This window comes from Brevundimonas sp. M1A4_2e (assembly GCF_053345555.1).
The window spans coordinates 329,740-435,342 of record NZ_JBKFAI010000004.1 but is presented as its reverse complement, the minus strand read 5'-3'; the positions used below and the strand labels follow the sequence as shown (position 1 = coordinate 435,342).

General features: G+C 67.6%; 94 protein-coding genes, 1 tRNA gene and 1 other RNA gene (1 of these 96 only partly in view). 32 read left to right on the top strand and 64 right to left on the bottom strand.

The window, feature by feature from the left end:
* Positions 1-198 precede the first annotated feature (198 nt).
* Both ACLBV5_RS11500 and ACLBV5_RS11495 read right to left on the bottom strand, forming a co-directional pair.
* Positions 199-627: a CBS domain-containing protein gene (locus tag ACLBV5_RS11500; RefSeq protein WP_025976576.1), complete on the bottom strand. Its 429-nt coding sequence runs from the start codon at positions 625-627 to the stop codon at positions 199-201.
* Positions 628-701: 74 nt separating this feature from the next.
* A complete protein-coding gene (locus ACLBV5_RS11495; protein ID WP_447605760.1) occupies positions 702-1,370 on the bottom strand; it encodes a rhomboid family intramembrane serine protease in 669 nt (222 codons plus the stop codon).
* 143 nt (positions 1,371-1,513) lie between these two features.
* Here ACLBV5_RS11495 and hfaA point away from each other — a divergent pair, with 143 nt between their 5' ends.
* From hfaA to ACLBV5_RS11475, 4 genes are all read left to right on the top strand, one after another.
* Entirely contained in the window at positions 1,514-1,933 is a 420-nt protein-coding gene (gene hfaA, locus ACLBV5_RS11490; protein WP_303705753.1) for a holdfast anchoring protein HfaA, read from the top strand.
* Positions 1,930-2,952: a holdfast anchoring protein HfaB gene (hfaB, locus tag ACLBV5_RS11485; RefSeq protein WP_253118917.1), complete on the top strand. Its 1,023-nt coding sequence runs from the start codon at positions 1,930-1,932 to the stop codon at positions 2,950-2,952. The genes hfaA and hfaB overlap by 4 nt, the downstream gene beginning before the upstream one ends.
* Complete coding sequence (hfaD, locus tag ACLBV5_RS11480; RefSeq protein ID WP_447605759.1) at positions 2,879-4,132, top strand: holdfast anchor protein HfaD; 1,254 nt, start codon at positions 2,879-2,881, stop codon at positions 4,130-4,132. Before hfaB ends, hfaD begins: the two co-directional genes overlap by 74 nt.
* Positions 4,133-4,270: 138 nt before the next feature.
* Positions 4,271-7,147, top strand: a complete 2,877-nt coding sequence (locus ACLBV5_RS11475) for a M16 family metallopeptidase (RefSeq protein ID WP_447605758.1) — start codon at positions 4,271-4,273, stop codon at positions 7,145-7,147.
* A gap of 112 nt (positions 7,148-7,259) precedes the next feature.
* Here ACLBV5_RS11475 and ACLBV5_RS11470 read toward each other — a convergent pair whose 3' ends face one another.
* Positions 7,260-8,165 (bottom strand): hypothetical protein, encoded by a 906-nt coding sequence (locus ACLBV5_RS11470; RefSeq protein WP_244093404.1) that lies wholly within the window; start codon positions 8,163-8,165, stop codon positions 7,260-7,262.
* 189 nt (positions 8,166-8,354) lie between these two features.
* Positions 8,355-8,885: a gamma carbonic anhydrase family protein gene (locus ACLBV5_RS11465; RefSeq protein WP_313633505.1), complete on the bottom strand. Its 531-nt coding sequence runs from the start codon at positions 8,883-8,885 to the stop codon at positions 8,355-8,357.
* Positions 8,886-9,184: 299 nt separating this feature from the next.
* On the opposite strand from ACLBV5_RS11465, the gene ACLBV5_RS11460 reads away from it, so the two are divergent.
* Positions 9,185-9,964, top strand: coding sequence for a PhoH family protein (locus ACLBV5_RS11460; RefSeq protein ID WP_145915939.1), 780 nt, complete (start codon positions 9,185-9,187; stop codon positions 9,962-9,964).
* Positions 9,965-10,324: 360 nt separating this feature from the next.
* Here the strand turns inward: ACLBV5_RS11460 and dxs are convergent, their stop codons facing one another.
* The 5 genes from dxs to ACLBV5_RS11435 all read right to left on the bottom strand — a co-directional run bounded on the left by dxs (position 10,325) and on the right by ACLBV5_RS11435 (position 14,523).
* Positions 10,325-12,235, bottom strand: a complete 1,911-nt coding sequence (dxs, locus tag ACLBV5_RS11455) for a 1-deoxy-D-xylulose-5-phosphate synthase (RefSeq protein ID WP_447605757.1) — start codon at positions 12,233-12,235, stop codon at positions 10,325-10,327.
* Between the two features lie 67 nt (positions 12,236-12,302).
* Positions 12,303-13,175, bottom strand: a complete 873-nt coding sequence (locus tag ACLBV5_RS11450) for a polyprenyl synthetase family protein (protein ID WP_134582501.1) — start codon at positions 13,173-13,175, stop codon at positions 12,303-12,305.
* Positions 13,176-13,210: 35 nt separating this feature from the next.
* A complete protein-coding gene (locus ACLBV5_RS11445) occupies positions 13,211-13,567 on the bottom strand; it encodes a tRNA-binding protein (protein WP_278069554.1) in 357 nt (118 codons plus the stop codon).
* On the bottom strand, positions 13,567-13,824 hold the full coding sequence (locus ACLBV5_RS11440) for an exodeoxyribonuclease VII small subunit (protein ID WP_004370819.1): 258 nt from the start codon (positions 13,822-13,824) through the stop codon (positions 13,567-13,569). Before ACLBV5_RS11440 ends, ACLBV5_RS11445 begins: the two co-directional genes overlap by 1 nt.
* A 60-nt stretch (positions 13,825-13,884) precedes the next feature.
* Entirely contained in the window at positions 13,885-14,523 is a 639-nt protein-coding gene (locus ACLBV5_RS11435) for a histidine phosphatase family protein (RefSeq protein WP_303684466.1), read from the bottom strand.
* Positions 14,524-14,756: 233 nt separating this feature from the next.
* Here ACLBV5_RS11435 and ACLBV5_RS11430 point away from each other — a divergent pair, with 233 nt between their 5' ends.
* The gene (locus tag ACLBV5_RS11430; protein ID WP_447605756.1) at positions 14,757-15,284 is read left to right on the top strand and encodes an N-acetyltransferase family protein; all 528 of its coding nucleotides are present in this window, start codon (positions 14,757-14,759) and stop codon (positions 15,282-15,284) included.
* 21 nt (positions 15,285-15,305) lie between these two features.
* Positions 15,306-16,484, top strand: a complete 1,179-nt coding sequence (locus ACLBV5_RS11425) for a vWA domain-containing protein (protein WP_447605755.1) — start codon at positions 15,306-15,308, stop codon at positions 16,482-16,484.
* On the opposite strand, the gene ACLBV5_RS11420 is transcribed toward ACLBV5_RS11425, so the two are convergent.
* From ACLBV5_RS11420 to ACLBV5_RS11340, 17 genes are all read right to left on the bottom strand, one after another.
* Positions 16,481-17,746, bottom strand: a complete 1,266-nt coding sequence (locus ACLBV5_RS11420; RefSeq protein WP_447605754.1) for a hypothetical protein — start codon at positions 17,744-17,746, stop codon at positions 16,481-16,483. The two genes, ACLBV5_RS11425 and ACLBV5_RS11420, sit on opposite strands and share 4 nt — an antisense overlap.
* A 123-nt stretch (positions 17,747-17,869) precedes the next feature.
* On the bottom strand, positions 17,870-18,046 hold the full coding sequence (locus tag ACLBV5_RS11415) for a CsbD family protein (protein WP_134581420.1): 177 nt from the start codon (positions 18,044-18,046) through the stop codon (positions 17,870-17,872).
* A 58-nt stretch (positions 18,047-18,104) separates the two neighbouring features.
* A complete protein-coding gene (locus ACLBV5_RS11410; protein WP_025976590.1) occupies positions 18,105-18,581 on the bottom strand; it encodes an NUDIX domain-containing protein in 477 nt (158 codons plus the stop codon).
* Between the two features lie 48 nt (positions 18,582-18,629).
* Positions 18,630-19,643: a sensor histidine kinase gene (locus ACLBV5_RS11405; RefSeq protein WP_235599189.1), complete on the bottom strand. Its 1,014-nt coding sequence runs from the start codon at positions 19,641-19,643 to the stop codon at positions 18,630-18,632.
* Positions 19,644-19,676: 33 nt separating this feature from the next.
* Positions 19,677-20,099: a response regulator gene (locus ACLBV5_RS11400; protein WP_004370806.1), complete on the bottom strand. Its 423-nt coding sequence runs from the start codon at positions 20,097-20,099 to the stop codon at positions 19,677-19,679.
* The gene (locus tag ACLBV5_RS11395) at positions 20,096-21,631 is read right to left on the bottom strand and encodes a sensor histidine kinase (RefSeq protein ID WP_447605753.1); all 1,536 of its coding nucleotides are present in this window, start codon (positions 21,629-21,631) and stop codon (positions 20,096-20,098) included. The genes ACLBV5_RS11400 and ACLBV5_RS11395 overlap by 4 nt, the downstream gene beginning before the upstream one ends.
* 55 nt (positions 21,632-21,686) lie before the next feature.
* Positions 21,687-23,786, bottom strand: a complete 2,100-nt coding sequence (flhA, locus tag ACLBV5_RS11390) for a flagellar biosynthesis protein FlhA (protein WP_447605752.1) — start codon at positions 23,784-23,786, stop codon at positions 21,687-21,689.
* Between the two features lie 56 nt (positions 23,787-23,842).
* Complete coding sequence (bla, locus tag ACLBV5_RS11385; protein WP_447605751.1) at positions 23,843-24,742, bottom strand: class A beta-lactamase; 900 nt, start codon at positions 24,740-24,742, stop codon at positions 23,843-23,845.
* Between the two features lie 4 nt (positions 24,743-24,746).
* Positions 24,747-26,156: a sigma-54-dependent transcriptional regulator FlbD gene (flbD, locus tag ACLBV5_RS11380; protein WP_227157597.1), complete on the bottom strand. Its 1,410-nt coding sequence runs from the start codon at positions 26,154-26,156 to the stop codon at positions 24,747-24,749.
* Positions 26,157-26,197: 41 nt separating this feature from the next.
* Positions 26,198-26,530, bottom strand: a complete 333-nt coding sequence (gene fliN / locus ACLBV5_RS11375) for a flagellar motor switch protein FliN (protein WP_004370801.1) — start codon at positions 26,528-26,530, stop codon at positions 26,198-26,200.
* Positions 26,530-27,204 carry a flagellar assembly protein FlbE gene (locus tag ACLBV5_RS11370; protein WP_025976596.1) on the bottom strand — a complete coding sequence of 225 codons (675 nt, stop codon included), beginning with the start codon at positions 27,202-27,204 and terminating at the stop codon, positions 26,530-26,532. The genes fliN and ACLBV5_RS11370 overlap by 1 nt, the downstream gene beginning before the upstream one ends.
* A 1-nt stretch (position 27,205) precedes the next feature.
* Positions 27,206-28,243 carry a flagellar motor switch protein FliG gene (gene fliG / locus ACLBV5_RS11365; RefSeq protein WP_025976597.1) on the bottom strand — a complete coding sequence of 346 codons (1,038 nt, stop codon included), beginning with the start codon at positions 28,241-28,243 and terminating at the stop codon, positions 27,206-27,208.
* Positions 28,243-29,883: a flagellar basal-body MS-ring/collar protein FliF gene (gene fliF, locus ACLBV5_RS11360; RefSeq protein WP_447605750.1), complete on the bottom strand. Its 1,641-nt coding sequence runs from the start codon at positions 29,881-29,883 to the stop codon at positions 28,243-28,245. The genes fliG and fliF overlap by 1 nt, the downstream gene beginning before the upstream one ends.
* Positions 29,884-30,121: 238 nt before the next feature.
* Positions 30,122-31,210: a Glu/Leu/Phe/Val family dehydrogenase gene (locus ACLBV5_RS11355; protein ID WP_128719670.1), complete on the bottom strand. Its 1,089-nt coding sequence runs from the start codon at positions 31,208-31,210 to the stop codon at positions 30,122-30,124.
* Positions 31,211-31,353: 143 nt separating this feature from the next.
* Positions 31,354-32,361, bottom strand: a complete 1,008-nt coding sequence (locus ACLBV5_RS11350; RefSeq protein WP_447605749.1) for an alpha/beta fold hydrolase — start codon at positions 32,359-32,361, stop codon at positions 31,354-31,356.
* Between the two features lie 32 nt (positions 32,362-32,393).
* A complete protein-coding gene (locus ACLBV5_RS11345; protein WP_447605748.1) occupies positions 32,394-32,999 on the bottom strand; it encodes a uracil-DNA glycosylase family protein in 606 nt (201 codons plus the stop codon).
* Positions 32,983-33,303 (bottom strand): DUF3253 domain-containing protein, encoded by a 321-nt coding sequence (locus ACLBV5_RS11340; RefSeq protein WP_046651625.1) that lies wholly within the window; start codon positions 33,301-33,303, stop codon positions 32,983-32,985. The genes ACLBV5_RS11345 and ACLBV5_RS11340 overlap by 17 nt, the downstream gene beginning before the upstream one ends.
* Positions 33,304-33,350: 47 nt before the next feature.
* Here ACLBV5_RS11340 and ACLBV5_RS11335 point away from each other — a divergent pair, with 47 nt between their 5' ends.
* On the top strand, positions 33,351-33,785 hold the full coding sequence (locus tag ACLBV5_RS11335) for a PaaI family thioesterase (protein WP_003163540.1): 435 nt from the start codon (positions 33,351-33,353) through the stop codon (positions 33,783-33,785).
* Here ACLBV5_RS11335 and ACLBV5_RS11330 read toward each other — a convergent pair.
* The 4 genes from ACLBV5_RS11330 to ACLBV5_RS11315 all read right to left on the bottom strand — a co-directional run bounded on the left by ACLBV5_RS11330 (position 33,769) and on the right by ACLBV5_RS11315 (position 37,559).
* Complete coding sequence (locus tag ACLBV5_RS11330; protein WP_198935266.1) at positions 33,769-34,407, bottom strand: YoaK family protein; 639 nt, start codon at positions 34,405-34,407, stop codon at positions 33,769-33,771. The two genes, ACLBV5_RS11335 and ACLBV5_RS11330, sit on opposite strands and share 17 nt — an antisense overlap.
* Before the next feature lie 7 nt (positions 34,408-34,414).
* On the bottom strand, positions 34,415-35,032 hold the full coding sequence (locus ACLBV5_RS11325; protein ID WP_447605747.1) for a glutathione S-transferase family protein: 618 nt from the start codon (positions 35,030-35,032) through the stop codon (positions 34,415-34,417).
* Positions 35,033-35,067: 35 nt separating this feature from the next.
* Positions 35,068-36,339 carry a NupC/NupG family nucleoside CNT transporter gene (locus tag ACLBV5_RS11320; RefSeq protein ID WP_447605746.1) on the bottom strand — a complete coding sequence of 424 codons (1,272 nt, stop codon included), beginning with the start codon at positions 36,337-36,339 and terminating at the stop codon, positions 35,068-35,070.
* A gap of 341 nt (positions 36,340-36,680) precedes the next feature.
* Complete coding sequence (locus ACLBV5_RS11315; RefSeq protein ID WP_447605745.1) at positions 36,681-37,559, bottom strand: branched-chain amino acid aminotransferase; 879 nt, start codon at positions 37,557-37,559, stop codon at positions 36,681-36,683.
* Between the two features lie 88 nt (positions 37,560-37,647).
* On the opposite strand from ACLBV5_RS11315, the gene ACLBV5_RS11310 reads away from it, so the two are divergent.
* From ACLBV5_RS11310 to ACLBV5_RS11300, 3 genes are all read left to right on the top strand, one after another.
* Positions 37,648-38,379 (top strand): response regulator, encoded by a 732-nt coding sequence (locus ACLBV5_RS11310; RefSeq protein WP_201105654.1) that lies wholly within the window; start codon positions 37,648-37,650, stop codon positions 38,377-38,379.
* A 10-nt stretch (positions 38,380-38,389) separates the two neighbouring features.
* Entirely contained in the window at positions 38,390-39,748 is a 1,359-nt protein-coding gene (locus ACLBV5_RS11305; RefSeq protein WP_447605744.1) for an ATP-binding protein, read from the top strand.
* Positions 39,749-39,836: 88 nt separating this feature from the next.
* On the top strand, positions 39,837-40,328 hold the full coding sequence (locus ACLBV5_RS11300; RefSeq protein ID WP_447605743.1) for a hypothetical protein: 492 nt from the start codon (positions 39,837-39,839) through the stop codon (positions 40,326-40,328).
* 142 nt (positions 40,329-40,470) lie between these two features.
* On the opposite strand, the gene ACLBV5_RS11295 is transcribed toward ACLBV5_RS11300, so the two are convergent.
* The 3 genes from ACLBV5_RS11295 to ACLBV5_RS11285 form a co-directional block, all read right to left on the bottom strand.
* Entirely contained in the window at positions 40,471-41,274 is an 804-nt protein-coding gene (locus ACLBV5_RS11295; RefSeq protein ID WP_447605742.1) for a pyrroline-5-carboxylate reductase family protein, read from the bottom strand.
* The gene (locus ACLBV5_RS11290; RefSeq protein WP_025976247.1) at positions 41,274-41,777 is read right to left on the bottom strand and encodes a type III secretion system chaperone family protein; all 504 of its coding nucleotides are present in this window, start codon (positions 41,775-41,777) and stop codon (positions 41,274-41,276) included. The genes ACLBV5_RS11295 and ACLBV5_RS11290 overlap by 1 nt, the downstream gene beginning before the upstream one ends.
* Before the next feature lie 79 nt (positions 41,778-41,856).
* On the bottom strand, positions 41,857-42,144 hold the full coding sequence (locus ACLBV5_RS11285; RefSeq protein ID WP_313633490.1) for an accessory factor UbiK family protein: 288 nt from the start codon (positions 42,142-42,144) through the stop codon (positions 41,857-41,859).
* A 180-nt stretch (positions 42,145-42,324) separates the two neighbouring features.
* Between ACLBV5_RS11285 and lgt the strand changes: the two genes are divergently transcribed.
* The 4 genes from lgt to pgeF are packed head-to-tail and all read left to right on the top strand — an operon-like array spanning position 42,325 to position 45,328.
* Complete coding sequence (gene lgt, locus ACLBV5_RS11280) at positions 42,325-43,197, top strand: prolipoprotein diacylglyceryl transferase (RefSeq protein WP_447605741.1); 873 nt, start codon at positions 42,325-42,327, stop codon at positions 43,195-43,197.
* A gap of 7 nt (positions 43,198-43,204) precedes the next feature.
* Entirely contained in the window at positions 43,205-44,278 is a 1,074-nt protein-coding gene (locus tag ACLBV5_RS11275; protein ID WP_447605740.1) for a class I SAM-dependent methyltransferase, read from the top strand.
* A gap of 34 nt (positions 44,279-44,312) precedes the next feature.
* Positions 44,313-44,561: a helix-hairpin-helix domain-containing protein gene (locus tag ACLBV5_RS11270; RefSeq protein WP_253118980.1), complete on the top strand. Its 249-nt coding sequence runs from the start codon at positions 44,313-44,315 to the stop codon at positions 44,559-44,561.
* A complete protein-coding gene (gene pgeF, locus ACLBV5_RS11265; protein ID WP_447605739.1) occupies positions 44,558-45,328 on the top strand; it encodes a peptidoglycan editing factor PgeF in 771 nt (256 codons plus the stop codon). Before ACLBV5_RS11270 ends, pgeF begins: the two co-directional genes overlap by 4 nt.
* A gap of 177 nt (positions 45,329-45,505) precedes the next feature.
* On the opposite strand, the gene lpxC is transcribed toward pgeF, so the two are convergent.
* The 8 genes from lpxC to murC all read right to left on the bottom strand — a co-directional run bounded on the left by lpxC (position 45,506) and on the right by murC (position 57,899).
* Complete coding sequence (gene lpxC, locus ACLBV5_RS11260; protein ID WP_025976241.1) at positions 45,506-46,405, bottom strand: UDP-3-O-acyl-N-acetylglucosamine deacetylase; 900 nt, start codon at positions 46,403-46,405, stop codon at positions 45,506-45,508.
* Between the two features lie 228 nt (positions 46,406-46,633).
* The gene (ftsZ, locus tag ACLBV5_RS11255; protein WP_447605738.1) at positions 46,634-48,238 is read right to left on the bottom strand and encodes a cell division protein FtsZ; all 1,605 of its coding nucleotides are present in this window, start codon (positions 48,236-48,238) and stop codon (positions 46,634-46,636) included.
* 243 nt (positions 48,239-48,481) lie between these two features.
* A complete protein-coding gene (locus ACLBV5_RS11250; protein ID WP_134581452.1) occupies positions 48,482-51,802 on the bottom strand; it encodes a TonB-dependent receptor domain-containing protein in 3,321 nt (1,106 codons plus the stop codon).
* Between the two features lie 355 nt (positions 51,803-52,157).
* A complete protein-coding gene (gene ftsA, locus ACLBV5_RS11245) occupies positions 52,158-53,483 on the bottom strand; it encodes a cell division protein FtsA (protein ID WP_025976238.1) in 1,326 nt (441 codons plus the stop codon).
* 26 nt (positions 53,484-53,509) lie between these two features.
* Positions 53,510-54,349 carry a cell division protein FtsQ/DivIB gene (locus tag ACLBV5_RS11240; RefSeq protein WP_447605737.1) on the bottom strand — a complete coding sequence of 280 codons (840 nt, stop codon included), beginning with the start codon at positions 54,347-54,349 and terminating at the stop codon, positions 53,510-53,512.
* A complete protein-coding gene (locus ACLBV5_RS11235) occupies positions 54,337-55,275 on the bottom strand; it encodes a D-alanine--D-alanine ligase (protein ID WP_253111338.1) in 939 nt (312 codons plus the stop codon). The genes ACLBV5_RS11240 and ACLBV5_RS11235 overlap by 13 nt, the downstream gene beginning before the upstream one ends.
* A gap of 117 nt (positions 55,276-55,392) precedes the next feature.
* Positions 55,393-56,301 (bottom strand): UDP-N-acetylmuramate dehydrogenase, encoded by a 909-nt coding sequence (gene murB, locus ACLBV5_RS11230; RefSeq protein ID WP_447605736.1) that lies wholly within the window; start codon positions 56,299-56,301, stop codon positions 55,393-55,395.
* Between the two features lie 152 nt (positions 56,302-56,453).
* Positions 56,454-57,899 (bottom strand): UDP-N-acetylmuramate--L-alanine ligase, encoded by a 1,446-nt coding sequence (gene murC, locus ACLBV5_RS11225; protein WP_447605735.1) that lies wholly within the window; start codon positions 57,897-57,899, stop codon positions 56,454-56,456.
* Between the two features lie 146 nt (positions 57,900-58,045).
* On the opposite strand from murC, the gene ACLBV5_RS11220 reads away from it, so the two are divergent.
* From ACLBV5_RS11220 to ACLBV5_RS11205, 4 genes are all read left to right on the top strand, one after another.
* Positions 58,046-60,127 carry a catalase gene (locus ACLBV5_RS11220; RefSeq protein WP_447605734.1) on the top strand — a complete coding sequence of 694 codons (2,082 nt, stop codon included), beginning with the start codon at positions 58,046-58,048 and terminating at the stop codon, positions 60,125-60,127.
* A gap of 124 nt (positions 60,128-60,251) precedes the next feature.
* Positions 60,252-61,331, top strand: coding sequence for a site-specific DNA-methyltransferase (locus ACLBV5_RS11215; protein WP_025976232.1), 1,080 nt, complete (start codon positions 60,252-60,254; stop codon positions 61,329-61,331).
* Between the two features lie 131 nt (positions 61,332-61,462).
* Positions 61,463-62,554 (top strand): glycosyltransferase family 4 protein, encoded by a 1,092-nt coding sequence (locus ACLBV5_RS11210; RefSeq protein ID WP_227157936.1) that lies wholly within the window; start codon positions 61,463-61,465, stop codon positions 62,552-62,554.
* Positions 62,555-62,658: 104 nt separating this feature from the next.
* Positions 62,659-64,806, top strand: a complete 2,148-nt coding sequence (locus ACLBV5_RS11205; RefSeq protein WP_447605733.1) for an amylo-alpha-1,6-glucosidase — start codon at positions 62,659-62,661, stop codon at positions 64,804-64,806.
* A 219-nt stretch (positions 64,807-65,025) separates the two neighbouring features.
* Here the strand turns inward: ACLBV5_RS11205 and mutY are convergent, their stop codons facing one another.
* Entirely contained in the window at positions 65,026-66,048 is a 1,023-nt protein-coding gene (gene mutY / locus ACLBV5_RS11200) for an A/G-specific adenine glycosylase (RefSeq protein WP_447605732.1), read from the bottom strand.
* Between the two features lie 21 nt (positions 66,049-66,069).
* On the opposite strand from mutY, the gene ACLBV5_RS11195 reads away from it, so the two are divergent.
* From ACLBV5_RS11195 to smc, 5 genes are all read left to right on the top strand, one after another.
* On the top strand, positions 66,070-66,627 hold the full coding sequence (locus tag ACLBV5_RS11195; RefSeq protein ID WP_303705728.1) for a DUF721 domain-containing protein: 558 nt from the start codon (positions 66,070-66,072) through the stop codon (positions 66,625-66,627).
* Positions 66,628-66,731: 104 nt separating this feature from the next.
* A complete protein-coding gene (locus ACLBV5_RS11190) occupies positions 66,732-67,367 on the top strand; it encodes a thioredoxin domain-containing protein (RefSeq protein WP_447605731.1) in 636 nt (211 codons plus the stop codon).
* A gap of 25 nt (positions 67,368-67,392) precedes the next feature.
* A complete protein-coding gene (locus ACLBV5_RS11185; RefSeq protein ID WP_447605730.1) occupies positions 67,393-67,995 on the top strand; it encodes a DsbA family protein in 603 nt (200 codons plus the stop codon).
* An 8-nt stretch (positions 67,996-68,003) separates the two neighbouring features.
* On the top strand, positions 68,004-68,660 hold the full coding sequence (locus tag ACLBV5_RS11180; RefSeq protein WP_134581460.1) for a DsbA family protein: 657 nt from the start codon (positions 68,004-68,006) through the stop codon (positions 68,658-68,660).
* A 10-nt stretch (positions 68,661-68,670) separates the two neighbouring features.
* A complete protein-coding gene (gene smc, locus ACLBV5_RS11175) occupies positions 68,671-72,111 on the top strand; it encodes a chromosome segregation protein SMC (protein ID WP_447605729.1) in 3,441 nt (1,146 codons plus the stop codon).
* 139 nt (positions 72,112-72,250) lie between these two features.
* Here smc and ACLBV5_RS11170 read toward each other — a convergent pair whose 3' ends face one another.
* Positions 72,251-73,111 (bottom strand): WecB/TagA/CpsF family glycosyltransferase, encoded by an 861-nt coding sequence (locus ACLBV5_RS11170; protein ID WP_447605728.1) that lies wholly within the window; start codon positions 73,109-73,111, stop codon positions 72,251-72,253.
* Between the two features lie 85 nt (positions 73,112-73,196).
* On the opposite strand from ACLBV5_RS11170, the gene ACLBV5_RS11165 reads away from it, so the two are divergent.
* Positions 73,197-73,643 carry a hypothetical protein gene (locus ACLBV5_RS11165; protein ID WP_447605727.1) on the top strand — a complete coding sequence of 149 codons (447 nt, stop codon included), beginning with the start codon at positions 73,197-73,199 and terminating at the stop codon, positions 73,641-73,643.
* A gap of 16 nt (positions 73,644-73,659) precedes the next feature.
* On the opposite strand, the gene ACLBV5_RS11160 is transcribed toward ACLBV5_RS11165, so the two are convergent.
* The 16 genes from ACLBV5_RS11160 to ACLBV5_RS11085 all read right to left on the bottom strand — a co-directional run bounded on the left by ACLBV5_RS11160 (position 73,660) and on the right by ACLBV5_RS11085 (position 91,138).
* A complete protein-coding gene (locus ACLBV5_RS11160) occupies positions 73,660-74,787 on the bottom strand; it encodes a mechanosensitive ion channel family protein (RefSeq protein ID WP_134581464.1) in 1,128 nt (375 codons plus the stop codon).
* A 171-nt stretch (positions 74,788-74,958) separates the two neighbouring features.
* Complete coding sequence (gene murG / locus ACLBV5_RS11155; protein ID WP_447605726.1) at positions 74,959-76,044, bottom strand: undecaprenyldiphospho-muramoylpentapeptide beta-N-acetylglucosaminyltransferase; 1,086 nt, start codon at positions 76,042-76,044, stop codon at positions 74,959-74,961.
* A 13-nt stretch (positions 76,045-76,057) separates the two neighbouring features.
* Entirely contained in the window at positions 76,058-77,239 is a 1,182-nt protein-coding gene (gene ftsW, locus ACLBV5_RS11150; RefSeq protein ID WP_447605725.1) for a putative lipid II flippase FtsW, read from the bottom strand.
* Positions 77,236-78,633, bottom strand: a complete 1,398-nt coding sequence (gene murD / locus ACLBV5_RS11145; RefSeq protein ID WP_447605724.1) for a UDP-N-acetylmuramoyl-L-alanine--D-glutamate ligase — start codon at positions 78,631-78,633, stop codon at positions 77,236-77,238. Before murD ends, ftsW begins: the two co-directional genes overlap by 4 nt.
* 4 nt (positions 78,634-78,637) lie before the next feature.
* Positions 78,638-79,747 carry a phospho-N-acetylmuramoyl-pentapeptide-transferase gene (gene mraY / locus ACLBV5_RS11140; protein ID WP_447605723.1) on the bottom strand — a complete coding sequence of 370 codons (1,110 nt, stop codon included), beginning with the start codon at positions 79,745-79,747 and terminating at the stop codon, positions 78,638-78,640.
* 12 nt (positions 79,748-79,759) lie between these two features.
* On the bottom strand, positions 79,760-81,202 hold the full coding sequence (locus tag ACLBV5_RS11135; RefSeq protein ID WP_447605722.1) for a UDP-N-acetylmuramoyl-tripeptide--D-alanyl-D-alanine ligase: 1,443 nt from the start codon (positions 81,200-81,202) through the stop codon (positions 79,760-79,762).
* Entirely contained in the window at positions 81,195-82,664 is a 1,470-nt protein-coding gene (locus tag ACLBV5_RS11130; RefSeq protein WP_025977771.1) for a UDP-N-acetylmuramoyl-L-alanyl-D-glutamate--2,6-diaminopimelate ligase, read from the bottom strand. The genes ACLBV5_RS11135 and ACLBV5_RS11130 overlap by 8 nt, the downstream gene beginning before the upstream one ends.
* The gene (locus ACLBV5_RS11125; RefSeq protein WP_025977772.1) at positions 82,661-84,439 is read right to left on the bottom strand and encodes a peptidoglycan D,D-transpeptidase FtsI family protein; all 1,779 of its coding nucleotides are present in this window, start codon (positions 84,437-84,439) and stop codon (positions 82,661-82,663) included. The genes ACLBV5_RS11130 and ACLBV5_RS11125 overlap by 4 nt, the downstream gene beginning before the upstream one ends.
* Positions 84,436-84,831: a cell division protein FtsL gene (gene ftsL / locus ACLBV5_RS11120; protein ID WP_025977773.1), complete on the bottom strand. Its 396-nt coding sequence runs from the start codon at positions 84,829-84,831 to the stop codon at positions 84,436-84,438. The genes ACLBV5_RS11125 and ftsL overlap by 4 nt, the downstream gene beginning before the upstream one ends.
* Positions 84,828-85,802 (bottom strand): 16S rRNA (cytosine(1402)-N(4))-methyltransferase RsmH, encoded by a 975-nt coding sequence (gene rsmH / locus ACLBV5_RS11115; protein WP_447605721.1) that lies wholly within the window; start codon positions 85,800-85,802, stop codon positions 84,828-84,830. The genes ftsL and rsmH overlap by 4 nt, the downstream gene beginning before the upstream one ends.
* Positions 85,799-86,287, bottom strand: a complete 489-nt coding sequence (locus ACLBV5_RS11110) for a division/cell wall cluster transcriptional repressor MraZ (protein ID WP_025977775.1) — start codon at positions 86,285-86,287, stop codon at positions 85,799-85,801. The genes rsmH and ACLBV5_RS11110 overlap by 4 nt, the downstream gene beginning before the upstream one ends.
* Positions 86,288-86,791: 504 nt before the next feature.
* Positions 86,792-87,170: RNase P RNA component class A (gene rnpB, locus ACLBV5_RS11105), an RNA gene on the bottom strand.
* A gap of 32 nt (positions 87,171-87,202) precedes the next feature.
* A complete protein-coding gene (locus ACLBV5_RS11100) occupies positions 87,203-87,964 on the bottom strand; it encodes an N-acetylmuramoyl-L-alanine amidase (protein WP_447605720.1) in 762 nt (253 codons plus the stop codon).
* A gap of 23 nt (positions 87,965-87,987) precedes the next feature.
* The gene (locus ACLBV5_RS11095) at positions 87,988-88,311 is read right to left on the bottom strand and encodes a hypothetical protein (RefSeq protein WP_025977777.1); all 324 of its coding nucleotides are present in this window, start codon (positions 88,309-88,311) and stop codon (positions 87,988-87,990) included.
* Between the two features lie 120 nt (positions 88,312-88,431).
* Entirely contained in the window at positions 88,432-90,231 is a 1,800-nt protein-coding gene (gene sppA / locus ACLBV5_RS11090; protein ID WP_447605719.1) for a signal peptide peptidase SppA, read from the bottom strand.
* A 148-nt stretch (positions 90,232-90,379) separates the two neighbouring features.
* The gene (locus ACLBV5_RS11085) at positions 90,380-91,138 is read right to left on the bottom strand and encodes an SIMPL domain-containing protein (RefSeq protein WP_447605718.1); all 759 of its coding nucleotides are present in this window, start codon (positions 91,136-91,138) and stop codon (positions 90,380-90,382) included.
* Positions 91,139-91,328: 190 nt separating this feature from the next.
* Between ACLBV5_RS11085 and ACLBV5_RS11080 the strand changes: the two genes are divergently transcribed.
* The 5 genes from ACLBV5_RS11080 (at position 91,329) to ACLBV5_RS11060 (ending at position 97,292) form a co-directional block, all read left to right on the top strand.
* A tRNA-Ile gene (locus ACLBV5_RS11080) sits at positions 91,329-91,404 on the top strand.
* Between the two features lie 95 nt (positions 91,405-91,499).
* Entirely contained in the window at positions 91,500-93,140 is a 1,641-nt protein-coding gene (locus ACLBV5_RS11075; RefSeq protein WP_447605717.1) for a DUF6538 domain-containing protein, read from the top strand.
* Positions 93,141-94,959: 1,819 nt separating this feature from the next.
* Positions 94,960-95,520: a recombinase family protein gene (locus ACLBV5_RS11070; RefSeq protein WP_447605716.1), complete on the top strand. Its 561-nt coding sequence runs from the start codon at positions 94,960-94,962 to the stop codon at positions 95,518-95,520.
* A gap of 77 nt (positions 95,521-95,597) precedes the next feature.
* Entirely contained in the window at positions 95,598-96,392 is a 795-nt protein-coding gene (locus tag ACLBV5_RS11065; RefSeq protein ID WP_447605715.1) for a trypsin-like peptidase domain-containing protein, read from the top strand.
* Between the two features lie 51 nt (positions 96,393-96,443).
* Complete coding sequence (locus ACLBV5_RS11060) at positions 96,444-97,292, top strand: abortive infection family protein (protein WP_447605714.1); 849 nt, start codon at positions 96,444-96,446, stop codon at positions 97,290-97,292.
* A gap of 293 nt (positions 97,293-97,585) precedes the next feature.
* On the opposite strand, the gene ACLBV5_RS11055 is transcribed toward ACLBV5_RS11060, so the two are convergent.
* Positions 97,586-99,118, bottom strand: coding sequence for a hypothetical protein (locus tag ACLBV5_RS11055; protein WP_447605713.1), 1,533 nt, complete (start codon positions 99,116-99,118; stop codon positions 97,586-97,588).
* Between the two features lie 278 nt (positions 99,119-99,396).
* Here ACLBV5_RS11055 and ACLBV5_RS11050 point away from each other — a divergent pair, with 278 nt between their 5' ends.
* A complete protein-coding gene (locus ACLBV5_RS11050; protein WP_447605712.1) occupies positions 99,397-100,062 on the top strand; it encodes a ribonuclease HII in 666 nt (221 codons plus the stop codon).
* A gap of 4 nt (positions 100,063-100,066) precedes the next feature.
* Here ACLBV5_RS11050 and ACLBV5_RS11045 read toward each other — a convergent pair whose 3' ends face one another.
* The 3 genes from ACLBV5_RS11045 to pyk all read right to left on the bottom strand — a co-directional run bounded on the left by ACLBV5_RS11045 (position 100,067) and on the right by pyk (position 102,892).
* Positions 100,067-100,312, bottom strand: a complete 246-nt coding sequence (locus ACLBV5_RS11045) for a hypothetical protein (protein WP_134581474.1) — start codon at positions 100,310-100,312, stop codon at positions 100,067-100,069.
* 63 nt (positions 100,313-100,375) lie between these two features.
* Positions 100,376-101,416: a DNA adenine methylase gene (locus tag ACLBV5_RS11040; protein ID WP_134581475.1), complete on the bottom strand. Its 1,041-nt coding sequence runs from the start codon at positions 101,414-101,416 to the stop codon at positions 100,376-100,378.
* A 9-nt stretch (positions 101,417-101,425) separates the two neighbouring features.
* Positions 101,426-102,892 (bottom strand): pyruvate kinase, encoded by a 1,467-nt coding sequence (pyk, locus tag ACLBV5_RS11035; RefSeq protein WP_447605711.1) that lies wholly within the window; start codon positions 102,890-102,892, stop codon positions 101,426-101,428.
* 230 nt (positions 102,893-103,122) lie between these two features.
* Between pyk and ACLBV5_RS11030 the strand changes: the two genes are divergently transcribed.
* Positions 103,123-103,959, top strand: a complete 837-nt coding sequence (locus tag ACLBV5_RS11030; protein ID WP_313633459.1) for a CatB-related O-acetyltransferase — start codon at positions 103,123-103,125, stop codon at positions 103,957-103,959.
* On the opposite strand, the gene ACLBV5_RS11025 is transcribed toward ACLBV5_RS11030, so the two are convergent.
* Positions 103,926-105,603 carry the 3' portion of an alkaline phosphatase family protein gene (locus ACLBV5_RS11025; RefSeq protein WP_447605710.1) on the bottom strand. The gene runs 23 nt beyond the window's last position, so 1,678 of the gene's 1,701 nt are visible here — the last part of the coding sequence; its start codon lies off the right edge, out of view; its stop codon occupies positions 103,926-103,928. The two genes, ACLBV5_RS11030 and ACLBV5_RS11025, sit on opposite strands and share 34 nt — an antisense overlap.

The following is a 105,603-nucleotide window of genomic DNA, read 5'->3' as shown; positions in this document are numbered from 1 at the left end:
AGAAGCTTTTTCAAACTCCCGCCCCGACCAAAACCCCGAAAACCCAGTCTCCGAAGCCCCGTTGGGCCAGCCCGTCTCCGAGCGAGGCGGCGATATACGAGGCGCTTTTCACGAGGGCAATAGGCAAAACCGGCTTTTGCGATCTATCCACAGATCGAGCCGTTATACACAGCGCGCGACCCGGCCCGATCCGCCGGCCTACCCCGCCGCTATATAGGTGCGCAGGCTTTCGGCTTCCTGCGTGGCCTGGGCGATCTGGCATTTGACCACGTCGCCGATCGAGACGACGCCGGCGAGCCGCTTGTCCAGCAGGACAGGCAGGTGCCGGATGCGACGGTCCGTCATCCGCGCCATCAGCGCCTCGACGGTTTCTGCCGGATCGGCGAAGACAACCTCGCTCGTCATATAATGGGAGACCGGCCGTTCCAGGGCCTGCGTACCGTGGCGCGAAATGGCCCGCACGATATCGCGCTCGGACAAGACGCCAACCACGCGATCGCCTTCACAAACGATCAAGGCCCCGACCTGGCGGCGCTCCAGCTCGGCGCAGGCTTCATTCAACGTGGCGTCCGGCGCCAGCGTGAAAACAGCGCTCCCCTTGCCCTTGAGAATCTCGGCGACCAGCATGGCGACTTACCTCCTTATGGGCAGGCCGTCGTCCGCGGGTCGCGGACCGGCCGCTTGAAGGAAGACAGGTTCGCTCAGACGCCGCCGATAGGCAAATCACGGCGCGCGGCGAACCAGCCCCCGATCGGCCCGATGGCGAGAATACCGAACACGAAGCCGACGGCGTGCGCCTCCCAGGCGATGCGGGCGCCCTCCGCTCCCGGCGCCAGACCGATCAGACCCACAATGAGATTCACCGCCATCCAGGCAGCCGAGGCGCGCAACACCATCGGATGAAACAGCGGAAGGACGCGCCCATGCCCGCCCATCAACCGGGTGGCGGCTCCGATCAGGCCGAAGACCGCGCCTGAGGCGCCGACCAGCGGCCCCATGCTGTACGGATGCACCAGGCCATAGCCCAGGGCCGCCACGACGCCGGCGGCTATATAGAAGAGGACGAAGACCAGCGGTCCCGGCCCGCGCTCCATCAAACGCGCGACGGGCGCGCCGAAGGCCAGGGCGCCCACCGCATTCATCGTCACATGAGCCCAGCCGCCGTGCAGCAGCATGGAGGTGAACAGGCCCTGCCAGTCGCCCGCCCACAGCCTTGCCGGAACGAAGGCCATCGACACTCCCAGATCGGGAAGCCGCTCCTGCAGATAATAGAGCACCGGCATGGATGCTGCGATCAGCAGAGGCAGGAAGGGCGCGTTGAACATCTTTTCGCGCGGCGGTCGCGGCGAACGGGCGTCAGATTGGGACATTCGCCCTTGATGGGGCCAGTCGCATTCCAGCTCAAGCCGTCGTTTTGCGCCATTCCGAGACTGATATGGGCTGGCATGGTCATTGCGAGGGGCCTTCCAGAAGTTCTCGGGAGCGCCTGATGCCGTCTCATAGACTGACACTCATGACCGTTGCGGCCGCCGCCGTCGTGCTGGCGGGCCTGCCTGCCGGTTCGGCCGTCGCGCAGTCGACCGGCTCGGCCGGCGCGGGCCAGTTCCAGGCCGGCTACGGCGCCTCGCGCTACACCACCGCCCAGGCCAGCCGCGGCACGACCCGCGACGCCAACGGCAACCGCCTGGTCGTCGACGGCATCATCCAGCAGAACGGCAGCGCCTATTCGCGAAGCGACAGCAATGCGTCGTCCAGCATCTTCAACGGCGGCGTCGGCTCGAGCGGCGTGACCAACATCGGCGGCTCGACCGCCATCGGCAACAACCTGAATGTGGTGGTCCAGGGCAACCGCAACACGGTCGTCGTCAACTCCAACCAGACCAACACCGGCGACATCAACGCCGGCACCACCCTGAACGGGCCGCGTCCATGAAAATCTCAGCCATCCGCCGCTCGCCTGTGCGCGCCCTCGGCTGCGTAGCCGCCGCCGCCGCCCTGCTGGGCGGTTGCGTCAGCACCTCCGCCGGGCCGTCGGGCCAGTACGCCAAGCCGATCGGCAACGCCCCGGTGACGTCGAACCCGACGCCCTATTCGACCGCGCTCTACTGCTTGGCCGACTATGCGCGCCGCTACAACCTGCCCTCGCCGCGCATGGCCGTGGGTCGGATCAGCGACTACACCGGCTCCATCTCTTCGGACGGCGGCCGCCAAATCACCCAGGGCGCGTCCCTGATGGCCAACACCGCCCTGGCCAAGGCCGGCGCCCGCATCGTCGAGCGCTACGACACCTCGGTGTCGGAGCTTGAGCTGCGCTACGCCAACAACAAGCTGATCGGCGACGACGTGCCGAACGGCGCGCCCCAGGACGCCGCCTTCCGCCGCATCCTGGCCGGTCAGGTGCCGGGCTCGGACTTCTACGTCGTCGGCGGCATCACCGAGGTGAACTACAACATCCGCTCGGGCGGCTTCGACGTCGCCGGCGGCGAAGTGAAACAGAACGGCGGCTCGGGCCTGATCACCGGCAAGGTGTTCGTGATGAACGTCGCGATCGACCTTCGTCTGGTGCAGACCACCACCCTCGAAGTCGTGGATGTCGTCTCCTATCAGAAGCAAATCGTCGGCCGCGAAGTGTCGGCCGGCGTGTTCGACTTCCTGAACGGCAACGTCTTCGACATTTCCGCCGGGTCCAGCGGCCTGGAGCCGGTTCAACTGGCCGTCCGCGCCCTGGTCGAACGCGCCACGGTCGAGTTCATGGCCAATCTGTACGGCGCCCCCGGCCCGGAAATCTGCCTCAACCCCGCCAACGACCCGCTGGCCGACAGCCCTGTCGGCCCGACGGGCGGCTATTATCCCGCTTACGCAAACACGGACACGAACAATGGCCAGACTCGCGCCGACCCGTCTCGCTGGCACGATCGCCGCGACAGCGCTGTGCGTAGCGGCGGCCGCTGAGGCTTCCGCTCAAGATCGCGGGCTGGTCCTGAATGAGCAGCTCAACCTTGGCGACGTCATCAGCGGTCAGCGCCTGAACGTCGTCAACGTCAGCGACAACGTCGCCGTGTCGAACGCCGCCATGGGCAACGCCCTGTCCGGCGGCGCCGAAGGCCGCGCCGCCGACATCCGCTCGACCCAGGACATGCAAGGCGCCGCGGTCGCGGACACCTCCCTGACCCTGCGCGGCGACACCGGCTACGTGAACAGCGTCACCCAGGCGCGCGGGAACTATCTGGCCGCCACCGCCGTCAACACCGGCATCGACGTCGAGGCTGGCCAGAACCTGAACGGCGACGTCACGGCGCGCACACGCATCGAAGAAACCGGCGCCCGCCTGAACTACGGCGGCCACGTCTCAGCTGACGCCATCGGCAACACCGTCGCCCTGGGCGCCAGCGGCACGGGCGACCAGCGCGGCGCCATCACCGGCCGCGCTGATCAGAACTCAACCGGCCAGATCTACGCCGAGAACGAGGCCCGCTTCACCTACGCCCCGGCCCCGGCCGTCTTCTCCAGCCAGGCTTCGGCCAACGCCGTGCAGGCGACTTCGACCCCGAACTCGCACCAGGACCTGTCAGTCGCCCAGAACGCCTCGGGCGCCGGCGTCACCGCCTGGACCGGCGTGTGGGCGGGCAACGCCTGGGACATCGCCGGACGCAGCCGCGCCGCCTCCAACCAGGCCGCCTTCTATAATCAGGGCGGGTCGCTGGTCGTGGACGTGGACCAGCAGAACTCGGCCGAGGTGCTGTCGCGCACCGAAGTCAGCTCCTACGACTTCGGCGCCGCCTATTCGACCGCCGAGGCTGTCGGCAACGAGGTTCATGCGGGCAACAACGACATCTATGTCAGCATCGACAACACCCAGATGAACACCGGCGGCGTCACCGCCAGCGCCGGGTTCACCGGCCAGAACGGCTACGACGCCTATGTCGGGGCCAATGCGGCGGGCAACGCCGTCACCGGCTTCGCCTGCTCGACCTGCGGCGGCGACCTGAACGTGCGCAACAGCCAGACCAACGCCGGCGACGTGCGCGCCACGGCGACCGCCACCGTCAACGGTTGGGGCCGCAATGTCGTCGCCGGCGCGAACGCCGTCGGCAACACGGCGACCTTCTATGTCGCCCGACCGGGAAATTAACTTTCGGTAACTTGAGCTAGTCAAGCTCGTTTGTCACCGTGAACAGGCGCGGGGCTGAAGACGCTTCGCGCCTGTCTTACGTGCAGGGCCGCAATCAGTCCCGGGGGCCGCCCGCTCGCACGTCGCGGAGACCACCGAATGCGATCCCCTCGCCGCCTGCTTCTGCTCGCCGCGTCCAGCCTCGCCCTGATGGGCGGCGCGGCCCTCCCTGCCGTCGCTTTGACGCCGCCTTCGGCCGTCGCGACGCAGAACGCTCAACCCTCCAAGCCCTGGGCTCAGGCGGCCAGCGACATCCCGGCTGACTCGGCCGTACGCTTCGGCGTCCTGCCCAACGGGATGCGCTACGCCATCATGAAGAACGCCACCCCGCCGGGTCAGGCCTCGCTGCGCCTGCGGATCGCGGCCGGTTCGCTGATGGAGAACGACGACCAGCTGGGTCTGGCCCACTTCATGGAGCATATGGCCTTCAACGGCACGACGAACGTGCCAGAGAACGAGCTGCTGCGGATTCTGGAGCGTCTCGGCCTGGCCTTCGGCGCCGACACCAACGCCTTCACCAGCTTTGACCAGACCGCCTATACGCTGGAGCTGCCGCGCACCAACGACGAGACGGTGGACACCTCGCTGCGGATCATGCGCGAACAGGTCTCAGAAGCCCTAATGAAGGCCGAGGACATCGATTCCGAACGCGGCGTGATCGAGGGTGAAGAGCGCCTGCGCAACACCCCCGCCCTGCGCTCGCTGAAGGCCCAGATCGCCTTGCTGGCGCCGGGCCAGCGCCTGTCGAATCGCCTGCCGATCGGCGACCTCAGCATCATCCGCAGCGCCCCTCGCGAACGCTTCGTCGAGTTCTACGAGGCCTATTACCGCCCCGAGCGCGCCACCATGATCGCCGTCGGCGACTTCGATGTCGATCAGATGGAAGCCAAGATCAAGGCGACCTTCGGCGACTGGACGCCCAAGGCCGCCGACGGCCCCGAGCCCGATCTGGGACAGGTCGCCCCGCGCCAGCCCGAGACCCGCATCCTGGTTGAGCCGGGCGTGCAGTCGTCGGTTCAGCTGAACTGGATCCGCAACCCCGACCTCGATCCCGATACAGCGTCTGAACGCCGCGACGCCATGCTGCAAGGCCTGGGCATGGCCGTGCTGAACCGCCGTCTGGGCGAACTGGCCCGCGCGGACAACCCGCCCTTCATCGGCGGCGGCGGCGGACAGGGAACCCTGTTCAAGACCCTAGACCTCGCCAGCGTCTCAGCCGCCTTCAATCCCGGCGGCATCCAGCGCGCGCTGGAAACCATCGAGCAGGAACAGCGCCGCCTGGTTCAGTTCGGCGTGTCCCAGATCGAACTGGATCGCGAGATCGCCAACAGCCGCGCCGCGCTGGAAACGGCGGTCCAGGCCGCCGCCACGCGCAGCACCCCGGCCCTGGCAAACGCCCTTCTGGGCGCCGCCAACGACGACAAGGTCTTCTCCTCCCCCGCCACCAACCTGGCGCTCTTTGAAGCTACGGTGAAAGACCTTCAAGCGGCTCAGGTCAGCGAAGCCGTCAAGCGCGCCTTCGAAGGCCAGGGTCCGTTGGCTCTGGTCGTCACGCCCGAGCCGATCGAAGGCGGCGAGGCCGGCGTCACCGCCCTGCTGGAAGCCAGCCGCGCCACGCCGGTCGCCGCCCCGGCGGAACAGGCCGCTCTGGACTGGCCCTACGCCGACTTCGGCGCCGCCGCCACGCCCGCCTCGACCACCGAAGTCGCCGCCGTCGGCGCCACCATCGTCACCTTCCCCAACGGCGTGCGCCTGACCGTCAAGCCGACGACCTTCAAGGACCAGCAGATCCTGATCTCGGTCCGCACCGGCATCGGCGAGATGGGCCTGCCGGCCGATCGTTTCACCGCTCAGTCCCTGGCCCCGATGGTCTTCACGGCCGGCGGTCTCGGCAAGCTGACGGCCGACGAGTTGAACCGCGTCCTGACCGGAAAAATCTACGGCGCCGGTTTCAGCATCGACAGCGACGCCTATCAGTTGTCAGGCGCCACCCGGCCGGCCGATCTGCAACTGCAGATGCAGGTGCTGGCCGCATATCTGACCGATCCGGGCCTGCGCCCTGCGCCGTTCGAGCAGATCAAGGCCGTGCTGCCGCAGGTGATCATGCAGCAGATGGCGACCCCCGGCGGCGCCTTCGGCCTTCAGGCCTCGGGTCTGCTGGCCAGCGGCGACAAGCGCGAATCCATGCCTTCGCCCGCGGAAATCGCCGCCTTCACCCTGGATGAACTGAAGCAGGGCGTGGTTCAGGGTCTGGCGACGGGCCCGATCGACATCGTCATGGTCGGCGACGTCAAGATCGAGGACGCGGTGGCTTCGGTCGCCTCGACCTTCGCCGCCCTGCCCGCCCGCGCCCCGGCCGCCCAGCCTCTTTCCGGGTCGGACCAGCGCCGCTTCCCGGCGCCGACGGCCCAGCCGATCCGCCTGACCCACGCCGGTCCGGCCGAGCAGGGCCTGGCCTACATCGCCTGGCCGACCACAGACGCCGTCAACGACCGCACCGAAGCGCGCAAGGCCTCAATCCTGGCCGAGGTGCTGAAGCTGCGTGTTCTGGACGAGATCCGCGAAAAGCAGGCCTTGGCCTACTCGCCGGGCGTGCGCGCCTCGTCGTCCGACGTGTTCGCGGGCTACGGCTCCATCTCGATCACCGCCGACACGGCTCCGGAAAAGTTCGACGCCTTCTTCGCCGCCGTGGACGCCATCATCGCCGACCTGCGCGACAAGCCGGTCAGCGAGGACGAACTGAACCGCGCGCGCCTGCCGGTGATCGAAAGCCTGCGCCGCAGCCAGGCGGGCAATGAATACTGGCTGGGTCAACTGGAGGATCTGGCCGCCAAGCCCGCCTCTCTGGAACAGATCCAGACGCATATCAGCGATCTGGAATCCTTCACCGCCGCCGACCTTCAGGCGGCCGCGCGCCAGTATCTGAAACCGGATGCGGCGTGGAAGGCCGAAGTCGTCTCGGTCAACGCCCAGTAACAAAGAAGGGGCCCCGTTCCGAAAGGAACGGGGCCCAGTCGTTTGGCCTATCGACGGAGAGTCGATGCCTGACCCTAGACGATCGCGTCTGTCGCCAGGCTGAACAGCGGGTTCAGAAAACCCGGCCGCCGACCCCGCCGTCCATCATGATCATGCCGGTGGAGGCGGCGCCCTCGACCATCTCCTCGCGATACTCGGTGTAGGTCTCTTCGCGGATCATGGTCAGAACCTTCACGCCCGCGCCGTAGCGGCGCAGCAGCGAACGCTCATTACACTGACGCGCCTGTTTTTCAGGACGGCATTCCAGACGGCCGCCGGCGCCGTGCCACAGGGCGTCGCCCTTGTTGCAGGCCGTGGTTTCGCCGGCCGCGCCTTCCGCTTCGCTGACGGTCCACTGCAGCTTGGTGCCCGCCAGGCAGCGATACAGTTCGCCGTCGTAGCTGTCCGCGACGTCCCGGCCCGGAACGACCTGGGACGCCGGGTGCGGGACATTGCGGTCATCGATGCAGACGGCCTGAAGCACGACCTGCTTCTCGATGCGGCGCGAGGCGGTGAAGGGCACCCGCACCATCTGCATCCCGCCCTGGACGTTCAGGCCCTGAATGGTGGTCGGATAGGGCTGGTCGACGTTGAAATAGGCTCCGCCGCCGCCCGCCACGATCACTGTCGACGCCGCGCGCGATCCGGCCCAGGCGCGCGCCGAGGCGTTGGCGCTGGCGTTCGCATTGACATTGACGTTGACGTTCACATTGCCCCCGCCCGAGCCGCAGCACGGAGGGGGCGGAGGCGGCAGGCATCCGCCGCCGCCGCAAGGCGGGGTCACCGGCGGGCGCGGCGGCAGACAGCCGCTAGGGCCGCAACCGCCGCCCGGCGGCGTCACCGGCGGGGTGATCGGCGTCGGCGGAGGCAAGATCGGCGTGGGCGGCGGCGGCGGCAGGCAACTGGACGGCCCGCACTGCGCCGCAGCCGCATCAGCAACCGCCATCAGCCCCACAAAGGCCACAGCGCCGGCCAGCATTTTCGTAATCCCTATCCGCATGGGATCGGACTCCTGCATTGATCGTCGGCAGGACCAATGCAAGCGCTGGGCCGTTTCGACTGTCCGCCAATGGGCTGTTTCATCCCCTCATGCGCGAGTTTGCGCCGTTCCGGCCCGCCTGTCTCAGCCCCTGTCCCATTGTGACCCGTGCCATTGTGGGGCGACGGATCAGTCGATCCGCTTCAGCTGCGCCACATAGCGCCGCCAGTTCTGGACATAGTGCTGCGCCGACATGCGCAGGCCTTCGATCTGACCCTCTTCCAACTCCCGCACCACCTTGCCCGGCTGGCCCATGACCAGACTGTTGTCGGGAATGACCTTGCCCTCGGTGATCAGGGCGTTGGCGCCGATCAGGCAGTTCTTCCCGATGCGCGCGCCGTTCAGGACGACCGCGCCGATGCCGATCAGGCTGTTGTCGCCGATCTCGCAGCCGTGCAGCATCACCTTGTGCCCCACCGTGACGCCCGCGCCGATCGTCAGGGGCGCGCCCACGTCGGTGTGCAGGATGCTGCCGTCCTGAATATTGCTGTCGGCCCCGATGACGATGGGGTCGTTGTCGCCGCGCACCACGGCGTTGAACCAGACGCTGGCGCCCGGATGCAGAATCACATTTCCTAGGACCGTCGCACTGGGCGCAATCCAGTATTCGCCTTCCGGGGGAAGCTGAGGCTTGCTGTCGCCCAGACTGTAAACACTCATCCGCACACCGCCTATTCTTATCAAAATGAAGGCTTTAACCCTTCAGAAACCACGTTAGCATCAATCTGTTGATGCGATTCGGTCGGCCCCATTCGCCCCCGGATCCGAAGCCGGATCAAGCCCGGTCCGGTCAGACGCTGGAGAATGCGCTTGGCGTGTTCGCGACCAGTTCGGGGACGGCGACGCACCTGCTGCGGCGAAGACCCTGCGACCGTTCGGGACGGCTGCGCGACTTCGGCCCCTACCTCCCCCACCGACGACCAAGGCGAGACCCAGCCGGGCTCGCCTTTTTTCATGCCCTGGAGGCGTCCATGAGCAAACGATCGGCCATCAAGCGTCAGCTGCGCGAAGGCGTGCTGGATTCGCCCGAATTCCTTCAGGATGCCAAAGTCCGGCGATTGCCCGCCCGCGTCGGCGGCTGGTCGCCCCTGCCCTCGAACGACGAGCGCGATCAGGGCTACCTCAAGACGCTCAAGCCCAAGTCGGACGGCCAGGCCGCACTGATGGAGGCCGTCGATCACGCCAACCTGGTGCTGGCGCTCGGCCCGGCAGGCACGGGCAAGACCTATCTGGCCGTCGCCAAGGCGGTCGAGGCGCTGGAGGCGGGCAAGGTCGGCCGCATCGTCCTGAGCCGTCCCGCCGTCGAGGCCGGGGAATCGATCGGCTTCCTGCCCGGCGACATGGAGGACAAGCTGGCCCCCTATCTGCGGCCGCTCTACGACGCCCTGTCGGACCGGCTCAGCATGAAGCGGGTCAAGGCGCTGATGGCCGAAGGTCTGATCGAGATCGCCCCCATCGGCTATATGCGCGGCCGCACGCTGAACAACGCCTTCATCGTCGTGGATGAGGCGCAGAACTGCACCTACGTCCAGTTGAAGATGCTGCTGACCCGGCTGGGCTGGCACTCGACCATGGTGGTGACGGGCGACCCGCATCAGTCGGACCTGCTGCCGGGGGTCTCCGGCCTGTCGGACATCGCCGAGCGGCTGGAGGCCGTGCCCGAGATCGCCGTGGTGCGCCTGGCCGAACGCGACATCGTGCGCCACCCGCTGGTCGCCAGCATGATCGGGGTGCTGTGACCCCTTTCCGCCTCTGGTGAGAGAAGGAAAAAAGAGAGTCCAATTCGTCTGATTCGTCTGAAATCTCCCCTCGGCCCGCGCGTAGTCTAGCACAGGGGCCAAGGGGGGATGGTCGATTGCGTTGCGATCCCTGCCCTTCTCCCCTTGTGGGAGAAGGTGGTCCGTGAGGACCGGATGAGGGGTGTCTGCGAGACGACCGGCCATTTTCGCTGAGAGCCTGAACGGTTGACGAGGTGTAAGCACCCCTCATCCGAGCGCCTCCGGCGCCCACCTTCTCCCACAAGGGGAGAAGGATTTTAGCGTGCTACCGCCTACGGCTACTTGAGCAATTTCTCCCACAAGGGGAGAAGGAAAATCGGTTTACGCCCGCACGGCCCGGCTGGCGTCGACGCCCAACGCCGTAGAGGCCGCGGCGGCGATGTGCTCGGCGTTCAGGCCGGCCTGGGCGTACATGATCTCGGGCTTGTCCTGATCCTGGAAGATGTCCGGCAGGTGCAAGGTGCGGACCTTGAGCCCGGCGTCCAGCGCGCCCTTCTCGGCCAGGAGCTGGAGCACAAAGGCGCCGAAGCCGCCCATGGCGCCCTCTTCGACCGTGATCAGGGCCTCGTGCTCGCGCGCCAGACGCAGGATCAGATCGGCGTCAAGCGGCTTGGCGAACCGGGCGTCGGCGACGGTGGCCGAGACGCCCTTGGCCGCCAGCAGATCGGCCGCCTTCAGCGATTCCTGGAGGCGGGTGCCCAGCGACAGGATGGCAACCGACGTGCCTTCGCGCACGATGCGGCCCTTGCCGATCTCCAGCGGGGCGGCCAGTTCGGGGATGTCGACGCCCACGCCCTCGCCCCGCGGATAGCGGAAGGCGCTGGGGCGATCGTCGATGGCCAGGGAGGTCGAGATCATGGCCGCCAGTTCGGCCTCGTCCGCCGCCGCCATCAGCACCATGCCCGGCAGGGCGCCCATATAGCCGATGTCGAACGACCCGGCGTGGGTCGCGCCGTCCGCGCCCACCAGACCGGCGCGGTCCATGGCGAAGCGCACCGGCAGGGACTGGATCGCCACATCGTGGACGACCTGATCATAGCCGCGCTGCAGGAAGGTCGAGTAGATGGCGCAGACCGGCTTCATGCCGTCGGCGGCCAGGCCGGCGGCGAAGGTTACAGCATGCTGTTCGGCGATGCCGACGTCGAAGGTGCGATTCGGGAAGGCCTGGCCGAACAGGTCCAGCCCCGTGCCCGACGGCATGGCGGCGGTGACGGCCATGATGGTCGGATCGGCTTGCGCGTGCTTGATCAGCTCGGTGCCGAACACCTTGGTGTAGCTGGGGGCGTTGGAGACGGCCTTGGCCTGCTTGCCCGACACCACGTCGAACTTGACCACGGCGTGCAGCTTGTCGGCGCTGCTCTCGGCCGGGGCGTAGCCCTTGCCCTTCTGGGTGACGACGTGGACCAGCACCGGGCGGTCAGTGATGGCGGCCGCGTTCTTCAGGATGGGGACCAGGTTCTCCATGTCGTGGCCGTCGATCGGCCCGATGTAGTAGAAGCCCAGCTCCTCGAAGAAGGTGCCGCCCACGATCATGCCGCGAGCGTATTCCTCGGCCTTGCGCGCGGCGTCGCGGAAGGGGCGCGGCATATGGTCGACGAACTTCTTCCCGACCTTGCGGATGTTCTGATAGGTCCCGCCCGAGACCTGCTTGGCCAGATAGGCGCTCATGCCGCCGACGGGCGGGGCGATCGACATGTCGTTGTCGTTCAGGATGACCATCAGCTGGCCGTTGGTGGCCTCGGCGGCGTTGTTCATCGCCTCATAGGCCATGCCCGCCGACATGGAGCCGTCGCCGATGACGGCCACGACGCGGTTGTTCCCGCCCTTGGCGTCGCGCGCGGCGGCGAAGCCCAGCGCCGCCGAGATGGAGGTCGAGGCGTGGGCCGCGCCGAAGGGGTCGTATTCGCTCTCCGACCGCTTGGTGAAGCCCGAGAGACCGCCGCCCTGACGCAGGGTGCGGATCCGGTCGCGCCGCCCGGTCAGGATCTTGTGCGGATAGCACTGGTGGCCGACGTCCCAGATCAGAATGTCCTGCGGCGTCTCGAAAACGTGGTGCAGGGCGACCGTCAGCTCGACCACGCCCAGACCGGCGCCCAGGTGCCCGCCGGTCACGGACACGGCGTCGATGGTTTCCGCGCGCACCTCGTCCGCCAGCTGTTTCAGCTGGGGAATGTCGAAGCCCCGCGTGTCGGCGGGAAACTTGACGGAGTCGAGAAGCGGGGTGTTGGACATGGGAATCGGGGGCCTTCAGACGACGAGGCGTCAAACAGTAACCCGCTGAGGGCGGGCGCGTTTCCTATCAGGACCGGCGCTTGAGCACAAAGTCCACGCTGGCCTTGAGGATTTCGGCGTCATGGCCGAACACGTCAAGGTGCGAGCGGGCCTGATCGGCCAGGTGCGCGACCCTCTGTCGCGCCGCCTCGACCCCCAGCAGGGTGACGAAGTTGGTCTTGCCCAGGGCCGCGTCCTTGCCGCCCGCGGCCTTGCCCATCTCTTCGGCCGAGCCTTCCGCATCCAGAACATCGTCGACGATCTGATAGGCCAGGCCGATGTCGTGGGCGAAGCTGGTCAGGGCGTGCCAGGCGGCTTCGTTGGCGTCGGCGACGATCAGCGGGATTTCGAAGGCATAGGCGAACAAGGCGCCGGTCTTCAGCCGCTGCATCCGGGCGACGCCGCCCAGATCGTCGCGGACGCCCATCAGGTCGATCATCTGCCCGCCCGCCATGCCGCGCGCGCCAGACGCAAAAGACAGACGACGCGCCAGCTCGCAGCGCACGGCCGCCTCGTCGTGGGTGTCCTCATCCAGAATGATGTCGAAGGCCGCCGTCTGAAGCGCGTCGCCCGCCAGGATGGCGGTCGCCTCGTCATAGGCGATGTGCAGGGTCGGGCGCCCGCGCCGCACGTCGTCGTCGTCCATCGCCGGCAGATCGTCATGCACCAGCGAATAGGCGTGGACGCACTCCAGCGCGCAGGCGGCGCGCAGCACGGCGCGGTCGTCCGCCTCCAGCATCCGGCCCGCCTCGATGGCGAAGAAGGGACGCAGCCGCTTGCCCGGCCCCAGGGCGGCGTAGCGCATGGCCTCGGTCAGGCGCACTTCCGGTCCATCGGCGCGCGGCAACAGTTCATCCAGCGCCACGGTGACGACGTCAGCGACCTCGGCGACGCGGTCGATGACGGCCTGCTCGGGCGAGTTGGCGGCCAGCACCTTCAAAACAGCCTCCCGCCCAGCGGCAGGTCGCGATCGACGCCGACCAGGACGACGTTCCCCTCAGCGTCCGGGAAACCGAGCGTCAGCACTTCGGACATCACCGGGCCGATCTGGCGCGGCGGAAAGTTGACGACGGCGGCGACCTTGCGGCCGTCCAACTGATCCAGGGTGTAGTGATGTGTGATCTGGGCCGAGGACTTCTTGACGCCGATGGCGTCGCCGAAGTCGATGGTCAGCTTATAGGCGGGCTTGCGGGCCTCGGGAAACGGCTCGGCCTTGATGATCCGGCCGATGCGCACATCGACCTTCATGAAGTCGTCGAAGCCGATCTGCGGCGCCAGGTCGGACGCGGACATCAGCCGAACTCGGCCGGTTCGACGCCCTTGGCCTGGCCGTCGGCGCCGACGACGATCTTCTCGACCCGCAGCTGGGCGGCCTTCAGCCGCGCCTCGCAGTGGGCCTTCAGCCGCGCGCCCTCTTCGTACAGGGCGATGGACTCTTCGAGCGGCGCCTGACCCGATTCCAGGCGCGAAACGATGCCCTCCAGACGCGACAGGGCGTCCTCGAAGCTGAGATCGGCGGGCACGGCGGGGGAAACGGATGCGTCGGTCATGATGGGCGCAACCTAGAGAGGCGCGCGCGCCGCTTCAACGGCCTTCCTCAGACCGCGACCTCAGCGCCTCTCGAAACGGCGCTGGGACCAGTATTTGAAGCCCTGATTATGCACCAGGCGCCAGCCGTGCGCCTTCAGCCGCCGGCCGACCATGTGGTTAAAATAGCCGTGCGCCAGAACCAGCACGTCGTGGCCCTCCGACGCGCGGGCGATCAGCACGCGCGCGGCCTGATCGGCGCGGACCTCGGCCTCGGCGCGGGTTTCCTGGCCTTCGTGGTGATTGAAGGCGTGCCACCAGATGCGCGAGATCACGCCCCAATAGCGCGGCGACAGCTTGATCCAGCTTGGGAAGCGCGGCGGCGGCAGCGGTGCCTCGATGAACAGGGCGTCGACCAGCACGTCGCGATCCGGCGCCACCGCGCGCGCGGTCTCCTGTGCGCGGGGTCGAGTCGAGGCGTAGATGGCCCCGGCGCCCTCGGCGGCCGTCAGCAGAGCCTGAGGCGGCGTCTGGCCCGCGCGCAGGCCGCCGATCTCATAGCGGCCCCACCAGTCGCGATACTGGTCCGAGGTGATCATGCATTTGCGCGACAGGGCCGGCTCGCCGTGGCGCGCCAGCGTAATGGCCCCATAGGCGGCTTCAGCCCCCGCGGAGCGGGCGGCCGCGACCGGCGTCTGAGTTGCAGATTCGGAATGAGTCATGAGTGCAGGAGAAGTCATAGCACGGGGATCGGCCTGTGAAACCAAGGCCTTGGCGTCCCTTAACCTCCCCATCCGAGCATTGACGGGCGCCGCGGACGGCGCACCTTGGACAAAGGTGGTAGCCCCCGTCGCGCGCCCCTGCAACCACACAAAGATGACGACGCTGCGATGATGTCGCCAAGCCGGTCTCGACACGCCTTCACCCGACGCCCGCCCGGCGCTATGCGTCGGCCATGAGCGCCCCCGTGATCCGCCCCGCCCGTCCTGACGACGCCGCCGCCCTGGCCGTCCTGGGGCGCCAGACCTTTATCGACACCTTCGTCACCGGCTTCGGCATTCCTTACCCGGTCGCCGATCTGACGGCCTTCCTGGACGCCAGCTTCAACGCCGAGGCCATCACCACCAAACTGGCCGAGCCGGGCGCCGCCTGGTGGGTGGCCGAGCGCGACGGCGAACTGCTGGCCTTCGCCAACGCCGGGCCGAACACCCTGCCCCACCCCGACGGCCGCGCCAGCCACGCCGAGCTGCGCCGCCTCTACGTCGGCAAGCCGGCGCAGGGCCTCGGTCTGGGCACGCAGCTGCTGAAGGTCGCGCTGGAGTGGATGGAGGCTCACACCGACGGCCCCTTGTGGATCGGCGTCTGGAGCGGCAACGAAAAGGCCCAGAAGCTATACGCGGCCTACGGCTTCGAGAAGGCTGGCGAGTATCAGTACCCGGTCGGCGCCTGGATGGACGACGAGTTCATCTTGCGGCGCGGCTAGGCTAGGGCCAGTCTTAAGCCCATGCTGCTGCCCTTCTTTACCGCCCTGCGCGAGGCCAAGGTGCCTGTGTCGCTCAAGGAATGGCTCCATCTGATGGAGGCCATGGACAAGGGCGTGGCAGGGCGCGACGTCGAGGCCTTCTACCACCTGTCGCGCGCCGTCCTGGTCAAGGACGAGAAGCATTACGACCGCTTCGATCAGGTCTTCGGCAAGGTGTTCAAAGGGCTGGAGGGCGTCGGCCCCGGCGATGAGATCACCGCCGACATCCCCGAAGACTGGCTGCGGCTGCTGACCGAAAAATACCTGACCGACGAGGAGAAGGCGCAGGTTGAGGCGCTCGGCGGTTTCGACACGCTGATGGAGACGCTGAAGCAGCGGCTGGAGGAGCAGAAGGAGCGCCACCAGGGTGGCAACAAGTGGATCGGCACGGGCGGAACCAGTCCCTTCGGCCACGGCGGCTACAACCCTGAGGGCGTGCGCATCGGCGGGCCGGGGCGGCACGGCCGCGCGGTCAAGGTCTGGGAAAAGCGCGAATACAGGAACCTGGACGACACGGTCGAACTGGGCACGCGCAACATCAAGGTGGCCTTACGCCGCCTGCGCCGCTTCGCCCGCGAAGGCGCGGCCGAGGAGTTGGACATCGACGGCACCATCGACGGCACGGCGCGCCAAGGCTGGCTGGACATCCACATGCGGCCCGAGCGGCGCAATACGATCAAGGTGCTCCTGTTCCTCGACGTCGGCGGCTCGATGGACGGCCATATCCAGCTGTGTGAAGAACTGTTCTCCGCCGCGCGGACCGAGTTCAAGAACCTGGAGTTCTTCTACTTCCACAACTGCCTCTACGAAGGGGTGTGGAAGGACAACCGGCGCCGCCGCAGCGAACGCATCCCGACCTGGGACCTGATCCACAAATACCCCGGCGACTGGCGCGCCATCTTCGTCGGCGACGCGACCATGTCGCCCTATGAAGTGACCATGCCCGGCGGCTCGGTGGAGCACTGGAACGAGGAGGCGGGCGCCGTCTGGCTAAAACGCGCCTGCGAACAGTGGGACAAGTCGGTCTGGCTAAACCCCGTGCCCGAACGCCACTGGTCCTACACCCCCTCGGTCAGCCTGATCAGCGAGATGATGGAGCACCGCATGTTCCCCCTGACGCTGGAGGGACTTGAACGGGCGATGCGGACCCTGGCGCGCTAATCTACCCTGAGCGCGCCGAAGGCGGGCTGGATGCCCGCCACCGTCTCTTGGCGGAAGAAGTAACGGCCGGGGTGGAGGAAGAAGGTCGCCTCCGACGCGCCGGGCGGCAGCAGATAATGATCCGAGGGCGGCCCGGCCGTGGTTTCAGCCATCGACAGGGCCTGGATCAGCACCTGCTCGTCCAGCGGCGGAACCTTAATCGTCACGCGCCGCCGCTCGGGATCCGCCGCCAGCCACCCGGGGCGGCCCGCCACGGGCGTCATGCGCGGATGGAAGACCGACAGATCCATCTTTCCGGCATAGTTGGGCGTGGCGATGCTCTCGCCATCCTTTGACACCACGATCGGGGCCTCGGGCGCAAAACGGGCCAGGACGGCCGCCACGTGCGGGGCATCGTTCTCAGGCGCGAGCGCTGGCCAGTTCCTCGACTGCTCAATGGTCAAGGGGTCGATGCCCGCCTTAGCCTTGAGACGCGCGGCAAACCATAGCCCGCCCCGTCCCTCAACCTCCATCGCGTGACTGTAGCCGACGTAGATGAAGACGCGCGCCTCGGGGTGGGTCGACAGGATGTTGGCGATCAGGTTGTCGGCCTGCGCCTCTTCACGCGCGGCGATCTGCGCGGCGCTGTCCGCGCCCTCGGGCGTCCTCTGGTCGAAACGCTGCTCATAGTCCGAGAAGCGGTAATCCAGCCGGGCCGCCTCGCGCACCATTTCGGCGAAGACCGGATCGTGGGTGTAGTAGCCGTAGCTGGCTAGGAAGGGCGCGCCCTTCGTATAGGCGCCGATCCGGACAAGCGGCACAGGCTGGGGCTGGGTGAAGGTCTCGGCGGCGAACCAATCGTAGCCCAGTGGGCGCAGCGCCCGCATGACCCGCGCGGCGAACGCCCTGTGCGCGGAAACATTGTGCGCTTCGTTCAGGATTACGATGCGGGTGTCGCGGGCGGCCTCGGTGATGGCCTCGATCGCATCACGGGCCACGGCGCCTTCAAGGTCCGGCGGAACGACGGATGGCCGAGGCGGTCGTTCGTCCAGACCGACAGCGGTCTCCTCATCGCCCAGAAAGGACGCGAATTGGCTCAGCATCTGGCGCGCGGCCTCGTCGCCCGCTTCGGACTTGGCTTTCAGGTCCAGATAGGTCGGCAGATAGCGGCCTTCGCTAAAGAGAAGTTCGTCATTCGACAGCGCCTCCTGCGGCCAAACAGGAGTCGCACGCGCCACGCCCGCCCCGGCGGCCCCTAACAAGATCGAACGACGCGACCACATCCGCTTGCTCCCCCAGCAGCGATTGACATGACGACGATACTTAAAACAGATTTCGGCAGGACTGTGGCCGCGACCGCCGCCTGGGAAGGGCGGCGGTCGTTTGGATGAGGGTAGCCTCCGTCCTTACTTGCCCTTTAGGGCGTCCTTGACGCCGCCGACGGCGTTCTGGACCTTGCCTTCGACCTGATCGGCGCGGCCTTCGGCTTTCAGTTTTTCGTCGCCGGTGACCTTGCCGGCGGCTTCCTTGATCTTGCCGCCCATGTTCTTAGCGGCGCCTTCAATGCGGTCGTGATCGGCCATGTTGGACTCCCTGTACAGCAACCGCCGGAAATGGCGGTCTCTCAGGGAAAACAACCCGCTATCGTCGCTGCGGTTCCGAAGCCGCAGCATGACGGTCCCGCAGCCAGCGGGCGACGGCCCAGCTGTGGGCCTCGTGGCGAAGGCTGAACAAGGCGCGCAGCGGCTCCATCCAGACCAACTCGTGGTCGGCTTCCTGCTTGGTCGAAGGGTCGGCGCCGGTCACGCTGACCACCCAGACGCCGCCGACGTTGTTCACCGCGGCGCCGTCCGATTTGAGGAAATATTGTCCGGCCTCGGTCAGGCGGTCTACCGGCTGGATGATCAGGCCGGTTTCCTCGGCGAACTCGCGGACCAGAGCCTGCTGTTCGGTCTCGTCGCCGTCCAGTGCGCCGCCGGGCAGGTCGTAATAGACGCCGCCTTCGCCGCGATCCACGCGGACGCAGGCCAGACGGCCGTCGCGCTCAGCGATGCCGAAAACAGCAGGGCGGTGGATATAGTCGAGGCCGGGGCGCGCCGTGCCGAACTGAAGCTTCATTTCACCGAGCTTAAACCCGCCGGGACGCCCGACGGAAGCCCAAAACGGTCAGAGATCAAAGGCGAGACGGGCGCGCACGCCGTGGTGGGCGGAATCCAGCTCGATCGCCGAGCGCAGGCCGCTGGCCATGGCCGAGATGATCTTGGAGCCCAGGCCGGTGCCTTTGGGCGCGCCGTCGCCCAGACCAGGCCCGTCATCCTCGACCGTCAAGAGGGCCCGACTGCCGTCTTCGGCCTTCTGCAGAAGGATGCGGATTTCGCCGGCGGCGCCGGGTTCATAGGCGTATTTCACGGCGTTGGTGACCAGTTCGGTCACGATCACCCCCAGGGACACGGCCTGATCAGTGGTCACCTGAAGAGGTTCAGCGCACAGGGTCAGGCGCGAGCCGTCGCCATTGGGACCGATCGACTTGCTCAGCTCCTCGACCAAGCCGGCCAGATATTCGTCCATCTGAACCCGTTCGACGTTCGCCGAGGTGTAGAGGCGGCGATGGACATGGGCGACGGCTTCGATGCGGACCTGGGCCTCGCGCAGGGCGGCGCGCGCGCCTTCGTCGGCGAGCTGGCGCAGCTGCAGGGAGATGAAGCTGGAGACCAGTTGCAGCGAGTTTCCGACGCGATGGTTCACCTCGCGCAGCAGGGCCTCGGCGCGGTCGCGCTCTTGACGGACTTCGTCATGCGCGCGCTCGTTTTCGCGCTCCAGCCGGCGACGCAGCAGGGCGTCCTCAATGGCCGAGCGCAACAAGGCGGTGAAGTCCTCGGACACGTCCTTGATGACATAGTCGGCCGCGCCGGCCCTCAAGGCGGCCACGGCGATGCGCCCGTCCTGCGCGCCCGTCACATAGACCACCGGCGGCGGTTCCGGCAGCGCCAGAATGTCGGGCAGAACGTCCAGGCCCTCGCGACCCGGCATATAGTGATCCAGGGCGCAGACATCGAAGGTTTCGGCCTTCAGCGCCTCATAGCCCGCATCGGCGTCGGGCGCGCAGACCACCTGATAGCCGTGGCGCTCCAGCTCCTTCTGAACCAGGCGCGACAGGCCGCGATCATCGTCGATGTACAAAAGCCGTATGGGGGGCCGAGCCTGATCCACGCGTCAGATCTCGGGGGCTTGCATGACGGAGAGGAAAAGGCCCAGCTGCCGGATCGCGCCTGCGAAGGCTTCATAGTCGACCGGCTTGGTGATGTAGACGTTGCAGCCCAGGTCGTAGCAGCGCTGGATCTCGCCCTTGTCGTCCGTCGTGGTCAGCACCACCACCGGGGCGCGGCGCAGACGCTCGTCCGCCTTGACCCGTTCCAGGATGTCCGTGCCCGACATGTCCGGCAGATTGAGGTCCAGCAGGATCAGCAGCGGCCCGCTGCGGCGAACCTCTTCCTGAAAGAGATAATCCAGCGCCGCATCCCCATGGTCGAAATGGACGATGTCATTGGCGATGTTCGCCCGCCGGATGTTCTTCTCAATGAGCTTGGCGTGGCCGTGGTCGTCCTCGACCATGACGATCTTCACCGAGTGGCTCACAGGCGGTCTCCTTGATGGTCACCCAGCATAACGAGACGCTTCGGAAATTTTAGGTAAAAAGTCGAGCCTTCTCCCAATTCGGACTCAACCTCGATCGTGCCGCCCATGCGGCGAACGATGTTGCGCACGAACGCAAGGCCCAGCCCCTCGCCGGGCGTGTCCTGTTTGCCAGAGCGCCGGAACAGTTCGAAAATACGCTCGTGATCGCGAGGCGAGACGCCCCGGCCGTTGTCTCGCACCGCATAGGAGACCCAGCCGTCCGGCTCCTGCCGGCCGCTGACCTCAATATGGATCGATCGGCCCGGCTGCTGATACTTGACGGCGTTGTCGATCAGATTGCTGAAGACCTGCTCGATCGACAGACGGTCGTTCTCCATCGCAGGCAGGTCGCTGATCGTGATCTCGCCGCCCGTTTCGGCGACCTGGTGACTGACGGTGTCGGCGATGGCGCGGACCATGGCCGTCATCTCGAGCGTCTCGGGCTGCAGGGCGCGGCGCCCCTCGCGCGACAGGCGCAGGATGGCGTTGATCAGCCGGTCCATCTTGGCCGTCGAGGTCCGGATAAAGCCCACCGCTTCGGGCGCATCCTCGCGCACCGAACGCAGCGCCTCGGCGTCCACAAGCTCCGGGTGGGTCGCCTCCAGCGCGGTCAGCTGCTGCTCCAGGGCCTTGCTGACCTGCTCAAGCTCGGACGTGTAGCCCATGACATTGACAAGGGGCGCGCGCAGATCGTGGCTGACGATATAGGCGAACCGCTGGATTTCCTCATTGGCGCGGGTCAGTTCGGCGGTGCGGTCGCGCACCTCGTTTTCCAGCCCGGCGTTGACGCGGTCGAGCTCGAAATGCGCCTCCTCGATCTCGGCCACATAGCGCCGAACCATCCAGACGCTGATGCCGGCGAGGATCAGCACCAGGATCGCCGCAAGGGCGTTGACCGCGACCGTGACCGTCTGGGCCCGCTCGGACTGACGCGTCCTTTCCGTCAGACGCTGCGCCTCGACCACATCCACTGCAGACAGCTCGACGCGGATCTGGTCCATCAGAGACTTGCCGCGACCGTTGCGGATCAAGGACACCGCTTCGCCAATGCGCCCCGTTCGCGTCAGCTCGATCGTGTCCGCCATCAGTTTCAGGCGCTCGCGATAGAGCCCCTTCACCTTGGCCACCCGGCGGGCCTGATCCTCATCGCCGACGGCCAGTTGCTCCATCCGCTCGACCACGCCCGGCAGCTTGGCCACGGCGTTCTCGTGCAACCCCAGATATTCGGTCCTGGCCGTCAGCATGAAGCCCCTCTGACCCGTCTCGGCCTCGGTCAGCAGCATCAGCATGTCCTTGGCCGCCAGACGGACCTGCTGGCTGTGATCGACGGTGTCGTTATAGGCCGCCGTCCGCTGGATCATGACGAAGGTCGCGGCGTTGACCGCCATCAGCAGCAGGATGGCCAGGGCCAGAAGCGCGATGATAGAGCGACTGAGGGTCGGGGTGCGCAGGAAGGTTCCGAAGGTGCGCAGGGCCGGCCGAATGCGTTTCATGGCCGGAACCATATTCGCCGCCTGCGCGGTGTCCAGCGATTAACCGTGAAGTCGTCTAAACCGAGCCGACGGTGCGCAGGCGGGCCTTGGGGTGAATCTCATTCTGGCTCATCACCACCGTCTGTCCGCGGAAGCGTTCGATGATGGAGCGCACATAGGGACGCACCTGCGGCCCGGTCAGCAGGACCGGGTTCTCGCCCGTCATGGCGGCGCGCTCGAACACGTCGCGCACGGCGCGGATGAAGTCCTGAAGCTTGCTGGGCGCCATCGCCAGCTGCTTGTCTTCGCCGGGGCCCACCAGGCTGTCGGCGAAGGCCTGCTCCCACTCGGGCGACAGGGTGACGATGGGCAGGGCGCCGTCGTCGGCCTTGTGCTGCCAGCACAGCTGACGCGCCAGACGGCTGCGGACATGCTCGACCAGGGTGGAGACGCTGGTGGTGTGCGGCGCGGCCTCGGCCAGGCCTTCGAGGATGGCGGCGAGGTCGCGGATCGACACCTTCTCGCGCAGCAGGGCCTGCAACACGCGCTGAAGCGTCGTCACGGTGACGACCGAGGGGATCAGCTCCTCGACCAGCTTCTGCTCCTCGCCCTTCAGCTCCTTCAACAGCTTCTGCACCTCGGCGTAGGACAGCAGCTCGGCCATGTTCTCCTTGAGGATTTCGGTCAGGTGGGTGGTCAGCACTGTCGAGGGATCGACGATGGTGTAGCCGCGGAAGGTCGCCTCTTCCCTCAGCGACTCGTCGATCCAGGTGGCGGGCAGGCCAAAGGCGGGCTCCCGCGTGTGCTCGCCGGGCAGCTCGACCTGACGCCCCGCAGGGTCCATCGCCATCAGGGAGGACAGGCGCACCTCGCCCGATCCGGCGTCCATCTCCTTGATGCGGATGGCGTAGCCCTGATTGGGCAGGCGCATATTGTCGAGGATGCGCACGCTGGGCATGACGAAGCCGTATTCCTGGGCCAGCGAACGGCGCAGGGCGCGGATCTGGTCCGTCAGGCGCCGCCCCTCCAGGTCGTTGATCAGCGCCAGCAGGGCGTAGCCCAGCTCGATCTTCACCTCGTCGATGGTCAGGGCGGTGGAGATCGGCTCCTCGACATCCTCCCTGGGTTTGAGGTCCACCGGCTCGGCGGGCGGCGGCTTCAGCCGGTCGCGGCCCAGCTTCCACGCCATGAAGCCGGTCCCCAGCGCCAGCGCCGCAAACGGCAGCAGCGGCATGCCGGGGATCAGGCCGATCAGTCCCGCCGTGCCGGACACCACGCCCAGCGATACGGGGTTGGTGGCCAGTTGGCTGACGAAAGCCTTGTCGGCCGAACCCTCGACCCCGGCCTTGGTCACGAGGAAGCCGGCCGCCACCGAGATGATGATGGCCGGGATCTGGGTCACCAGACCGTCGCCGACGGTCAGCTGCACATAGGTGTTGGCCGCCTGCATCGCCGGCATGCCATGCTGGACCACCCCGATCAGCAGGCCGCCGATGGCGTTGATGAAGGTGATGATCAGGCCCGCCACGGCGTCGCCGCGCACGAATTTCGAGGCGCCGTCCATGGCGCCGAAGAAGGTCGATTCCTGTTCCAGCTCCTTGCGGCGCAGCTTGGCCTGCTCCTCGTTGATCAGCCCGGCCGAGAGGTCCGCGTCGATGGCCATCTGCTTGCCCGGCATGGAGTCCAGGGTGAAGCGGGCCGAGACCTCGGCGATGCGGGTCGCGCCCTTGGTGATGACCACGAAGTTCACCACCAGCAGGATGGCGAAGATGATCACCCCGATGATGAAGTTGCCGCCCATCATCAGCTCGCCGAAGGCCTGGATGATCTTGCCGGCGCTGTCGTGACCTTCCTGGCCGTTGCTGAGGATCAGCCGCGTCGAGGCCAGATTCAGCCCCAGGCGGAACAGGGTCGAGACCAGCAGCACCGTGGGGAAGATGGCGAAGTCCAGCGGCCGCTTCATCATCACGGCCGTCATCAGGATCAGGACGCTGGAGACGAGCGAGATCGCCAGCAACAGGTCCAGAAGCATCTTCGGGACCGGCAGGATCAGCAGCATGATGACGCCGATGACGCCGACCGCCATGCCGACTTCGCCGCGCATCAACCAGCCGAGCGCATCACGCCCCGTGGGGCGCGCCATGCCGTCCTTCATCAGGTACGGCGCGTCAGCCATGACGACGTGCGAAGGTCATGCCGCCTGATGACAGGATTCGCCAGATCTCATCCATGTCAGCCATGCCCCAGCGCCTTGAGCGCCAGCCGGGCGGCGTCAGCGATGACCGCCTCGCGCTGGGCGTCGGTCGAGTCCGGCGTTGCATGGAAATAGACGGCCATAATGATCGGAGCGCCTTCGATGGGATAGACGACGCCGATGTCGTTCACCGGCCCGCCGCCGCCCGTGCCGGTCTTGTGCGCGACGGTCCAGCCGGAAGGGACGCCCGCCTTCAGGCGCGCCTGCCCGGTCGGCGACGCCACCATCCACTCCAGAAGCAACCGGCTGGAAGCCGACTCGAGCGGCGAGGCTTCCGACAGGATCAGCCGCTCGATGTTGCGGGCCGACTGCGCGGGCTGGATGGTGTCCTTGTCGCCGTCCGCCCGGTTCAGGTCCGGCTCCAGCCGATCCACGCGGGTCGTCTCATCGCCGATGCCGCGATAGAAGGCGCGCAAGGCGTCCAGTCCGCCCATTTCGCGGATCAGGATGTTGGCGGCGGGGTTGTCGCTGACTTCGACCGCGCCCTTCATCAACTGCTCGATGGTCAGGGTCGAACCAACCGCCGGCGCCGTCACCGGGGCGTGGGCGATCATGTCGGCCTGCGTCACCGGGATCGCCCGGTCCAGCCGCTCCTGCCCGGCCTGAACGCGCAGCAGGGTCGCGGCGGCCAGATACATCTTGAACGTCGAGCAATAAAGGAACCGCTCGTCGCCGCGCCAATCGGCGCGCTTGCCCTCGGTCAGGACCGAGACGCCCAGGCGCCCGCCGTGCCGGGCCTCCAGCGCCGACAGGTCCAGGTCGATGCTGACGGGCTCGGGCGCCGCTGGCGCCGTCGCGCGCGTGCAGGCGCCGAGAGCCATGCCGCCGGACATCAGGGCGCCGGCGCCGATCAGCAGGGTGCGACGATCGGCGCGCACCGGATCAGCCCGCCGCGCCGTAGGCGGCCGCCACGCCCGACTGGGGCGCCGGGATCGGCGTGCCCTGGTCGGCGTACTCGTTCAGCTTGTTGCGCAGGGTGCGGATGGAGATGCCCAGGATGGTCGCCGCATGGGTGCGGTTGCCCAGACAGTGGCTGAGCGTGTCCAGGATCAGGGTCTTCTCCATCTCGGCCACGGTCTGACCGACGAAGCTGCGGGTCACGGCGTCGGCGGCCTGGGCCGCCTGTCCGGCGACCCCGGCGTCATAGGTCGAGGCGGCGGGCGTCGAGGCTCCGTCCCCGCCCAGCAGCGGGCGGCCGTCCGGCAGGCGGATGGCGTCGACGTCGATCTCGGATCCGGACGCCAGCAACACCGCGCGGTGCATGGCGTTCTCCAGCTCGCGCACGTTGCCGGGCCAGCGGTGAGCGATCAGGGCGCGCCGCGCTTCAGGGCCGATGGCGCGGGGCGGCACGCCGTTGGCGGCGGCGTATTTCTTGACGAAGTGGTCGGCCAGGACGGCGATGTCGCCGGGGCGCTCGCGCAAGCTGGGCAGGCGCAGGTTCACCACGTTGAGGCGATACAGCAGGTCTTCGCGGAAGGTCCCCTCGGCCACGGCCTTGGCCAGGTCGCGGTTGGAGGTGGCGATGATGCGGATGTTGACCGGCACGGGCTTGGAGCCGCCGACGCGGTCGATGACCCGCTCCTGGATGGCGCGCAGCAGCTTGGCCTGAAGGCGGGCGTCCATCTCGCTGATTTCATCCAGCAGAAGCGTGCCCCCGTCGGCCTCCTCGAACTTGCCGATGCGGCGCGCCACGGCGCCGGTGAAGGCGCCCTTCTCGTGGCCGAACAGCTCGGATTCCAGCAGGTTGTCCGGGATGGCGGCGCAGTTGACGCTGATGAACGCCTTGTCGGCGCGGCGCGAGCTGCTGTGCAGATAGCGGGCCATCACCTCCTTGCCGACGCCGCTTTCGCCGGTGATCAGGATGGAGGCTTCCGAGCGCGCCACCTGATCGGCCAGCTGGATCACCGACTTCATCGCCGGATCGGCCGAGATCATCGGCCGCTCATCGTCGGCCACGGCCGACAGCACCGCGGCGATCAACTCCGCATCGGGCGGCAGGGGGATGAACTCCTTGGCCCCGGCGCGGATGGCGTCCGCCGCCTCGCGGGCATCGGCGTCGACGCCGCAGGCCACGACCGGCACATGGATGCGTTCGGCGTCGTTGGCGGCGATCAGGGCGGCGATGTCGATGCGGTAATCGACCATCAGCAGGTCGGCGCCCTGCCCCCGGCGCAGCTGCTCGGTCGCCTGATCGGCGCGCTCGACGTGCTGGACCTTGGCGCCGTGCGCCATGGCCATCTTCACCGCCGTCGCCAGCTGGCCGCTTAAACGACCCACCACCAGAAGACGCATCGCCCTACTCCTTCAAATCCTGTCCGTGACGGGGCGGCCGATCAGGCGCCCTTGTCCTCGGTCTTGATGATTTCCGTCATGGTCACGCCCAGGCGGTCCTCGACGACGACGACCTCGCCGCGCGCCACGAGGCGGTTGTTGACGAAGATGTCGATGGCCTCGCCGACCTTGCGGTCCAGCTCCAGCACCGAGCCCTTGTTCAGCTTCAGCAGTTGGGCGACGGACATGTGCGCCTTGCCCAACACGGCGGAGATGTTGACCGGCACGTCGAAGACCGGCGCTAGGTCGACAGCGGACTTCTCGCCGCCGTCATCGGCCAGGTTGAGGGCGGTGGACTCGCCGAATTCCTCAAGCGAGAGATCGTCGGTGGCCATCAGAAGCCCCTCCTGTCATGGGCGCCGCCTTCGAGGGGCGGCTCAGCGTGGCCGGCTTCGGCGGCCAATGCGGCGTTAAGGGCGGCGGCGACGCGCGCCTCGGCCTCGGCCGGGTCGAACTCGGCGCGCCCGTCGGCCCATTCCAGGGCGAAGGCGGCGGCGGGCAGATGCGGTTCGTCGCGGAACACCACCAGCCCGGAGAAGCCCGCCTGGGCGCACAGGGCCTCGATCTGGGCGCGGCCGTCCTCGTCCAGACCCGAGGCGCGGACGACAAGGCGCGGCGTGGCGTCCATCTCCTGCCCCAGGGCCTCGAGGGCGGCCTCCAGCGGACGGCGCGGGAAGCGTTCGAAGGCGGCCGAACCGATCACACGCGCGGCGGCCAAGGCCAGTTCGGCGGATTCGCGCCGGTGCGCCTCGGCCACGCCGCGCAGGGCGGTCGCCGCCTGAGACACCGTCTGCGCCACGATGGACAGGGCTTCGGCGCGCAGGGCCTCGACCTCGTTCAACGCCTGCTGGCGGGCCTCAAGCCGCGCCTGGGCGACCAGGGCCTCGACCTCGGCCGGGGCGAAGGCGCGCTTGGTCGGCTGCCAGGTCGAGGCGCGCAGCACGGCGCCGTCGGCCCCGAACTCGGTGTCGAAGGCGAAGGGGACGGCGTTTAAAGGAAGGGCGCTCATGTCAGTAGATCAACTCGTCGTCGCCGCCCTGGCCGGCCAGCATGATGTCGCCGCGCGCCGCCAAATCCTTGGCCACCTGGACCATCGCCATCTGGGCGTTGTCGACGTCCTTGAGGCGGACAGGCCCCATGGATTCCATGTCTTCGCGCATGATTTTCGAGGCGCGCTCGGACATGTTGGAGAAGAACATTTCGCGCAAGGAATCCGACGCGCCCTTCAGCGCCAGCCCCAACTGGTCCTTCTCGACCGAGCGCAGCAGGGTCTGCACACCGCCCGGATCGAGGCGCGAGAGATCCTCGAACACGAACATCAGGGCGCGGATGCGCTCGGCCGCGTCGCGGTTGCGTTCCTCCAGCGCGCCGATGAAGCGGGCCTCGGTCTGGCGGTCGAAGCTGTTGAAGATGTCGGCCATCAGCTCATGGCTGTCGCGCTTGGACGTGCGCGCCAGGTTGGACATGAACTCGCTGCGCAAAGTCTGTTCGATCTTGTCGAGGATGTCGCGCTGCACCGGCTCCATACGCAGCATCCGCTGGACGCATTCCAGGGCGAAGTCCTCGGGCAGGGCCGTCAGCACCCGCGAGGCGTGGTCCGGCTTGATCTTGGACAGGACCACCGCGACCGTCTGCGGGTATTCGTTCTTCAGATAGTTGGCGAGCACGGCCTCGTTCACATTGCCGAGCTTGTCCCACATGGTGCGGCCGGCGGGGCCGCGGATTTCCTCCATCAGGGCTTCGACCCGATCGCCGGGCATGAAGGAGGCCAGCAGACGCTGGGTCTGCTCGTAGGAGCCCATCAGCGAGCCCGACCCGCCGATGCCGGAGACGAACTCGACCAGCACCTCCTCAACCACGGCGGCGGTGACGGTGCCCAGGCCGGCCATGGCCTGAGAGACTTCCTTGATCTCTTCGTCGTCGAGCTGCTGCCACAGGGCCGTGTGCTCTTCGCCCAGAGACAGAAGAACGACGGCCGCCTTTTCAGGCCCCGTCAGCTTCTTGGCGTCGTCGACCGCCGCGCCTTTTGACATCAACCGCGCCGCCATCAGGTTTCATGCATCCAGGCGCGCAGGATCGCCGTGGACTCCTCGGGGTGGCTGTCGACGAAATCGGCGACCTTCTTGATGGAGGAGGCCTTCACCTGGCCCTCGATGCGGGCGATGTCGATGCGCTGCTCCATGTCGCTGGGGCCGGCCAGCATGGGCGCGCCGCCCGGCAGGGTCCCGCCGACGAGCTGGGTGTCCAGCGCGGTGACGGGGATTCCATTGGCCCCGACCAGGGCCGGGACGCCTGCGCGCCCCTGTCCAGAGGCGGTCTTCAGCAGCGGGCGCAGGACGAAGAAGATCAGCAGCAGGCCCGTGACCAGCAGGACCAGAAGCTCGACCCCGCGCATGATGTCGTTCTTGTCGAAGGCGAACAGCGACGATCCCTTTTCCTCGCCCGGGGCGACGGAGGGTTCGCGGTTAAAGCGGACGTTGACGACTTCCAGCTTGTCGCCGCGCGCCTCGTCGATGCCGACGGCGGCGGCGACCAGGGCCTTGATCTGCTGCACTTCCTCGGCGGTGCGGGCGGCGTAGGTCGGCTCGCCCTTGCCGTCGGCGGCCGGGGTGTATTTGCCGTCGACCGCGACCGAGACGGACAGCTTCTTGACCTCGCCCGGCTCCTTCACCGTCGTGGTGGTGGTGTTGGAGATTTCGTAGTTGGTCGTCTCGGTGTTCTCGGCGCGGGTCGAGCCGATGGGATTGGCGGGCGGGGCCTCGCCTCCGGGAATATTGGCGGTGGCGGTGGCGCCTTCCTGCTGTCCGGTCGTGTCCTGCGACTGGCTGCCGTTGGTCGAGGTCGAGCGGACGACCTGACCGTCAGGGTCGAACTTCTGCTCTTGAGTGGTCGAGCGGCTGTGGTCGATGTCGGCCGTGACCTGGACGCGCGCCGCACCGGCGCCGACGACGCCCTCGACGATGTCCTTGATGCGGGCCTGCATCTGCGCCTCTGTCGAGGCCTTGGCGGCGTCGGCGGTGGCGGAGGTGAAGCCGGTCTCCTCGGAGCCCGCGGCCAGGGTGCGGTTGGCCTGATCCGTCACGGTGACCTTGTCCGGCTTCAGGTTGGGGACGGATGAGGCGACCACGTTGCGGATCGCGCGCACCTGGTCGGACGTCAGGTCACGGCCCGAAAGGCCCACGACCACGGCGGCGGTCGGATCGACGGCGGCGGCCTGGAACATCTCGCGCCGAGGCATGGTGATGTGGACGCGGGCCGAGGCGATGCCGCGCATCGACATGATGGTGCGGGCCAGTTCGCCCTGCAGCGCGCGCTGTTCGTTCAGGTTCTGCTGGAACTCGGTCTGGCCCAGCACCGACTGGTTGTCGAAGATTTCGTAGCCGACGCTGCCCGAGGTCACGAGCCCCTTGCCCGCCAGCATCAGGCGGGCCGTGCCCACTTCGTCGCGGCTGACGAACAGGGTCGAGCCGTCGCCCTTGGACGAGTATTTGATGCCCGCCTGATCCAGGGCGGCGCTGATTTCGGAAGCTTCACGCAGGTCGAGGTTGGAATAGAGCAAGGCGTCCGGGGCCTGGCCCACGCGCAGCATGACGGCGACCAGCACGGCGGCCACGCCCGCAGCCACGCCCAGGATGGCGGCCAGGCGTCCGATGCCGAACCTTTTCAAAGCTTCCGTGAAGCCGCCCACGCGCCATCGCCCCTGCACACGCGGGACGAACCGAACCCGCTAGGCAGAAACTGCCGCCTGGATGGTAAATGCGGCGTTAAGAGGCGTTAAAGAATGGGAGGCGGGGCCGCTGGCGCAGGCCCAAAAATGATAAAGGGGCGCGGACTTATGGCCCGCACCCCTCAGGCGCCCCCCGGCGCCCGCCCGCCTCCCGAGAGAGGCAGGCTAGCTGGTCAAAGGTCGATCAGACCTTCAAACTTTAGATCTTTAGGGCCGCGGCCTTCTTGTCGGCGGCGGCCTGGATGCGGGCCTCAGCGATGGCGTCGGCGATCAGGTGGGTCGGCTTGTTCTCGGAGACCGAACGCTCGAGGATTTCCTCGAAGGTCTCCATCAGGCGCGACAGCTTGCCTTCGACCCAAGAGGCGTCATAGGCGCCGCCGGTCTGACGGGCGTTCATTTCCGAGGCGACGTTGATGATGCCGCCGCCGTTGATGACGTAGTCCGGCGCATACAGCACGCCGCGCTTGAACAGTTCGTCGCCGATGTCGGCCGTGGCCAGCTGGTTGTTGGCGGCGCCGCAGACGGCCTTGACCTTCAGACGGTCCAGCGTCTGCGGGTTCAGCGTCGCGCCCAGGGCGCACGGGGCGTAGATGTCGGCGGCGACGTCATAGATGGCGTCCGGAGCGACGATCTCGGCGCCGGTCTTGGCGGCGACGGCTTCCAGGTTGGCCTGGTTGACGTCGGTGATGATCAGCTTGGCGCCGGCCTTGTGCAGCTTCTCGGCCAGATAGGCGCCGACGTGGCCCACGCCCTGGATGGCGACGGTCAGGCCGGTCATGTCGTTCTGGTTGAACAGGCGACGCGCGACGACCAGGTTCGAGCGGAACACGCCCTCGGCGGTGACGGGGCTGGGATCGCCCGAGGCTTCCGGACCGTCCTTCAGGCCCAGGACGAATTCGGTGACCTTGCGCGCTTCGGCGATGTCCTCGACCGAGGTGCCGACGTCTTCGGCGGCGTAGTAGTGACCGCCCAGACCGTTCAGATAGCGGCCGAAGGCGTGGAACAGCTCAGGCGACTTCTGGGTGCGGCTGTCGCCGATGATGACCGACTTGCCGCCGCCCATCTCCAGATCCGCGACGGCGTTCTTGTAGCTCATGCCCTTGGACAGGCGCAGCACGTCTTCCAGCGCCTCGGCGGCGGTGGCGTAGTTCCACATGCGGGTGCCGCCGACGGCCGGACCGCGCGCGGTCGAGTGCACCGCAACAATCGCTTTCAGGCCGGTTTTCTCATCATAGAAGGCGTGGACGCCTTCATGGTTCGAGAAAGAAGGAGAATCAAACAGCGTCATGCCCATGACAGGCCTTTCCTGGGGTATTTTTTGTGCGGAAGGACATACGCGCAGCCTGACCAAACGGCAAGCATCACCATGCGGCCGCCCCAGGCTTCTAGGAAACATGCGGAAAATGCGTCCGCATTCCGCAGGTTCTGCGTTCAGCGCGCCTTGGGATCAGCCTGCAGGGCGGGCAGCACAGCCGGCGCGCCTGACGGCAGAGGGCGTGTCGGATCGCGCAGCCAGGATTCGACATCGGCGAACACGGTCTCGGCCTGAAGATCGCGATTCAGGATGTGCCAGCCGTCGGCGTAATAGCCCGTCGTCAGGTTCGACCGCTCGCCTGCCTGCTCCAGCGCGCGGTGCATGGGGCGTTTGGTGATGATCTGATCATGGGCGCCGTACAGCAGCAGGGTCGGCTTCTCGACACGGCCCAGACGCTGGGTCGCCGTCTCCATCAGATCGACCAGGCCGTACAGGGAATCGAAGCGCGTCGACAGGATCGACAGGGGGTCGCGGCCGTTGCGGATCAGCTCCAGCGTATTGTCGGAGGCGCGGATGTCTCGCACGGCGAAGGACGGCGGCTCGACCCGCTTGGCGCCCATCATGCGCGCGGCGGTCCACAGGCCCGCGCTATTAAAGGCGCTCTGGCTGGACCAGCCCCAGACGCCGGGCGCCAGCAGCACCACCCGATCGGCGTCCGGCGGCGTCTCCGATCCGAAGGCGGCGATGGTCGAGGAGCCGCCCATGCTCTCGCCCGCCACCACGATCAGGGCGTTCGGCCGCTCGGCCCGAACCAGGGCGACGATGGTGCGCAGATCCTGACTGGTCAGGCTTTCGGCCGCGAACTGGCCCCGGTTCGGGGCCAGGCCGAAGCCGCGCTGATCATAGGCCCAGGTCTCGATGCCCCGCTGCGCCCACCACGGCCCGGCGAAGCGGAAGGAGGCGTAGTGATCGTTGAAACCGTGCAGGGCGACGATGACGGCCCAGGGCGCCTGGCCTTCCGGACTCCAGCGCAGATAGGGCAGCCGCGCCCCGTCCTGCACCACAAAGGCGCCGCGTCCCAGGGTTCCCGTTTCGATGCGCGGCCCGTTGAACCCGTTGGGGGGCGTCAGCGGCGGCTGGACGTGCGGCGTGGCGCAGGCGCTCAGGCCCAGGGAAAGAGCCATAAGGCCCGCCGCCAATCCGCCCCGCCAAATCTTCACGTCAGTATCTCCGCTGTCCGCTGACGAAGGTAGGGCAGAACCTCGGCCTCGAACCACGGGTTTTTCTTCAGCCAGGCCGTATTGCGCCACGATGGATGCGGCAGAGGCAGTATGGCGGGGGCGTAGTCGCGCCAGGCGCGGACCGTCTCGGTCATGTTGGCCTTGGCCGCCGCGCCTAGAGCCCAGGCCTGGGCGTAGCCGCCGACCAGCAGAGTCAGTTCGACCTTCGGCAGTTCGGCCAGCAGGCGCGGCCGCCACAACTCGGCGCAGCGGCGCGGCGGCGGATAGTCGCCGCCCTTGGGATCGGTGCCGGGGAAGCAGAAGGCCTGCGCCGCCACGCCGAGACGCGGATCGCCGTAGAAGGTCGCTTCATCCACCCCCATCCAATCGCGCAGGCGAACGCCGGACGGGTCGGTGAAGGGCAGACCGCTTTCATGCACCCGCCGCCCCGGCGCCTGGCCGCAGATCAACAGGCGCGTCTCGGGCGCGACCATGACCACCGGGCGCGGCGTGTGGGGCAGCTGGCCCAGGCACGCCCGGCAGGCACGGATCTCGGCCAGGAGCGCGTCCAGGCCGTTGTCTGGGTCAGTCGAAATCGTCATCCGAAGCTTCGACCGGCGGCAGGGCCGCCAGGGCTGCGGCCGTCTCGGCCTCGGTCGGCAGGCGCAGGCGGATCACGCCGCGGAAGTTGTTGGGATCGACCGCCTTGCCCTTCTTGGTGATGGTCAACTTGCCCTGACGCATCAGGCCCAGGGCAGTCGCCTTCACCTTGGGCAACAGGCGTTGCCACTGCTCGGGCTGCAGTTCCTTGGCCACGTCGGCCGGTTCAATGCTCTTGCCGCCGACGTTCTTGGGGTCGGCCTTGGCCAGTTTTTCGAAAATGGCCGCTTCGATTGGATCGCTCATAGGCGCTATATGCTGCACCGCGAGATCGGAAAGAAGGCAAAACCGACATGGCCGAGATAATCACCGTCACCGAGGGCGAGTTCGCCGGTTGGCAGACCTATGACCTGCGCGACACCTTCGATGTGGTGGTGGGGCCCTTCTACGGCAAGCCCGATCCCGACGGGCACATGCGCTGCGCCTTCCGCGCCGAGCAGAAGCACATGAACGCCGGCGGCCGGATGCACGGCGGCTGTCTGATGACCTTCGCCGACATCGCCATGTTCCAGATCGCCTATCAGGAGATGGAGGGCGCCTCGGGCGTGACGGTGCAACTCGACTCCACCTTCATCGACGGCGCGTATGTGGGCGAACTGATCGAGGCGACCGGCCAGGTGACCAAGGCGGGCAAGAGCCTGATCTTCGTGCGCGGCCAGATCACCACCGGCGAACGGCTGCTGATGACCTTCTCGGGCGTGATCCGAAAGTTCACGCCGCGCGGTTGAACCGTACGCCCAGCGCCAGGGCCATGGCGACGGCGGCCGCCGGCCACAGGGCGGTCAGCCCCAGACGGCCGTAGACGACCGCCCCCATCAGCGCGCCTCCGGCCAGCCCCGCCCACAGGGCCATATAGGGCCGGAACGCCCAGGGGTCGCCGCCGCGCACGGCCGCGGCCAGGGCGTGGCCGGTCTTGATCAGGGTTCCGGTCATATAGGTCAGGCTGACCCCGACCTCGCCGTCGCGCAGGAAGACCGAGTTCTCCACCGCCATGGCCAGGACCATCAGGCCGATCGCCAGGGGCGCGATCCCCGCCCCTGCCGCCACGGCGGCCCCGGCCAGCAGCGCCGCCTCGACCGCCAGCACCCGGCTGCGCGAGCGCGCGCCCTCGCCGCCCGCGACCAAGGCCCCGAGCATGGCGCCCAGGATAAACAACAGCAGAACGCCCGCCACCGCGCCCGCCGCCAGCCACCGCCCCTCGGCCAGGTTGACGGCCAGGCGGGTGGTGTTGCCGCTCATGAAGGAGACGAACACCCCGCCCAGATGCAGAAAGCCCAGGCTGTCGACATAGCCCGCCAGCCCCGCCAGCATCAGTGCCAGCCCGCGATCGGGCGCCGTCAGAGTCCGCAAGGCAGGCTCACATCCCCGCCGCCGCCGCCGGACGAGTGCGGCACGTCTCCAGCCAGCGCGCCAGATGGGTCAGCTCCTCGGGCGGGCGATATTTGACCAGGCGGGCGAAATCCAGCCCCACGGCCCCGACGATGTCGGCGATGGTGAAGCGGTCGGCGGCGATGAACTCATGCTCCGCCAGATGCCGGTCCAGGGTCTTCATGAAGCGCTCGGCGCCCAGGCGGTTGTATTCGGCGACCTGGGGCTGGGGCGCCTCAAGCGCGGCCAGGGCCGGATGGGTGAAGCGCACGTTCAGCATCATCGGATTGGCCAGATACATCTCGCACCGACGCATCCACATTTCGATGACGGCCTGCTCCTTGGCGTCGCGGCCGAACAGGTTCGGCTCGGGGTGCAGCGCCTCCAGATAGCGGCAGATGGCGATGGATTCGGTCAGGCAGGTCCCGTCGTCCAGCTCCAGCGCCGGAACGTGCGGCACGCCGAACTTGGCCCGATAGGCGGGGGTGCGGTGCTCGCCCGCCAGAAGCTCGATCTCGACCTGTTCGACATCGGTCACGCCCTTCTCGGCCATGACCCAGCGGACGCGGCGCGGATTGGGCGCGCGGCGGCTTTCATAGAGCTTCATCAGACGGTCCTTTCCGGCTGCCCTCGGCGACGCTACTAGGCGAAGACGGCGGCGGGCAAGGCCCCGACGATGCAGGCGGTCATCAGGGTCGCCAGGAAGCCGGCGAACAGCGCCTTCCACACCAGGCCCAGCACCTCCTCGCGGCGTTCGGGCATCAGCACCGACAGGCCGCTGACGGTGATCCCGACCGAGCCGATGTTGGCGAAGCCGCACAGCGCATAGGTCATCAGCATCCGGGTGCGCTCGCTCATCTCGGCGGCGGGCACCTTGCCCAGTTCGATGAAGGCGACGAACTCGGTCAGGGTCAGCTTGACCCCCAGCAGCCAGCCCGCCTTCTGGGCGTCGGCCCACTCCACGCCGGTCAGCCAGGCCACCGGAGCGAACAGCCAGCCCAGGATGCGCTCGACCGTCAGCGGGTCTCCGGCGATGACGAAGCCGCCCAGGATGATGTTGGCCAGCGCCACCAGGGCCACGAAGACGATCAACACGGCCGAGATGTTCAGCACCACCATCAGGCCGTCGGACGTGCCCTTGACGATGGCGTCGACGGAGCTGTCGTACTTCAGCGCCGAGTTGTAGTCGGCCACCGCCCCGCCCTCGCCGGGCTTTTCAGGAATGATGACGCGGGCCAGCAGGATGCCTGCAGGCGCCGAGACGATGGAGGCCACCAGGACATGGCCCGCCGCATTGGTCAGCACCGGCGACAGGATGGTCGCATAGGCCACCATGGTCGAACCGGCGACGGTGGCCAGACCCACCACCATCATCAGGAAGACTTCCGAACGGGTCAGCTTGTCCAGATAGGCGCGGATGACGATGGGGCTCTCGATCATCCCCAGAAAGACGTTGGCCGCCACCGCCAGCGCCGAGGCGCCGCCCAGCCCCATGGTTCGCTGGAACAGGAAGCCGAAGCCCAGGGTGATCCACTTCAGGATCTTCCAGTGCCACAGCAGAGCCGACAGGGCCGAGATCACCAGGATCAGCGGCAGCACCTTGAAGGCGAAGGTGAACAGGGCGCCCTCGTTGGCCACGGCGTAGGGCTGCTCCCCGCCCGCCAGGAAGCCGAAGATGAAGCGCGTCCCTTCTTCGGTCGCCGCCTCAAGGCCGCTGACGGCGTTATTGATGCCGTCCAGCACCACCTGCGAGCCGGGGATGGCGAAGGTCGCCAGCACCAGCGCGGCCTGAACCAGCACCGCCCCGATCGCCAGCCGCCACGGAAAGGCGCGGCGGTTCTCGGAAATCGCCCAGCAGACGACGACGATGACGAACAGCCCGACCAGGCTCTGGAGGTTCAGAAGGCTGAACATGAAACAAGCGGCTCCGCGACCGGCGCTATCGGAGCCGGCTTCTCAAATGCGCATCAACGCCAGCGGGCGGCCGCTGGCAAGGGGAATAGGGAAAACTGCGCGACTCTTCCCTCTCCCGATGGGAGAGGGCTTGAGCCTCCAAGAGCGAAGCGATTGGAACAGGCGAAAGGGTGAGGGTTCGCCGCTGAAGTCGGCGGAAAGCCGTCGCGTTACGGCTGACGCCGACTGAAACCCTAGCCCCTCACCCTTTGGCTGCTACGCGCCGCCCTTCGGGTCGCGCCAGAACGATCGCTGCGCTCTCGTGCGCTCAAGCCCTCTCCCGCCGGGAGAGGGACCACTGATTACAACTGCCCGCGCACCAGCTTGCCGTAGTCGTCCATCAGGCTCAGCGAGAGTTCGCCGGGCGTGAAGCGATGGTCGCCGACCTGGCCCACCGGCGTCACCTCGGCGGCCGAGCCGGTCAGGAAACATTCGGAAAAATCGCCCAGTTCTTCCGGCAGGATGTCGCGCACGACGACTTGGACGCCGCGCGCCTTGGCCATCTCGATCACCGTCTGGCGGGTGATGCCGTCCAGGATGTGGTCCACGCGCGGGGTGTGCAGGACGCCGTCCCTAACGAAGAAGACGTTGGCGCCGGTCGCCTCGGCCACATAGCCGCGCCAGTCCAGCATCAGGGCGTCGTTGAAGCCGCGCTTCTCGGCCGCCGTCTTGGACATGGTGCAGATCATGTACAGGCCCGCCGCCTTGGCCGTAGACGGCGCCGTGGCGGGGTCGGGGCGGCGCCATTTGGCCCACTCCAGGGCGATGCCCTTCTTCTTGACCTCAGGGTCGAAATAGCTGGGCCATTCCCAGGCGGCGATAGCCAGGTGGACCTTGCTGTTCAGCGACGAGACGCTGAGCTGTTCGGCGCCCAGATAGGCGACCGGCCGGATATAGCAGTCGGTCAGACCGTTGCGGGCGCAGGTTTCCTTGCAGGCGGCGTCGATCTCGGCCACGCTATAGGGAATCTCGAAGTCGAGCAGTTCGGCGGAGCGCTTCAGGCGCTGGCTGTGGGCTGTGAGCTTGAAGATTTCACCGCCATACATACGCTCACCCTCGAACACCGACGAGCCGTAGTGAAGGCCATGGGTCAGGACGTGCGTTTTCGCTTCCCGCCAGGGGACGAAGTCGCCGTCAAACCAGATCCAGCCGTCACGATCGTCGAAAGGAACGAAGGCCATTGAAGTACGTCTCCTGCGCAACGATCTCGGTTAGACGCCTGCCGCAACCCAGCGTCAACGGCGCCTCGCAGGGAGAATGGCGATGAGCATGGTCGAGCCGCGCGCCAACGGCCGTTCCGGTCCCGTCGCCCCCGCCGGCAGCGGACGGCACATCCTGGTCGTCGACGACGACGACCGCATCCGCGAACTGCTCAAGGAGTTCCTGAGCCGCGAGGGCTATCGCGTCACCGGCGCCGCCCACGCGGGCGCGGCGCGCCGCATGGTCGAGCTGATCGAGTTCGACCTGATCGTGCTGGACGTGATGATGCCGGGCGAAAGCGGCTTCGACCTGACGACCTGGATTCGCAGCCAGGCCGCCCTGTCCAAGACGCCGGTGCTGCTGCTGACGGCCAAGGGCGACCCGGACGACCGGATCGAGGGCCTGTCGCGCGGGGCCGACGACTATATGTCCAAGCCCTTTGATCCGCGCGAACTGGCGCTGCGGATCGAGGCCATCCTGCGCCGCACCGGCGGCAAGCTGATGACGCCCAAGGAGATCCACATGGGCCCCGCCGTCTTCGACATGGAGCGGCTGGAGCTGACGCGCGACGGCGCCCTGCAGCGCCTGACCGAAGCCGAGGCGCAACTGCTCAAGACCCTGGCCATCCACGCCCATTCGCCGGTGGAGCGCATGACCCTGTCGCCCGACACCGCCGATGTGACGGGGCGGGCTGTCGACGTGCAGGTCACGCGCCTGCGCCGCAAGTTGGAGGCGGACCCCAAGAACCCGCGCTACCTGCAGACCGTGCGCGGCATCGGCTATATGCTGGCCCCGGACTGAGGCGACGCCGATGCGGCTGATGCCGTTCAACGTCTGGACGCGCTGGATCAAGCGCCGGGTGCCGACCTCCTTGTGGGGCCGCTCGCTGCTGATCATCGTCCTGCCTGTCCTGATCATGCAGGCGGCGGTGACCTGGGCCTTCTTCGACGCCCACTGGCAGGCGGTGACGGCGCGCCTGTCCGAAGGGCTGGCGGGCGACGTGGCCTGGGCCGCCGAGAGCTATCGCGACGACCCATCGGCCCGCAATCTGGCGCTGATCTCGGAGCGAGCCGAGCGGTCGATGCAGTTGTCCATCGCCTTCCAGCCCGAAGCCTCCCTGCCCGCCGAAGAACGGCGCGGCGCCCTGGGACTGGTCGACAGGACGCTGGAGAAGGCGCTGGCCTCGCGGCTGGACCAGCCCTTCTGGTTCGACACCACGCGCTACCCCGCCTACGTTGACATCCGCGTGCAGGAGGCGAACGGCGTCCTGCGCGTCATCGCCCCGCGAGAGCGGGCCGTGGCGACGCAGGCCCACATCTTCGTCCTGTGGCTGATGATCGCCACGGTGCTGCTGCTGGCCGTGGCGGTGCTGTTCATCCGCAATCAGGTGCGCGCTATCGAGCGTCTGGCCCATGCGGCCGAGGCCTTCGGCCGGGGCGAAAGCGTGCCGCGTTTCAAGCCGCATGGCGCGCGCGAGGTGCGGGCCGCCGCCAGCGCCTTCCTGGACATGCGCTCGCGCATCCAGCGCCACATCGACCAGCGCACAGCCCTGCTGGCCTCGGTCAGCCACGACCTGCGCACGCCCCTGACCCGTCTGCGCCTCGAGCTGGCCCTGGCGCCGCCCTTCAAGCGCGCCGAGGCGATGAAGGGCGATCTGGACGAGATGGAGCATATGATCGACGAATACCTGGCCTTCGCGCGCGGCGAGGCCGGGGAAGCCGCCCAGACCATCTCCGTGCCTGAAATGCTGCGCCGCGCCGCCGAGGACGCCCGCCGCGCCGGGGCCGCCGCCCAGGTGGAGACGCCCGACGATCTGAACATGCTGGCCCGACCGCTGGCCTTCCGCCGGGCGATCAACAATTTGGTCGGCAACGCCGCCTCGCATGGCGAGCATGTGCGGCTGTCGGCGCGTCCCCTGCCCTCCGGCGGGCTGGAGATCACCGTCGAGGACGACGGCCCCGGCATCCCCGAAGACATGCACGAAGAGGCCTTCCGCCCCTTCTCGCGGCTGGACGCCTCGCGCAACCAGAACCGCAAGGGCGTGGGTCTGGGCCTGGCGGTGGCGCGCGACGTGGCGCGCAGCCACGGCGGCGACATCACCCTGGGCCGCAGCGAACTGGGCGGCCTCAAGGCCGCGATCCGACTGCCGGCGGATCGTCGCGCCCCCTAGATCCTTGCCGGGCGCCCCTAGCGGAACCGTAAAATCATCGCCATCTTGTCCAGTGTTCCAGGGGGGCCTGGAATTCAGGAGCCTGACTATGCGTTCTATTGCTTTTCTTGCACCGATCGCCGCCGTTCTCGCCCTCTCCGGCGCGGCTGCGGCTCAACCTTCAACCGTCGTCGTGACGGTCAGCCCCGACTTCGCCAAGACCGCTGCGGAACTGGGCGAGCGCGATGTTCAACAGCAGGTCAGCGACCTGACCCGCACGGTCGAGCGCGTGCTGACGGAACGCCACGCCCTGGACGGCGCCCGGCTTGAACTGGTCATCACCGACCTGAAGCCCAACCGTCCGACCATGCAGCAGCTGTCCGACAAGCCGGGCCTGGACGCCATGCGCAGCCTGTCGATCGGCGGCGCCGCGGTCGAAGGCACGGTGACGACGGCTTCGGGCGAGGTTCAGCCGGTCAAGTTCAACTACTACACCCCGACCCTGGCCGACGCGCGCGGTTCTACGACCTGGAGCGACGCCCAGCGCGCCTATGACCGCCTGGCCCGCAACCTGGCCGACGGGCGTTTCGTCACGCGGTGAGGCGGCTCTTTCCTCCCCCTGTCATGGGGAGGGGGGACCACGAAGTGGTGGAGGGGCTTACGCCAGCGGAGCCAAGCAGCCCCTCCGTCTCGTCGGCTGCGCCGCCGATCCACCTCCCCATTTCATGGGGAGGAAAAACCGATCAGCCGCTGAGTTCAGTGGACTTGGCGACCGCCGCCTTCACGGCGCTTTCGACCGATCGGTCGAGGGCGCCGTTTTCATTGAGGGCGATCAGGCCGGCTTCGGTCACGCCGCCTGGCGAGGCCACGCGGTCGATCAGGGCGTTCAGCGCCTCGTCGCCCTCCGCGCCCGCCGCGGCTGAACGCAGGGTGGCGCGCGCCAGACGGGCGGCGGCCTCGTGCGACAGGCCCTCGGCCTCTCCCGCCTCGGCCAGAGCCCGCGTGAAGGCGAAGAAATAGGCCGGACCGCATCCGGACACCGCCGTCGCGGCGTGCATCAGCGCCTCGTCGTCCAGCAGGACGGTTTCCGCGATCGGCTCGAACAGGGTCTGTCCGACCTTCAGGGCGTCGGCATCAGACGACCACAGCGTCGCCACGCCCCGCGCCTGCGCCACGCCGGTCGTCGGCATGACGCGCACGACCGGGCGGCCGTTGTAGCCGTCAGCAATCGTCTGGCCGCGCACCCCGGCCATGACCGAGACGATCACGGCGTCAGAGGCGAGATGCGGCAGCACCGCCTGCGCGGCTTCCAGCCATTTGGCGGGCTTGACGCCGATGACGAAGGCGCGGGCGTCCGCCAGCGCTTCCAGCGGCGGATTGATCCGCGCGCCCTTCGCCCGCGCCGCCTCGGCGACCGGCTTTTCCGACGGCGTCAGAATGATCAGATCGGCCGGGTCGACGGCGCCCGTCGCCAGCCAGCCTTCCAGAATGGCCGAGCCCAGGCGCCCTACGCCTTGCAGCACGACCGGACGTCCGGAACCGCTCATCAGGCGTTGCCCACCGTCTCGAACAGGCAGGCGTCGATCGCCTCCTGCGGCTTCTTGGAGCCGCGCACCATGAAGTCGAAGGCCGGATAGTAACGATCCGCCGCCTCGACCGCCGCGTCGATCATGGACGCGGCCTGCGCCAGGGTCGGCCGTTCGGTGTGCGGCAGGGCCAGGGCGTGGCGGAAGACGATCTCGCCCTCGTCCGGCCAGATCTCGAAATGGCCCAGCCAGGTGCGCTGGTTGATCATGGAGACCAGCTCATAGGCCGCGGCGCGGCGCGTCTTCACCACCCGCAGGTCCAGCGCCAGGCACAGTTGCAGGCAGTCGCCCTCGGGCCGCCAGGCGAACCACAGCTCATAATCCTTCCAGTCGCCGGCCAGGGCGAAGGCCAGATCGCCCTCGTCCGTGCGGTCGAACGGCAGGTTCTCCGCCGTCAGGACGTGTTCGACCACATCCAGCGGATCAAAGGGCAGGTCGACCTCTTCGGGTCTCACAGCATCCATCAGGCGTTCAACTTCTTCAGCAGCGACAGCGACTCAAAGGGTCGCTTTCGAGGACGGTAGGCGTGTTCGCAGATTCGGCTCAACCGGCTGAATCCGGGGTCGAGGCGGCGTCTGTGGACGATCCCGCGCCGGCCTTCGCCGGAGCCGGCGCAGCCGCCTTCAGCGCGGCGATCTCCGCCCGCAGGACGGCGATTTCGTCTTTCAGAACGTCGAACTCGTCGCGACGCACCAGGTCCATTTCAGCGACGAAGCGGTCGGCCTGGGCGCGCCAGGCGGCCTTGGCCTCTTCGCCCGCAGCCTGGGCCAGGCCCATGGCGCCGGTGGTCAGCTTGGCGAACTCATCAAGGAGGGGATTGCGCGTCTGCATGGCGGCCTCTTGAGAACTCCCGGGCCTGCCGGCCCGATGATGGTTAACGGTGCATTGATTTGGGTAAACCAAACCTTACCCGCCAACGGCCTATAGACTGCTTCGCGGGAAAAGCGCGCGACGAATGCAGTCCCGCTTGCTAGACCATGGGCGACCCCTGAAAGCGCAGACGGAGGCCCCGTGCCCTTTCCCGAATTCGACCCTGTCCTGATCCATCTCGGCCCCCTGCCCATCCGCTGGTACGCCCTGGCCTATGTCGCCGGCATCGTGCTGGGATGGTGGTACGCCTCGCGTCTGGCCAAGACCGAGCGGCTGTGGGCGCCCGGCAAGCCGCCGGTGACGGGACCGCAACTGGACGACCTGGTGCTGTGGATCACCCTGGGCGTCATTCTCGGCGGCCGCTTGGGCTATGCGCTCTTCTACAAGCCGGCGATGTTCGCCCAACTGTTCACCGGCGACAGCTGGGGCGAGCGGCTGGAGCTTTTGCAGCTGTGGACCGGAGGCATGAGCTTCCACGGCGGCTTCCTGGGCGTGGTCGTCGCCCTCGCCCTGTACGCCCGTCGCCAGAAGGTGAACCCGCTCAGCCTGGGCGACCTGATCGCCCCGGTCGCGCCGCTAGGTCTGTTCTTCGGCCGCATCGCCAACTTCATCAACGGCGAGCTGTGGGGCCGCGAAACGACCGTCCCCTGGGCCATCCGCTTCTGCAATGAGCGCATCCAGCAGATGTACGGCTTCTGCCCCGCCGGCAACGAACCGCGCCACCCCAGCCAGCTGTATGAAGCGGGCCTTGAGGGCCTGCTGCTGTTCGTCATCCTGTCGCTGGCGATCTGGAAGTGGCGGATGCTGAAACGTCCGGGCTTCGTCACCGGCCTGTTCCTGCTGGGCTACGGCGTCTGCCGCGCCGCGCTGGAGAACGTGCGCCAGCCCGACGCCGGGCTGGAGAACCTGCCGCTGGGCCTGACCATGGGCATGATCCTGTCGATCCCGATGATGCTGGTCGGCGCCTGGCTGATCTGGCGCGCGCTGAAGAAGCCGGAAGTCGCGGAGGCGTAAGACCACTATGGCGGAGACGCTCAAGGACCGGCTGGTCCGCGAGATCGTGCTGACCGGGCCGATGACGGTGGCGGACTACGTCACCCGCTGCCTGCACGACCCCAAGGGCGGCTATTACGCCACCCGTCCGGCGCTGGGCGAAGGCGGCGACTTCATCACCGCCCCGCTGATCAGCCAGATGTTCGGCGAGCTGATCGGCCTTTGGGCCATCGAGACCTGGAGCCGCCTGGGCGCGCCCGAGCGGGTCCGCCTGGTCGAGGTCGGCCCCGGCGACGGCACGCTGATGTCGGACGTGCTGCGCGCGGCGCGGCTGGTACCGGCCTTCCTGCAGGCGGTCGATCTGATCCTGATCGAGCCCAGCGCCCCCTTACGCGCCGAACAGGCCCGGCGCCTGGCCGACGCCCACGTGCATCCGCGCTGGCTCAGCGCCCTGCATCAGGTCGAGACGGACGCCCCCGTCATCCTGATCGCCAATGAGGTGCTGGACTGCCTGCCCGCGCGTCAGTTCATCAAGACCGAAGGCGGCTGGGCCGAGCGCCGCATCGGCGTGACCGACGACAATGAACTGACCTTCGGCCTGACCGCCATCGCCGACGGCTTCGAGGCGCCGGGCTTCGACGTTGAACCGGGCCAGATCATCGAGATTTCTGAACAGCAGGCCGCCTTCGGCCGCGATCTGGCCAGCCTGATCCGCGCCGCATCCGGTGCCGCCCTGCTGATCGACTACGGCCGCAGCAAGCCCGAGGCGGGCGACACGCTTCAGGCCCTGCGGCGGCATCAGAAGGTCGATCCCCTGTCCACGCCGGGCGAGGCCGACCTGACGCAGTGGGCCGACTTCCCCCTGGTGCTGGAGGCCGCCGTGCGCGGCGGCGCTGACGTGACCGGCTGCATCGCCCAGGGCGCCTTCCTTAAGGCGCTGGGGATCGAAGCCCGCGCCAAACGGTTGATGCAGGGACGCCCCGAGGCCGCCCCGGTCATCCAGCGCCAGTTGGATCGCCTGACCGCGCCGGATCAGATGGGCGAACTGTTCAAGGCGGCGGCGATCTTCTCGCCGCGCTCGCTGGCCCTGCCGGGCTTCTGACGCAGCCCGCCCGATGATGGAGGCTGATACGGCCATGACCTTCACCGACCACGAGCGCCAGATCCTGCTGGCGACCAAGGGCGTCGGCCCCAAGGTGATCGAACGGCTGGAGGAACTGGGCGTCGGCGGCTTCGCCCGTCTGGCCCAGGCGGACGCAGCCGTCGTTTGCGCGGGCGCCGCCGCCAGCGTCGGCTCCACCTGCTGGAAGAACAGCCCTCAGGCCCGCAAGGCTGTTCAGGCCGCCATCGACGCCGCCCGTTTCGAACTGGAGGGCGCTGCATGAGCCTGAACCCCGTCACCCACCCGTTGCTCCACAAGGCCGGGGTGCGCCACGGCTTCTTCACCCGCGAGGGCGGCGTGTCCGAGGGGATCTACGCCGGGCTGAACGCCGGTGTGGGGTCCAAGGACGACCCGGCCCGCGTCGCCGAGAACCGCCGCCGCGTGGCCGAATGGATGGGCGGCGCCGCTGACGACCTGTGCGGCTGCTATCAGGTCCACTCCGCCGTCGCCCGCGTAGCCGAAAGCGGCTGGGGCGGAGAGCGTCCCGAAGGCGACGCCGTGGTGGCGGGCGTAAAGGGTCCGGTGCTGACCGTCTTGACCGCCGATTGCGCGCCCGTCCTGTTCGCCGACGCCGAAGCAGGCGTCATCGGCGCCGCCCACGCCGGGTGGAAGGGCGCTCTTGGCGGCATCATCCACTCGACCGTAAAGGCCATGACGGCCCTGGGCGCCGAACCGTCGCGCATGGTGGCCGTTGTCGGCCCCTGCATCGCGCAGGGCTCTTACGAAGTCGGCGCCGATTATCAGGAGCGCTTCGCCCACCACGACCCCGGCAGCGAACGCTTCTTCCGCCCGGGCGCGGCCGAAGACAAACGCCAGTTCGACCTGCCCGGCTTCGTTCTGTGGCGACTGGAACAGGCCGGCGTCGGAGAGGCCGCCTGGACCGGCGACGACACGCGGGCGGACGAACGTCGCTTCTATTCCAACCGCCGAGCCTATCTGGCGAGCGAGCCGGACTTCGGGCGGTTGATGTCAGCGATTACGCTAAGCTGATCCTTCTCCCCTTGAGGGAGAAGGTGGGCGCCGCAGGCGCTCGGATGAGGGGTGTCAGCGCGACGTTCGGAAATTATTTACGGCAAGCGACGCGCCCGTCCGGACACCGGGGCGTCTTCACCCCTCATCCGTCAGGCTCCGCCTGCCACCTTCTCCCACAAGGGGAGAAGGACACGGTCAGCCCGCCATCGCCATATCAGGCACGCGCGTCGTCTCACGCCAGGCGTTCGGCTGGGCCAGCAAGGCGCGGACCAGCTTGTTGTTCAGGGCATGACCCGCCTTGACGCCTTCGTAGCGACCCAGCAGGGGGGCGCCGAGGACATACAGGTCGCCGATGGCGTCCAGCGCCTTGTGACGCACGAACTCGCGTTCCATGCGCAGACCGCCGGGGTTCAGGATCTGGTCGCCGTCGATGACCACGGCGTTCTCCAGCGACCCCCCGCGAGCCAGACCCGCCTGACGCAGGGCCTCGACCTCATGAGCGAAGCCGAAGGTGCGGGCGGCCATGATATCCGAGCGGAAGGTCGCCTCGTCCACGACGAAATCCACCACCTGATTGCCGATGACCGGCGTGGGGAAGTCGATCTCGAAGCGCATCTCATAGCGGTCGCACGGCAACAGGACGGCGGACTTGTCGCCCTCCTCCACCCGGACGGCTTTCAGGATCTCGATATAGGTCTGCGGCGCCTCTTGACGGCGGAAGCCGGCGCGGTCCAGCAGTTGCACGAACGGCAGCGCCGAGCCGTCCAGGATCGGCAGCTCCGGCCCGTCCACCTCGATCACGGCGTTGGAGACGCCAAGAGCGGCCAGGGCGGCCATCAGGTGTTCGATCGTCGACAGGCGCACGCCCGCCGCATTCTCGATCATGGTGTTCAGGCGCGCGTCCACGACGGCTTCGCCCGAGACGGGGATGCGGTTGTCGCGGTCGGTCACATCGGTGCGCACGAAGACGATACCGTGGCCGGGCGCTGCCGGGCGCACGACCAGACGCACGCGGCGGCCGGTGTGCACGCCGACGCCGGCGCAGATGGCCGGGGCGACGATAGTCTGTTCGTACTGGTCGTTGCGGACCGTCACTCGGATACTCTCTGTTGCGCGACCCGCCCCCATCAGGACGGTCTTCGCCTCACCCGTCGTTTACGCCTGGGGGCTCAAGCCCGAAATGAAAGTCGGGTTTCGGATTGTTTCGCTTTGGTTACGATCGAGACACCGGCCGGCGCGCCCGCCGCGGGGCCGCTCGCCCAAGCAAAACGCCCCGGAGACCAGCTCCGGGGCGCTTCTAGACTTTAGGGCCGTTTAGGGCGGTCAGTTCGCGAGGCGGCGAAGAAAGGAGGGAATCTCCAGGTCGTCGTCTTCGCTCTGGCCCAGTTGCGGGTCCTGATGCTGCGGCTGAATCGACTGGGTCTGACGCAGCTGCTGGGTCGTGCGGTTCGACGACGGCGGCGGCGCGTAGGAGGGCTGCTGCTGCGACTGCTGGCGCTTGCGACCGAACAGGCTCCAGCCGCTGCGGCGGTGATCGCGCTCGTCATAGAAGGGCTCTTCGGCAGGCTCTTCGTGGCGGGCGGCCGGACGCTGGGTCGAGTGCTGGGCCGGTTGCTGCGACGCAGGCTGCTGACGCTGGGGGGCGCGGTCGAAATAGAGGTCGCCCTGCTCCGAAGACGCTGCGGTCTGGCCGCGGCCGCCGCCCTGCTCGTATTCCTCGACCCACGGATCGACGATCGGCTCCAGGTTGCGAGGCGCGTCGTGGATCACGGGCTCGGGCTTGGCTTCGATCCGAGGCTCAGGCGCGCGCGCGGCCGGCGCTTCATAGATCGGAGCCGGCGTGGCTTGCGGCGCGGCGTCGCGCACCGGGTCGATGCGGACCTCCGGCTGACGCGGCGCAGCCGCCGACGGCGCGCCCGTACGGCTGAACGTCTGGCCCTGCGGCTCGATCTGCTGAATGACAGCCTCGTCCATGCCGGTCGCCACGACCGAGACGCGGATCTTGCCGTCCAGGGCCGGGTCGAAGGCGGCGCCGAAGATGATGTTGGCGTCGCCGTCCACTTCACCGGCGATGGCGTTGGCGGCCTCGTCGACTTCCAGCAGGGTCATGTCCATGCCGCCGGTGATGTTCACCAGCACGGCCTTGGCGCCCTTCAGGCTGGTTTCGTCCAGCAGGGGGTTGGCGATGGCGTTCTGGGCCGCCAGCAGGGCGCGGTCGTCGCCCGTGGCCTCGCCCGTGCCCATCATCGCCTTGCCCATCTCGCTCATCACGGCGCGGACGTCGGCGAAGTCGAGGTTGATCAGGCCCGGCAGGATCATCAGGTCGGTGATCGAACGCACGCCCGAGTGCAGCACCTGGTCGGCCATGCCGAAGGCGTCGGAGAAGGTGGTGCGCTCGTTGGCGACCCGGAACAGGTTCTGGTTCGGGATGACGATCAGGGTGTCGACGTAGCGCTGCAGCTCGGCGACGCCAGCGTCAGCCAGACGCATCCGGTGGCGGCCTTCGAAGGTGAAGGGCTTGGTCACCACGCCGACGGTCAGGATGCCGCGATCGCGCGCGCATTTGGCGATGACCGGCGCCGCGCCGGTGCCGGTGCCGCCGCCCATGCCGCAGGTGATGAAGACCATGTGCGCGCCTTCCAGGTGCGCGTGGATCTCATCGGCGCTTTCCTCGGCGGCGTTCATGCCGACCTCGGGGTGGGCGCCCGCGCCCAGGCCTTGGGTGATGGTCTCGCCCAGCTGGATGCGACGGTCGGTCTTGGCGAAACTCAGATGTTGGGCGTCGGTATTGGCGACGACGAACTCCACCCCCTCGAGGCCGGAGTCGATCATGTTGTTGACGGCGTTGCCGCCGGCTCCGCCCACGCCGAACACGACGATGCGGGGCTTCAATTCCGTGGCTTCCGGCCTGACCAGCGAGAGAGACATTATGTAATTCCGACCTAAGGACCCTGCCCTTCGTCCCCAACGCGAGATCCCCGCCGAATCGCATTGGTTATGAGCGCGTTAAGGAAAACCCTGTCTGAGTTAACGAAGAGTTACCCTCGGTAGCGTGAGTCGGAGGAAATGGCAGGCGATTTCCCTAGCTTAGCCACAAAATACCGCCGGCATTACAACGAAAGGGCGGCTCGATTGAGCCGCCCTCCGCTTAGCTTCAGTAACTAGTCGTTGTTACCACGCCTTCCAGTTCACCCCGATGTGGTAGCGCGTGCCCCACGGATCGAAGTTCGGGTACATGGTGAAGCCCAGCCACTTAGCCTGCTCGGCATCAAACGCGTTGGTGACGCCTGCGCGGATCGAGACGTCCTCCGTAACGTTGTAGCGAACCGTGAAGTCATGACGGGCGAAGTTGCCAGTGTTCATATACTGCACCAGTCGCGCGTCCGCATTCGCCACGAAAGTACGCATCTGCGAGATGTCCTGGGCCGTCTGCCAGTCCATCGTCCAGTTCAGGCTCCACTTGGAGGTCGGACGATACGTCAGCGACGACGTCATGCGAACGCGAGGATACCGCAGCGTCGAATCCAGGCCCGTATAGTCGTTGGGATCTTGGGAGTTGTTGAACTGCTTCTGCTCGATCAACCAGGTCCCGCCCAAACGGTAGTCCAGTCGACCCACGTTCAAGCCGAACATCTCTTCCATGTCGACCGAATAGTTGGCCGTGAAGTCCAGACCGCGCGTGGTGCGCTTGGCGTAGTTGATCGAGCTTTCGATGTAACCGCCGACCGGATCGCTGCTGGGCGCGCCAACCCCAAACGGGACATCAGGATTGTTGCGGAAGATGAACGAGCAAGCTCCCTCATTGAGCGTCGGCCCGTTGACGCAGTTTTCAGCCAGCGTCTGCGCCGACACGGAGGCGATGACGTTGGTCAGTTCGATCTCGTAATAGTCGAGAACGAGGCTGAAGTTCGGAATGAAGCGCGGCTGGAGCACGACCGAGAAGGTGAACGAGTCGGACTCTTCGGGTTCCAGATTCGGGTTCCCGCCACTCACGCCCGAGATGCTGGACGTGGAGTAAAGGCGACCGAAATCGTCCGTGGTTCCCGGCGTGTCACCGGCGAAGTCGAACGTGAGACCCTGCTGCGCGGCCAGAGCGGTACAGTTCTTGATCCGGTTCGCACGATACTCGGCATTCGCGGCGGCATTGATGTTGGACGTGGTGCAGGGATCGTTCGAACCAAAAAACGAGAACGTCTGCGAAAAAGGACCATACACTTCCGACAGGGTCGGAGCGCGCAGAGAGGTATTGAAGCTCGTCTTGAAGGCGATGTCCTGGATGGGACGATAGACGAGGTTGACGCCATAGACGTCACCCGTGCCGATATGGCTGTAATCGAAGTAACGGTACGAACCGCTCAGCTCGGCAAATTGGCCAAGGAAGCTGTCGCGGAACAGGGGGATGGAGATTTCGCCGAAGATCTCGTCGCTCTCGTATTCCACCGGCTCCTGATCAGGACCGCTGTTCAGGAACAACAGACGGTCACCGAACTCACGATCGCGGCCCGTGCCTTCGGTGAATTCACGCCGATGCTCGGCGCCGATGGCCATGCCGATGCGGCCAGCGCCCCAGAAGTCCCACAACTGGCCCGAGAACGAGCCCAGCAGTTGCTCCTGCTCATTACGATCGGTCGTGCCGACTTCAGCGTAGAGGTAGTCCAGAGCTTCCTGGCTCTGCTGGCCAACACCGAAGATATTCAACGGCTTGCACTGCTCGATTGCAGCGCGACCGGCTTCGGAGCTGCGAACGTCACCGCCACGCACCAGGTCGCCGAGTTGTCCCATCGGGACGCCCTGCTTGGCGAGCAAGGTCGAGCGGCAGACAATACCGCCCGGCGCGCCGAGCAGCCCCGCCGTGTCACGCACGGCGTCCGCCGCGAACGCCATGCGCTCGACATCGACGCCGCGTTCACGGTTTGCGACCTCGACCTCGCCGTAGGTGTAGCCGATGTCCCAGCTACCATCCTTGACGAACAGGAAGTTGTCGAAGCGCCCTTCCACCGAGGCCACATAACGCGTCAAATCGCGCGTGTTGAGCTGGCTGCGATCCGGGCCGCGCAGCGCCGAGCGAGCGTAGGGCGCCGCCGCAGTGCCGAGCAGTTGACCCGGTTCCGTGGCGGTGGGCTGCGAATAGATGTCGATCCGGTTGTTGAGGATCGCCTGCCGCAGATTTTCCGGGATGAAGGCGTTGTCGCTCAGACGAATGTCGAAGGCGCTGGTCGCGCGGATGGTCGACAGCCGGTTGGCGGCCGTGCGGTCTGAGATGAAGATGTCGAAGAAGGTGGGTTGCCCTTCGTCAAAGGTCTCTTCCTCGACGCGCTTCGCTTCGAACCGAGCCAGGATGCTTTCCGTCAAACGGAAGTTGGCCCCAACCTGGAACCGCTTCGCTTCGGACCGCGGGAAGAAGGTGTAGTTGGCGTATTCCGAGGCCAGTTCGCCATCGCCGCCGACGTTGTAGACTGGCGACAGACCCGTCCCGACGCGCGTTCCGAAGTCCGCGAGCCTCGCCGAGCCATCGCCGTTGAACACCCAGGACTTGCCCTGAGCGAGTTGGGTGCAGTTGGTGTTGTTGTAGTTCGCCGTCGGCACGGCGGAGCCCACAACGCCGCAGCTGAAATAGCTCGTGTCCGGGTCATTGGTGGGGCTGGCGGCGCGGTTGTTGGCCAGGTTCACGACGCCCCAGCGCAGCCGTTGCATGGTGCGAAGGTTGGAGAACAGGGTCGAATCGATGACACCGTCGAAGGGTCGCGCCACCGGGTCGGCGTCGGTCGAAACGAGCGCTGTCGAGCCACGGAGCCAGTCCACGTCCGCTGCGCGTACTTCGTCCGCCTTCTCGTACTCGCCAAACGCATAGACGTTCAGGCGGTCGTCGAAGAAGTTTTTGCCGATCAGCGCAGAGACGCGTTGGTTCGCCTCGCCGCCATCGTTGATCATGCCGTAGTTGGCGTCGATCTCGGCCCCTTCGTAGTCTTTGCGAAGATTGAAGTTCAGCACGCCCGACACGGCATCAGCGCCGTAAACGGACGCAGCGCCGCCGGTGATGATCTCGATGTTCTGAATCAGAAGGCGCGGGATGGTGTCCACGTCGACCGCCAGAGAACCGCCGTTGGAGCCGACATGCCGGCGACCGTCAACGAGGGTCAAGGTGCGGCCCGAACCGAGCGAACGCAGGTTCGGCAGCGACAGGCCGCCATCGCCCAGACCGGAGCCCGTCGTATCAGAAGGCACCACCGAGTTCGACAGAGCAGGAATAGTGGCCAGGTAGTCGATCATGGTCGACTGGCCGCTTTCCAGCAGCTGCTCGCGCTGAACTTGGATCAGCGGAGTCGGCGAGGTGGTCGGATCGCGGCGAATACGCGAGCCCGTGACGACAATCTCTTCGACCTGGGACACCTGCTCATCAGGCTGCGTCGACTGCGCCAGCGCCGGCGCGGAAAGCGCCACGACGCCCGCAAGGACGGTCGTCCCAAAAAGATGTCTGCGGTTCATTTGCATTGGATGTGCCCCAACCTTGTTAAACTCAAAGCGCCCGAAGCGAACTAAAGGACCTTGTTAGCTTGGGTCTAACCAATAGCGCCGGCCAAGCAAGCTTTGTGTCTCGAATGGGGCCGATAAACGTCGTTCGTGTAACAATACGGCCACAACCCCGCCTCAGTTGGGAGCGCACGAGTCGCGCCCACAGCCGCTCAGCGAACTTCTATTTTCGGGGTTGATTCAAGCGCCGCGCCGCAGAGCTTCGCTGAAGTCGGCGCGAAACCCGGCTCGTGGTGGAGCCCTGGCTGCACATATGCGGCGGCGCTAGAACTCGAAACGTCGCAGCGGCGTATTCCGCGCGGCTAGATCGACGCCCCTACAGGTTGTCTCGCAGCCACCCGGCCGCACGCGCCACCATGCCGCCGCGGTGGACCTTGGGCGCGTCGGCGGCGGTGATCTGGCGGGACATCAGCTTGCGGGCGGAGACCGCCTCGCGCGGGCCGTAGGCGGCGCGCAGAAGGACGCCGGCGGCCGAGCAGAAGGCCGGGCCAGCGGCGGCGTCGGCCAGGTGGGGCGCGCGTTGCGGGCGGCCCAGGCGCACGGGGCGGTCAAAGACGCGCACGGCCAGTTCGCGCACGCCGTTCAGCTGGCTGGCGCCGCCGGTCAGGACCAGGCCCGCGCCGGGCTCCAGGCCCATGCCGGCGTGCTTCAGGCGGTCGCGCAGCAGCTCCAGCGTCTCTTCGACGCGCGGGGCGATGACGGTCTTGAGCATGGCGCGCGGGACGATGACCGGGCCGGCCGAGGCGTCCTCGCCGCGCGGCGGGGCTTCCAGCATTTCGCGGTCTTCGTTGGCGCTGGCCATGGCCGAGCCGTGCAGGGTCTTCAGGCGCTCGGCGCCGACGCGCGAGGTGGAGAGGCCGCGCGCGATGTCGGCGGTCACATGGTCGCCGCCGACGTTCAGGCTTTCGATATGCAGCAGGGAGCGTCCGCCCCAGACCGCCGCCGAGGTCGAGCCGCCGCCCATGTCGATGCACAGGGCGCCCAGCTCCATCTCATCCTCTTCCAGCGCGGCCAGGGAGGAGACGACGGGCGCGGCGGCCACGCCCTGCAGGTCCAGGTGGGCCAGTTCGAGGCAGTGGCTGAGGGCGTTGAACGAGCCCTCGGACATGGAGACGACCAGCAGGTCGAGGCCCAGCGAGCCGCCGCGCATGGCGCGCGGGTCGTGGACGCCGCGCGCCCCATCCACCGACCAGGCGATGGGCAGGACGTGGATCGGGCGCCGGTTCGGCAGGCGGATCTGGGCCAGGGCCATGCCGATGGCGCGGGCCAGGTCGGCGTCGCTGATCGGATGGGAGCCCAGCGAAACGCGCGCCTGCACCCGGTGGCTGGCCATCTGGCCGATGGCCGTGGTGACGACGACGCCGGACACAGGCGCGCCCGCCGCGCGCTCGGCGCGTTCGACGGCGTGGCCGATGGCCTGGGCCGTCTCGTCCATGTTGACGATGGCCCCGCCCTTGACGCCGCGCGACTGGACGTGGCCGGCGCCGGCGACGCGGATGGTGCGGTCGGCGTGGCGCACGCCGTCGGGCTTCATGATGAAGCAGGCGACCTTGGACTGGCCGAGATCGAGCGCGGCCACGACCGGCGCGCGCGGCGCGCCCCTGCCCTGTTCCGGCTTCATGTCTCGGCTGCGTCCAACCATGGGTCGTGTCCTAAGAGGTCAGAAAGTCAAACGGCGCCTTCGGAAGGGCGAACGGCCACTTCTTCGGGCGTGCGAAGGTCGATGCGGGCGAAGCCCAGGTCCAGCAGGCGTTCGCGCTGGTCGAGGGCGTCGAGGCGGATAAGGGCGGATTCCTGATCAACGGCCGGCAACTGGATCAGGGCGCCGTCCTTGAGGCGCAAATCCCAGCGGCGCTCGTCCACGCGGACCAGGGCGTCGATTTTCGCCATCAGGCGCGGGCGCTGGGCCAGCAGAGGCAGGACGTCAGAGGCAGCCTGATCGGCGCCCTTGCCCACCACCAGCGGCAGGCGCGGATAGCGGCCCGCGTCGGCGCCCTCGATGACGAGGCCCTGCGCATCGATGACATGAGCCTTGCCGCCGACCTGCCAGACAGCGAGACGGTCGTGCTCCTTGACGTCCACGATCAGGGTGTCCGGCAGCAGGCGCACCACGCGCGCTTCCTTGACCCAGCCGACCGACTGCACCCGGTCGCGCACGGCGGCCAGGTCCAGGCTGACGATAGGCTGATCGGCGTGAACGCCGACGGCGGCGCGCACGGCGGCGGCGGCCTCGGGCGAGGCGCCGGTGACGTGGACCTGGCGCACCTTCAGACCCATGCCGGTCGTCACGGCGTCAAAGCGTTCGGTGACGGCCGTCGAGATGCGCTCGGCCCGCGCGCCCGTGGCCAGCACGGCCGCCAGTATGCCGACGCCGACCACCAGGGTCGCCGCCACGACGCGCGGCGACATGTCCAGACGGCCGATGTCGGCCGCGCGGCCGGACGGAGCGCCGCGCGCGCCGCCCTTGGCCGAAGACTGTCGCCGACCGCCGCGCACTACCGCGGGCATGAGGCGTCCTCCACCATCCAACGAACCAGTTCGCGATAATCCATACCGACAAAGGCCGCCTGCTCGGGGACGAGCGAGGTCGGGGTCATGCCGGGCTGGGTGTTCACCTCCAACAGAACGAGAACGTCGTTAACATCGTCATAACGGAAGTCGGCGCGGGAGACGCCTCGGCACCCCATGGCCGCATGGGCCAGCTCGGCCTGACGTAAAGCCTTGTCAAAAACGTGCGGCGGCAGCTCTGCGGGCAGGACGTGGCGCGAGCCGCCGGGCGCGTATTTGGCCTCGTAATCGTAGAAGCCCTTGGTCGGGGTGATGTCGGTAATGGTCAGGGCGCGCGGGCCGGTCGCCTCGCCGATCACGCTGACCGCCAGTTCCTTGCCGGGGATGAAGGGCTCGACCATGACCTGATCGCCATAGGCCCAGTCGTCGGCGCCGACCTCGGCCACCGGACGGTTGGCGCCCTCGCGCACCACATAGACGCCGACGGAAGAGCCCTCGGCGTTCGGCTTGACCACATAGGGCGGGTCGATGACGTGGCGCGACGCCACCTCATGCCGGTCGAACAGGCCGCCGCCGGGCACGACGACGCCCGCCGCGCTCAGCACGGCCTTGGACTTGTCCTTGTCCATCGCCAGGGCCGAGGCCAGGACGCCGGAATGGGTATAGGGCAGCTTCAGCGTCTCGAGGATGCCCTGGACGCAGCCGTCCTCGCCCCATTTGCCGTGCAGGGCGTTGAAGACGACGTCGGGCTTCAGCGCTGTCAGCACCTGGGCCAGATCGCGCCCGGCGTCCACGCGCGTGACCTTGGCCGCCTGCCCTTCCAGGGCGTCCGCGCAGCCACGCCCCGAGGACAGCGAGACCTCGCGTTCCGACGACAGGCCGCCCATCAGGACGGCGACATGGAGGGTGTTCAGGGGCGCACGCATGGCAACATCCGAAGACTAGCCCACCCCTATGCCCTGAATACGGTTAACCGGTTGGAAACGATACGGGGTCGTGGAAGGAAATTCGTCACCTTTCGCCCCTCTCCCGCCGGGAGAGGGTTACTTCCGCCCGATCCGCCGGATTTCCCAGTTCAACTGCACGCCGGTCTTTTCCAGCACGTCGGCGCGGACGGCTTCGCCCAGCCCTTCGATGTCGGCGGCCGTGGCCTCACCGGGGTTGATCATGAAGTTGGAGTGCAACTCGCTGAACTTGGCGCCGCCTCCGGTGACGGCGTGCAGCTTGCCGCGCCAGCCCGCGTCGTCGACCAGCTTCCATGAGGAATGGCCGTCCGGGTTTTTGAAGGTCGAGCCGCCGGTCTTTTCGCGGATCGGCTGGGTCTTCTCGCGGCGCTCGGTGATCTCGGTGATGCGGGCGGCGACGGCCTCGGGCGCGTCGGGCGTGCCGCGATATATCGCCTCGACCCAGATGATGTCGGCCGGGGCCTCGGAGTGGCGATAGGTATACCCGAAGTCAGCCAGGGCCAGTTCGACCCGCTCGCCCCTGCGGTTCAGGCCCCAGGCGGACACCAGCACGTCCTTCGTCTCCGCGCCGTAACAGCCCGCGTTCATCGTCAGGGCGCCGCCGATGGAGCCGGGGATGCCCGCATAGAACTCCAGCCCGGCGATGCCCGCCTTGGCCGAAGCGCGCGCCACCATGCTGTCCAGCGCGCCTGCGCCCGCCGTGACCGTGTCGCCCTCGGCCGTGACCTGGCCCCAGGCGCGGCCCGCCAGACGGATCACCACGCCTTCGACCCCGCCGTCGCGCACGATCAGGTTGGAGCCGACGCCGATCGCCGTCACCGGCACGTCCTCGGGCAGAGCTTTAAGGAAGTCGGCCAGATCGTCAGCGTCCGCCGGAATGAACAGGGCGTCCGCCGCCCCGCCCACGCGGAACCAGGTGTAGGGGCCGAGCGGCTCGTTCAGCAGCAGCTTGCCGCGCACGGCGGGGAGATTGTCAGTCCAGGCCATCCAGTAATCCGCTCATCCCGGCGGACGCCGGGACCCAGTGCTTTGGCTGCATCCAGCCGTTTGACGTTTCAACCCGATGTAGGGCGGCAAGGCTTCGTCGTGAAGCTCTCACTGGATCCCGGCGTCCGCCGGGATGAGCGGGAGCGTGAGATTCAGCCCAGCGCCTCCAGCTGCGCCGGCAGGGCGTAGGCCCAGCTGGTGATGTCGCCGGCGCCCAGCAGGACGACCAGATCGCCCGGCTTCGCCTCTTCGCGGATGACGCGCGGCAGGGCGGCGGCGTTTTCCAGCGCAGCGACGTGGCGGTGGCCGTAGCGGCGGACGCCCTGGACCAAGGCGTGTTTGTCGACGCCCTCGATCGGCTGTTCGCCCGCCGGATAGACGTCGGCGACCAGCACGCTGTCCGCGTCCGAGAAACAGGTCGAGAAGTCCTGCATCAGGTCGCGCAGGCGGGTGTAGCGATGCGGCTGGACCACGGCGATGACGCGGCCAGGGTTGTCGGCGTTGTGGACCACCTGACGCGCGGCCTTCAGCACGGCCGCGATCTCGACCGGGTGGTGGCCGTAATCGTCGATGACCCGCACGCCGTGGGCGACGCCCGTGGTGGTGAAGCGGCGCTTGACCCCGCCGAAGCCCGCCAGTCCCGCACGGATGGCGTCCTCGTCCACCCCGATCTCGCGCGCCACGGCGATGGCGGCCAGGGCGTTGGAGACGTTGTGCCAGCCCGCCATCGGCAGGTGCAGGTCCTCGATGCGCGCCGGCTCTTCCAGCGCCGCCATGCCCTGGCCCTGAATCACCACGTCGAAGCGCGACCCGTCCGGGTCCATCCGCACATTGTCGGCGCGCACCATGGCCTGCGGATTGAGGCCGTAGGTGACCAGACGGCGGTTATCGATCCGGGCCGCCAGCTTCTGCACCTCGGGGTGATCCAGGCAGACCACGCCGAAGCCGTAGAAGGGGATGTCCTCGATGAAGTCGCAGAAGGCCTTCTTCACCGCATCGAAATCGCCGTAGTGGTCCAGATGCTCCGGGTCGATGTTGGTGATGATCGCGACCGTGCATTTCAGGCGCAGGAAGGAGCCGTCGCTCTCGTCCGCCTCGACCACCATCCAGTCGCCCTCGCCGACCTTGGCGTTGGTGCCATAGGCGTTGATGATGCCGCCATTGACCACCGTCGGGTCCAGCGATCCGGCGTCCAGCAGGGCCGCGACCATGGAGGTCGTCGTCGTCTTGCCGTGGGTGCCGCCGACGCCGATCGAGAATTGCAGCCGCATCAGTTCGGCCAGCATTTCGGCCCGGCGCACCAGAGGAATGCGGCGTTCGCGCGCCACGACCAGTTCGGGGTTCGCCGCCTTGACCGCCGTGGAATAGACCACCGCCGAGACGCCCTCGCTCACATGGGCGGCGTCGTGGCCGATGTAGATGCGAGCGCCCAGTTTCTCCAGCCGCTCAGTGTTGGCGCTGGCGCGCGCGTCCGAGCCGGACACCTGATAGCCGATCTTCAGCATGATCTCGGCGATGCCGCTCATGCCGATGCCGCCGATGCCGACGAAGTGGACAGGCCCAAGGGCGAACGGAACGGGGCGAAGACGACGGATCATGCACGCCTCATAGCCGCACCGTCGCCGACTGCGAAGACGCCCACGACGCCTGCGCGGCATTATATGTAAAATCGGCCAGGCTTGGCACCCAATTGCGCAGACCGAACGTTCGTTGCTCGCCACTGACGGCCAGGAGGAGCGACGCGGTGCCCGAAAAATCGACAAACCAGGACATCATCGGCCAAGGCGGGGAGCTGCATCAGCAGGCATCGACGCCCCAGACCCGGTTGACCACCAACCACGGGACGCCGATCAGCGACAACCAGAACTCGCTGAGGGCCGGGCCGCGCGGGCCCACGCTGCTCGAAGACTTCATCCTGCGCGAGAAGATCCAGCATTTCGACCACGAGCGCATCCCCGAGCGCATCGTGCACGCGCGCGGTTCGGCCGCGCACGGCGTGTTCGAGCTGACCGAGAGCCTTGAACAGTACACCACGGCCAAGATCCTGACGGAGGTTGGCGAGAAGACCGAACTGTTCGCCCGATTCTCGACCGTGGCCGGCGGCGCCGGTTCGATCGACACCCCGCGCGACGTGCGCGGCTTTGCGGTGAAGTTCTACACCAAGGAGGGGAACTGGGACCTGGTCGGCAACAACATCCCGGTCTTCTTCATTCAGGACGCGATCAAATTCCCCGACCTGATCCACGCCGTGAAGATGGAGGCCGACCGCGGCTATCCGCAGGCCGCATCCGCCCACGACACCTTCTGGGACTTCGTCGGCCTGATGCCCGAGACCACCCACACGGTGATGTGGGCCATGTCGGACCGCGCCATCCCGCGGTCCCTGCGCATGATGGAAGGGTTCGGCGTCAACACCTTCCGCCTGGTCAACGCCAAGGGCGAGTCGCACTTCGTCAAATTCCACTGGCGGCCCAGGCTGGGGACGCAGGCGACCTGCTGGGACGAGGCGGTGAAGATCGCCGGGGCGGATCCGGACTTCCACCGCCGCGACCTGTTCGACGCCATCGACCAGGGCGACTTCCCTGAGTGGGACTTCGCGGTGCAGGTGCTGACCCAGGCCGAAGCCGACGCCCTTCCCTTCGACATCCTGGATGCGACCAAGATCATCCCGGAGGAAGTCCATCCGCTCAAGGTCATCGGGCGCATGACGTTGAACCGGAACCCCGACAACTTCTTTGCTGAAACGGAGCAGGCCGCCTTCCTGCCGACCAACATCGTGCCGGGCATCGACTTCTCGGACGACCCGCTGCTGCAGGGGCGGTTGTTCTCCTATCAGGACACCCAGCTGTCGCGGCTGGGGACGGTGAACTTCCACCAGATTCCGATCAATCAGGCCAAGGTCTGCCCCTTCCAGAACTTCCAGCGCGACGGCCATATGCAGACCCAGGTCCCAACCGGCCGCGCCAACTACGAGCCCAACAGTCTGGCTCAGGCGGGAGAGGACGGCGGCCCCCGCGCCGACGCCAAGGGCGGCTTCACCAGCTTCCGCGAGCCGGTGGAGGGGAAGAAGGTGCGGCTGCGCTCCGAGACCTTCGCCGACCACTACAGCCAGCCGCGGCTGTTCTTCGCCAGCCTGGCCGCGCCGGAACAGGCTCACCTGGCCTCGGCCATCGTGTTCGAACTGTCGAAGGTCTCGCTGGAGCACGTCCGCAACCGCGTGATGGGCAACCTGCGCAACGTCGATGAAGACCTCGCCAAACGGGTCGCCGACGGCCTGGGCATGGCCCTGCCCGAAAAGACCCCGGCGGCGGCCGAGCCGATCGATCTGGACCGGTCGCCCGCCGTGCGTCTGATCGGCAAATACCCGGACAGCCTGAAGGGGCGGAAGGTCGGCGTCCTGGTCACCGACGGCGCCGACGGCGCCGTGGTCAAGGCGGTGCAGGACGCGGCCAAGGCGGCCGGCGCGGCGGTGGAGATCATCGCGCCCAAGCGCGGCGGGGCCAAGCTGAAGGACGGCTCCACGCTGAAGGCGGATCATCAGTTGGCGGGCGCGCCCTCGGTGCTGTTCGACGCGGTCGCCCTGGTGCTGTCGGCCGACGGCTGCAAGCAGTTGCTGACCGAAGGCGCGGCCGTCGACTTCGCCAAGGACGCCTTTGGGCACCTGAAGGCCATCGGTCATACGCCCGAAGCCCAACCCCTGCTCGACAAGGCGGGGGTCGAGGCCGACGCCGGCGTGGTCGATCTGTCGAACGGGGCCGACGCCTTCATCAAGCCCGCAGCCACCCGTCAATGGGACCGCGAGCCCAAGGTCCGCACCCTGGCCTGACGACGAGAGGTGGGGCGGCCGCCGAGCGCCGCCCCATTTCCTTCGCCTGTTCTGAATCTTGGTTACTCCGCCTTAACCGTAAGGATTCACCATAAGCGCCTCATCTGTCCGGGGCCGCTTTTCCATGTCCGAGTTGAAGACCGACGTCATCCTGCGTGGCGACTGCATCGAGGTGCTGAAGGGCCTGCCGGACAAGTCGGTGGACATGGTCTTCGCCGACCCGCCCTATAACCTGCAACTGGGCGGCGACCTGCTGCGCCCGGACAACTCCAAGGTCGATGCGGTCGACGACGACTGGGACAAGTTCGAAAGCTTCGCCGCCTATGACGCCTTCACCCGGGCCTGGCTGGGCGAATGCCGCCGGGTGCTGAAGGACGAGGGCTCGCTGTGGGTCATCGGCAGCTATCACAACATCTTCCGCCTGGGCGCGGCGATGCAGGACCTGGGGTTCTGGGTGCTGAACGACATCATCTGGCGCAAGTCCAACCCGATGCCGAACTTCAAGGGCACGCGCTTCACCAACGCCCATGAGACCCTGATCTGGGCCGCCAAGTCGCGCGAGCAGAAGCGCTACACCTTCAACTACGACGCATTGAAGGCCTTCAACGAAGACACCCAGATGCGCTCGGACTGGACGCTGGCCCTGTGCACCGGCCATGAGCGTCTGAAGGACGAGGACGGGGCCAAGGCCCACCCGACCCAGAAGCCCGAGGCCTTGCTGCACCGGGTGCTGCTGTCGGCCAGCCGCGTCGGCGACGTGGTGCTGGACCCCTTCTTCGGCACCGGCACGACGGGCGCGGCCGCCAAGCGTCTGGGCCGTCATTTTATCGGCATCGAGCGCGACGAGACCTACGCCAAGCTGGCCGAAAACCGCATCAAGGCCGTCATCCCGGCCGCGCCGGAAGACCTGGTCGTGACCGGATCCAAGAAGGCCGAGCCCAAGGTCCCGTTCGGCGCCCTGGTCGAGGCGGGCCTGCTGGCGCCCGGCGACAAGCTCTACTGCCCCAAGGGCGAGCGCGAGGCGCGGGTGCGCGCCGACGGCTCCCTGGTGTCCGGCGCCCTGACCGGCTCGATCCACAAGCTGGGCGCCCTCCTGGAAAACGCCCCGGCGTGCAACGGCTGGACCTACTGGCGCTTTAAGACCGACACGGGCCTGCGCCCCATCGACGCCCTGCGCGCCGAGATCCGGGCCGGGATGCAGTAGGGCGCGAATCTCGCTCTTCGCCTAACTCACAGGCGCGATTGAATAATATCGTTCCGGCAACGCTGGAACCCGGCTTGGCCGGGCGGATTGAGGTTTCGGCGCCGCGTATCGCGCGGGCGCAGGAGCCTGTCATGAAAATTGCTCAAGTCACGCCTTTGTATGAGGCCGTGCCGCCCCGGCTTTACGGCGGCACGGAGCGCGTGGTCGCGCATCTGACCGACGCCCTTGTCGATCTCGGCCACGACGTCACCCTGTTCGCCAGCGCCGACGCCCGCACCCGCGCACGGCTGGTGCCGGTCCGCGACCAGGCCATCCGCCTGGACCCCGCGCCGCTGAAATCTGATCTCGCCGCGCACATGAGCCAGTTGGCCGAGGTGCTGGACAGCGCCGACCAGTTCGACGTCATTCATTTCCACACCGACATGATCCACTTCCCTTTTTTCCAGGGGTGGGCCGACAAGACGGTGACGACGCTTCACGGCCGGCTTGATGTCAAGGATCTAGCGCCCGTCTATGCGCGCTGGCCCGAGTTCGGCCTAGTGTCGATCTCGGACGATCAGCGTCGCCCCCTGCCCCACGCGAACTGGCGCGCCACCGTGCATCACGGCATGCCGGGCGATCTCTACCGGTTCTCCCCCCAGTCGCAGGGCTATCTGGCCTTCCTGGGCCGCATCTCGCCCGAGAAGCGTCCGGACCGGGCCATTGAGATCGCGACCCGGCTGAACAAGCCCCTCAAGATCGCCGCCAAGGTGGACGCCGCCGACCGCGTCTACTGGGAGACCGTCATCGAGCCCCTGGTGCGAAACAACCCTCTGGTCGAGTTCGTCGGTGAGATCGGCGATGCGGACAAATCAGCCTTCCTGGGCGGCGCCGAGGCCCTGCTGTTTCCCATCGACTGGCCCGAGCCCTTCGGCCTGGTGATGATCGAGGCGATGGCCTGCGGCACGCCGGTCGTGGCCTTCGCCTGCGGGTCCACGCCGGAAATCATTGAGGAGGGAGCCACCGGCTTCCTCGTGTCCACGATGGAAGAGGCGGTCGCCGCCGCCGCCCATGCGCACCGGCTGGACAGGGAAGCCATCCGGGCCCGCTTCGATCTGCGCTTTTCGGCGACCGCCATGGCGCGGCGCTATCTGGACGTCTACGGCGACCTGCTGGCGCGGCGTCCGTTTGCCGCCCCGATGCGGCCAATCGAGGAAGAGCGCAGCTTCGCCGCTCTGGCCTAGAGGCCCCGGCCGAGGGCGAACGCTGTTTTCGTCTGAACTGAACCCCGTTCCCGACCGTTCGCCTATCAGCTGCGCAGGGGAGCCAGCCGCAAGCGGAGACGCTGATGGACGACGCCTATTCGACCCAGGTCACGGCCGCCGACACCAACGATCAGGACGGCCTTGAGACCTTGATGGCCCTCAAGGACGGCGACACCTTCCTGGTGGCCGATCACTGGGGAGATGTGAAGGCGGGCGCCGACGGCCTGTTCGACAAGGATACCCGGCTGCTGTCGCGCTTTGCGCTGACCGTCGGGCGAACGCGGCCGTCCCGCCTCAGCTCGGGCGTGACCAAGGACAATGTCTTCTTCACCTGCCACTCCACCAATCGGCCTTTGCCGCCGATGGGCGGGCGATCAGCGCCGGCCGGCGTGCTGCATCTGGAACGACGGCGCTTCATTTGGGACCGGCGGCTGTTCGAGCGGGTGCGGATGGTCAACCACGGCGTCGAGGACATACTGCTGCCGCTGACGTTCGAGTTTGACGCCGACTTCGCGGACATCTTCCAGGTGCGCGGCACGGTGCGGCCCCAGCACGGCGAAATTCAACCGCCGGTGATCGACGGGCGGCGCGTGACCTTCAGCTACACCGGCCTGGACGGGGTGAAGCGCACCAGCTGCCTGGCCTTTTCGGAGCCGCCCGCCCGCCTCAGCGCCACGCGCGCCGAGTTCATGTTCAGCCTGCCGCGCGGCCGCAGCCTGGACCTGTTCGTCGAATGCAGCCTGGACGCCTGCGACCAGCCGGACGAGGAGCGCTGGCGCTGGCACTCCATCCTGGCGCGGCTGGCCATGCGGCGCCGACTGCGGCGCGGCGCCATCGTCGAGGGCGGACGCAACCAGGGCTTCAACGACTGGCTGCGGCAGTCGCGGGCCGATATCGCCCTGCTGGTCACCGACCTGCCGACCGGCCCCTATCCCTATGCGGGGACGCCGTGGTTCTCGACCCCGTTCGGGCGCGACGGCATCATCACCGCCTGGCAGATGCTGTGGATCGACCCCGGCCTGGCCAAGGGGGTGCTGACCTATCTGGCCGCGCGCCAGGCGACCGAGACCAACGCCTTCATGGACTCGGCCCCCGGCAAGATCATGCACGAGACGCGCGGCGGCGAGATGAGCGTGCTGGGCGAGGTCCCGTTCGGCCTCTACTACGGCGGGGTCGACACCACCTGCCTGTTCATCGCCCTGGCCGGCGCCTACGCCAAGCGCACCAACGATTATGAGACGATCCGCGCCCTGTGGCCCAATCTGATCGCGGCTGCGGGCTGGATGAAGGACTATGGCGACAGCAACGGCGACGGTCTGATCGACTACGCCCGCGCGGCCGACACCGGGCTGTCGAACCAGGGCTGGAAGGATTCCGAGGACTCCATCTTCCACGCCGACGGCCGCTTTCCCAAGGGGCCGATCGCCCTGCTGGAGGTCCAGGGCTACGCCTTCGCCGCCTGGAAGGCGCTGGCCGAAATGGGCGCCGTCCTGGGCGACGGCCGCGCCGACGAATGGGCGAACCGCGCAGAGACGCTGCGCGCCCTGGTCGAAGAGCGCTACTGGATGGAGGACGAGGGCTTCTACGCCATCGCCCTGGACGGCGACGGCGAGCAGTGCCGGGCAATCGGCTCCAACGCCGGGCACCTGCTGTTCACCGGCCTGCCTTCGCATGAGCGGGCGCGTCGGGTGACGCGGCGGATGCTGACGGCCGAGTTCCGCTCCGGCTGGGGCCTGCGGACACTGGCCAAGGGGCAGGCCCGCTTCAACCCGATGAGCTATCACAACGGCTCGGTCTGGCCGCACGATACCGCCTTGGCGGCAGCCGGCATGGCCCGCTACGGCGAGCGGCATGCGGTGGCCATGCTGCTGGGCGAGATCTACGGCTCGGCCGCCCATTTCCAGATGCGCCTGCCCGAACTGTTCTGCGGCTTCGTGCGCGAGACGGGCGAGCCGCCGATCGCCTATCCGGTCGCCTGCCTGCCGCAGGCCTGGGCGGCGGGGTCGGTCTTCCTGATGATGCAGGCGGTGCTGGGCCTGAACATCGACGCCGCCGAGGGTCTGGTCGAGGTCAACAATCCCGCCCTGCCCGCCGGGCTGGATCGACTGTCGATCACCCGGCTGAAGGTCGGCGACGGCGTGATCGATCTGCACTTCCAGCGCCTGAACGGCCACGTGGTGGTCATGCCGCGCGAACGCAGCGGGACGGTGAATTTACGAGCGACGGGCTAGGGTCTGGATCCGCTTTTCCTTCTCCCCGTGTGGGAGAAGGTGGGCGCCGCAAGGCGCTCGGATGAGGGGTGTCGGCGCTAGGCTTGAACTTTGTGACTTCGGCAGGTGTGCAGCTAGACGCCGGAGCGGACACACCCCTCATCCGTCTCGCTGCGCGAGCCACCTTCTCCCACAAGGGGAGAAGGGTTGGTTGCGTCGACGGCTCTGCGCCTCAAACCCTCAAGCAGGTCCAAGCCCGCGCTCCAGCGCCTTCCTGAACACGGTCGGCAGGGCTTTGGCCGCCTCGTCCGCCGGGGTCCATGAGAAATCGCCCTCGCCCGTCGCCACATGCACCTCCAGCGTCAGGCTGAAGTGGGTGAAGACATGCTCGATCGATCCAGCCGCGCGCCAGTCCGCATCGACCGGCGGGGCGACCGCCGGCGCCGCGCTCCAGTCCGAGGTCGGCAGGCCGGCCATCCCCCCCAGCAGCCCCCTGTCCGGCCGTCGCACCAGGGCGACGCGCCCCTCGCCATCCGTCAGCACATAGGCGTGGCCGCGCCGATGCGGTCGTTCAGCCTTCTTCGTCTTCAACGGGTAGCGTTCCGGCGTTCCCGTCTTCAGCGCCTCGCAGCCAAAGGCCAGCGGGCACTGCTCGCACAACGGCGACCGGGGCCGACAGACGCCCGAGCCCAGGTCCATCAGCGCCTGCGCCCAGTCGCCCGGCCGGTGCTCGTCCACAAACAGGGCCGCCAGCCGCCGCAGTTCGGGCCGCGCGGCGGGCAACTGAGTCTCGACTGCGAACAGGCGGCTCATCACCCGCTCGACATTGCCGTCGACGACGTTGGCGGGCTGGTCGAAGGCGATGGCGGCCACGGCGGCGGCGGTGTAGGCGCCCACGCCCGGCAGAGCCAGAAGCTCGGCCTCAGTCTGCGGAAAGACGCCGCCGTGTTCGGCCGTCACGGCGCGGGCGCAGGCCAGAAGGTTTCGCGCCCGGGCGTAGTAGCCCAGCCCCGCCCAGGCGGCCATCAGCTCGGCGTCCTCGACGGCCGCCAGGTCGGCCACCGTCGGCCAGCGGGTGGTCAAGCGCTCGAAATAGGGCGCGGCGTGCGGGACTGTCGTCTGCTGCAGCATCACCTCGGACAGCCAGACGCGATAGGGGTCGGTCTTCGTCTTCGCCCCCGGCGGCGCGCGCCACGGCAGGCTGCGCGCATGGGCGTCGTACCAATCAAGCAGGGCGGCGCGGAGAGAGGGGACGTCGGTCATCGGTCACGCTATATAGGACGAATGCGTCGTCCCCTGCCCACCGAAAGCGAAGCGCGCGAAATCCTGGCTCGACGCCGGACGCGCCCGCCGTTGCGCCCGCCGCCCCCTGCGGGCCGGTCGCTGGCGCCGCTGATCAAGAAGCTGGACGCCCAGTTCGGGCGCGGCGCCTCGGCCCTGGAGCCGCGCTGGGTCGAGATCGTGGGCGAGCGGCTGGCCCGCGTCACCCGCCCGCAGAAGCTGACCAAGGGCCGCGGCAACGCCGGCGGCACGCTGGAGCTGCGCGTCGCCGGGCCCGCCGCCCTGCTGGTCCAGCACCAGTCGGCGGACATCATCCAGCGGGTGAACCTGTTTCTGGGGGCGGGCTCGGTCGAAAAACTGCGCATCGCCCAAGGCCCGGTGAAGCCCTTGCCAGCCTCTGGCGCCAAGCCCCGTCCGCGGGGCCGAGCCGTTCTGCCGCCCCTGCCCGCCGCGACGGAAGCGGAACTGAACGCCTCGGTGGAGGGGGCCCCCGACGGGCTGAAGGCGGCGCTGGGAAAGCTGGGCCGCGCCGTGCTGTCGCAGCCTCCGCGCGAAGAGTGACGTTGACAAATCCTCGCTGCCAGCGTTCTCGACATTCAGACGTTTTCGCTCGCGCGCGAGAATCGCGCGACGGTTCCGCCTCTCATTTCTGACAAGGACCTCCAATGGCCCCGACCTTCAAATACGCCGCCATGAGCCGCCGCGCCGCCCTGTCCGCCGCCGCCTTGGCCTCGATGGCCGTGCTGGCCGGGTGTTCGGGCGGCGGCGTCGGGGGCGAAGTCGCAGGCGACATGGCGCAGGGCGCGCCCGAAGGCGCCAAGGTCACCGTGGTGGAGTACGCCTCGATCACCTGCGGCCACTGCGCCGTCTGGAATGAGGAAGTCTATCCCGAGTTCAAGAAGAAATACGTCGACAACAACAAGGTTCGCTTCGTCTTCCGCGAATTCCCGACGCCGCCGCAGGACATCGCCGTCGCCGGTTTCCTGATCGCTCGCTGCGCTGGTCCCGACAAGTATTTCGACGTCGTTCACGACATCATGGCCAGCCAGAAGGAATGGCTGGCGGGCGTGGCGCCGCGCACCACCCTGTTCCGCGCCGGCCAGGCGGCGGGCCTCAGCGAGCAGCAGATCAACGACTGCATCCGCGACAAGGCCGCCATCGAAGCGATGGAGAAACGCATTCAGGCCGGTATCAGCGCCGGCGTGAACGGCACGCCCTACTTCACCGTCAACGGCGTGAACGTGGCCGACAGCTCCCTGTCCGGCCTGTCCGAAGCCATCGACGCGGCGCTGGCGAAGTAAACGTCCAAACGGGGGGGGGGCGGACATGATGAAGCGTTCAACGGTCGTCGGCATGGCGGTCATGGCCCTGATCCTGTCCGCCTGCGGCCAGGGGGGCGGCGGGAGGGCGGCGGCCGAGGGCGACATGGCGATCGGAGCCGCCGAGGGCGCCAAGGTCACGGTGGTCGAATACGCCTCGACCACCTGCGCCGGGTGCGCCGCCTGGAACGAGCAGGTCTGGCCTGATTTCAAGGCCAAATACGTCGATACCCAAAAGGTCCGCTTCGTCTTCCGCGAATTCCCGACGCACCCTCAGGACGTGGCCGTCGCGGGATTTCTGATCGCCCGCTGCGCCGGTGAGGACAAATATTTCGAGGTGATCGACCACCTGATGCGGTCACAGGCGGAAATGCACGGCGGCGCCGCCCCGCGCGACGTCCTGCTGCGCACGGCGCAGGCCGCCGGGCTCAGCGAGGCGCAGTTCAAGACCTGCACCTCGGACAAGGCCGCCATCGCCGCCTTGGAACAGCGGATCGGGCAGGCCTCGGCCGCGGGCGTGGCCGGCACGCCAACCTTCATGGTCAACGGCCAGATCGTGAACGACAAATCGCTGGCAGGCCTGTCAGCCCACATCGATCCCCTGCTATAAAGCGCCTCATGACCCGTCGCATCCTGACCCTTATTTCGGCCTTGGCGATTGTCGGCCTCAGCGCCGCTCCGGCCGCCGCACTGGACCTGGTCCGCAAGTCCGCCGCATCCTCAAGCTCAGCTCCGACGGCAGTCCCGGCCGTGACGGCGGCGGACCGGATCATGGGCCGCGCCGACGCGCCCGTGACGGTGATCGAGTACGCTTCCTTCACCTGCAATCACTGCGCCGACTGGACCAATGAGGTCCTGCCCCAGTTCAAGGCTCGCTATATCGACACCGGCAAGGTTCGGCTGGTGTTCCGCGACATGCCGACGGCCCCGGCCCAGATCGCCTCGACGGCGGCGGGCATCGGGCGATGCGCCGCGCCGGGCCGCTTTTTCGACGTGGCCCGCGCCTTCATGAGCGGTCAGGCCGCCGCCTTCGAAAAGGGCGACGCGCGCGACTGGTTCGCGGCCGCCATCGCCGCCAGCGGCCGCACTCAGGAGCAGATCGAGGCTTGCCTCAAGGACCCCGCCGTCGGCCAGGCCCTGCAGGCCGAGGTCGAGGGCGCCGTGGCCGCCGGCGTGACCGGGACCCCCTCATTCTTCGTCAACGGCAAGCGGGTCGATGACCATTCGCTTCAGGCCCTGTCGGCGGCCATCGACCCGTTGATCCGGGCGCGCTGACCGCGACGCGATGCAGTTCCAGCGCCTCCGGCTCGTCGGCTTCAAATCCTTCGTCGACCCGGCCGAGGTGCACATCGAGGCCGGTCTGACCGGCATCGTCGGGCCGAACGGCTGCGGCAAGTCGAACGTTCTGGAGAGCCTGCGCTGGGTCATGGGCGCCAACTCGGCCAAGGCCATGCGCGGCCAGGGCATGGAGGACGTGATCTTCGCGGGCGCTGCGGGTCGTCCGCCGCGCAACCACGCCGAAGTCCAGCTGACCATCGATAACGCCAGCAAGCGCGCGCCCCAGCCCTTTACCGACAGCCCCATGCTGGAGGTCTCGCGCCGGATCGAGCGCGGGCGCGGCTCGACCTATCGCATCAACGGCAAGGAGGTGCGGGCGCGCGACGTGCAGCTGCTGTTCGCCGACGCCTCGACCGGCGCCAACAGCCCGGCGCTGGTGCGTCAGGGCCAGATCAGCGAACTGATCGCCGCCAAGCCCCAGAACCGCCGCCGCATCCTTGAAGAAGCCGGGGGCGTGGCGGGCCTGCACACGCGCCGCCATGAGGCGGAGCTGCGGCTGCGGGCGGCCGAGACCAACCTCGACCGGCTGGACGACATCGGCAAGGAGCTGGAGTCGACGCTGAACCGGCTGAAGCGCGAGGCGCGTCAGGCCGAGAAATACAAGAAGATCTCGGCCGAGATCCGCGCCCTGCAGGCGGCGTTGCTCTATGTCCGCTGGACCGACGCCAAGGCGGCGGCCGAGACGGCGGCGGCCGAGCTGCGCGAGGCCGACCGGCTGGTGGTCGAAACGACCACGGCGGCGGCGGCGGGCCAGACGGCGGCCCTGAACGCGCAGGAAGGGCTGAAGCCTGCGCGCGAGGAAGACGCGGTGGCCACCGCCCTGCTGAACCGCGCCATCATCGAGCGCGACCGGCTCGACATGGCCGAACAGGCCGCGCGTGCCGAGGTCGACCGCCTGAAGGCCGAGGTCGCCCGCATCGAGGCCGACCGCGCGCGCGAGGACGGCATGGCCGCCGACGCGGGGCGCGAACTGGAGCGGCTGGACCGCGAGCTGGAGAAGCTGAAGGCCGAGATCGCCGCCGCCCCCGAGCGCGGCCCTGAACTGGAACGCGCCCTGCTGGAAGCCGAAGACGCCCGCAAGGCCGCCGACGCCGAGGTCGAACGGCTGGCCGGGACGCTGGCCGCCGTCGAGGCCCGCGCCAACGCCGAAAGCGCGAGGAAGCGCGACGCCGAGGCCCGGCTGGCGCGCGTGAGGGGCCAGCACGAACAGGCCCGCCGCGAACGCGAGGCCCTCGGCCCGCTGGAGGCGCCCGAGATCGAGACGGCCAAGGCGGCGCTGGAGACGGCGCAGGCCGAACTGGCCGCCGCGCGCGAGGCCGTCGAGGCCGCCGAGGCGAAGCGCGGCGACCTGGCCCGCGCCGAACAGGAGGCGCGCACGACCGCCCGCGCCGCCGAGGACCGACTGGGCCGCCTGCAGACCGAGGCGCGCGGCCTGGCCCAACTGCTGGTCACGGGCAAGCGCGAACATCCCCCGGCGCTGGACAAGGTGTCGGCGGCCAAGGGCTATGAAGCGGCGCTGGCGGCGGCGCTGGGCGATGATCTGGACGCCGCGCTGGACGCCCGCGCCCCGGCGCACTGGGCGGGCGCGGACGCGGCGCCGCCGGACTGGCCGCAGGGCGTCGAGCCCCTGTCCGCCCACGTGACGGCGCCGGATCAGCTGGCGGCGCGTCTGGCCTTCTGCGGCGTGGCGCCGCGCGAGCGGATCGCCGAACTGGCTCGCGCCCTGCCGCGCGGCGCGCGCCTGACGACGGTTGAGGGCGACCTCTATCGCTGGGACGGCTTCGTCAGCCGCGCCGAGGCGCCGCGCCCCGCCGCCGTGCGTCTGGCCCAGCGCACCCGCCTGTCGGAACTGGAAGCCGAGATCGACACGGGCAAGCCCGCGCTGGAGACGGCGCAAGGGGCGCTGAAGGCCGCAGGCGAAGCCTTCCGCGCCGCCGAGGAGGAGGTCAAGGCCGCGCGCCTGCGCCCCTTCACGCTGGACAAGCAGGTCGTCTCGGCCCGCGACCGGGTGGAATCCCTGATGCGCGATCAGGCCCGCAAGGAGGCCCGCGCCCAGTCGCTGGACGAGACGGTCGCCCGGCTGAACGGCGAGGTGCAGGAGGCCGAGGCCGCCTTCGCCGAGGCCAGTTCGGTGGAGTCGTCTTCCGATGTCGTCGTCGGCCTGCGTCAGGAGCTGACCGAGGCGCGCGGCGGGGCCGAACGCGCCCGGCTGGCGGCGCAGGCCGCCCGTTCGACCCGCGACGAAGAGGCTAGAGACCGCGCTATGCGCGAGCAACGGCTGGGCAGTCTGACCCGAGCCCGCGAGGGCTGGGTCACGCGATCCAGCGACAGCGCCGCCCGCCTCAAGACGCTGGAGCGCGATGCGGAGAAGGCGCAAAGCTCCCTGACGAAGGCCGAAGCCGCGCCCGCCGGTTTCGCCGAGCAGCGCAACGCCCTGATGGACGCCCTGGCCGAGGCCGAAAAGCGCAAGCAGGCGGCGACCGACGCCGTCGCGACCGCGGAGGCCGGCGCGCAGGAGGCCGACCGCGCCGCCCGCGCGGCCGAAACCGCCGCCTCTCAGGCCCGCGAAAGCCGGGCGGGCCTGTCCGCCCGCGCCGAGGCGGCCGCCGAAAAGCTGGCCGAGAGCGCGGCCAACATCCGCGAGACGGCGCAGATGTCGCCCGAGGAACTGGGCCGGAAGCTGACCGACGACGCCATCGCCCGCCCGCCCGACGCGGCGGGTGCCGAAAGCCTGCTCTATGGTCTGGAGCGCGAGCGCGAGGCGCTGGGCGCCGTCAACCTGCGCGCGGAGGAAGAGGCGGCCGAATACGGCGACCGGCTCAGCGCCATGAAGACCGAGCGCATCGACCTGACGCAGGCGATCGCCAAGCTGCGTGACGGCATCGACGAACTGAACGCCGAGGGGCGCGAGCGGCTGATCGCCGCCTTCGACGTCATCAACACCAACTTCAAGACCCTGTTCGAGGCTTTGTTCGGCGGCGGCCAGGCCGAGCTGAAGCTGGTCGAGAGCGACGACCCGCTGGAGGCGGGTCTGGAGATCTACGCCTGCCCGCCCGGCAAGCGGCTGTCGGTGATGAGCCTGATGAGCGGCGGCGAGCAGGCGCTGACGGCGGCGGCGCTGATCTTCGGCGTCTTCCTGGCCAATCCGGCGCCGGTCTGCGTGCTGGACGAGGTCGACGCGCCGTTGGACGACGCCAACGTCGACCGCTTCTGCCGGATGCTGCACGAGATGCGCAGCCGCACCGACACCCGCTTCATCGTCATCACCCACAACCCGGTGACCATGAGCCGGATGGACCGCCTCTACGGCGTCACCATGCCCGAGCGCGGCATGAGCCAGTTGGTCAGCGTCGACCTGCAACAGGCCGAAGAGATCGTCACGGCGTAGAGGTCGCCTCTCCTCCCCATGCAATGGGGAGGTGGCTCGGCGGCGCAGCCGACGAGACGGAGGGGCTGCTTGGTTCCGCTGTCGCAGAGCCCCTCCACCGCTACGCGGTCCCCCTCCCCATTTCATGGGGAGGAAAAGCTCAGCGTTTTCGGCGCCGCATGGCCGCACGCATGTCGGCCAGCGCCGGCCCGATCAGGAACCAGGGCTCGATGCAGTAGCGCGTGAACAGTCGTTTCGGATCGGCGAACAGACGGAACAGCCATTCGACGCCCAGCCGCCCCATCCAGCGGGGGGCGGCCTTCTGCACCCCGGCCTCATAGTCGAAGGCGGCGCCGACCGGCAGGATCGGGACCGCCGGCAGCGAAGCCAGATTGTCCGCGATCCACAGTTCCTGACGCGGCATCCCCATGCCGACGAACAGCACGTGGGGGGCGAAGTCCCTGATCGCCGCCAGGACCGCGGTATTGCCCAAGGACCCCGGCGTGGCGTCGAAATAGCCGCTGAGCCCCTTCACCGTCGCGCGCGGATAGCGGGCCGTCAGGCGCCGCGCCGCCTCTTCCGCCACGCCGTCGGCGCCGCCGACGTTAAGGACGCGCCAGCCCCTGCGGTCGGCCAGGCTCCAGAAATGATCGCGCCAGTCCAGATAGGTGCAGCGGTGCTGCGGGCGCGCCGGATAGCCCAGCAGACGGGCGAAATGGATCAGAGGCGTGGAGTCCAGCTCGATCAGATCGGCCGCCTCGTACAGACGCCGCATCCCCGGCGTGCGCCGGATCAGATAGAGACTGTGCAGATTGTGGTTGGCGACGATGGACTGCACGCCCGCGTCCACGCTGCGCTCCAGATGCAGCAGAACCTCTTCGGGGCGGACCAGATCGACCGGCTCGCCCAGCAGGGTGATCCGCTCGTCTGGCCGGCGCGTCTGGCGAAACAGCGCGCGCGGCCGCCGACGTCGGTCCGGCGGCGGGCCGGAGGGGTCAAAACCGGGCGGCGCGTAATACATGACGGCTGTCTAGCCTGGCCGTTTCAACATCGGGTATGCGGACAGGGTTAATCCAAACCGAACACCGGCGCACCTCGGAGCAAGCATGCTGACCATCCCCCCGCCGCCGCCCGCCGTCGAAGCCGCGCCGCCCCCGCTGTTGGCCTTTACCAGCAGCAACCGGTTCGCCGTCTTCGCCGATCTGGCGTCGATCAGGCCGGAGCCCGACGAGGGCGCCAATGTCGTGCGGATGCGGTCGCTGCAGATCAGCCGCGAGGACATGCTGATCGGCGGCGTCGCCTATGTCGGCGGCTGGTCGTGGTGGCGATTCGACTGCGCCGCCTGGACGGCCGACAGGCTGGACTTCGCGTCGCTGCGCGCGGATGGGACCGAAGGCCCTGCCACGCCCGAGAACGCGCCGCCGGCCCCGATCACGCCGGGTCGGGACGCTGCGGCGCTGGCTGCTGTCGCGTGCGGAAAGGCTGTTCCGGCGGTGGAAGCGACCTCGACAGCGGCGGCGGTTTGGATCGGCCGCGCCCGGCTGCCCCCCTAAGATCGCTTCTTGATCGTCAGGGCGTTTCCGGCTTCAGGCGCAGGCCGCCGCGTTCCTCGCGGTCCAGGTCGACGCGGTCGCGCGGCAGGGCCTCGCGGCATTCGTCGCGCATGAAGGCCAGCATCTTCTCGCGCACCTCGGCCCGCAGATCGAAAGCGACCGAGGCGTTGCGCGCGCTGGTCAAGCAGCGGACCTGGGCCGTGCGTTCGGTGATGTCGGTGACCTGCAGGGCCACGACGTCGCCGTCCCAGTGCGGCGAGGCGTGGGCAATCTGCTCCAGCTTCACCCGCAGACGTTCGATCGGGGCCTCGTAGTCGACGTAGAGGAAGACCACGCCGATCAGGCGCGAATCCTCGCGCGTCCAGTTCTGGAACGGCTTCTGGATGAAGTAGGTCAGCGGCAGCACCATGCGCCGCCAGTCCCACAGCTTGACCACCACATAGGTCGAGGTGATTTCCTCGACCCGGCCCCACTCGCCCTCGACGATGACGGCGTCGTCCAGGCGGATCGGCTGGGCGGTGGCGATCTGGATGCCCGCGATCAGATTGGTCAGGAAGGGCTGCAGCGCCAGACCGGCGACGATGCCGACCACGCCCGCCGAAGCCAGCAGCGACAGGCCCCACTGCTTGACGCCTGGAATGGTCAGCAGCGCCAGCCCCAGGGTGATCAGGCCGATCAGGATGGCGGCGACCCGCTGCAGGATGCGCGTCTGGGTGACGTGCTTGCGGGCGTAGAGGTTGTCCTCCGCCTCCATGTTGAACTTCTTCAGGTGGACGATGGCGCCCATGTCCACCGCGCCGGCCAGCATCCAGCCGGACACCAGGATGAAGCAGAACAGCAGGGTCCGGCGGATGAACAGCGACGGCTCGGGCGCCAGAGGCGACACCGTGACCGCCAGCGCCAGGGCGATGATCATCACCGCCAGCCGCACCTTCAGCCGGGCGCGCTTCAGCATCCCCTTCCAGAAGGCGTCTCGGTTGCGCACCGCCAGCTTCAGCAGGGCGAACACCACCTGGTTGGCCGCCCAGCCGATGAAGACGAAGGCGACCGTGATGATCGAAATCACCGCCCACTTCGGCAGCCAGTGAAACTGACGCCAGAGGGCGAACACGGTGTTGGTCAGGTCGAGCACGAACTGGGGCATGGCTAGACCATAGCCCTTCTCCCCGCCGGGGGAGAAGGTGGCTCGCGCAGCGAGACGGTTGAGGGGGACGCCAAATGACGCAAACCCCCATCAGCCCGTCTCGATGAGGGAAGCGCCCCCTCATCCGAGCGGCTTCGCCGCCCACCTTCTCCCCCGGCGGGGAGAAGGGTCTTATCGAGCCGCCTGCTCCACCAGATCGGCCAGCCGTTGCGCGGCGTCGGGGATGGCGACCGAACGAGCCGCCGCCGACATGGCCGCCAGCGCCGCAGGATTGGACAGGATGGGGGTCAGGGCGGTCGTCAGACCATCGACGGTCAGGTCGTCCTCGGCGATCACCTTCGCTGCGCCCGCCTCGGCTAGAGCCCGCGCGTTCAGCGTCTGGTGGTCGTCCATCGCGATCTTCAGCGGGATCAGGACCGACGGCAGGGCCGCCACGGCCAGCTCCGAACAGGTCGAGGCGCCCGCGCGTCCGATCACCAGATGCGCCTTGGACAGCCGGTCGGCCATGTCGCGGAAGAAGGGCGCGACCTCGGCCTCGATCCCAGCGTCGAGGTAGATCTGGCGCGCGGCCTCCAGCGTCTCGGGCCGCGATTGCTGCTGCACCCTCAGCCGGTTGCGGATGGCCTCGGGCAGGGCCGCCAGCGCGCGCGGCGTGGTCTCGGACAGGATGCGGGCGCCCTGACTGCCGCCTGTCACCAGCACATGGATCGGCCCACCCTCGACCGGGGCGGCATAGGCCCGGTCGAACAGGGCGCGGATGTCCGGCCGCACCGGATTGCCGACCAGTTGGACGCGGCTTTTCACCTTGTCCGGCGCCCGGCCCAGGGTCGGAAAGGCCGCCGCGATCACGCCCACGCTGGGCGCCAGATAGCGGTTGGTGCGGCCCAGCACCGCGTTCTGCTCATGGATCACGGTCGGGCGGCGCGTCGTCACCGCCGCCAGCAGGGCCGGCGCCGACGGATAGCCTCCGAAGCCCACCACCACGTCCGCGCCGGTGCGCTGGAACGCGGCCTTGGCCTGGCCGACGCCCTTCATGATCGCCAGACCGGCCTTCATCAGGCCGATGGGCCCGGAGCCCGTCGCCGCGTCCAGCGCCAGACGCTCCTCGGCCGGGAAGGTGTGGGCGTACTGCTCGCCGCGTTTGTCGGTGGCCAGCACCACGCGCCAGCCGCGCGCCGCCATCTCGCGGGCCAGGGCCTCTGCGGGGAACATATGGCCGCCGGTGCCCCCGGCGGCGACGACGCAGACCTTGATCATGAGCGATACTCTCTTACGGCAGCAGGCGACGGCGCGGGGCGACGTTCGAGCCGAGTTCATAGGCGCCCGGACGGCGCCGGGTCAGCGCGAGCGCAAACCCCATGGTCAGCCCCATGGCCATCATGGACGAGCCGCCATAGCTGATGAAGGGCAGCGTCATGCCCTTGGTCGGGATCAGGTTCAGGTTCACCGCCACATTGATGCAGGCCTGAAGCCCTATCAGCATGAACAGCCCCGCCGCCGCCGTCTGTTCGAAGGAGTCGTTCAGCTTCATCGCCTTGCGCATCCCGCGAATGACGATGAAGGCGTAGAGGCCGATCATGATCAACGACAGCACCAGGCCGAACTCTTCGGCGCCGACGGAATAGATGAAGTCGGTGTGCAGGTCGGGCACGTGGCGCTTCATCACGCCCTCGCCGATGCCGCGCCCGATCAGTCCCCCGTTGCGGATGGCCTCGGAGGCGCGGTCGATCTGGTGGGTGTCGGTCGTCTCGGGCGACAGGAAGCGGCTGAGACGGTCGCGCATGTGGCCGAACATGAAATACAGCGACACCACCCCGCCCGCTCCCATGGCGGCGATGACGGCGACCCACTTCAGCGGCACCCCGGCCATGAAGAAGACGGCCATGAAGGTGGTGGTGACCAGCAGCGTCTGGCCGATGTCCGGCTGGATCAGCAACAGGCCGACCGTCAGCGCCCACAGGCCGAAAGCGATGCTGACGCCCGGCACCCCCTCGCCCTTCTGGGCCTCGGCGAACATCCAGGCGGCGAAGACGATCAGGCCCGGCTTGGCGAACTCGGACGGCTGCAGGCTGAACGGCCCCAGATTGATCCAGCGCGCCGCGCCCTTCACCGTGTCGCCAACGATCGGCAGGGCGGCCATGACCAGGATGGAGCAGATCAGGGCCAGCACCGCGATCCGCCGCACGCCGCGCGGCGACAGCAGCGACGCGCCCAGCATCACGAACAGTCCCATGGTCGAGAAGACCATCATCCGCCAGGAGTAATGGAAGGGATCGGTGATGGATTCGTCCGCCCCGATCGCCGCCGGGCTGGAGGCGAAACTCAGCGCCACGCCCAGCGCCATCAACGTCAGCGCCGCGCCCAGCAGGCCGCGATCCACCGTCCAGAACCAGCGCGCCACCATGCTCTGGTCGTTGCGCGAGAAGGGATGGCTGTAGCTGTTGCGCGTCATGCGGCGGGCTCCGGCCGTGCGCCCAGTCCCAGGACGGCGGCGCGGAACGCCTCGCCCCGGACCTCGAAATCGGGAAACTGATCGAAGCTGGCGCAGGCGGGCGACAGCAGGACCACCTGCTCGCCCCCGGCCGCAGCCGCATCGGCGGCGGCCAGTTCGACGGCCCGCTCCATCGTGTGCGCGACGACGTGCGGCGTGTCGGCCAGGGTCACGGCGAAGTCGTCGGCCGCCTCGCCGATCAGATAGGCCTTGGCTACGCGCGGGAAGAGGTCGCGCAAGCTGTCGATCCCGCCCTCCTTGGCCTTGCCGCCCGCAATCCAGAAGACGGAGGGGTAGGAGGCCAGCGCCTGCCGCGCGGCGTCGGCGTTGGTGGCCTTGGAATCGTTGATGAAGCGTACGGCGTCGAGGCGGCCGACGGCCTCCATGCGGTGCGACAGGCCGGGGAAGCTCAGCAGGCCCTCGACCGCCGCCTCATGCGACACGCCCAGCGCCCGCGCGGTCGCATAGGCGAAGGCGGCGTTCTGGGCGTTGTGACGACCGGGAAGCGAGCGGGCGGCGGTCAGGTCAGCCAGCACTTCCCTGCCAGCCATCAACACGCCCGCCGCCGCCGAATACCCTTCTCCCCTCGGGGGAGAAGGAACGGACACGACCGTCTCAACCCGCCGCCCCTGCGCTTGCAGGCCCGCCGCGATCTTCTGGCCCCACTCCTCGTCCACGCCGACCAGCGCCAGAGCCTCAGCGCCCTGCGCCTGGAAGATGCGGCGCTTGGCGGCGACATAGCCTTCCATCCCGCCGTGGCGGTCCAGATGGTCCGGCGATACATTGGTCAGGATCGCCACGTCCGGCGCAAAGCCCGTCGTCAGGTCCAACTGATAGGACGACACCTCGATCACATAGACCGCATCCGCCGTCGGCTCCGGCAGAGCCAGAACCCCGATGCCGATGTTGCCGCCGATGTGGACGCGGAGGCCCGCCTGCTTCAGCACCCAGCCGATCAGGGCCGTGGTCGTCGACTTGCCGTTGGTGCCGGTGATGGCGACCACGCGCGGCCGATCCCCCGGCGGCAGGGCGGCCAGCGCCCGCGCGAACAGCTCCACATCGCCGATGACCGGCACGCCCGCCTCATGGGCGCGCTCGACAGTCCAGTGCGGCTTGGGATGGGTCAGCGGCGCGCCCGGCGACAGCACCAGGGCGGCGAACCCGGACCAGTCGGCGCGGGTCAGATCCTCGACCAGGAAGCCTTCGGCCTCGGCCTGCATGCGGCCCGAGACGCCGTCGTCCCACAGCACGGGGACGGCCCCGCCCGCCTGCAGCGCGCGCGCCGCCGTGATCCCCGACCGCCCCAGGCCGAAGACCGCAACGCGACGCCCCTCGAAGCCGGGAACGGGGATCATCGGCTCAACGCAGCTTCAGCGTGGCCAGACCGGCCAGGGCCAGCATGGCGGCGACGATCCAGAAGCGGATCACCACGGTGGATTCCGGCCAGCCCATCTTCTCGAAATGGTGGTGGATCGGCGCCATCAGGAAGATGCGCTTGCCGGTCAGCTTGAAGTAGCCGACCTGGATCATGACCGAGGCCGCCTCGACCACGAACAGGCCGCCGACGATGCCCAGCACCAGCTCGTGCTTGGTCGCCACGGCCATCGAGCCCAGCGCGCCGCCCAGGGCCAGCGAGCCGGTGTCGCCCATGAAGATCTTGGCCGGCGGGGCGTTGTACCACAGGAAGCCCATGCCCCCGCCGATGATGGCGGCGCAGAAGATCGCCAGCTCGCCCGCGCCGGGCACATGGTGAACCTGCAGATAATCGGCGAACAGGAAGTTGCCGACCAGATAGGAGATGATGCCGAAAGCGCCCGCCGCCATCATCACCGGCACGATGGCCAGGCCGTCCAGACCGTCCGTCAGGTTCACCGCATTGGAGAAGCCGATGATGGTGAAGGCCGCAAAGGCCACATAGAACCAGCCGATGTTCAGCAAAACCGCCTTCAGGAAGGGGAAGGCGATCGACGTCTCAAGCCCCGGCGAGGTCGGCGACTGGGTCATCCACAGCACCGTCAGCACGCCGGCGATGACGGCCACGACCGTCTGGGCCGCCAGCTTCTGCTTGGACGTCAGCCCGGCCGAGGTCTGTTTCGTCACCTTGGCGTAGTCATCGATGAAGCCCAGCACGCCGAACGCCGCCGTCACGCCCGAGACAATCCAGATGTATGGATTGGTCAGGTCGCCCCACAGGAAGACCGCCACGCCGATGCCCGCCAGGATCATCAGACCGCCCATCGTCGGGGTGCCGACCTTGGACAGGTGCGACACCGGGCCGTCGTCGCGGATCGGCTGACCGCGGCCCTGCTTGGCGCGAATCCAGTTGATGAAACGGCTGCCCATGGCGACCGCCACGATCATGGCCGTGGCCATGGCCAGGGCCACGCGCACGGTCTGATACTGGATCAGGTGCAGCAGCGGATATTCCTGGGCGATGTCCGCGTAATAGAGATAGAGCAGATAGAACATTCTTGGGTGACCCTATCGCGTCGCGCGCGGCGCGCCGCTGCTTGAGGGGTTGTTGCCTTGTTCGGTCACGCCGAGATTTGCAAGCGCGGCCGCGACCAGCGAGGCCTTTGATCCGTTCGAGCCCTTGACCATGACGACGTCGCCCGGCCGGACCAGGCTGGCGGCCTCGGCGGCCAGCTCGGCGGCGGTCTCGCGCCACTTCCCGCGCAGCGACGGCGGCAGCGCCTCATGCAGCAGGCGCATCTGCGGCCCGGCCGTATGCACCAGGTCCAGCCCAGCCGCAGCGATGGCAGGGGCCAGGCCTTCGTGCAGGGCGCGGCTGTGCTCGCCCAGCTCCAGCATGTCGCTCAGCACGACGACACGGCGCCCGCCCGGCCCAACCGGCTTGGCGCCCAGGCTGGCGAAGCCCGCCTTCATCGACAGCGAATTGGCGTTGTAGCTCTCGTCGATCAGGGTGAAGGCGCCGCCCGGGATGGCGACCGTCTTCATCTGCCCCCTGCCCGCCAGCGGCCGGAAGCCCGCCAGCGCCTGCAAGGCCGTCTCCAGCGACACGTCCAGCGCCTGCAGCATCAGGATGACGCACAGGCTGTTCAGGCCCCAGTGCACGCCCGATTGCGCGAGGCGATATTCGATGCGCCGTCCATCCAGCTCGGCCGTGACGGTCGCGCCCTCGCTGTCGGCGACGAAGTCCAGCAGGCGCACGTCGCAGCCAGGCGCATGGCCGAAGCTCCGCACGACGGCCCCGGCCTTTTCCGCGCCCTGACGCACGATGTCGGCGTGGGCGTCGGCGGCGTTGACCACGGCGATGCCGCCCGGCGCCAGCCCGTCGAAGATGGCGGCCTTTTCGCGCGCCACGCCCGCCTCGCCGTCAGCGAAGGCTTCGATATGCACCGGCCCGACCGTGGTGACGCAGGCGGCGTGCGGGCGCACGAAGGCCGACAGCGGCCCGATCTCGCCCGGATGGTTCATGCCGATCTCGAACACGGCGCGATCCGTGCCCTGCGGCATCCGCGCCAGCGTCAGCGGCACGCCGATGTGGTTGTTGTAGCTCTTGATCGAGGCGTGGCTGGACCCCGCCAGATCAAGGCCCGCCTTGATCGCCTGGGTCACGCTGGTCTTGCCGACGCTGCCGGTGACGGCCCCGCGCAGGCGGGCGCGATCGCGCGCGGCGACGCCCATCGCCTCCAGTCCCTTCAGGGTGTCGGGGACCAGCACATAGGCCCCGCCGTCGACCGGCCGGTCGACCAGAGCCACGCTGGCGCCCGCCGCAAAAGCGGCCTCGGCGAACTCATGCCCGTCGCGCGCGCCGTGCAGGGCCAGGAACAGGTCGCCCGGCTGAATCTCGCGGCTGTTGTAGGTCAGGCCCGAGACAGGAACATCGGGTCCGTGAAGTTGGCCGCCGGTCGCCGAGGCGATCGCTTCGGCGGTCCAGAGCGGCGTGTGAGCGTCAGGCATGATCTTTCAGGGCTTCGGTCGCTTCGGCGGCGTCGTCGAAGGGGTGCACGACCCCGCCGACGATCTGACCCTGTTCATGCCCTTTTCCGGCGATCACGACCACATCTCCTTCACGCATCAGGGATATGGCGTGGCGGATGGCCTCGCGGCGGTCGCCGACTTCCAGCGCGTCCGGGCAGCCCGCACGCACCTGAGCGCGGATGGCGGCGGGGTCTTCCGAGCGCGGATTGTCGTCGGTGACGATGGCCACGTCGGCCAGACGCCCGGCGATCTCGCCCATCAGCGGACGCTTGGCCCGATCCCTGTCGCCGCCCGCGCCGAAGACGACGATGAGGCGGCCCGTCGCGTGCGGGCGCAGGGCGTTCAGCACCGTCTCCAGCCCGTCGGGCGTGTGGGCGTAGTCGACATAGACCTCGCCCCCGCGCGCGCCGCCCGGGATGCGTTGCAGGCGGCCCTGCGCGCCCTGAATCAGCTCCAGCGCCGGGATCACCTGGTCGGGATCTTCGCCGCCCGCGATGCACAGGCCCGCCGCCACCAGGGCGTTGGACGCCTGAAACGCGCCCGCGAGAGGCAGCAGAATGTCATGCACCCGGCCGCGCGCATCGAGGGTCAGGCGCTGGCCCTCCGGCGTCGCCCGGCGCGCCAGCAGGGTCAGGTCGCGCCCGCGCTCGCCCACGCCCATCACGCCCAGACCGGCCATGATCGAGGCCGAGGCGAAGGCCGAGTAGGCGTCGGAATCCGCATTCAGAACCGCCGTACGTCCGCGCGGCAGCAGGGCCTCGAACAGGCGCAGCTTGGCGGCGCGGTACTCGTCCATCGTGCCGTGATAGTCGAGGTGGTCCTGGGTCAGATTGGTGAAGCCCGCGGCCTTGATCGCCACCCCGTCCAGGCGCCGCTGGTCGATGCCGTGGGACGAGGCTTCGAGCGCCAGGTGCGTCACCTCCTTGCGGGCCAACTCGGCCAGCAGACGCGCGGCCTCGGCGGCGTCTGGGCTGGTCAGGCCGGGGCCGGTCAGGGCGTAGGTCTTGTCGCCCTTCTGGCCGACGACGCCCAGGGTGCCCATGCTGGCCGACTTCAGGCCCAGGCCGGCCCAGATCTGGCGGCAGAAGTTGGCGACCGAGGTCTTGCCGTTGGTGCCGGTGATCGCGACGCAGGTGCGCGGCTGGGCGCCGTAGAAGGCGCGCGCGGCGATAGCGTAGGCCCGGTGCACGTCGCCCGATCCGACCAGGACCGGCGCCGCGCCCGCAGGCGTGTCCGACGGCGCCAGCACTGCGGCGGCGCCTTTCGCCAAGGCTTGCGGAATGAAGGCGCGGCCGTCGGCCTGCGTCCCCGGCAAGGCGACGAACAGGGCGCCGGGCACGACCTGACGGCTGTCGGCGGTGACGGCGGTGATCTCCGGGTCGGAAGCCACATCGCGGCGCAGCAGTTCGGAGAGACGCAAGTGGGCGCTGGGAAGGCTCATCGGCCGTCGCCCTCCACGTCCTGGAACTCGGGGATCTTTTCGCCCAGCGCGGTGGACCAGCGGTCGGCCTTGCGCTCGACGCCCAGGAAGCCGGCGATCCGGTTGGCGATGCGGCCGACGGCGGGCGCGGCGACGTAGCCGCCGGTGCGCGGATAGACGCCCGGCTCATCCATCAGGACGAAGACGGTGTAGCGCTTGGCGTCGACCGGGCCGTCGGCGGGGAAGACCCCGGCGAAGGAGCCGACGGCCACCGCCGGATTATAGCGGCCGTTGACCAGCTTATTGGCCGAACCCGTCTTGCCGCCCATGCGCAGGCCCGGCGCATCGGCGAACCGGCCCGAACCGCGCGTGACGTTGCGGCGCATCAGGTCCAGCATGGTCGCCGAGGTCTCGGGCGAGACGACCTGATGCGTCTGGGCGTTCGGACGGCCGCCCTTGCGCAGGGTCGGGGCCACATAGCGCCCGCCGTTGCTCAGCGCGCCATAGGCCGCCACATACTGGATCGGCGTGACCATGACGCCATAGCCGAAGGACAGCGACGCCAGGGTGCTGTCGTCCCACTTGCGCACCTTGGGCGGGGCGGCCGACTCCTTCAACTCGATCGGCGCGGCGTCCAGCAGGCCCAGACGGCGGAAATAGTCGCGCATCACATCGCCGCCCATCTCGACCGCCAGTCGCGAAGTGCCGATGTTGGACGAATGCAGATAGACCTCTTCCAGCGTCAGCACCTTGTTGGTGGCGTGGAAGTCGGTGATGCGGCGCTTGCCGATCTGCAGCGCCTGAGAGGCGTCGAACAGGGTGTTCATGTCGGCCCGGCCAGTGTCGATCCCGGCGGCGACGGTGAAGCTCTTGAACACCGAACCCATCTCATAGTGGGCCGAGACGACGCGGTTCAGCGTGGCCTCTTCCGGCGCGGCGTTGCGGCGATTGGCGTCATAGGTCGGCCACGAGGCCATCGCCAGAATCTCGCCTGTCTGCACGTCGGCGACGACGGCGACGGCGCCCTTGACCTTGTGCTCCTCGGCGGCGATCGCCAGCTCGTTCTCGACCACGCCCTGGACCCGCAGGTCGATCGACAGGGGGAAGTCCTCGCCCGCGACGCCCGCCGCGCGGATTTCCTGGTTGAAGGCCAGTTCGGCGCCCGCGACGCCCTCGCCGCCCGTATCCGAACGACCGATCAGATGCACGGCCGAGCTGCCCAGCGGATAGACGCGGCGGTCTTCGGGCTCGAACGTCACTCCGCCCAGCGCCAGCGCATGGACCGCGCGGCGCTCCGACGGCGTCAGGCCGGTCAGCACGATCAGGCGGCGCTCGCCGCTCATCACCTTGTCCAGGCGCTTGGCCGGGATGCGCGGCAGGGCGCGGCGCAGCTGCGCCTTGGCGGCCGGAATGTCCCACACCTCGCGCGGGTCGATATAGAGGCCGTAGTGGGTGATGTTGGTCGCCAGCAGCTGGCCGTTGCGATCCACCAGATCGGCGCGCGTCAGGGCGCCGGGATGAAAGCCCGCCCCCGTCCCTCGCGCCGGCGCCAGCAACGCAGCGTGCGCCGCGCCCAGGGCAAGGCAGGCGAAGACGGCGCAAAAGGCCGCCATGATCAGGAAGATGCGGACGCGGGTGTCTTCTTCGGGCCGGGCGTCGGCGCGGGCGCGCTCGAACGAGTGCTCCAGGTTCCACACCAGGGAGGCGACCCAACGCCCCCAGGCCGACACCGCGCCGCCGAAGGTCGCCTGCGGACGGCCGCGATAGCCCATGCCGTGATGGTCATGCACGCTCATTGCACGACCTCCGCAGCGGCGGCGGGCGCGGCAGGCGCCTGCTCGGCGGGCTTCTCAGCCGGCGGCGGCGCGATTTCGGGCAGGGTCGCCTCGCCCGCCTGCTTCTTCACATCGACCGGGCCCAGTCCGATCTCGCGCGACAGGGCTTCCAGCCGCGCGGGCTGCTCCAGGCGCGTGACTTCGGCGCGCAGCAGGCGGACCCGCTGGCGGTTTTCACGGATGTCGCGCTCGATGCGGCTGATCTCGGCGCTTTCGCGGGCGGCGGCCGCCTTGGCGATATAGACGGAGAACACCAGGGCCAGGACACAGGCCACGCCGATGATCTCGACGCAGCGCACGCCGCGCACCTTCCACTCGAACAGACGCTGGACCGGGGCGGGCACGGCGATCATGCGCCCCTCCCCTTCATCGAGCCCCAGGTCGGCGCGTCCGTGCGGACAGCGGCGCGGATCTTGGCCGAGCGGGCGCGGGGGTTGGCGGCCAGTTCGGCCTCGCCCGCCTCGCGCGCGCCCTTGAACAGCAGGTCGAAGCTGGGCTTGCGCGTCTCCACCGCGACCGGCGCATGGCGCGAGCCGCCCGGCGCATTGCCGGTGCGCTCGGTCAGGAAGGCCTTGACGATACGGTCTTCCAACGAATGGAAGGTGACGACAACCAGCCGCCCGCCCGGCGCCAGCGTCGCCTCGGCCGCCTCCAGCCCGCGCTCCAGCTCGCCCAGCTCATCGTTGACGGCGATGCGCAGGGCCTGAAACACGCGCGTCGCCGGATGGATGGCGGCGCCGCGACGCCCGCCCAGAGCCTTTTCCACCACCTCGGCCAGATCCAGCGTGCGGGTGAACGGCTGCTCGACCCGGCGGCGCAGGATGGCGGTGGCGACCCGGCCCGACTGACGCTCGTCGCCGTACAGCTTGAAGATATGGGCCAGCGGCCCGTGATCCCAGGTGTTGACGATGTCGGCGGCGGTTTCGCCCCCATGGTCGGAATTGGCGGACATCCGCATATCCAGCGGCCCGTCGCGCATGAAGGAGAAGCCGCGCTCGGCCTGATCCAGCTGCATGGACGAGACGCCGATGTCGAAGACCGCGCCGTCCAGCTTGGCTTTGCCGCTTTCCTCGAACGCCTCGGCCAGGCCCGAGAAGGGGGTGCGGATCAGTTGGAAGCGATCCGGGAAGTCGCGCGCCACGGCCTCGGCGAAAGGCTGCACCGTCGGGTCGCGATCCAGCGCCACGACTTCGGCGCCGCGCTCCAGGATGGCGCGGGTGTAGCCGCCGGCTCCGAAGGTGGCGTCGATGATGACATCGCCCGGCTTGGGATCGAGCGCCTCGATCACCTCGGCCAGCAGGACGGGGGCGTGGGGAGAGGTCATGCCGCCCCTCCCGCCTTGGCGGCCATCACCTGACCTTGGGCTTGGCGACGCATCTCGCCGAACTGCTTAAGGCCCTCGCGCGCCATGCGGCGCTGCTCGGCGCGGTGAGCGGCCCACTTGTCCTTGTTCCAGATCTGGAAGCGCTCGCCGACGCCATAGATGACGACCGTATCGGACAGATCGACCTCGGCGCACAGATGTTCGGGCAGGGTGATACGGCCGCCCGAGTCATAGGCCAGCGGCTTCTGCTCGCCGAAGATCGAGGCCTCCAGAGCCGAACGGTAGGGATCGCCGAAGGGCAGGCTTTCGATCACCGCGCGATATTCGGCGAACAGCTTGTCGCCGCCCGCTTCCAGACAGTCGGCTTCGATGGAGGGAAAGCAGAAGACGCCGTGTTCAGCGCCGTTCTCGGCCGTGCGGAATTCCTGAGGGATCAGGAGACGGCGCTTGCCGTCCAGCTGCTTCTCGTAGGTCGAGAGAAACACGCCCTGCCCTATCGAACCCTGCGGCTCGTCCCTGAAGTCCGTTGATGAAAGCCCACGCGTCGGGCGTTCGGCCCCTACTCATGAGCGATTGGGATAGCATGGGACACAATGGGTCTCAATGGGATTAGTTGACACCCTTTAACCTAATTTGCGGTTCGCCGGGCCTCGCAAAGACTGTAAAATCAGAACATACATGGAACAAAGTGAGTATTCACAGCCTGTGGACGGGTTCTAAGGCCTTAATTTCAACGGAATAGTTAATGGCAAAGCCGATGCCGCCGACCCGCGCTCGTCTCCACACCGTCATCCTCGGGCTTGACCCGAGGATTGAGCGGCCCGCGCGTTCCCGCCCTCCGACGACGCGCAGACGGACGGCCGGATCCTCGGGTCAAGCCCGAGGATGACGGCGTCAAAAAGAGCGACTGCCCTCCAGCAGCGCGAACGCGCGGTAGGGCGAATATCAGCCCTCAGGCAGGCCGAACGGCCGTTAGGGCCTCTAAAGAAAACGCCAGACGGCCTGTAAGCCGGGTTCTGTTCCGCTCGAAAGCGGCGACGATCATTCCTCTGGGCCGGCCATTGCTGGACGGCTCTCGCGACCTACCCGGACATCTGGGGCGGTGAACCCTGCAGAGCGAACCCCGCGCGATGTCCCTATTTGGTCTTGCTCCAGGCGGGGCTTGCCATGCCGTCGACGTTGCCGCCGACGCGGTGGGCTCTTACCCCACCCTTTCACCCTTCCCTGAGCCGAAGCCCAGGCGGTTTGCTTTCTGTGGCGCTGTCCCTCGGGTCGCCCCGGGCGGGCGTTACCCGCCGCCTTTTCACCGTGGAGCCCGGACTTTCCTCGACAGGAGCAAGCCCCCGCCGCGACCGCCCGGCCGTCTGGCGAGCGCTAGATGCGCGCGATACGGCGCCGCGTCAATCCAGAACGCCCGTCACGCTCTCAACCGAGGCCAGTTGCAGCAGGCCGACCAGGCGCGCGCGCGTCTCGCCGTCGGCGATGCCATCGACGCGATCGGGCCGCCAGCGGCGCTGGAAGGCCTCGACAGTCCGGCGGGTTTCCTCGTCATAGGCGCCGCCGGGTTGCAGGCCGTAGCCCAGCCGGTGCAGGCCAGAGCGCAGGACGATGACGCCCAGCCCCTCGTCGCCCGGCGACAGCGGCCCGCCCAGGGCGGCGATGCGTTCGGGCGCCGGGTCGAACCACAGGCCGTGCCCGGCCTCGGCCAGACGCTTCCACGGGAACAGCTCGCCGGGATCCTGCTTGCGCTCGGGCGCCATGTCGGAGTGGCCGATGATGCGGGCGTCGGGGATGGACCAGCGGGTGCGGATGTCGCCGATCAACGCGATCACCGCCTCGATCTGCGGCGCGGGGAACAGGCGATAGCCGAACTCATGGCCAGGATTGACGATTTCGATGCCGATCGAGGCGGCGTTGACGTCGGTCTCGCCCTGCCAGGCGCCGCGTCCGGCGTGCCAGGCGCGGCGCTCTTCCGGCACCAGGCGCAGGACCGAGCCGTCCTCGTCGACGACGTAGTGGGCCGAGACCTTGGCCTCGGGATCGCGCAGGCGGGCCACGGCCTCCTCGGCCGTCGGCATGCCGGTATAGTGCAGCACCAGCATGTCCGGCGGGCCGCGTCGGGCGTCGAAGTTCGGGGACGGCGCGTCGGTGAAGGATATCATGGCCGGGAGATCATGCGGGCCGATCAGCGCCCTTCCTTTTCCCAGCCGTACGTCACCCAGGTGTCGCCGACCTTTTTGGCGTCGATCACGCCCTCATCCCGACGACGACGGGCGGTCATGGCGCGTCGTGCGCGCAGGGCGAAACCCGCGACGAAGACCAGAACTCCGCCTACCACGGCGATCAGAGCCACGGCGGCGGCGGTGAACACCGCCAACAGCGCGCCCACGGCGACAGCCAGGGCGGTGGCGATCAGACCCGCCGCCCAAAAGAAGGGCGCCAGCAGGCCGGAACCCGGCCGACGGCGCGCATTGAAACCCAGCGGGCCCATCGGGTCGGAGTTGATCATGAACTCAAAACCTCTCTCAGCGTCCGGATGAACGCCTGAAGCGCAATGTCGGACCATCGACCTGAACGGTCAATGGACTGCGACATCACGCACCAGTCACTTTTGCGGTTCCGGCCCGGCTCAGAAGGCGGGCTGATCGGCCAAAACCACGGCGCCGCGGCTGCGCATCCGGTCGACTTCGACCCGGTTCAGAACGGCCTGGGCGGCGGGATCGCCCATCACCTGGCCGACCTTGACCATGGCCTCGGCGGCCTGGCCCGAGGCGCCGAAGGCGGTGGCGAGCGCCTCCCACGGCGACTGCGGTTGCGGGAAGCGCTTGAAGCGGACGTTCTCGTCAGCCGGGATCTTGGCCAGTTCGCGGGCCTTAGCCACAGCCTCGTTCAGACCGCCCAGTTGATCGACCAGACCCAGGCCCTGCGCCTGGGCGCCGGTCCAGACACGGCCCTTGGCGATCTCGCGCACGCGCTCGACCGGCAGCTTGCGGCCCTTGGCCACGCGGGCGACGAACTCTTCGTAGATGCGGTCCATCGAGGCGGCGAAGGCCGCGCGCTGGCCCTGATCGAAGGTCTGCGTCGGCGAGAAGGCGTCTGCGTAGTCGCCGCCGACCGACAGACCGCGCATGTCGACGCCGAAGCGGCCCAGGGCGTCGGCCAGCACGAACTTGCCGCCGAAGACGCCGATCGAGCCGGTCAGGGTCGAGGGCTGGGCCACGATCCAGTCGGCTTCCGAGCTGATCCAGTAGCCGCCCGACGCGGCGTAGGCGCCCATGGACACCACGACCGGCTTGCCCGCCGCCTTGGCCGCGCGCACGGCGGCCAGCACCTGTTCCGAAGCTTCAGGCGAGCCGCCCGGCGAGGACACGCGGAAGACGATGGCCTTTACGTCCTTGTCCTCGATTGCGTCATAGATGGCCTTGGCGGTGTCGTCCGAACGAATGTTGGAGCCGCCGCCGAACGGCGAATCGTTGGAGCCGCGACCGGTCATGATGGCGCCCTCGCCGCCTACGATGGCGATGGCCGACTTGGCCGAGCCCGAGCCCGACGTCGTACGCGTCCCCTTCAGCGAGGCGTAATCGCCGAATTTGACGATCTTGGCGTCCTTGCCCGCCTTGGTCTTGGCCGCGGCTTCGGCCTCTTCGACCTGACCGATCTTGTCGACCAGCTTCAGCGACAGGGCCTGATCGGCGGTGTAAGGGCCGGCCTCGATGACGGCCTTCAGGGCGTCTGGCGTCGTCTTGCGGTCACGGGCGATGTTGGCGATGGCGTTGTCGTGGATGGAGCCCATCCAGGCCAGCATGGCTTCGCGGTGCGGCGCAGTGAAGTCGCTCTGGGTGAACTCGTTGACGGCGTTCTTGTATTCGTAGCGCTGCTCGAAGTCGGCCTTGACGCCGTACTTCTGGAAGGCGCGGCCCAGGAAGACGCTGTCCGCCGCCAAACCGACGGCCTGGAAGCCCGCCGTGTTCTGCAGCCACAGCTGATCGGCGCTGGCGGCGACCATATAGCTGGACATCACCGCGCCCACCGGCATGAAGCCCTGGCTGTGGGCGATGACGGTCTTGCCCGCGGCGCGGAAGCGGGCGATCGCCTGGCGCACCTCATCGGCCGAGGCGGGCGTCATGCCGGCTTCGGGCGCGCGCACCAGCAGGACCTTGACGTTGTCGTCGGCCGCCGCCTGGGCCAGGACGTCCACGACCTGAACCACCGACATGCTGGGGCCGCTGAAGGCCGCGAAGGGGTTGGTCGGCGTCTGATCCGTCAGCCCGCTGCGCAGGTCGATCTCCAACACCGTATGGGCGGGCGTCGAAGGCTTGGAGGCGCCGGCCGCCATGGCGAAGAAGATCAGCGCCACGACGGGCAGGACGACGAAAAAGGCCACAAGCCCGGCGAAGACGCCCAGCATGGTGAGGAAGAACTGCTTCATGGGAAGGCGGACGTCCAGGATCGCGGCCAGAAGCGGCCAAGCGTGAGGATAGAGGCCGCGTCCGCTCCGTCAAATGAATGGACGGTAATAAACCCATGAAAAGGGCTCGCCGTCGCCAGCGAGCCCTCATCATTTCATTCGGACGGGATCAGCGGCCGATGTCGTAGGCGCCGCTGATGTCGATGCGGACCGACAGCTCGCCAGCCGAGACCGGGGTCGAGGCGCCGGCGTCCATCGAGGCGGCGCGGGCGTACATGGCCTGAGGGCGCACTTCCGGCACGTAGCCGCCGCCCTCGGTCAGGGAGCGCACCTGCCCCAGCTGCACGCCCATGGCGTCGGCGTACAGGCGCGCCTTGTCCTGGAGCGCGCGCACGGCCAGCACGCGGGCCTGATCCTCGGCGGCCTTGGGATCCTTCAGGCCGAAGCTGATGCCGTCGATCTGATTGACCCCGGCCGTGACCACGGCGTCGGCGGTCGCGCCGACCTTGGTCAGGTCGTTGATGGTCACGGTGACGCGGTTCGAAGCCTGATAGCCGCGCAGCTTGGGCGGCTCGTTCTGCTGATAGTCGTACTGCGCCGACAGGTTCAGGCCCGAGGTCTGGATGTCGCGCTCGGCGATCCCGGCGCGGCGCAGGGCGGCGATGACGCGCGTCATCTGCTGGGCGTTCTGGGCCATGGCCTCCTGGGCCGTCGCGGCCTCGGTCACCACGCCGAAGTTGATCGTCGCCTGATCCGGCGCGACCTTGACCTCGCCGTAGGCCGACAGGTTCAGGGCGGGTTGTTGCGCCATCGCGTGCACCTGGATCGGAGAAACGCCGCCGGGCTGGGATTGAGCAGATGCGACGGCCGGCGCCGCCAAAGTCATCAGGGCCGTGCCCATCATCAGGGCGCGTGCGGTGCGGGTCATGGGGAGGTCTCCGTCGAAATCGTTCGGGCGGGCGCATTCGCCAGCCACGGCCTAACTTGACCGTTTCAAGCTGAACGAACGCGGAAGACCCCCGTGCAGGTTCCATTCATCGGCGTGAAAAGCGCGACAGGTCCAAGGCGGCTTTGCAGCCGACGCGTCCCCTGCTAGGCACGGCCTTCCATGCGCTCGGGGGCCCGTAGCTCAATGGTTAGAGCCGACCGCTCATAACGGTCTGGTTGGGGGTTCGAGTCCCTCCGGGCCTACCACACTCCCCCGGAACCCCCGGCGGCGCTGGATTTCCCGCTCTCACTGGCTTTCACGCCCTTGAACTGTGCCACACGACTGTGACACACGAGCCGGAATGGAAGCCGTGGTCGGATGCAACTACCTCTACCGCCGGGGAGGAACCTACTGGTTCAGGCGGCGCGTCCCCGATGATGTTCAGGAGCCCCTTGGAACGCCCCAGTGGCGTGAGAGCCTCCGTACCAAGGACTTCGAGACCGCCAAACGGGCAGCACGGCGGAAAGGTGTCGAGACTGATGGACTGATTGCCACGGCGAGGGCTCGTTTGGCGGGCAAGGCATCCCCGCCGCTTGATCCCGCGAGGGCGGCAGCGATGGCGGACGCGTGGCTTGCTGAAGTCCTGGACAGTGAGCAGGACACGCGGATCGCGGTGGGCGTCGCATCCACCCGCACATGGCTGTTTGAGGACGCCGCAAATTACCGGCGCGACCTCGCCTCAATGAACCTCGCTGGTGCGGCCGACGCGGTAGACATGGCTCTTGCAGATGCCGCCCTGTGGTACCCCGAGGGCGATCCGAGCCGCCGCCTCCTCGGCATCGAGATGCTTAAAGCGCGGGTCCGCCTCATTGATCTGCTGGAGCGGCGGTTAGAGGGCGAGGTGGTGGACGTGGCCGCTCCGACTTTGGCAGCCCCTACAACACCACCGACGAGCGGCATTACGGTCGGCAAACTCATCGCAGCATTCAATGCCGAGCGCGTTGCACGACACGGCGAGGAGTCCACGAGCCGGAAGTACTCCCACATCTTCTCGGCCTTAGAGGAGGTGCTGGGGCCGGACAAACCAGTCCGCTCTGTCACCCGCGCCGACATCAGAGAGGTCCGTAGCCTACTCCAGCGGGTGCCGAAGTTTGCTACCCGCCGCTACCCCGGACTGACCCTGACCGAGGCCGCAGACAAAGCAGAGGAGGACGAAGGGGAACGCATCGCCCCCACCACCGTGAACACATACCTCCAGAACCTCGCTGCCGTGTTCAACTGGGCCGTGACCGAGGAGTACCTCGACCGCAGCCCGGCCCAAGGCATGAAGCTGTCGGCCGACGCGAGGGTCAAGCGACGCGGCTTCACGCCCGAGGAACTGGACATTCTTTTCAAAGCCACAGCCCCGATGGCGGCCGGTGAACACCCGTGGCGCTTCTGGATACCTGCGCTTGCCCTTTACAGCGGCGCGCGGGCGAACGAACTGGCAGGCCTCAGAAAAGCTGACCTCGTCGTAGTCGATGGCATTCAGTGCATGCGCTTCTCCAAGTTCGACGAGAAGGGGCAACTCATTGAGGGGCGTAAGCTGAAGACGCAGGCGAGCGAGCGCACAGTCCCGATCCACCGCGTCGTCTTGGACGCTGGGCTGATGAGTTACGTAGCGACCATTCCGAACGAGACAGACCGCCTCTTTCCATCCCTGCGGCCCGCCGCTCACGGGTCGTTCTCCCACAACCTGTCTCGGTGGTTCAGTAAGTTCCGCCACGACCTGGGCCTCTCGGACCCTGCAACCGTGTTCCATAGCTTCCGGCACGGTTTCCTCGACGCCGCTCGAGACGCAGCCATCCCTGAAGAACTCGCCCATGCCCTTGGCGGCTGGACTACAGGGGGCGTGGCGACCCAGTACGGCAACAAGCGACGAGTGGCATTGCTCACCCGCGAACTTGCCAAGGTGTCTCACGCGCCGTTCTCACTCCCGAAAATCGAGAACGGCCGTAAATGACTCAGGGAAGCCCGTAGAACGGCATCGAGAGCTTTCCGCACCCTCGCCAAGGAAAACGCCCCCGGAGTCACTCAGCGACTCTCCCAGGCCCTTCCAGGGCCATGCAGGACGCACATCAGGCGAAAGTCGGAAGACGAGATGAACGGAGGGAGAGGTGTTCATCCCCGTCGGTCATTCCCCCTTGGTCTAGAGGGATCGCCATTAAGTCGTGGTATAGGGAGACGGAGGACCCAGCCTTTAGGATATCCTCAGGAAGACCTAGGGATATACCTAGAGTTATATACGACGGGGATAACTATAGATAACTCCAGGGTAACCCTAATGTATATCCTTAGGTTATTACGTAGAAACCAACCTCGACGCTTCAACCCCCGCGTCGAAATTTTTGGGCTTAGAAATCCGGAGAACCATATCGTGGGGTCGTCGCCTCCACCTCCCCCGCCGGGGTGGCGTCGCGACCTGAACTTGGATGCGCGTCAGGAGGGGCGCCGACAGTCGGACGCCGACTTCCACTCTTTCCGTCGGTGGTTTGCGACGAAGGCCGAGCAGGCAGGTCAGCCGCCGCACACCATTTCGGCTGTCCTCGGCCACGAGGAAGGACGCGGCGGCATGACGCTGGGCGTTTATTCAGCAGGGCCGTCACTAGAGCAGCGTCGTGCGGTCGTGGAGGCCGTACGCCTTCCTCCTGGGTGCCGTCTCTGACGAGACAGGGCAGGAACAGGCGCATGCCCCAGATGGCTCTCAGGAGTCCTCTGAGGCCTAGCGTCAAGGCTCCTGCACCCCAACGGCCCGTCAGGGCCTGGGGCCGCTCAGCGCTCATCCTAGAGCCTTCCGCGAGTTGCGCCGGTCGTCACACTCCACAGTTGCAGCTCAGATAAGTGCAACCGAGGATTTTCCCTTGGTCTAGGGGGCCTGGAAGGCCCAGCCCTGAGGATAGCCTAAGGTATGCTTAGGATTCCTGTAGTGTGCGAGAGTTCATCCCTCGCCGAGGAAAGGCCGGAGTCTCAAAGAGGCCCAGCGCCTTGGTCAATTAAGTCCTGGTCTAGGGGGCCTGGAAGGCCCAGTCCTCAGGATATCCTAAAGATAGCCTCAGGAGAGGCCTAGGATTCATCCTCGCCGAGGAGACTTCTGAGACCAATGCCTCAAAGGATAACCCCGCCGGGGAGCAGCCCTTATCGACCTAAGAGCGATGCCTTCTGCCTCAATAATCCGAAGCCCCATATGTTCAGGCGTCCGCGCCCACTTACCCCCATAGGGTGGGCACCGTTGGCCTCCAACAGCAAACTCTGCCTGACGGAGCGTGGTGCCATCGACGTGTGCCGTACCCTTGCCCTCCCGACCTCGGACGGTGGGGGGAAGTGTCTCCGGCGGCTGGACGCGACGGAGCGCCGGACTATGGACCTGCCTACCCCCGCACGGATCGGGGGTAAGGCGAGGCCTACTTCATCTCCGAGTCTGCGACGGCGAGCCGTGGTTCGTCTCCTCTGACGTCTGCCGGGCTTTGGACCTCAATCGAACAAGGGAGGCAGGGGCAGACTGTGCGGCGGCACGGCTCGAGGATAAGTGTCCCGGATTCGGCGGCCCATGAAAATGCCCCCGTGTAAGCATGGCCGTTTCGTCTCGGTGGGCCGTGCTCTCGGACGAATGTGAGACTGTCCGAGAAGGTATACCCATGGCGGACGAGCGCAAACTGTCCGAAGGGGGTTGACCTGACAATTATCGGACGGTAGTTCCGGCTTCATCTTAGACCTTTTCGGACGCCTGCCATGCCTGCCCCGACTAACGCACCCGTCTCTCTCCGCGTCGGGGAGGCCTTCTGATGGCCGTCATCGGTTACGCCCGCGTGTCGTCCGTGGGGCAGTCCTTAGAGGTGCAGGAGGTCGCCCTGGCCGAGGCGGGCTGTGAGAAGGTCTTCGCCGAGAAGCGGTCGGGGACCACGCAGGAGGGCCGGGAGGAGCTTCGGCGAGCGCTGGAGTACGTCAGGGAGGGGGACACGTTCGTCGTCACCCGCATCGACCGTCTGGCCCGTTCCGTTACGGACCTGAGCGAGGTCGTCGCCGCCCTGACAGAGAAGGGCGTCAGCTTCCGCGCCCTTCAGCAGGGGGAGTTCGACACCACCGCCGCGACGGGCCGTCTGTTCCTGACCATGTTGGGAGCCTTCGCTGAGTTTGAGACGAACCTCCGGCGAGAGCGCCAGATGGAAGGGATCGCTAAGGCCAAAGCCGAGGGGCGGTATAAGGGGCGACCGAAAAGCGTGGACACGGCCACCATCCGCCGACTCCATGCGGAGGGAGAAAAGCCTGCGCATATCGCCAAGCGCCTGGGGGTGGCCCGTTCGACCGTCTACGAGGCCCTGAAAGGCAGCCTAGGCGTTTCCTGACGCGCCTCTGGGCTCCCCTGCTTTTTCCGCTGGTTCTTCGGGGTGCCCCAGCCGCAGAACCGCGATACGCTCCGAGCATGAGTCCGCAAATCCCTATCGTCACCGTAGACCCCTGGTCGTTCACTACCACTCCCGTGGAGATGCTGAGGGACGACCTGAAGCTGGCCGTCGGGACCGCTTCGTTCTGGCGTGGTGCCCATGGGAGCCTCACCCTTATCACCTGCTGGCACAACGTTACGGGCACTCATCCAGAAACCGGGCAGTCCCTCTCGGCGCACGGCGGGAGACCTAACCGGCTCCGATTTTATTTCCCGGAACAGGGCTTGGCTGGACGGCGGCACACCGCCGAAGTCAATCTATACGACGACAGTGGGGTCCCCATCTGGCGCGTACATCCCAAACACCGTCAGAGGGTCGATGTAGTCGCCATTCCCATCGGGGGGGCCCCGCCCCCGCAACAGTACCTAAACGACCTGCCCGAGGTCCAACTCAAGCGTCTCGTGGGGTCGGACGTTTTCATCCTTGGGCACCCCGAGGGTATCTCGCGGCAGCATATGCCGATCTGGAAACGCGGGTCGCTGGCGCTCGATCCTGACCTACTGAACGACGAGCATTACCTCCACACACTGATCCATAGCGCGACCCGAAGCGGGATGTCTGGTTCGCCCGTGATCCAGCGACAATACGGCACGATTCTCACCGACGATTTCCCTGGTGCCAGCATCCACACGGGAGCAACCCGCTTCTTCGGAGTCTACTCGGGCAGAGCCTCCACGAAGGACGAGTTTGGTGCACACCTGGGCATTGTTTGGCCCGAGGATCAGGTCCGCGCCGTACTAGAGCGGGGCGTTCGGGATAACTTTTCCGCCTAAGATCAGCAAGTTCCTCCCGCCTGCCCCGACCACCGCTTCAACGAGTTCGAAATGCCAGCCCAGCGCATCCCCCCCTCCGTCATCGGCGCTGCCGCCCCCATCCTCGCCGAGGCCTACACCCACGCGCAACTTGACTCACTTTTCATGATGGCCGGATTTCCAGGCGATCCGCCTGAAGGCAGCAAAGTGATGAAGTGCCAAGCGTGGCTGCGGTTAGCCAACCGGGACTGTGACGATGCCCTCGACATATTCGGTCGCCTTGTGGCCGAGTTCATGGATACCGAGCCTGCGACGAGAGGGACTTTTTGGTCGCCCCCAGCTGAGCCCGGCGAGGACCGCAGGGCACCGCTGAGGGATGCTTTCGAGCGTGAGGGCCTCTCTTATCAACGAGGCGGCTACCTCATCGGCGGCGCGCTTAGAGGGCCGTCCAAGTCCCTAGCTGAACGCCTCACCAAAGATGGGAGCCGCGCCCTCGAAACCGAGTACCAGCGCGCCTACTCACAGGTGGAGAGCGATCCGCCCGCCGCCGTAACGGCGGCCTGCGCGATCCTTGAGACTGTCTGCAAGACCTATTTGGAAAGTGAGGGACACCCACTGCCGAGCAAGCAGGTCCTTGGCTCACTATGGAGCGAAACTTCAAACCACCTTGGGCTCAGCCCGAAGGATGTGGCTGACTTAGATCTCAAACGCATCCTGTCTGGCCTATCGAGCATTGCGGACGGCGTGGCCGCGCTCCGCACTCACAAGGGCTCAGCGCATGGGCATGCCGACATTTCGGTCGAGGGGAAGACCTACAGGCTCGCCCCCCGCCATGCTCGGCTAGCGGTCCATGCCGCCCACACCATGGCGCTTTTCGTGCTGGAGACTTGGGAGGCCCGGCGAAAGCCCACGGGCAGTTAAGTGGCTGAGGGTCGCTACCGTGGGCGTCTGTCCACCGCCCCAGTCGAAGAAGTCCGGCAGCTGTCGAGAGAAGGCCTGAACCCCTCACAAATCCAGCAGCGCCTCGGGATAGGCCGAGGCAGCGTCTACCGGGCCTTGGAAGGAACCGAAGAACCGCCAGTGGTTTCCTGACGCCCCTGTGGTCCCCCTGCTTTTTTTGATCTAGGGATAGCCATCAAGGCTCCGCTGCCTCGGCGGTGACTTTTGGCTATGAGTGGCGGCGGCAATGCTCGGCGCGCGCCGCCACCTTCAGTTCAGAGCTTCAAATCTTTCACGTACTGCATCGCCTTATCGAGTACGTATTTTTTCATATGCGCGCTAGTCAACGTATTTTGAGCTTTATCAATCTCGCCGTCGATTTCTCTCCCGGTAGTTCTCCAGGTAGGCTCGAGGCAAATATAAGAACCGTTCTTAAGATCAATCTGAATGTCGGGCTGAAGCTGACTACCAGGTAGAGATTTCTTCTCAGTCACCACCTCAAGTTCTGGAGCGTCGTCCTTAAGACATAACGCAATAAGCCCACCAAGAGATTTATTTAGAGGCTTATCATTGTTCTTCGCGCCCCTCTGGATGCGTCGATATTCCTCCTCGGTTTCCTGCTCTACGGCCCTATATCCCGCAAACGGCGGGACATTCTCCTTACCGGCGACAGTAAGGATTGCTTTGTATAGTCGCGTCGCCCGCATTGTTTTTTTGGCGGCCTCGAGGTTAACCGAGGGCGATTTCAGCGCGTCTTTCAACGTCTTGTCGCCGCAGGCACGCACAGCCGCCAAGGCCGCATTGGGCGGCAAGGAGAACAGGCGAAGATCGACAGCACGCAAAAGGTTCGCGAGTTGCCCTCGGCGCGCGCGCCAATCCTCGACATACAACGAGCTGTTGGAAGGAGCGTCGATAAACTCACCAACTAAATCAACATCGATACGGCTTCGAGTTCCCTGAGTTAGCTCAGTCGCCGTAGCCTGAACCGCAGAAACACTATCTCCAGGTAGAACAACCCACAAATAAGGCACGACTCTCTGCCTTAAAACGCTCCACGTCTGTCCTCGAATAGCTTCAGCCGCCTCATTCACGCTTCCGTAGAACATCGCGATGGTTTCACTGCCTGCAATCATCTCGACAGCATCTTCCTCGGCAACGCCGAAGGCCTCCAAGCTGTCCCCCGTCAGGGTGCGACAAGTGGTATCAGCAAGACGGTAGTAGTCCGCTCTTGGCACGCCGGAAAACTGAAAAAGACCCTTGGTGGACTTATCGACTACGGAGTCACTTCCGGTAATCCACGCCTCCTCCGCAATCTTCCTTGCATTAACCTCTCTGGTCACCGGCCAAAGCACCAATACTTGACCTGCTGGCTCTCGGAAAACTTCCAGCAATTCAGCCATCATCGGCTCAACGTTCTCGAGATCGGCCGCGACGGGATTGTCCCGCTTTTCCACCAGGATAATCCGGCTCTGGTCATCACCCGGCACATGGGTACGCCGAATGAATGCGGGAAGCTCAAGAAGGGGCAGATCTTTCGGAAACGGCACAACTCGGATGCTGTCGAAAAACTTGGGGAGTGAGTTAACGAAGGTTGTTTTTCCCGAGCCCGAAGCCCCAAGGAAGACCTCAAACAAGCCGCCACCTGAGCGAATGCGCGCCAAAAGCGCATCCACCCGCTTAGCGGCCTCCTCAACGCGCTCCACCACCGAGAGAGCATCAAGGCCAGCCGCGTCGGCCTTTTGTTGCAGAAATTCCCATCGTTTAGGAAGATCAAGGCTCGGAAGGGGATTGGAGGCGGCGATATTCATGAAGACCTACAATGGCGTTAGGTAAGAGGCGCTAGCGGCTGGAAGATCGGTGGTCAACATAGCGTCGCTCCTTACCAACCACACGGCCTTGCCTGTGACACCCGGACTGTGACACACAGCATTGTCGAAGGCCGCTAAAGCCTAGGAAATCCGGGCCCTAAGGGCTCCCTAAAGGCTCTCCCTCCGGGCCTACCATGCGCCGTGAGGCGCCGCCGCGACCTGCCCTCCTCTGTCTTGCAGGCCTTCCGTCCGGCGGGGCTTCGTGGCACTGGGGCGTGATGACGCCGCCTAAAGCCCCTGCCTCGAAAGCTCCCTGCAAGCCTGATCGCGCCTTCCCCACCCTGCTGCTGGAGCTGGAGGCCCGGGCGACGTGGAACGGCCATATCTGCGGGATCGACGAGGCGGGTCGGGGACCGTGGGCCGGGCCGGTGTCGGCGGCGGCGGTGATCCTGAACCCGGACGACCTGCCCAAGGGGATCGATGATTCCAAGGCCCTGACCGAAAAGCGCCGCGCGGTGCTGGAGATCGACATCAAGACCCGCGCCCTGGCATGGGGCGTCGGCTTCGCCTCGGTCGAGGAGATCGACCAGCTGAACATCCTTCACGCCACGGGCCTGGCCATGCGCCGCGCGGTCGAGGCCCTGGCCCATCCGCCGGTGCACGCCCTGGTGGACGGCAACTACCGCTTTCCCCTGCCCTGCGCCGTGACGCCCGTGGTCAGGGGCGACAGCCGCTCCCTTTCGATCGCGGCGGCCTCCATCCTGGCCAAGACGGCCCGGGATCGGCTGATGATCGAGATGGATGCGACCTATCCCGGCTACGGCTTCGCCAGCCACAAGGGCTATAACGCCCCCCTCCATCAGAAGGCGCTGCAGGCGCTCGGCCCCTGCCCGGAGCATCGGCGCACCTGGGCGCCGATCAGGGCTTTGCTGGAAGCCGCCTGACGGTTCAGACCGACAGGACGCCGCCTAGCATCATCCCCATGATGCCCGCTACGAGGGCGCCCAGCAGGAAGATGGTCCATCCGTCCAGCCCGCGCCCCACGCTGTCGCGGTGCGCGGGGCGCTTGACGCTGGCGGAAGTCGTATCGATCGCCAGCCTCCGCCCGAACCGGGAGGCCCCGGCCTGATCGCCCGCCGCGCGGCGCGCGGCGTCGAAATCACTATGGGAACGGGGAGAAGCAAACGAACGCATGTCAGCAAAACGACAGGCCGCCAGCTTCGTTCCTTCGGTCTTCGCCCTAGCGCGTCCGTCAGGTTAGGCGGCCACCGGCAGGACCACGGGCCGATCGGTGACGACGAACAGGTGTTCGACGTTGCGCAGGCGCCCCACCGCACCGACCTTCTCGCCCTTCAGATTGTGGATGCCGATCCGGGCGCCGACGTAGCGGGGATAGGGGATATCGAGCACCTGGACGTGACCGCGCGACGCCAGCATGGCCACCAGATCCTCGCGGCTCAGATAGCCCTCGTCGTTGAAGCTGACGATCAGGTTCGGGGCCTTCAGCCCTTCGATCACCGCCTGCATGGCCGGGCCGATGCCGGGCCGGCTGTTGAAGGCGCTCTTGCGCGTCTTCACGTCGATCCGTTTGCGCGCCACGCCATAGGTCTCAGGCTTGTCCCACAGCACCAGGCTTTCCCAGCAGTGGTAGTTGGCCAGATAGGAGTGCTGATTGTACGGCGGGTCCAGATAGACCAGATCGGCCTCGACCTCGGTCGCGATCTCCACGGCGTCGCCACGCGTCGCCACGCACGGCCCCGAAGCCACGCCGGGCAGCAGGTCGGGCAGGCGCAGCTCCAGCGGTTTCAGCGCGCGCGGCGCCCACTGCTTCATATAGGCCATCTGCAGGCCCGCCGTGGAATCCACGCGGTCGGCCGCCTCCATCAGGGCGACCAGGACGACGGCCTTCAGCTCCGGCTCCAGCCCCATCGTTTCGATGCGTTCGCGCATGGCGTCGATACGGGCGCCGTTGTCGGGGTGGAAGAAGCGGGCCTCTTCGCAGAAGGTGCGGGTGAACCAGCCGGCCTCTGGCTGCACGGTGCGCAGTTCGGCCAGCACGGCCTCGGCGCGCTCGGCCCAGACTTCGCGGTCCGCCTGCACATAGGTCGTGGCCAGGACGTGGGCATAGGCGTTGTGATCGTTCGACCAGACGCGGAAGCCGTCGCGCTTCAGCCGGTGACCGACGCGCGCCGTGCCGGAGAATAGGTCGCAGACCATGCCTCCATCAGGCAAGGCCGCCCGCACCGCTCCCGCCACATGGCCCAGAAGCGCCCGCTTTGAGCCGATGTATTTGATCATCCCGTCCCGTCAGGTTCCGCGGGCGCGCCTCGCCCCTTGTCCGCCGCGAGGCGCAGCATGGGCCGGAGCATGGGCCAGACGCAACAGATTCGCCGCGCCCGGCGCGCCAAACGGCGTTCCCGCCAGGATGAGGATGCGCTGGCCCGGCTCGGCGAGGCCGTAAAGCATGGCCGCCTGGACCGCATCGTCGGTCAGACCCTCCAGCGAGGTCGGCTGATCGCCAAGACGCGGCTCCAGCCCCCAGACGAGGGCCAGCCGGCGCGCCGTCTCCGGCTTGGGCGTCAGGGCCAGCACCGGCTGCAGCGGCCGTTCGCGCGACATGCGCCGGGCCGTGCCGCCCAGGGTGGTGAACACCACCATGCAGGCCGTCGAAGAGGCCTCGGCCGCCTTCCTCGCCGCCGCGACAAGGGCGTCGACATCATCGATGTCCATCCCGGCGTGTTCGGCGTCCATCAGGCCAGGCCACAGGGGGTCCCGCTCCACCCGTTCCATGATGCGGTTCATGATGGCCACCGCTTCCAGCGGATAGTCGCCGGCCGCCGTCTCGGCCGACAGCATCAGGGCGTCTGCGCCCTCATAGACGGCGTTGGCCACGTCGGACGCCTCGGCCCGCGTCGGGGCGGGCGAACTGGTCATGGATTCCAGCATCTGAGTGGCGACGATGGCGGGCACCCCGCGCTGGCGGGCGGCGCGCAGGATCTTCTTCTGGGCGACCGGCACCTCTTCCGGCTCCATCTCGACGCCCAGATCGCCGCGCGCGACCATGACGCCGTCGCAATAGTCGAGGATGCTATCCAGATCGTTCAGGGCCTGGGGCTTTTCGATCTTGGCCAGACAGGCGGCCTGACCGTTCACGATGCTTTTCAGCTCGGCCATGTCCTCGGCCTTCTGCACGAAGCTGAGGGCCACCCAGTCAACGCCGAGACGAAGCGCAAAGGCCAGGTCCTCGCGGTCCTTGGGCGTCAGGGCCGAGACCGGCACCACCGCCTCGGGCACGGCGACCCCCTTGCGGTCCGACAGTTTGGAGCCGCTCTCGACCGTGACGTCGCACCATTCGTCGGTGCGCTCGCCCACGCGCAGGCGCACCCGGCCGTCGTCAATCAGCAGCAGCATGCCCGTGCGCAGGGCGCGGAAAATCTCCGGATGCGGCATCTGCACACGGGTCTCGTCGCCCAGAGCCGGGTCCAGGTCGAAACGCATCTTGTGGCCGGGCTTCACGTCGATCTCGACATCGGCGAAGCGGCCCAGCCGCAGCTTGGGGCCTTGCAGGTCGGCCAGCACGCCCAGGGGCCGCTTCAGCGCCATCTCGGCGCCGCGCACGGCCTTGAAGGCGGCGGCGTGATCGTCGTGCGAGCCGTGGCTGAAGTTCAGGCGAAAGACATCCACCCCGGCCTGGGCCAGCGCCTTGACGGTTCCCGACGCGCGGCTGGCGGGTCCGAGTGTCGCGACGATGCGGGCGCGGCGGGCTCTTTGCATGAACGGGTTTCCTCGTATGGCTCTGACGGCCGACGCCTCCCCTCAGAGGCGTTTCTCAAGCCCTTGTGCCAAGGAAACGGCAGGGGCGTAAGAGCGCCTCAAGGCGCGGAAACACGAGTTTATGAGCGCCAGATCCGCCAGCTCTGATTGTCTTCAGATGAGTTATTGGGTGGCGAACCGTTCACGGTACTGTAGTCCTGCACGCTCACAGACCCAGTTTAAAGAGTACCATGCGCGTCACCCGTGAAGGCCTTGACCACCTCTACAATGCAGGCGTGATGCTGTGTCAGAATACGCCGCCTCCATCAAAAACCTATGGTTGGGCGCGAGTGGATACCGATATCCGCGTCATGAGAACCTTTGAGATAGAGGGACCATGCGTACTCTATAAAGGCCCTTACACGCCCTCGATCGGCGGCGACGCGTCGTCCGGCCTGTGCGCCATGGGCATGCACAGCTACTCCTATTCGGCGCTTCACGAAGCCATGCGGATAGGACGCTATTGTTCGATATCGACAGGCTTGGCCATATTGGACTCCACCCATCCGATAGACTGGGTGACGACCTCCATCATCGCTTTTCGGCCTCATAACGACATCGTTCGGGGGCACGTGGATGAGAACGTCGTAGAAGCGTTCAAATTTTCCCCGATCGGCGTGAAGCCCTATCCGGTCATCGAGCATGATGTCTGGGTCGGACGCGACGTGACCCTGAGCATGGGCGTCACGCTCGGGACAGGCTGCATCGTCGCCGCCGGAAGCGTAGTAACCAAGGACGTGCCGCCCTACGCCATCGTCGGCGGCAATCCCGCGACAATCATCGGCTGGCGCCATCGCCCTGACGCGATCCGCCGGCTGCTCAACAGCCAATGGTGGCTCTACAGCGCTCGCGACCTGACCCGTCTCCCTCTAGATCAGCCGGACCGTTTTTTAGACATGCTGGCGCAAGCGGTTGAGAGCGGAAAAATCCGCCCTCATACGCCGCTCGCCGTGCGCGTCAGCCCAGAAGGGATCACTCCTGTCACCTCCGCGACCTATTCCGCCGCGCACCGGCCCTTGGCGAACTGAGGCAGGTCCATGCAGCGGCCGTCGATCGGAGCGCCCGGTTCGATCCCGATGAGATTGGCCAGGGTCGGGGCGATGTCGATGGTGCGCATCGGCAGGAAGCGCTCCTGGCCTTGCGCGCCCGGCCACCAGAAGACGATGGGCACGCGGCGGTCGTAGTCCCAGGGCGAACCGTGGCTGGAGATGGCGCCGCCGACGCGGCCCTGGCCGGTCAGGCCCGGCTGCCAGGCGCGCAGGATGTCGGGCGAACGGCCCGCTACGGCCGACAGACGCAGGCGCTCGCGCACGCTGAGGTCTTCGGGATTGAGCGAGGCCGGCGCAGGCTCAGCCAGAAGTTCGTCCCGCGACACGGCCAGGGCCACCTGCGGCTCGGCGTTCAGCAGTTCGACAGCGGCCGCCAGCACCTGCGAGCGCAGCGGCTCGGCCAGCGACCTGCGGTCCTTGTCGACGATGACGAAGCCGCCGGCCGAGGACACGACCGGATCGGCGTCGAGACCGAAACGGGCCTTCAGCGCCGCATTGACGCGCGGTTGCAGGGCGCGGTCGACCCGGCCCGCGTGGGGATAGCCCTCGACCGCCGACCGCTCGGGGAAGTCCGAACCGCCGTGGTCAGCCGTCAACGCCACGATCACTCCGCCGGGGATGGTGGACAGCCGGTCGAGGAAGCCGCCCAGGGCCGCGTCCAGACGCAGCATCTGCTCGCACATTTCAGGGCCCTGAGTGCCGAAGCCGTGGCCGATCCGGTCGGTGGCCGACAGGCTGACGCCCAGCATGTCGGTGACGCCGCGACGGCCCAGTTGCTGCGTCTCCAGCAGCTCGATGGCGCCTTCCAGCGTCAGCTCGTCCAGCACCGGCGAGTTGTCGAAGCGGTCGTTCACCGGCGGCAGTTTGGAGTCGAAGGTCTGGCCCGCGATGGTCCATTGCCCTTCCAGACGACGGCAGGCCTCGTTGGTATAGGTCCAGCTGGGCGTGGCGGGGCTGAACCGCTCGGCCATGCGGGCGTTGATCGCCGCCACCGGCGCCAGACGCGCCTGCGCCGACTGACCCGGCTCGACATAGGTGGTGAAGCCGAAGCCGTCGGTCAGCCAGAAGGCGCCGTCGCCCTTGTGACCGGCCAGGGTGATGGCGCCGCGATCCTTGCCTGACACGCCATAGACGCGGCTCTCAGGGCTGACCGCCTTGAGCCAGTCGCCCAGGGTCGAGGCGCTGAGCTGCTCCGGGCCGACCGGGCCGTTGTCGGTGTTCTTGCCGTGAGCCAGGGTGTTCTGCGGCGCGGCGAGGCAGTAGGTGTCCTGCCCTGTCCGGGTGTCGATCCAGTCGTTGGCCGGAATGCCGCTGTGGGTCGGGTGCACCCCCGTCAGGACGGTGGAGTGACCGGCGCAGGTCACGGTCACGCCGTGGGTCTGATAGCCGTTGATCGAAACCAGGCCCTGATCGGCCAGGGTCTTGAGCCCGCCGGTGAACTGGCTGCGATACTGGTTGAACAGATTGGCGCTGAGCTGGTCCACCACGATGGTGACGATCAGCGAGGGCGAGGCCCGCTCGCCTGCGGGGATCGCTGTCGCGGCCGCCTTCGGGGACGCCGCCTCGGCCGCCTGTGCAACTCCGCTCATGGCGGCAAGCCCGAGAGTCAGCCCCAGGGCGGAG

Bases quoted from the DNA above. Each gene is read 5' to 3' on its own strand.
- ACLBV5_RS11500 (WP_025976576.1), bottom strand. From the start codon at position 627: ATGCTGGTCGCCGAGATTCTCAAGGGCAAGGGGAGCGCTGTTTTCACG.
- ACLBV5_RS11495 (WP_447605760.1), bottom strand. From the start codon at position 1,370: ATGTCCCAATCTGACGCCCGTTCGCCGCGACCGCCGCGCGAAAAGATG.
- hfaA (WP_303705753.1), top strand. From the start codon at position 1,514: ATGACCGTTGCGGCCGCCGCCGTCGTGCTGGCGGGCCTGCCTGCCGGT.
- hfaB (WP_253118917.1), top strand. From the start codon at position 1,930: ATGAAAATCTCAGCCATCCGCCGCTCGCCTGTGCGCGCCCTCGGCTGC.
- hfaD (WP_447605759.1), top strand. From the start codon at position 2,879: ATGGCCAGACTCGCGCCGACCCGTCTCGCTGGCACGATCGCCGCGACA.
- ACLBV5_RS11475 (WP_447605758.1), top strand. From the start codon at position 4,271: ATGCGATCCCCTCGCCGCCTGCTTCTGCTCGCCGCGTCCAGCCTCGCC.
- ACLBV5_RS11470 (WP_244093404.1), bottom strand. From the start codon at position 8,165: ATGCTGGCCGGCGCTGTGGCCTTTGTGGGGCTGATGGCGGTTGCTGAT.
- ACLBV5_RS11465 (WP_313633505.1), bottom strand. From the start codon at position 8,885: ATGAGTGTTTACAGTCTGGGCGACAGCAAGCCTCAGCTTCCCCCGGAA.
- dxs (WP_447605757.1), bottom strand. From the start codon at position 12,235: ATGTCCAACACCCCGCTTCTCGACTCCGTCAAGTTTCCCGCCGACACG.
- ACLBV5_RS11445 (WP_278069554.1), bottom strand. From the start codon at position 13,567: ATGTCCGCGTCCGACCTGGCGCCGCAGATCGGCTTCGACGACTTCATG.
- ACLBV5_RS11440 (WP_004370819.1), bottom strand. From the start codon at position 13,824: ATGACCGACGCATCCGTTTCCCCCGCCGTGCCCGCCGATCTCAGCTTC.
- ACLBV5_RS11435 (WP_303684466.1), bottom strand. From the start codon at position 14,523: ATGACTCATTCCGAATCTGCAACTCAGACGCCGGTCGCGGCCGCCCGC.
- ACLBV5_RS11430 (WP_447605756.1), top strand. From the start codon at position 14,757: ATGAGCGCCCCCGTGATCCGCCCCGCCCGTCCTGACGACGCCGCCGCC.
- ACLBV5_RS11425 (WP_447605755.1), top strand. From the start codon at position 15,306: ATGCTGCTGCCCTTCTTTACCGCCCTGCGCGAGGCCAAGGTGCCTGTG.
- ACLBV5_RS11420 (WP_447605754.1), bottom strand. From the start codon at position 17,746: ATGTGGTCGCGTCGTTCGATCTTGTTAGGGGCCGCCGGGGCGGGCGTG.
- ACLBV5_RS11415 (WP_134581420.1), bottom strand. From the start codon at position 18,046: ATGGCCGATCACGACCGCATTGAAGGCGCCGCTAAGAACATGGGCGGC.
- ACLBV5_RS11410 (WP_025976590.1), bottom strand. From the start codon at position 18,581: ATGAAGCTTCAGTTCGGCACGGCGCGCCCCGGCCTCGACTATATCCAC.
- ACLBV5_RS11395 (WP_447605753.1), bottom strand. From the start codon at position 21,631: ATGAAACGCATTCGGCCGGCCCTGCGCACCTTCGGAACCTTCCTGCGC.
- flhA (WP_447605752.1), bottom strand. From the start codon at position 23,786: ATGGCTGACGCGCCGTACCTGATGAAGGACGGCATGGCGCGCCCCACG.
- flbD (WP_227157597.1), bottom strand. From the start codon at position 26,156: ATGCGTCTTCTGGTGGTGGGTCGTTTAAGCGGCCAGCTGGCGACGGCG.
- fliN (WP_004370801.1), bottom strand. From the start codon at position 26,530: ATGGCCACCGACGATCTCTCGCTTGAGGAATTCGGCGAGTCCACCGCC.
- ACLBV5_RS11370 (WP_025976596.1), bottom strand. From the start codon at position 27,204: ATGAGCGCCCTTCCTTTAAACGCCGTCCCCTTCGCCTTCGACACCGAG.
- fliG (WP_025976597.1), bottom strand. From the start codon at position 28,243: ATGGCGGCGCGGTTGATGTCAAAAGGCGCGGCGGTCGACGACGCCAAG.
- ACLBV5_RS11355 (WP_128719670.1), bottom strand. From the start codon at position 31,210: ATGACGCTGTTTGATTCTCCTTCTTTCTCGAACCATGAAGGCGTCCAC.
- ACLBV5_RS11350 (WP_447605749.1), bottom strand. From the start codon at position 32,361: ATGGCTCTTTCCCTGGGCCTGAGCGCCTGCGCCACGCCGCACGTCCAG.
- ACLBV5_RS11345 (WP_447605748.1), bottom strand. From the start codon at position 32,999: ATGACGATTTCGACTGACCCAGACAACGGCCTGGACGCGCTCCTGGCC.
- ACLBV5_RS11340 (WP_046651625.1), bottom strand. From the start codon at position 33,303: ATGAGCGATCCAATCGAAGCGGCCATTTTCGAAAAACTGGCCAAGGCC.
- ACLBV5_RS11335 (WP_003163540.1), top strand. From the start codon at position 33,351: ATGGCCGAGATAATCACCGTCACCGAGGGCGAGTTCGCCGGTTGGCAG.
- ACLBV5_RS11325 (WP_447605747.1), bottom strand. From the start codon at position 35,032: ATGAAGCTCTATGAAAGCCGCCGCGCGCCCAATCCGCGCCGCGTCCGC.
- ACLBV5_RS11320 (WP_447605746.1), bottom strand. From the start codon at position 36,339: ATGTTCAGCCTTCTGAACCTCCAGAGCCTGGTCGGGCTGTTCGTCATC.
- ACLBV5_RS11315 (WP_447605745.1), bottom strand. From the start codon at position 37,559: ATGGCCTTCGTTCCTTTCGACGATCGTGACGGCTGGATCTGGTTTGAC.
- ACLBV5_RS11310 (WP_201105654.1), top strand. From the start codon at position 37,648: ATGGTCGAGCCGCGCGCCAACGGCCGTTCCGGTCCCGTCGCCCCCGCC.
- ACLBV5_RS11305 (WP_447605744.1), top strand. From the start codon at position 38,390: ATGCGGCTGATGCCGTTCAACGTCTGGACGCGCTGGATCAAGCGCCGG.
- ACLBV5_RS11300 (WP_447605743.1), top strand. From the start codon at position 39,837: ATGCGTTCTATTGCTTTTCTTGCACCGATCGCCGCCGTTCTCGCCCTC.
- ACLBV5_RS11295 (WP_447605742.1), bottom strand. From the start codon at position 41,274: ATGAGCGGTTCCGGACGTCCGGTCGTGCTGCAAGGCGTAGGGCGCCTG.
- ACLBV5_RS11290 (WP_025976247.1), bottom strand. From the start codon at position 41,777: ATGGATGCTGTGAGACCCGAAGAGGTCGACCTGCCCTTTGATCCGCTG.
- ACLBV5_RS11285 (WP_313633490.1), bottom strand. From the start codon at position 42,144: ATGCAGACGCGCAATCCCCTCCTTGATGAGTTCGCCAAGCTGACCACC.
- ACLBV5_RS11275 (WP_447605740.1), top strand. From the start codon at position 43,205: ATGGCGGAGACGCTCAAGGACCGGCTGGTCCGCGAGATCGTGCTGACC.
- ACLBV5_RS11270 (WP_253118980.1), top strand. From the start codon at position 44,313: ATGACCTTCACCGACCACGAGCGCCAGATCCTGCTGGCGACCAAGGGC.
- pgeF (WP_447605739.1), top strand. From the start codon at position 44,558: ATGAGCCTGAACCCCGTCACCCACCCGTTGCTCCACAAGGCCGGGGTG.
- ftsZ (WP_447605738.1), bottom strand. From the start codon at position 48,238: ATGTCTCTCTCGCTGGTCAGGCCGGAAGCCACGGAATTGAAGCCCCGC.
- ACLBV5_RS11250 (WP_134581452.1), bottom strand. From the start codon at position 51,802: ATGCAAATGAACCGCAGACATCTTTTTGGGACGACCGTCCTTGCGGGC.
- ftsA (WP_025976238.1), bottom strand. From the start codon at position 53,483: ATGGTTGGACGCAGCCGAGACATGAAGCCGGAACAGGGCAGGGGCGCG.
- ACLBV5_RS11240 (WP_447605737.1), bottom strand. From the start codon at position 54,349: ATGCCCGCGGTAGTGCGCGGCGGTCGGCGACAGTCTTCGGCCAAGGGC.
- ACLBV5_RS11235 (WP_253111338.1), bottom strand. From the start codon at position 55,275: ATGCGTGCGCCCCTGAACACCCTCCATGTCGCCGTCCTGATGGGCGGC.
- murB (WP_447605736.1), bottom strand. From the start codon at position 56,301: ATGGCCTGGACTGACAATCTCCCCGCCGTGCGCGGCAAGCTGCTGCTG.
- murC (WP_447605735.1), bottom strand. From the start codon at position 57,899: ATGATCCGTCGTCTTCGCCCCGTTCCGTTCGCCCTTGGGCCTGTCCAC.
- ACLBV5_RS11215 (WP_025976232.1), top strand. From the start codon at position 60,252: ATGTCCGAGTTGAAGACCGACGTCATCCTGCGTGGCGACTGCATCGAG.
- ACLBV5_RS11210 (WP_227157936.1), top strand. From the start codon at position 61,463: ATGAAAATTGCTCAAGTCACGCCTTTGTATGAGGCCGTGCCGCCCCGG.
- ACLBV5_RS11205 (WP_447605733.1), top strand. From the start codon at position 62,659: ATGGACGACGCCTATTCGACCCAGGTCACGGCCGCCGACACCAACGAT.
- mutY (WP_447605732.1), bottom strand. From the start codon at position 66,048: ATGACCGACGTCCCCTCTCTCCGCGCCGCCCTGCTTGATTGGTACGAC.
- ACLBV5_RS11195 (WP_303705728.1), top strand. From the start codon at position 66,070: ATGCGTCGTCCCCTGCCCACCGAAAGCGAAGCGCGCGAAATCCTGGCT.
- ACLBV5_RS11190 (WP_447605731.1), top strand. From the start codon at position 66,732: ATGGCCCCGACCTTCAAATACGCCGCCATGAGCCGCCGCGCCGCCCTG.
- ACLBV5_RS11185 (WP_447605730.1), top strand. From the start codon at position 67,393: ATGATGAAGCGTTCAACGGTCGTCGGCATGGCGGTCATGGCCCTGATC.
- ACLBV5_RS11180 (WP_134581460.1), top strand. From the start codon at position 68,004: ATGACCCGTCGCATCCTGACCCTTATTTCGGCCTTGGCGATTGTCGGC.
- smc (WP_447605729.1), top strand. From the start codon at position 68,671: ATGCAGTTCCAGCGCCTCCGGCTCGTCGGCTTCAAATCCTTCGTCGAC.
- ACLBV5_RS11170 (WP_447605728.1), bottom strand. From the start codon at position 73,111: ATGTATTACGCGCCGCCCGGTTTTGACCCCTCCGGCCCGCCGCCGGAC.
- ACLBV5_RS11165 (WP_447605727.1), top strand. From the start codon at position 73,197: ATGCTGACCATCCCCCCGCCGCCGCCCGCCGTCGAAGCCGCGCCGCCC.
- ACLBV5_RS11160 (WP_134581464.1), bottom strand. From the start codon at position 74,787: ATGCCCCAGTTCGTGCTCGACCTGACCAACACCGTGTTCGCCCTCTGG.
- murG (WP_447605726.1), bottom strand. From the start codon at position 76,044: ATGATCAAGGTCTGCGTCGTCGCCGCCGGGGGCACCGGCGGCCATATG.
- ftsW (WP_447605725.1), bottom strand. From the start codon at position 77,239: ATGACGCGCAACAGCTACAGCCATCCCTTCTCGCGCAACGACCAGAGC.
- murD (WP_447605724.1), bottom strand. From the start codon at position 78,633: ATGATCCCCGTTCCCGGCTTCGAGGGGCGTCGCGTTGCGGTCTTCGGC.
- mraY (WP_447605723.1), bottom strand. From the start codon at position 79,747: ATGTTCTATCTGCTCTATCTCTATTACGCGGACATCGCCCAGGAATAT.
- ACLBV5_RS11135 (WP_447605722.1), bottom strand. From the start codon at position 81,202: ATGCCTGACGCTCACACGCCGCTCTGGACCGCCGAAGCGATCGCCTCG.
- ACLBV5_RS11130 (WP_025977771.1), bottom strand. From the start codon at position 82,664: ATGAGCCTTCCCAGCGCCCACTTGCGTCTCTCCGAACTGCTGCGCCGC.
- ACLBV5_RS11125 (WP_025977772.1), bottom strand. From the start codon at position 84,439: ATGAGCGTGCATGACCATCACGGCATGGGCTATCGCGGCCGTCCGCAG.
- ftsL (WP_025977773.1), bottom strand. From the start codon at position 84,831: ATGATCGCCGTGCCCGCCCCGGTCCAGCGTCTGTTCGAGTGGAAGGTG.
- rsmH (WP_447605721.1), bottom strand. From the start codon at position 85,802: ATGACCTCTCCCCACGCCCCCGTCCTGCTGGCCGAGGTGATCGAGGCG.
- ACLBV5_RS11100 (WP_447605720.1), bottom strand. From the start codon at position 87,964: ATGATATCCTTCACCGACGCGCCGTCCCCGAACTTCGACGCCCGACGC.
- ACLBV5_RS11095 (WP_025977777.1), bottom strand. From the start codon at position 88,311: ATGATCAACTCCGACCCGATGGGCCCGCTGGGTTTCAATGCGCGCCGT.
- sppA (WP_447605719.1), bottom strand. From the start codon at position 90,231: ATGAAGCAGTTCTTCCTCACCATGCTGGGCGTCTTCGCCGGGCTTGTG.
- ACLBV5_RS11085 (WP_447605718.1), bottom strand. From the start codon at position 91,138: ATGACCCGCACCGCACGCGCCCTGATGATGGGCACGGCCCTGATGACT.
- ACLBV5_RS11075 (WP_447605717.1), top strand. From the start codon at position 91,500: ATGGAAGCCGTGGTCGGATGCAACTACCTCTACCGCCGGGGAGGAACC.
- ACLBV5_RS11070 (WP_447605716.1), top strand. From the start codon at position 94,960: ATGGCCGTCATCGGTTACGCCCGCGTGTCGTCCGTGGGGCAGTCCTTA.
- ACLBV5_RS11065 (WP_447605715.1), top strand. From the start codon at position 95,598: ATGAGTCCGCAAATCCCTATCGTCACCGTAGACCCCTGGTCGTTCACT.
- ACLBV5_RS11060 (WP_447605714.1), top strand. From the start codon at position 96,444: ATGCCAGCCCAGCGCATCCCCCCCTCCGTCATCGGCGCTGCCGCCCCC.
- ACLBV5_RS11055 (WP_447605713.1), bottom strand. From the start codon at position 99,118: ATGAATATCGCCGCCTCCAATCCCCTTCCGAGCCTTGATCTTCCTAAA.
- ACLBV5_RS11050 (WP_447605712.1), top strand. From the start codon at position 99,397: ATGACGCCGCCTAAAGCCCCTGCCTCGAAAGCTCCCTGCAAGCCTGAT.
- ACLBV5_RS11045 (WP_134581474.1), bottom strand. From the start codon at position 100,312: ATGCGTTCGTTTGCTTCTCCCCGTTCCCATAGTGATTTCGACGCCGCG.
- ACLBV5_RS11040 (WP_134581475.1), bottom strand. From the start codon at position 101,416: ATGATCAAATACATCGGCTCAAAGCGGGCGCTTCTGGGCCATGTGGCG.
- pyk (WP_447605711.1), bottom strand. From the start codon at position 102,892: ATGCAAAGAGCCCGCCGCGCCCGCATCGTCGCGACACTCGGACCCGCC.
- ACLBV5_RS11030 (WP_313633459.1), top strand. From the start codon at position 103,123: ATGCGCGTCACCCGTGAAGGCCTTGACCACCTCTACAATGCAGGCGTG.